The 115,343-nt window shown below is 28.8% G+C and carries 113 protein-coding genes, 7 pseudogenes and 1 riboswitch (2 of these 121 only partly in view); of the genes and pseudogenes, 97 read left to right on the forward strand and 23 right to left on the reverse strand.

From position 1 onward, the window contains the following. Positions 1-303 carry the beginning of a 3-deoxy-7-phosphoheptulonate synthase gene (locus DIC82_10815; GenBank protein ID AWK51492.1) on the reverse strand. Its footprint begins 726 nt before the window's first position, so 303 of the gene's 1,029 nt are visible here — the first part of the coding sequence; the start codon lies at positions 301-303; its stop codon lies off the left edge, out of view. 398 nt (positions 304-701) lie between these two features. Here DIC82_10815 and DIC82_10820 point away from each other — a divergent pair, with 398 nt between their 5' ends. The 10 genes from DIC82_10820 (at position 702) to DIC82_10865 (ending at position 9,671) form a co-directional block, all read left to right on the forward strand. Continuing rightward, entirely contained in the window at positions 702-1,172 is a 471-nt protein-coding gene (locus DIC82_10820; GenBank protein AWK51493.1) for a GNAT family N-acetyltransferase, read from the forward strand. A gap of 156 nt (positions 1,173-1,328) precedes the next feature. After that, positions 1,329-2,132 carry a hypothetical protein gene (locus DIC82_10825; GenBank protein ID AWK51494.1) on the forward strand — a complete coding sequence of 268 codons (804 nt, stop codon included), beginning with the start codon at positions 1,329-1,331 and terminating at the stop codon, positions 2,130-2,132. Between the two features lie 286 nt (positions 2,133-2,418). Then, the gene (splB, locus tag DIC82_10830; GenBank protein AWK53072.1) at positions 2,419-3,441 is read left to right on the forward strand and encodes a spore photoproduct lyase; all 1,023 of its coding nucleotides are present in this window, start codon (positions 2,419-2,421) and stop codon (positions 3,439-3,441) included. Positions 3,442-3,750: 309 nt separating this feature from the next. Beyond that, the gene (locus tag DIC82_10835; GenBank protein ID AWK51495.1) at positions 3,751-5,172 is read left to right on the forward strand and encodes a PTS trehalose transporter subunit IIBC; all 1,422 of its coding nucleotides are present in this window, start codon (positions 3,751-3,753) and stop codon (positions 5,170-5,172) included. 164 nt (positions 5,173-5,336) lie between these two features. Continuing rightward, positions 5,337-5,561 carry a hypothetical protein gene (locus DIC82_10840; GenBank protein AWK51496.1) on the forward strand — a complete coding sequence of 75 codons (225 nt, stop codon included), beginning with the start codon at positions 5,337-5,339 and terminating at the stop codon, positions 5,559-5,561. Positions 5,562-5,626: 65 nt separating this feature from the next. Next, a complete protein-coding gene (locus DIC82_10845) occupies positions 5,627-6,154 on the forward strand; it encodes a phosphoesterase (GenBank protein AWK51497.1) in 528 nt (175 codons plus the stop codon). Positions 6,155-6,410: 256 nt separating this feature from the next. Beyond that, positions 6,411-7,406 (forward strand): ornithine carbamoyltransferase, encoded by a 996-nt coding sequence (argF, locus tag DIC82_10850; protein ID AWK51498.1) that lies wholly within the window; start codon positions 6,411-6,413, stop codon positions 7,404-7,406. Between the two features lie 296 nt (positions 7,407-7,702). Further along, positions 7,703-8,035, forward strand: a complete 333-nt coding sequence (locus tag DIC82_10855) for an XRE family transcriptional regulator (protein ID AWK51499.1) — start codon at positions 7,703-7,705, stop codon at positions 8,033-8,035. Between the two features lie 201 nt (positions 8,036-8,236). Further along, complete coding sequence (locus DIC82_10860; GenBank protein ID AWK51500.1) at positions 8,237-8,422, forward strand: hypothetical protein; 186 nt, start codon at positions 8,237-8,239, stop codon at positions 8,420-8,422. Positions 8,423-8,693: 271 nt separating this feature from the next. Next, positions 8,694-9,671 (forward strand): gfo/Idh/MocA family oxidoreductase, encoded by a 978-nt coding sequence (locus DIC82_10865; protein ID AWK51501.1) that lies wholly within the window; start codon positions 8,694-8,696, stop codon positions 9,669-9,671. Positions 9,672-9,880: 209 nt separating this feature from the next. On the opposite strand, the gene DIC82_10870 is transcribed toward DIC82_10865, so the two are convergent. Continuing rightward, positions 9,881-10,216, reverse strand: coding sequence for a rubredoxin (locus tag DIC82_10870; GenBank protein ID AWK51502.1), 336 nt, complete (start codon positions 10,214-10,216; stop codon positions 9,881-9,883). A gap of 716 nt (positions 10,217-10,932) precedes the next feature. On the opposite strand from DIC82_10870, the gene DIC82_10875 reads away from it, so the two are divergent. The 15 genes and pseudogenes from DIC82_10875 to DIC82_10945 all read left to right on the forward strand — a co-directional run bounded on the left by DIC82_10875 (position 10,933) and on the right by DIC82_10945 (position 29,639). Beyond that, positions 10,933-13,893, forward strand: a complete 2,961-nt coding sequence (locus DIC82_10875; protein ID AWK51503.1) for a diguanylate cyclase — start codon at positions 10,933-10,935, stop codon at positions 13,891-13,893. Between the two features lie 45 nt (positions 13,894-13,938). Then, complete coding sequence (uvsE, locus tag DIC82_10880) at positions 13,939-15,195, forward strand: UV DNA damage repair endonuclease UvsE (protein ID AWK51504.1); 1,257 nt, start codon at positions 13,939-13,941, stop codon at positions 15,193-15,195. Between the two features lie 155 nt (positions 15,196-15,350). After that, positions 15,351-16,913 carry a hypothetical protein gene (locus tag DIC82_10885; GenBank protein ID AWK51505.1) on the forward strand — a complete coding sequence of 521 codons (1,563 nt, stop codon included), beginning with the start codon at positions 15,351-15,353 and terminating at the stop codon, positions 16,911-16,913. 526 nt (positions 16,914-17,439) lie between these two features. Continuing rightward, positions 17,440-18,594, forward strand: a complete 1,155-nt coding sequence (locus DIC82_10890; protein AWK51506.1) for a cobalamin biosynthesis protein CobW — start codon at positions 17,440-17,442, stop codon at positions 18,592-18,594. A gap of 111 nt (positions 18,595-18,705) precedes the next feature. Next, a complete protein-coding gene (locus tag DIC82_10895; GenBank protein AWK51507.1) occupies positions 18,706-19,644 on the forward strand; it encodes a GTPase in 939 nt (312 codons plus the stop codon). Positions 19,645-19,998: 354 nt separating this feature from the next. Further along, on the forward strand, positions 19,999-21,036 hold the full coding sequence (locus tag DIC82_10900; protein AWK51508.1) for a hypothetical protein: 1,038 nt from the start codon (positions 19,999-20,001) through the stop codon (positions 21,034-21,036). A 197-nt stretch (positions 21,037-21,233) separates the two neighbouring features. Next, positions 21,234-21,626, forward strand: a complete 393-nt coding sequence (locus DIC82_10905; protein AWK51509.1) for a hypothetical protein — start codon at positions 21,234-21,236, stop codon at positions 21,624-21,626. Between the two features lie 345 nt (positions 21,627-21,971). Then, positions 21,972-22,691 (forward strand): DUF434 domain-containing protein, encoded by a 720-nt coding sequence (locus DIC82_10910; GenBank protein ID AWK51510.1) that lies wholly within the window; start codon positions 21,972-21,974, stop codon positions 22,689-22,691. A gap of 261 nt (positions 22,692-22,952) precedes the next feature. Continuing rightward, complete coding sequence (locus tag DIC82_10915) at positions 22,953-25,892, forward strand: diguanylate cyclase (GenBank protein ID AWK51511.1); 2,940 nt, start codon at positions 22,953-22,955, stop codon at positions 25,890-25,892. Positions 25,893-26,176: 284 nt separating this feature from the next. After that, positions 26,177-27,184, forward strand: coding sequence for an NADH oxidase (locus DIC82_10920; protein AWK51512.1), 1,008 nt, complete (start codon positions 26,177-26,179; stop codon positions 27,182-27,184). Positions 27,185-27,501: 317 nt separating this feature from the next. Continuing rightward, positions 27,502-28,329, forward strand: coding sequence for an ATP-dependent sacrificial sulfur transferase LarE (larE, locus tag DIC82_10925; GenBank protein AWK51513.1), 828 nt, complete (start codon positions 27,502-27,504; stop codon positions 28,327-28,329). A gap of 21 nt (positions 28,330-28,350) precedes the next feature. Beyond that, a pseudogene (locus DIC82_10930) lies at positions 28,351-28,437 on the forward strand (peptide-methionine (R)-S-oxide reductase). A gap of 96 nt (positions 28,438-28,533) precedes the next feature. After that, on the forward strand, positions 28,534-28,767 hold the full coding sequence (locus DIC82_10935; protein AWK51514.1) for a hemerythrin: 234 nt from the start codon (positions 28,534-28,536) through the stop codon (positions 28,765-28,767). Positions 28,768-28,785: 18 nt separating this feature from the next. After that, positions 28,786-28,974, forward strand: coding sequence for a ferredoxin (locus DIC82_10940; protein ID AWK51515.1), 189 nt, complete (start codon positions 28,786-28,788; stop codon positions 28,972-28,974). Between the two features lie 275 nt (positions 28,975-29,249). Further along, positions 29,250-29,639, forward strand: coding sequence for a zinc-ribbon domain-containing protein (locus DIC82_10945; GenBank protein AWK51516.1), 390 nt, complete (start codon positions 29,250-29,252; stop codon positions 29,637-29,639). Between the two features lie 133 nt (positions 29,640-29,772). Here the strand turns inward: DIC82_10945 and DIC82_10950 are convergent, their stop codons facing one another. Further along, positions 29,773-30,822, reverse strand: coding sequence for a galactose ABC transporter substrate-binding protein (locus DIC82_10950; GenBank protein ID AWK51517.1), 1,050 nt, complete (start codon positions 30,820-30,822; stop codon positions 29,773-29,775). A 250-nt stretch (positions 30,823-31,072) separates the two neighbouring features. Here DIC82_10950 and DIC82_10955 point away from each other — a divergent pair. From DIC82_10955 to DIC82_10965, 3 genes and pseudogenes are all read left to right on the forward strand, one after another. Next, a pseudogene (locus tag DIC82_10955) lies at positions 31,073-31,645 on the forward strand (RNA polymerase subunit sigma-24). A gap of 159 nt (positions 31,646-31,804) precedes the next feature. Beyond that, positions 31,805-32,548 carry a short-chain dehydrogenase gene (locus DIC82_10960; GenBank protein ID AWK51518.1) on the forward strand — a complete coding sequence of 248 codons (744 nt, stop codon included), beginning with the start codon at positions 31,805-31,807 and terminating at the stop codon, positions 32,546-32,548. A 214-nt stretch (positions 32,549-32,762) separates the two neighbouring features. Then, on the forward strand, positions 32,763-34,157 hold the full coding sequence (locus DIC82_10965) for a hypothetical protein (GenBank protein AWK53073.1): 1,395 nt from the start codon (positions 32,763-32,765) through the stop codon (positions 34,155-34,157). A gap of 232 nt (positions 34,158-34,389) precedes the next feature. Here DIC82_10965 and DIC82_10970 read toward each other — a convergent pair whose 3' ends face one another. Next, positions 34,390-34,779: a dihydrolipoamide acyltransferase gene (locus DIC82_10970; GenBank protein AWK51519.1), complete on the reverse strand. Its 390-nt coding sequence runs from the start codon at positions 34,777-34,779 to the stop codon at positions 34,390-34,392. Positions 34,780-35,302: 523 nt separating this feature from the next. Then, a riboswitch (cyclic di-GMP riboswitch) is annotated at positions 35,303-35,386 on the forward strand. Positions 35,387-35,456: 70 nt separating this feature from the next. Between DIC82_10970 and DIC82_10975 the strand changes: the two are divergent. From DIC82_10975 to DIC82_11020, 10 genes and pseudogenes are all read left to right on the forward strand, one after another. Continuing rightward, positions 35,457-36,661, forward strand: a pseudogene (locus DIC82_10975) (methyl-accepting chemotaxis protein). Positions 36,662-37,375: 714 nt separating this feature from the next. After that, positions 37,376-38,143: a hypothetical protein gene (locus DIC82_10980; GenBank protein AWK51520.1), complete on the forward strand. Its 768-nt coding sequence runs from the start codon at positions 37,376-37,378 to the stop codon at positions 38,141-38,143. Between the two features lie 139 nt (positions 38,144-38,282). Then, entirely contained in the window at positions 38,283-39,527 is a 1,245-nt protein-coding gene (locus DIC82_10985; protein ID AWK51521.1) for a sodium:proton antiporter, read from the forward strand. Positions 39,528-39,529: 2 nt separating this feature from the next. Beyond that, positions 39,530-39,643, forward strand: a pseudogene (locus DIC82_10990) (nuclease). A 312-nt stretch (positions 39,644-39,955) separates the two neighbouring features. Next, entirely contained in the window at positions 39,956-40,798 is an 843-nt protein-coding gene (locus DIC82_10995) for a D-amino acid aminotransferase (protein AWK51522.1), read from the forward strand. A gap of 105 nt (positions 40,799-40,903) precedes the next feature. Next, the gene (locus tag DIC82_11000) at positions 40,904-42,130 is read left to right on the forward strand and encodes an MFS transporter (protein AWK51523.1); all 1,227 of its coding nucleotides are present in this window, start codon (positions 40,904-40,906) and stop codon (positions 42,128-42,130) included. 101 nt (positions 42,131-42,231) lie between these two features. Beyond that, entirely contained in the window at positions 42,232-43,017 is a 786-nt protein-coding gene (locus tag DIC82_11005) for a Cof-type HAD-IIB family hydrolase (GenBank protein ID AWK51524.1), read from the forward strand. A gap of 81 nt (positions 43,018-43,098) precedes the next feature. Then, positions 43,099-44,319 (forward strand): hypothetical protein, encoded by a 1,221-nt coding sequence (locus DIC82_11010; protein AWK51525.1) that lies wholly within the window; start codon positions 43,099-43,101, stop codon positions 44,317-44,319. Between the two features lie 29 nt (positions 44,320-44,348). Continuing rightward, positions 44,349-46,043, forward strand: coding sequence for a DDE transposase (locus tag DIC82_11015; protein AWK51526.1), 1,695 nt, complete (start codon positions 44,349-44,351; stop codon positions 46,041-46,043). Positions 46,044-46,233: 190 nt separating this feature from the next. Further along, positions 46,234-46,761 (forward strand): isopentenyl-diphosphate delta-isomerase, encoded by a 528-nt coding sequence (locus tag DIC82_11020; protein AWK51527.1) that lies wholly within the window; start codon positions 46,234-46,236, stop codon positions 46,759-46,761. 109 nt (positions 46,762-46,870) lie between these two features. On the opposite strand, the gene DIC82_11025 is transcribed toward DIC82_11020, so the two are convergent. The 3 genes from DIC82_11025 to DIC82_11035 form a co-directional block, all read right to left on the reverse strand. Then, positions 46,871-47,206 (reverse strand): rubredoxin, encoded by a 336-nt coding sequence (locus DIC82_11025; protein AWK51528.1) that lies wholly within the window; start codon positions 47,204-47,206, stop codon positions 46,871-46,873. A gap of 163 nt (positions 47,207-47,369) precedes the next feature. Then, complete coding sequence (locus DIC82_11030; protein AWK51529.1) at positions 47,370-48,746, reverse strand: MATE family efflux transporter; 1,377 nt, start codon at positions 48,744-48,746, stop codon at positions 47,370-47,372. Between the two features lie 94 nt (positions 48,747-48,840). Next, the gene (locus DIC82_11035) at positions 48,841-50,373 is read right to left on the reverse strand and encodes a sigma-54-dependent transcriptional regulator (GenBank protein ID AWK51530.1); all 1,533 of its coding nucleotides are present in this window, start codon (positions 50,371-50,373) and stop codon (positions 48,841-48,843) included. Positions 50,374-50,677: 304 nt separating this feature from the next. On the opposite strand from DIC82_11035, the gene DIC82_11040 reads away from it, so the two are divergent. The 11 genes from DIC82_11040 (at position 50,678) to DIC82_11090 (ending at position 61,369) form a co-directional block, all read left to right on the forward strand. Further along, complete coding sequence (locus DIC82_11040; protein ID AWK53074.1) at positions 50,678-51,367, forward strand: ABC transporter permease; 690 nt, start codon at positions 50,678-50,680, stop codon at positions 51,365-51,367. Continuing rightward, positions 51,360-52,142: an ABC transporter ATP-binding protein gene (locus DIC82_11045; protein AWK51531.1), complete on the forward strand. Its 783-nt coding sequence runs from the start codon at positions 51,360-51,362 to the stop codon at positions 52,140-52,142. Before DIC82_11040 ends, DIC82_11045 begins: the two co-directional genes overlap by 8 nt. Positions 52,143-52,238: 96 nt before the next feature. Beyond that, positions 52,239-53,195, forward strand: a complete 957-nt coding sequence (locus tag DIC82_11050) for an ABC transporter substrate-binding protein (GenBank protein AWK53075.1) — start codon at positions 52,239-52,241, stop codon at positions 53,193-53,195. Between the two features lie 106 nt (positions 53,196-53,301). Then, entirely contained in the window at positions 53,302-54,153 is an 852-nt protein-coding gene (locus DIC82_11055) for a histidine kinase (GenBank protein ID AWK51532.1), read from the forward strand. A 103-nt stretch (positions 54,154-54,256) separates the two neighbouring features. Beyond that, the gene (locus DIC82_11060; protein AWK51533.1) at positions 54,257-54,751 is read left to right on the forward strand and encodes a serine protease; all 495 of its coding nucleotides are present in this window, start codon (positions 54,257-54,259) and stop codon (positions 54,749-54,751) included. Between the two features lie 99 nt (positions 54,752-54,850). Beyond that, complete coding sequence (locus DIC82_11065) at positions 54,851-55,837, forward strand: hypothetical protein (protein ID AWK51534.1); 987 nt, start codon at positions 54,851-54,853, stop codon at positions 55,835-55,837. 21 nt (positions 55,838-55,858) lie between these two features. Beyond that, positions 55,859-56,248 carry a hypothetical protein gene (locus tag DIC82_11070; protein ID AWK51535.1) on the forward strand — a complete coding sequence of 130 codons (390 nt, stop codon included), beginning with the start codon at positions 55,859-55,861 and terminating at the stop codon, positions 56,246-56,248. Between the two features lie 18 nt (positions 56,249-56,266). Next, the gene (locus DIC82_11075; GenBank protein ID AWK51536.1) at positions 56,267-57,010 is read left to right on the forward strand and encodes a DNA-binding response regulator; all 744 of its coding nucleotides are present in this window, start codon (positions 56,267-56,269) and stop codon (positions 57,008-57,010) included. 217 nt (positions 57,011-57,227) lie between these two features. After that, complete coding sequence (locus DIC82_11080) at positions 57,228-57,659, forward strand: MarR family transcriptional regulator (GenBank protein AWK51537.1); 432 nt, start codon at positions 57,228-57,230, stop codon at positions 57,657-57,659. A gap of 55 nt (positions 57,660-57,714) precedes the next feature. Then, positions 57,715-59,454, forward strand: coding sequence for an ABC transporter (locus DIC82_11085; protein AWK51538.1), 1,740 nt, complete (start codon positions 57,715-57,717; stop codon positions 59,452-59,454). After that, positions 59,441-61,369 carry an ABC transporter gene (locus DIC82_11090; GenBank protein AWK51539.1) on the forward strand — a complete coding sequence of 643 codons (1,929 nt, stop codon included), beginning with the start codon at positions 59,441-59,443 and terminating at the stop codon, positions 61,367-61,369. Before DIC82_11085 ends, DIC82_11090 begins: the two co-directional genes overlap by 14 nt. Before the next feature lie 167 nt (positions 61,370-61,536). Here the strand turns inward: DIC82_11090 and DIC82_11095 are convergent, their stop codons facing one another. Together DIC82_11095 and DIC82_11100 are read right to left on the reverse strand one after the other, a co-directional pair. Continuing rightward, complete coding sequence (locus DIC82_11095) at positions 61,537-62,697, reverse strand: flagellar protein FliB (GenBank protein AWK51540.1); 1,161 nt, start codon at positions 62,695-62,697, stop codon at positions 61,537-61,539. 100 nt (positions 62,698-62,797) lie between these two features. Next, positions 62,798-63,148, reverse strand: coding sequence for a P-II family nitrogen regulator (locus DIC82_11100; GenBank protein ID AWK51541.1), 351 nt, complete (start codon positions 63,146-63,148; stop codon positions 62,798-62,800). A gap of 471 nt (positions 63,149-63,619) precedes the next feature. Here DIC82_11100 and DIC82_11105 point away from each other — a divergent pair, with 471 nt between their 5' ends. The 5 genes from DIC82_11105 (at position 63,620) to DIC82_11125 (ending at position 67,636) form a co-directional block, all read left to right on the forward strand. Continuing rightward, complete coding sequence (locus tag DIC82_11105) at positions 63,620-64,234, forward strand: hypothetical protein (protein AWK51542.1); 615 nt, start codon at positions 63,620-63,622, stop codon at positions 64,232-64,234. 983 nt (positions 64,235-65,217) lie between these two features. Beyond that, the gene (locus tag DIC82_11110) at positions 65,218-65,919 is read left to right on the forward strand and encodes a hypothetical protein (GenBank protein ID AWK51543.1); all 702 of its coding nucleotides are present in this window, start codon (positions 65,218-65,220) and stop codon (positions 65,917-65,919) included. A 539-nt stretch (positions 65,920-66,458) separates the two neighbouring features. Then, complete coding sequence (locus tag DIC82_11115) at positions 66,459-66,944, forward strand: glutathione peroxidase (protein AWK51544.1); 486 nt, start codon at positions 66,459-66,461, stop codon at positions 66,942-66,944. Between the two features lie 50 nt (positions 66,945-66,994). Continuing rightward, positions 66,995-67,291 (forward strand): hypothetical protein, encoded by a 297-nt coding sequence (locus DIC82_11120; GenBank protein AWK51545.1) that lies wholly within the window; start codon positions 66,995-66,997, stop codon positions 67,289-67,291. A 57-nt stretch (positions 67,292-67,348) separates the two neighbouring features. After that, positions 67,349-67,636, forward strand: a complete 288-nt coding sequence (locus DIC82_11125; protein AWK51546.1) for an antibiotic biosynthesis monooxygenase — start codon at positions 67,349-67,351, stop codon at positions 67,634-67,636. Positions 67,637-67,808: 172 nt separating this feature from the next. On the opposite strand, the gene DIC82_11130 is transcribed toward DIC82_11125, so the two are convergent. Further along, positions 67,809-68,549 (reverse strand): NADPH-dependent oxidoreductase, encoded by a 741-nt coding sequence (locus DIC82_11130; GenBank protein AWK51547.1) that lies wholly within the window; start codon positions 68,547-68,549, stop codon positions 67,809-67,811. 320 nt (positions 68,550-68,869) lie between these two features. Here DIC82_11130 and DIC82_11135 point away from each other — a divergent pair, with 320 nt between their 5' ends. After that, a complete protein-coding gene (locus DIC82_11135) occupies positions 68,870-69,514 on the forward strand; it encodes a hypothetical protein (protein AWK51548.1) in 645 nt (214 codons plus the stop codon). Continuing rightward, positions 69,501-70,187 carry a LytTR family transcriptional regulator gene (locus DIC82_11140; protein ID AWK51549.1) on the forward strand — a complete coding sequence of 229 codons (687 nt, stop codon included), beginning with the start codon at positions 69,501-69,503 and terminating at the stop codon, positions 70,185-70,187. Before DIC82_11135 ends, DIC82_11140 begins: the two co-directional genes overlap by 14 nt. A gap of 49 nt (positions 70,188-70,236) precedes the next feature. Here DIC82_11140 and DIC82_11145 read toward each other — a convergent pair whose 3' ends face one another. Continuing rightward, positions 70,237-71,931, reverse strand: coding sequence for a DDE transposase (locus DIC82_11145; protein ID AWK51550.1), 1,695 nt, complete (start codon positions 71,929-71,931; stop codon positions 70,237-70,239). Between the two features lie 242 nt (positions 71,932-72,173). Then, complete coding sequence (locus tag DIC82_11150) at positions 72,174-73,889, reverse strand: methyl-accepting chemotaxis protein (GenBank protein AWK51551.1); 1,716 nt, start codon at positions 73,887-73,889, stop codon at positions 72,174-72,176. A 633-nt stretch (positions 73,890-74,522) separates the two neighbouring features. Here DIC82_11150 and DIC82_11155 point away from each other — a divergent pair. The 3 genes from DIC82_11155 to DIC82_11165 all read left to right on the forward strand — a co-directional run bounded on the left by DIC82_11155 (position 74,523) and on the right by DIC82_11165 (position 76,428). Next, positions 74,523-74,888, forward strand: coding sequence for a glyoxalase (locus DIC82_11155; GenBank protein ID AWK51552.1), 366 nt, complete (start codon positions 74,523-74,525; stop codon positions 74,886-74,888). Positions 74,889-75,018: 130 nt separating this feature from the next. Further along, positions 75,019-75,423, forward strand: a complete 405-nt coding sequence (locus tag DIC82_11160) for a PTS sugar transporter subunit IIB (protein ID AWK51553.1) — start codon at positions 75,019-75,021, stop codon at positions 75,421-75,423. Positions 75,424-75,561: 138 nt separating this feature from the next. Then, on the forward strand, positions 75,562-76,428 hold the full coding sequence (locus tag DIC82_11165; protein AWK51554.1) for an amino acid ABC transporter substrate-binding protein: 867 nt from the start codon (positions 75,562-75,564) through the stop codon (positions 76,426-76,428). 143 nt (positions 76,429-76,571) lie between these two features. Here the strand turns inward: DIC82_11165 and DIC82_11170 are convergent, their stop codons facing one another. Continuing rightward, a complete protein-coding gene (locus tag DIC82_11170; GenBank protein ID AWK51555.1) occupies positions 76,572-77,564 on the reverse strand; it encodes a penicillin amidase in 993 nt (330 codons plus the stop codon). Between the two features lie 380 nt (positions 77,565-77,944). Here DIC82_11170 and DIC82_11175 point away from each other — a divergent pair, with 380 nt between their 5' ends. From DIC82_11175 to DIC82_11190, 4 genes and pseudogenes are all read left to right on the forward strand, one after another. Then, positions 77,945-78,514 (forward strand): dihydrofolate reductase, encoded by a 570-nt coding sequence (locus DIC82_11175; protein AWK51556.1) that lies wholly within the window; start codon positions 77,945-77,947, stop codon positions 78,512-78,514. Positions 78,515-78,668: 154 nt separating this feature from the next. Next, positions 78,669-78,860: pseudogene (locus DIC82_11180) on the forward strand (hypothetical protein). 145 nt (positions 78,861-79,005) lie between these two features. Further along, positions 79,006-80,913: an acyl-CoA dehydrogenase gene (locus DIC82_11185; GenBank protein AWK51557.1), complete on the forward strand. Its 1,908-nt coding sequence runs from the start codon at positions 79,006-79,008 to the stop codon at positions 80,911-80,913. Positions 80,914-80,957: 44 nt separating this feature from the next. Further along, positions 80,958-82,157, forward strand: coding sequence for an FprA family A-type flavoprotein (locus DIC82_11190; protein ID AWK51558.1), 1,200 nt, complete (start codon positions 80,958-80,960; stop codon positions 82,155-82,157). A 162-nt stretch (positions 82,158-82,319) separates the two neighbouring features. Here DIC82_11190 and DIC82_11195 read toward each other — a convergent pair whose 3' ends face one another. Beyond that, a complete protein-coding gene (locus tag DIC82_11195) occupies positions 82,320-83,468 on the reverse strand; it encodes a multidrug MFS transporter (protein AWK51559.1) in 1,149 nt (382 codons plus the stop codon). Between the two features lie 164 nt (positions 83,469-83,632). Between DIC82_11195 and DIC82_11200 the strand changes: the two genes are divergently transcribed. Together DIC82_11200 and DIC82_11205 are read left to right on the forward strand one after the other, a co-directional pair. Further along, on the forward strand, positions 83,633-84,487 hold the full coding sequence (locus tag DIC82_11200) for an AraC family transcriptional regulator (protein AWK51560.1): 855 nt from the start codon (positions 83,633-83,635) through the stop codon (positions 84,485-84,487). Between the two features lie 124 nt (positions 84,488-84,611). Next, on the forward strand, positions 84,612-85,115 hold the full coding sequence (locus tag DIC82_11205; GenBank protein AWK51561.1) for a GNAT family N-acetyltransferase: 504 nt from the start codon (positions 84,612-84,614) through the stop codon (positions 85,113-85,115). A gap of 116 nt (positions 85,116-85,231) precedes the next feature. Here DIC82_11205 and DIC82_11210 read toward each other — a convergent pair whose 3' ends face one another. Next, positions 85,232-85,936 carry a hypothetical protein gene (locus tag DIC82_11210; GenBank protein AWK51562.1) on the reverse strand — a complete coding sequence of 235 codons (705 nt, stop codon included), beginning with the start codon at positions 85,934-85,936 and terminating at the stop codon, positions 85,232-85,234. Positions 85,937-86,065: 129 nt separating this feature from the next. Here DIC82_11210 and DIC82_11215 point away from each other — a divergent pair. Further along, positions 86,066-86,158 (forward strand): annotated as a pseudogene (locus DIC82_11215) (DUF2200 domain-containing protein). Positions 86,159-86,164: 6 nt separating this feature from the next. Beyond that, positions 86,165-86,530, forward strand: a complete 366-nt coding sequence (locus DIC82_11220; protein AWK51563.1) for a hypothetical protein — start codon at positions 86,165-86,167, stop codon at positions 86,528-86,530. Positions 86,531-86,599: 69 nt separating this feature from the next. Here the strand turns inward: DIC82_11220 and DIC82_11225 are convergent, their stop codons facing one another. Beyond that, positions 86,600-87,535 (reverse strand): YafY family transcriptional regulator, encoded by a 936-nt coding sequence (locus DIC82_11225; GenBank protein ID AWK51564.1) that lies wholly within the window; start codon positions 87,533-87,535, stop codon positions 86,600-86,602. 136 nt (positions 87,536-87,671) lie between these two features. Between DIC82_11225 and DIC82_11230 the strand changes: the two genes are divergently transcribed. The 10 genes from DIC82_11230 to DIC82_11275 all read left to right on the forward strand — a co-directional run bounded on the left by DIC82_11230 (position 87,672) and on the right by DIC82_11275 (position 95,393). Next, positions 87,672-88,094 carry a pyridoxamine 5-phosphate oxidase gene (locus DIC82_11230; GenBank protein AWK51565.1) on the forward strand — a complete coding sequence of 141 codons (423 nt, stop codon included), beginning with the start codon at positions 87,672-87,674 and terminating at the stop codon, positions 88,092-88,094. 54 nt (positions 88,095-88,148) lie between these two features. Further along, on the forward strand, positions 88,149-88,610 hold the full coding sequence (locus tag DIC82_11235) for a hypothetical protein (GenBank protein AWK51566.1): 462 nt from the start codon (positions 88,149-88,151) through the stop codon (positions 88,608-88,610). Positions 88,611-88,740: 130 nt separating this feature from the next. Next, complete coding sequence (locus DIC82_11240; protein AWK51567.1) at positions 88,741-89,049, forward strand: DNA methyltransferase; 309 nt, start codon at positions 88,741-88,743, stop codon at positions 89,047-89,049. A gap of 225 nt (positions 89,050-89,274) precedes the next feature. Further along, positions 89,275-89,934 (forward strand): type A chloramphenicol O-acetyltransferase, encoded by a 660-nt coding sequence (catA, locus tag DIC82_11245; protein ID AWK51568.1) that lies wholly within the window; start codon positions 89,275-89,277, stop codon positions 89,932-89,934. A gap of 202 nt (positions 89,935-90,136) precedes the next feature. Next, entirely contained in the window at positions 90,137-90,817 is a 681-nt protein-coding gene (locus DIC82_11250; GenBank protein AWK51569.1) for a transcriptional regulator, read from the forward strand. 20 nt (positions 90,818-90,837) lie between these two features. After that, positions 90,838-91,707 (forward strand): methionine aminopeptidase, encoded by an 870-nt coding sequence (locus DIC82_11255; protein ID AWK51570.1) that lies wholly within the window; start codon positions 90,838-90,840, stop codon positions 91,705-91,707. A 279-nt stretch (positions 91,708-91,986) separates the two neighbouring features. Then, positions 91,987-92,910, forward strand: coding sequence for a permease (locus DIC82_11260; GenBank protein ID AWK51571.1), 924 nt, complete (start codon positions 91,987-91,989; stop codon positions 92,908-92,910). 330 nt (positions 92,911-93,240) lie between these two features. Next, positions 93,241-93,651, forward strand: coding sequence for a peptide deformylase (locus tag DIC82_11265; protein ID AWK51572.1), 411 nt, complete (start codon positions 93,241-93,243; stop codon positions 93,649-93,651). A 132-nt stretch (positions 93,652-93,783) separates the two neighbouring features. Further along, positions 93,784-94,134: a DUF2200 domain-containing protein gene (locus tag DIC82_11270; protein ID AWK51573.1), complete on the forward strand. Its 351-nt coding sequence runs from the start codon at positions 93,784-93,786 to the stop codon at positions 94,132-94,134. 194 nt (positions 94,135-94,328) lie between these two features. Next, complete coding sequence (locus tag DIC82_11275; protein ID AWK51574.1) at positions 94,329-95,393, forward strand: galactose ABC transporter substrate-binding protein; 1,065 nt, start codon at positions 94,329-94,331, stop codon at positions 95,391-95,393. A gap of 299 nt (positions 95,394-95,692) precedes the next feature. On the opposite strand, the gene DIC82_11280 is transcribed toward DIC82_11275, so the two are convergent. Then, positions 95,693-96,268 (reverse strand): hypothetical protein, encoded by a 576-nt coding sequence (locus DIC82_11280; protein AWK51575.1) that lies wholly within the window; start codon positions 96,266-96,268, stop codon positions 95,693-95,695. 459 nt (positions 96,269-96,727) lie between these two features. On the opposite strand from DIC82_11280, the gene DIC82_11285 reads away from it, so the two are divergent. The 6 genes from DIC82_11285 to DIC82_11310 all read left to right on the forward strand — a co-directional run bounded on the left by DIC82_11285 (position 96,728) and on the right by DIC82_11310 (position 100,966). Beyond that, positions 96,728-96,964, forward strand: coding sequence for a transcriptional regulator (locus DIC82_11285; GenBank protein ID AWK51576.1), 237 nt, complete (start codon positions 96,728-96,730; stop codon positions 96,962-96,964). Further along, on the forward strand, positions 96,965-97,420 hold the full coding sequence (gene def, locus DIC82_11290; protein ID AWK51577.1) for a peptide deformylase: 456 nt from the start codon (positions 96,965-96,967) through the stop codon (positions 97,418-97,420). 274 nt (positions 97,421-97,694) lie between these two features. Continuing rightward, positions 97,695-98,405, forward strand: a complete 711-nt coding sequence (locus tag DIC82_11295) for a D-alanyl-D-alanine carboxypeptidase (GenBank protein AWK51578.1) — start codon at positions 97,695-97,697, stop codon at positions 98,403-98,405. A 145-nt stretch (positions 98,406-98,550) separates the two neighbouring features. Further along, positions 98,551-99,243, forward strand: a complete 693-nt coding sequence (locus DIC82_11300) for a DNA-binding response regulator (GenBank protein AWK51579.1) — start codon at positions 98,551-98,553, stop codon at positions 99,241-99,243. Beyond that, positions 99,233-100,336, forward strand: a complete 1,104-nt coding sequence (locus tag DIC82_11305) for a two-component sensor histidine kinase (protein AWK51580.1) — start codon at positions 99,233-99,235, stop codon at positions 100,334-100,336. The genes DIC82_11300 and DIC82_11305 overlap by 11 nt, the downstream gene beginning before the upstream one ends. Positions 100,337-100,429: 93 nt before the next feature. After that, the gene (locus DIC82_11310) at positions 100,430-100,966 is read left to right on the forward strand and encodes a hypothetical protein (protein AWK51581.1); all 537 of its coding nucleotides are present in this window, start codon (positions 100,430-100,432) and stop codon (positions 100,964-100,966) included. A gap of 3 nt (positions 100,967-100,969) precedes the next feature. Here DIC82_11310 and DIC82_11315 read toward each other — a convergent pair. After that, positions 100,970-101,269, reverse strand: a pseudogene (locus tag DIC82_11315) (NADPH-dependent oxidoreductase). A gap of 217 nt (positions 101,270-101,486) precedes the next feature. Between DIC82_11315 and DIC82_11320 the strand changes: the two are divergent. Together DIC82_11320 and DIC82_11325 are read left to right on the forward strand one after the other, a co-directional pair. Then, positions 101,487-102,854, forward strand: coding sequence for an ATPase (locus DIC82_11320; protein AWK51582.1), 1,368 nt, complete (start codon positions 101,487-101,489; stop codon positions 102,852-102,854). Positions 102,855-103,125: 271 nt separating this feature from the next. Continuing rightward, entirely contained in the window at positions 103,126-103,800 is a 675-nt protein-coding gene (locus DIC82_11325; protein AWK51583.1) for an NAD(P)/FAD-dependent oxidoreductase, read from the forward strand. A gap of 46 nt (positions 103,801-103,846) precedes the next feature. On the opposite strand, the gene DIC82_11330 is transcribed toward DIC82_11325, so the two are convergent. The 3 genes from DIC82_11330 to DIC82_11340 form a co-directional block, all read right to left on the reverse strand. Then, the gene (locus DIC82_11330) at positions 103,847-104,065 is read right to left on the reverse strand and encodes a DUF2922 domain-containing protein (GenBank protein ID AWK53076.1); all 219 of its coding nucleotides are present in this window, start codon (positions 104,063-104,065) and stop codon (positions 103,847-103,849) included. 71 nt (positions 104,066-104,136) lie between these two features. Next, positions 104,137-104,361, reverse strand: a complete 225-nt coding sequence (locus DIC82_11335) for a hypothetical protein (protein ID AWK51584.1) — start codon at positions 104,359-104,361, stop codon at positions 104,137-104,139. Between the two features lie 86 nt (positions 104,362-104,447). Then, positions 104,448-104,633: a hypothetical protein gene (locus tag DIC82_11340; protein AWK51585.1), complete on the reverse strand. Its 186-nt coding sequence runs from the start codon at positions 104,631-104,633 to the stop codon at positions 104,448-104,450. A 656-nt stretch (positions 104,634-105,289) separates the two neighbouring features. Here DIC82_11340 and DIC82_11345 point away from each other — a divergent pair. From DIC82_11345 to DIC82_11370, 6 genes are all read left to right on the forward strand, one after another. After that, positions 105,290-105,487, forward strand: a complete 198-nt coding sequence (locus tag DIC82_11345) for an XRE family transcriptional regulator (protein ID AWK51586.1) — start codon at positions 105,290-105,292, stop codon at positions 105,485-105,487. Between the two features lie 82 nt (positions 105,488-105,569). Beyond that, the gene (locus DIC82_11350) at positions 105,570-106,361 is read left to right on the forward strand and encodes a phage regulatory protein (GenBank protein ID AWK51587.1); all 792 of its coding nucleotides are present in this window, start codon (positions 105,570-105,572) and stop codon (positions 106,359-106,361) included. Further along, entirely contained in the window at positions 106,351-106,515 is a 165-nt protein-coding gene (locus DIC82_11355; GenBank protein AWK51588.1) for a DUF1540 domain-containing protein, read from the forward strand. Before DIC82_11350 ends, DIC82_11355 begins: the two co-directional genes overlap by 11 nt. A 56-nt stretch (positions 106,516-106,571) precedes the next feature. Then, positions 106,572-107,534 (forward strand): hypothetical protein, encoded by a 963-nt coding sequence (locus DIC82_11360; protein AWK53077.1) that lies wholly within the window; start codon positions 106,572-106,574, stop codon positions 107,532-107,534. Positions 107,535-107,626: 92 nt separating this feature from the next. Beyond that, positions 107,627-108,004, forward strand: coding sequence for a hypothetical protein (locus DIC82_11365; GenBank protein AWK51589.1), 378 nt, complete (start codon positions 107,627-107,629; stop codon positions 108,002-108,004). Positions 108,005-108,101: 97 nt separating this feature from the next. Beyond that, the gene (locus DIC82_11370) at positions 108,102-109,169 is read left to right on the forward strand and encodes a phage replisome organizer (GenBank protein ID AWK51590.1); all 1,068 of its coding nucleotides are present in this window, start codon (positions 108,102-108,104) and stop codon (positions 109,167-109,169) included. Between the two features lies 1 nt (position 109,170). Here DIC82_11370 and DIC82_11375 read toward each other — a convergent pair whose 3' ends face one another. Continuing rightward, positions 109,171-109,752 (reverse strand): sigma-70 family RNA polymerase sigma factor, encoded by a 582-nt coding sequence (locus DIC82_11375; GenBank protein ID AWK51591.1) that lies wholly within the window; start codon positions 109,750-109,752, stop codon positions 109,171-109,173. 261 nt (positions 109,753-110,013) lie between these two features. On the opposite strand from DIC82_11375, the gene DIC82_11380 reads away from it, so the two are divergent. The 6 genes from DIC82_11380 (at position 110,014) to DIC82_11405 (ending at position 114,204) form a co-directional block, all read left to right on the forward strand. Next, positions 110,014-110,397, forward strand: a complete 384-nt coding sequence (locus DIC82_11380; GenBank protein ID AWK51592.1) for a nucleotidyltransferase domain-containing protein — start codon at positions 110,014-110,016, stop codon at positions 110,395-110,397. After that, entirely contained in the window at positions 110,390-110,824 is a 435-nt protein-coding gene (locus tag DIC82_11385; protein ID AWK51593.1) for a hypothetical protein, read from the forward strand. The genes DIC82_11380 and DIC82_11385 overlap by 8 nt, the downstream gene beginning before the upstream one ends. Before the next feature lie 593 nt (positions 110,825-111,417). Next, a complete protein-coding gene (locus tag DIC82_11390; GenBank protein AWK53078.1) occupies positions 111,418-111,729 on the forward strand; it encodes a hypothetical protein in 312 nt (103 codons plus the stop codon). Positions 111,730-112,138: 409 nt separating this feature from the next. Next, positions 112,139-112,348 (forward strand): DUF1653 domain-containing protein, encoded by a 210-nt coding sequence (locus DIC82_11395; protein AWK51594.1) that lies wholly within the window; start codon positions 112,139-112,141, stop codon positions 112,346-112,348. 79 nt (positions 112,349-112,427) lie between these two features. Beyond that, on the forward strand, positions 112,428-112,859 hold the full coding sequence (locus DIC82_11400) for a hypothetical protein (protein AWK51595.1): 432 nt from the start codon (positions 112,428-112,430) through the stop codon (positions 112,857-112,859). Positions 112,860-113,058: 199 nt separating this feature from the next. Continuing rightward, positions 113,059-114,204, forward strand: a complete 1,146-nt coding sequence (locus DIC82_11405; GenBank protein ID AWK51596.1) for a hydrolase — start codon at positions 113,059-113,061, stop codon at positions 114,202-114,204. A gap of 233 nt (positions 114,205-114,437) precedes the next feature. Here the strand turns inward: DIC82_11405 and DIC82_11410 are convergent, their stop codons facing one another. Then, positions 114,438-115,343, reverse strand: partial view of a transposase gene (locus DIC82_11410; GenBank protein ID AWK51597.1) — the 3' portion only. It continues 180 nt past the right edge of the window; 906 of the gene's 1,086 nt are visible here — the last part of the coding sequence; the start codon falls outside the window, past its right edge; the stop codon is at positions 114,438-114,440.

Below are 115,343 nucleotides of genomic sequence, written 5' to 3' on the forward strand. Positions count from 1 at the left end.
CATCCCTTTATATCCTTCACCTGTAGTTCTAGGCTTATTTGTGTAAATTCTAGGAATAATAAAAAGTTTATCTTTAACTTGTTCATTTACTTTTGCTAGTCTACTAATATAATCACAAACTGAATTTTCGTCATCTGCTGAACAAGGTCCTACAATAACAATAAATTTGTCGCTATTTCCAGCAAATATTTCTTTGATTTCTGCATCTCTTTCAGCCTTAATCTTTTGTAGATTATAAGCTAGAGGAGTAATAGCTTTAATTTCCTCTGGAGATGGTATTTTTCGTACGTTTATAAAACTCATTATAAAAGCCCCCTAAAAATTATGTAATATATATCCAAAGGGAAAACTACACATATACATATCCCCACAAAATAATGGTATAAGTGCGATTTGAAATTTGGATATCTATATAACTATATAATTATTGTAATTTCTAGTCAAGTTTCAATATAATTTAAAAACCAATTATTTTGTAAATTCTAAAAAGAATATTAATTTACTATTAATAATTTAGCGAATACATCTTTTTATTACTTTGGCTATATTTTAAATTTAGATATTGTATAATGTTATAAAAATATTAATAAGGTTAATTGTGATATTAAAGTAAATGTATTTTAAAAGTTAAATAATAGTATATTTACGAAATATGCTATAATAATTTCATACGCCTTATAACACACAAATGGAGGTACTTTATGTTAATTAGAGAAATAGAAAAAAGAGACAATGAACAAGTGGAATCACTTATCAGAACTTGTTTAATAGAATTTGGAGCAAATAAGCCAGGATGTGCATGGGAAGACCCTAATTTGGGATGTTTTTATGAAGTTTATCAAAATGAAAAATCTAAATATTGGGTTGTTGAAGATAATAATAAGATAGTAGCAGGTTGTGGTATTGGTCCATTAACTAATACAGAAAATATATGTGAATTGCAGAAAATGTATTCTTTAAAAGAGGTAAGAGGTACTGGAATTGCAAATGAATTACTAAAGATTTCTTTAGAATTTGCGAAAAAGCATTATCAAAAATGTTATCTTGAAACTTTTGCTAATATGGTGGCAGCGAATAAGTTTTATAGTAAGAATAAATTTATTCAATTAGAAAAACCAGTAGTTGAAACAGAACATTATGCTTGTGATGTATGGTATATAAAAAATTTATAATATAAAAGCATCATATCTTTATACTTTTATGTATCTGTAACATTATTGACTAAATTCTGTAACACAACTGTAAAAATACTTTTATATAATTAAAAAACAATTAGTTTATAAAAAAGATTTGTAGTGAAAAATAACATTGAAAAGGAAGCGATTTTAATGAAAAATAAAAGTATTAAAAGCAAAGTTATTACAGGAGTTATTATAGCAAGCATGGTTATATATGGCAGTACTGCAGTGTTTGCTGCTGATGCAACAGGTACAACAAATACTAAAACAGCAACTCACCAAGGTAGAGGTAATGACTTCAAAACTAAACTTGATGCATTAGTAACAGCAGGAACAATAACAGCAGATCAAGAAACTGCTATAAAAACTGCTCTTAGTCCACAAGGTAAATTTAAAGGTGATGCTAAAGGTGGAAAACATAAAGATATGTTCAAAACTAAACTTGCTACTTTAGTAACAGCAGGAACAATAACAGCAGATGAACAAACAGCAATAGAAACAGCTCTTTCAAGTGTTAAAGGAAACTTTAAAACAATTCTTGATAGTTTAGTAACAGCAGGAACAATAACTTCAGATAAGGCAACTGCAATAGAAACAGCTCTTGCTCCACAAGGTAATTTTAAAGGTGGAAAACATAAAGATATGTTCAAGAGTAAACTTGCTACTTTAGTAACAGCAGGAACAATAACATCAGATGATCAAACAGCAATAGAGACAGCTCTTTCAAGTGCTAAAGGAAACTTTAAAACAATTCTTGCAGATTTAGTAACAGCAGGAACAATAACTTCAGATAAGGCAACTGCAATAGAAACTGCTATTGCTCAAAAAGATGGTTTTAAAGGTAGAGAACATAAAGATATGTTCAAGACTAAACTTGCAGAGTTAGTGACAGCAGGGACAATAACTGTAGATCAACAAACAGCAATAGAAGCAGCTCTTACTCCTTCTAAATAAAATCAAAAATAACTAATTAGAATACCGCATTATAGATATGTATTTGCGGTATTTTGTTATTATAGTAAGTGTAAATGTAAAACCAGATATGAATGGTTAGCATTTACACTTATTTTGTTATACATAAAAGAGCCTAAAATAAGAGAAGTCAGTATTTTATTGATAAGTATTTACATAATTTTTTTTACTGAAGGTAAAAATACATTGAGAAAGTAAAAGACAACATAAAAATATAGAGAGGAGCAAATAAAACAGCTTGCTTTTTGCTGGTTTATTAGTGAAAGATATGTTTATACCTAACAGAATTATATTTGAGAAAAATTCATTAGAATATGGCATGGCTAAGGAGATTATGGATAAGTTTAAAGATAAGACTAACATTGAAATCATAAATTTGACTTCTAATAAACTCAAACAACACATTCCTGGTAATGATTTATTCTATCAATATAGAGAAGGTAAGAAAACTTTAGTTGTTGGAATTAAAAAGAGTCTAAAGTTTCAAACATGTAAACCTTCAGCTCATTATCAACTTCCATTAGTATCAGGATGTATGGGGCAATGTGAATACTGCTATTTAAATACTATGCTCGGAGATAAGCCTTTTGTAAAAGTTAATGCTAATATAGAAGATATTCTTAACCAAGCTCAGAAGTATATAAATGAAAGGTTGCCAGATATAACTATATTTGAAGGAGCCGCTACATCTGACCCTATACCTGTAGAGCCTTATACCCATTCTTTAGAGAAAGCAATAACATTCTTTGGAAGTAACAAAGCTGCTAGATTTAGATTTGTAACAAAATATAATGATATAGATTCATTACTTAATTTAGAACATAATGGCCATACAGAAATAAGGTTTAGTATTAATACTTCTTCCGTTATAAATCAATATGAACATTTTACAGCTTCTCGTGATAAAAGAATAGAAGCAAGTATAAAGGTGGCGGAGGCAGGATATCCTATGGGATTTTTAATTGCTCCCGTATTTATTTATCCTAATTGGAAAGAAGAATATCATGATCTATTACTAGAATTAAAAAGCAAGCTTCCAAGTGATTTGAAATTTCCAGTAACTTTTGAGATTATATCTCATCGTTATACTACAACAGCTAAAAATAGAATACTTCAAGTATTTCCTGAAAGTGAGTTACCGATGAATGACGAAGATCGTAAGTTTAAATATGGACAATTTGGATATGGAAAGTACTTATACCAAAAAGAAAACATAGATGAAATAAAACAATTCTTCAAAAAAGATATAGAAGAACTATTTAGCAATAAAGAAGTTAAATATATTATATAGTTGAAAATAATGAAGCCCACGCATATGTGGATTATATACATATGCGTGCATCATAGTGCTAGAGTTAAAATTAAAGACGCATTTCTTGATAAAATAGCTCCTATCCATTAAATAATATATTGAAAAAATAAAATAATATATCAAAAAATACTATTAATTTTTAAAACATTATTAACATATACATTAGTGAAGATGTAATGAGAATAACTATAAAATTCCGTAAATATCATTAGCAATAATAAAATTACTAAACTATAAAAGCTATTTTCGTAATGTTTTCTAATTTATTATAAAAGAAAGGAGTTATTTATGGATTATAAAAGAATTGCTCAGGAAGTTTTAGTTTCTGTAGGTGGAAAAGGTAATGTTTCTGGAAATGCAACATGTATGACAAGACTCCGTGTAACTATTAAAGATTCATCTAAAGTCAATATGGAGGTATTGAAAAAAATAGAAGGTGTTATGGGCATAGTTGAAGCTGATACATTGCAAATAGTTTTTGGACCTGGAAAAGTAACCAAGATTGGCGCAGAATTTTCTGAGCTAACAGGTATAGCACTTGGAACTTCAGAAGAAATAAACGTAGAAGACATTGCAAAAGAAAATAAAGCTGCAAACAAAGCAAAACAAACACACATAGTTCAAAGTTTTTTGAGAAAAATTGCAAATATTTTCGTACCTTTACTTCCAGGAATAATAGCAGCTGGTTTGATTAATGGTATAACTAATGTTATAAATGTTTCTACACATGGCTCATTAAGTGGACAATGGTGGTATGAATGTATAAGAACAATGGGTTGGGCACTTTTTGCTTATTTACCTATTTTAGTTGGTATGAATGCAGCTAAAGAATTTAAAGGTTCTCCAGTACTAGGTGCAATGGCAGGAGCTATGTCAATTGCAAATGTAGCTATGCCACTTCTTTCTAAATTTAAAGATGCATCAGTAGTTCTTCCATTAACAGGTACAGTATTTAATCCAGCATCAGGCGGACTATTAGCTGCACTTATTGCCGGTATGTTCTTTGCTATTTTAGAACGTCAAATTCGTAAATTTATGCCAGATATACTTCAAACATTTTTTACTCCGCTATTAACAGTTATTATTGGTGGAATAATTACATTACTAGTACTTCAACCAATAGGCGCTGGTTTAACAGCTGGAATCTTTGGAATATTAAATTTTGTATATGGAAGTTTAGGCGTAGTTGGTGGATATATATTATCTGCTGGATTCTTACCTTTAGTTGCAGTTGGTTTACACCAAGCATTAACTCCAATTCATGCTATGTTAAATGACCCTAATGGCACTACACAAGGAATAAATTACTTATTACCAATCCTTATGATGGCAGGTGGAGGACAAGTGGGAGCCGGGTTTGCATTATATTTGAAAACAAAAAATAAGAAGTTAAAGCAATTAACTAGAGATTCATTACCAGTTGGGATATTAGGTATTGGTGAACCAATGATGTATGCTGTAACACTTCCCCTTGGAAAACCATTTGTAACTGCATGCTTAGGAGCAGGGGTTGGTGGAATATTGGCATCTTTATTTAATTTAGGTACAGTATCTCAAGGTGTATCTGGATTATTTGGATTATTAATAGTTATACCAGGAACTCAACTCTATTATATTATTGCTATGTTAGGTGCTTATGCAGGTGGATTTTTACTAACATATTTCTTTGGTGTTGATCATAATAGAATTGATGAAATCTATGGTAAATGATTTTGGAATATCAATATATCTTGGAACAGGATATGAAAAAAACAAAGAAATAATTAAAATTGATGATATTAAATACTTGGATTATATTACTGATGGTCTGGGATTTAAATTTATATAGTTTTAGAAAAAATAAAATCTATCCCTTTATCTTAATCTATTGAAATATGAATAAGATAATTGGATGGATTTTGTTTTTTTTACTGATTACCGCTTGTAGAATTATAAATGCAAATAATTCAATTTCAACTGTAAGTAAAGAGGAATATCAATATACGGTTCCGTTAAGTTATGTTTACTATGATAATTATATTTATTTTCATGGTACTAAAGATGGGAATAAACTTAAAAATATTGCACAAAACAATAAAGCATCATTTATGTTGTTATAGATACAGAAGTATTGCAAAGTGAATTTAGTAGAAAATATAAAATATAATTTACAAAAGGAGAAATTATGAGATATGTAGTAGTATGTGTAGTAAAAGGAAAAGCAGGAGACTTTAACAATAGTTTAAGAAAAGATCTCTTAGAAAAATTCAATGCAAAATCATCTAAGTTACCAGCTCATTTCACTATTAATGCACCATTTGAATATGAGGGAGAAATTACTGAATTAAATAATGTTCTTGAAGATTTTAGTGGAAATGAAAAAGCAACGCCTTTTATGATAAATGGTTATGATCATTTTGATGATAGAGTAGTTTATATGAAGATAAATATGTCTACAGAAGCCAAAGATGTTCATGATAGGCTAATAGATAAGATGAGTTTTGTACCTTATATTGAATTTCAAAAAAAAGAGGGCAAAGATAAAACCTTCCATGTAACTTTAGCTTCAAAAAGGCTAAAGCCTCTGTACAATAAGGTGTGGGAATATGTTCATCAGTATCCTTGTGAATTTCAATGTTCATTTGATAATGTTACAATTTATAACTGGGATGATGGTACTTGGAAGTTGTATAAGGAGTTTAAGTTTAAATAAATATTAATATTGGGAATAGATTTAATGGTTATTTTGCAAGGAATTTAACCACGTGTATTTTATCGTGGTTAAAAAAACAACTTCACTAATTAACGCAACTTTTTAATATTGTAAATTTATATTTTATTTGCGAATATTTAGACAATAAGAGATATAATTGTTATAATTTAATAAATAGCAATAAGTAATAGTTTAATTCTGCATATTTGCATTATTAATAAAACTTAAATTATTATAAATGAAAAGGGGAATAACAATGGCATTAAATTTAAGAGGAAGAAGTTTTTTGAAATTATTAGATTTTACACCAGAAGAAATTAGATATTTATTAGATTTATCTAAGGAATTAAAGACATTAAAAAGAACTGGAGTACCTCATGATAGATTAAGAGGTAAGAATATAGTTTTACTATTTGAAAAGACATCCACAAGAACAAGATGTGCTTTTGAGGTAGCAGGAAGCGATTTGGGTCTTGGAGTTACATATTTAGATTCAGCAGGGTCTCAAATGGGCAAAAAGGAAAGTGTTGCTGATACTGCAAGAGTTCTTGGAAGAATGTATGATGGTATAGAATACAGAGGATTTAGTCAAGAAACAGTTGAGGAATTAGCTAAATATGCAGGAGTTCCTGTTTGGAATGGATTAACTGATGAATTTCATCCAACTCAAATGATTGCAGACCTTTTAACTATAGAAGAAAAGCTTGGAAGATTAAAGGGAGTTAATTTTGTATATATGGGTGATGCAAGAAATAATATGGGGAATTCATTAATGGTGGCTTGTGCAAAAATGGGACTTAATTTTACAGCTTGTGCACCAAAGGAATTGTTCCCAGCAGAAGAATTAGTAGCAGAATGCAAGGAAATTGCAAAAGTAAGTGGTGCTACGATTGCTTTAACAGAAGATGTTAAAGCAGGAACTAAAAATGCAGATGTAATTTATACAGATGTGTGGGTTTCTATGGGGGAACCAGACGAAGTTTGGGAAAGCAGATTAAAACTATTGAGCCCATATCAAGTAAATAAATCAGTTATGGATAATGCCAATAAAGAAGCAATCTTTATGCATTGTTTACCAGCTTATCATGATTTAAAAACAAAAGTTGGAAAAGATGTTGGAGAAAAATTTGGATTGACTGAGATAGAAGTTACAGATGAAGTATTTGAAGGAAAACAATCTGTAGTATTTGATGAGGCAGAAAATCGTATGCATTCCATTAAAGCAATAATTTTAGGAACACTTGGAGTATAATGGTCATTATAATTAGAAAATTAGACATACTGACTTGTTATTTTTTGAATATGACTTATATGATTATATCGTAAAGTCAATTAGATATTATAATCCTAATGCTTGGCCTGATTAGCTAGGCATTAGGATTTTTCATATTATTATGTTTAATGTTTATAAGGCCTTATAAATTTTTTTGATTTTGCACATAATAAAATATAGGTGATTATAAAAGAGACTACAAAAAAATAAAGTTTATGCACATGGCATATTTCCAAAATAATTATATTTATGTAAAGTATTATTAGGTGATTATAATGAAAAGCGGAGTCAATTATAGGGAAGTTGGAGATAGAATTAGGGCAGAAAGAGAACAGTTCGGAATATCAAGGGAAAAGTTTGCAGAAATTCTAAGTTTATCACCATTTTTTGTAGGCCAAATTGAAAGAGGCGAAAGAAAAATGAGTATTAGTACGCTGATAAATGTTTCAGAATGTTTGCATATATCAATAGATTATTTGATTTTTGGAGAAGTTCACAAGAAAGAAGAATATAATAGTTTACTATCGTTAATTGGTAAGTGTTCATCAGAAGAAGCTCGAATTATTGAAGAAATTATAAAAACAATTTTACCTCATATTACAAAATAAAGACTGATGAGGCAACCCAATACATAAAAAAAATATGCTGTAGGCCTATATTGATAGTAGGCTTAAGGCATATTTTTTGTTTTACATTTTTTAGATATAGTATAATATGATGTGAAATTATGGTAAACATGAATATTTATATTAAAATTATAGTTTTTTATGCGGAATAAGAACGCTTAAATATATTAAAGGCGGAAATTTATGAATAGAGAAACAAATGAGCACTTAGATAAAGAGGAACTTGAAAAGCATATTTGCGAACTAAGAGAGGTTTTAAATGAAATATGTGCTACAGCTGAAGATGCAGAAGGACTAAAACAAAGATTAATTGTAAGTCAGCGCATGGATCGACTTATTGTTCAATATATGAATAAATATAATATCTAAATAGTCAATATTTAAACAGACTAGTTACAAATGAATGAAATTAATAACTAGTCTGTTGTAGTTTATGTCTATTTTTTTAGAAATTCATAGTAATTATAATTTTAGTAAGTAATGAAATAGTTATTTTTTGATTTTAGCAAATAAATAGTGCTGACTAAAATTATTGCATCAAAATACAAAAAATCTCTTGCCATAGAGTATACTCTAAGGGTTATATTGTAATAAGATACATTCAAATACAATAAAATATAATTGTAAAGGGGTTAGTGTAATGAATAAGATGAAAATGGCAATTTTAGGAGCAGGATCTATTGCAAGGCAAATGGCATTTACTATTTCTAAGATGGAAAATGTAGATACATATGCAGTTGCAGCGAGGGAGTTTGAAAGAGCGGAAAAATTTGCAAAGGAGTTTGGATTTGAAAAAGCATATGGTTCTTATGAGGAAATGTTAAATGATGAAAATGTAGATTTAGTGTATATTGCAACACCACATTCTCATCATTATGAACATTCTATAATGTGTTTAAATCATGGGAAACACGTACTTTGTGAGAAAGCTTTTACAGCTAATGCAAAGCAAGCTGAAGAAGTATTAAAATTAGCAGAAAGCAAAAAGCTATTAATAACAGAAGCAATATGGACACGTTATATGCCAATGGCAAAAACGTTAAATGAAGTAATTGAAAGTGGTATTATTGGAGAAGTAACTTCTTTAAATACTAATTTAGGATATATAATAAAAGATATTCCAAGGATGATAGAACCAAAACTTGCTGGTGGAGCTTTGTTAGATTTAGGCGTTTATACAATTAATTTTGCATCAATGATTTTTGGAGATAAAATTAAAAGTATTTCATCTACAGCAATAAAAACCCAAAGCGGAGTTGATGCTCAAAATAGCATTACATTATGTTATGAGGATGGGAAAATGGCAATACTAAATAGCACAATGCTTGCAGTGACTGATCGCCAAGGCGTTATTAATGGAGATAAAGGATATATTGTCGTTGAAAATATTAATAATTATGAAAAAATCAGAGTTTTTTCTTTAGATAGGGAAGAAATTGCAGTTTATGACAGACCAAAACAAATAAGCGGTTATGAATATGAAGTTGAAGCTGCTATAAAAGCAATTCAGAATAAAGAAATAGAATGTCCACAAATGCCACACAAAGAAACACTTAGAATTATGAAACTTATGGATTCATTAAGACATGAATGGGGAGTTTATTATCCATTTGAATAGTTTAAATTAATAGCTATTACATCTTGGAAGAATTCTTTATAATTTAGGATTCTAGTTTAATATAAACACTGATAGAAACTAAAAACAAGAGTATCTAGCGGTATTTCAAAAAAATAACAGACCTAATATACAAGTATATTGGATCTGTTATTTTTTTATTATCATTAGTTTACATGATGTCTAATAAATAACTGTATATGTTTAATATTCTACCACTTACCGTTAGTCATATGTCCTGCTAGTTCAGCCTTTGATCTTTGTTTTATAGTCCAAACTTCATTTTTTGCTTTTTCAAAAGCACCTACACAATTAGGATCTAGATTTATTTTTATACCTTCAATAGAAAGTTTGGCAATTTTATCAGCCAATGCAATGATTTCCATATGAATATCATTTGTTCTATCCGATTGGTAAATTTTATTGGCATCTTCGCTACTTAATTCAATGAATTTTTCTTTACCCATAAGACATTTTGGACATTTTTCAGGAGCTTCTTCGCCTTCACTTATAAATCCACAAACAGTACATTTAAATAATTTTTTCATAATAATACCTCCTGTTAAAATAATTTATTTATATAACAAATGTTATATAAGAATATTATTCAACATTTGTTATTGAATTCCTTGTCTTTACATAAATTTATTTTTTGAAATTATATAATATATCTTAATATTCTTTATTTTCAGTAATTTTTTTGCAAGGAAACATTGCACGAGTATTTCTTTAATTTCAATCATAATAATCAATCCTTATAAAGTAAAAAGACTTTAAAGGTTTTAAGATATTATTAGAATTATTATGTTTAAATCTTTATATATACAAAATTCGTATAATAAGTGTATAATTCTACATTTATTAATAGATGCCTTTTTCATAAATGTAGAATTTGTTAAAGATCAAAACCATTTATATGAAATATAAATGGTTTTGATTAGAATTATATTTAGAAAAAATGGGGATTATAGGGCACTTGAGTTTAAAGATTAGTTGAAAATTATATAACTAATGTTTTTAATTATAAAGATCAAAGGTAGATTCCTATCAAATCAAATATTTGTAAAATAAATAAAATTAATATCGAAAAAAGTTGAAAGGTTGTGGTATTAATGGTAAAATATATAATTAATATAGTAAATTTTTGCAGAATTATATTCCTATACAAATATAAATTATAAAATTTGAATTTTACATATTTAAAGTTTTTTAAAGCAACTTTTGATAAGGCATATAAAACTGACTATTTAAGGAGTGTTAGATTATGAAGCTTAATTTTAGATCAAAATTATTTTTATATTTTGTAGCAATTATATTATTTACTTCTATTCCAGTAGCATTAATTACCTACAATTATATGTATGATTCACTAAAAAATGACTTATATGCGAATACAAAAGCTCAAATGGAACAAATAGACAATACCATTTCTAATAATATAAAACAAATAAAGGAAGATATTAGTTTTATATCGATTTCTGCGGATATAAAAAAAGCTGACCAATCTATCTCTGCTTTATTCAACATACCTAATATTGAAACAAATGGAAAATACTCAAAACAAATTCCAGGGATAGAAAGTACTATTTATAATCAATTAGAAGCTTATGGAACAACACATCCACAAACAACATATGCATATCTTGGAACTAAATGGGGGGGGTATACTCGCTGGCCAGATGGAATAAGTTCAAGTAAATTTGATCCTAGAAAAAGACCCTGGTATTCTCTAGCTTTAGACAATCCAAATCAGCCAATTATCACAGAACCATACGTTTCAGCAGTTGATACTAGTAAAATACTTATAACTGTTTCGAATGCTGTAAAGAATGAATCTGGAGAGATTGTAGGAGCTGCGGGCATTGATGTAAGTTTAGAAAAATTATCAGATATTATGAGGGATATTAAAATTGGCGATACTGGTTATATCTTTCTTTTTCTAAAAGATGGTACAATTGTAGCTCACCCTAATACTAATTTAAATTTTAAAAATATTTCGGAGCTAAATGAGCTAAGTGATACATCTACTGAAACTGATTACTTTTCAAAAATTCCCTTTGGAAATTATAATAAATTTATTGATGAAGAAAATGGCTACTTTGAAAGTGTAATTAATGGAGCTCCTGTACTAGTTGATGTTTATACGTCTCCTTATACAGGTTGGAAGATGGCTTCTATTATACAAAAGAGTGAACTTATGGATAGGGCAAGCAAAATTGGTTATTTAATAACGATAATAACCTTTTGTATATTAATAGTTGCAATAGTTATTACCATTATTGTTACCAAAAAGTTAACAAAACCGATTACGGAATTAACGCCTTTAATGAATGCGGCTGGAAATGGAAATCTGGAAGTTCAGTCTAATATTAATTCTAATGACGAATTTGGAGAATTAGGCAATTCATTTAATTTAATGATTGGTAATTTAAGAGAAAACTACGAAGAATTAACAGCAGTATACGAGGAATTATTAGCAACAGAAGAAGAAATTCAAGCACAATATGATGAACTACAAATTAGTGATGAAGCTTTAAGAAATAGTGAGGAGAGATATCGAATTGCATTAGATGGTTGTAATGATTCGATTTGGCAGTGGGATTTAGTTACAGGCAATTTTTTTATTTCTGATAAACTATATGATATTACAGGCTATAAATTAAATAATAATGTTAATTTTACAAAATTAATTACTGAAATAATTCATCAAGATGACATAGATATAGTAAAAAAGGATTTTGAAAATCATATTAACAATATAACTCCAATTTATAAATCTGAATTTAGAGCGAAAATTAGTGATGGTTCTTATGTTTGGTTATTATCTCGAGGTAAGGCTTTAAGAAATTCAGAAAATAAAGCTATAAAAATTGCAGGTTCTATTACAGATATTTCAGAGACAAAAATTTCAGAAAATAAAATAAAATTTATGGCTTATTATGATGCTCTTACAAAACTTCCTAATAGAACTTTTTTTATTGACAAGTTAAATGAGCAATTAGAATTAGTCTGTAGTAAAAATGTAAAAGGAGCTGTATTTTTTATAGATTTGGATAACTTTAAAAATATAAATGATACAATGGGTCATGATTATGGAGATAAGTTACTTATATATTTAGCAAAACAATTTGAAAGCTTGATAGATAAAAAAGATACCATATGTAGATTAGGTGGAGATGAATTTATATTACTTCATCCTTATGTTAAAGAATCTGAAGTTGAATCTTACGCAAAAAGATTTTTAGATTTATTTAATAAAGTGTTAAAAATTGATAATAGACAGATGTATATTACTGCAAGCATAGGAGTAGCTTTATATCCAAAGGATGGAACTGATACAAATACTATTTTAAAAAATGCAGATTCAGCAATGTACAAAGCAAAAGAATTAGGTAAGAATAGATTTACGCTATTTAATCCTGAAATGTATTTGAAGCTAAAGAGAAAAACTTGTATTGAAAGAATACTTAGAACAGTAATTGAAAATAATGAGTTAAGCATTAATTATCACCCACAATTTGATGCTCAAAGCAATGAAATATTTGGATTCGAAGCTCTGCTTAGACTAAATAGTAAGGAACTAGGGTTGATATCTCCTTTAGAATTTATTCCAATAGCCGAAGAATGCGGATATATAACAATATTGAGTAGATGGGTACTTAATGAGGCCTGCACACAAAGTGTAAAATGGCTTGATGCAGGCTATAAATTTAAAAGTATTAGTATTAATATTTCCTCAATGGATATACAACAATCAGATTTTTTAGAAAATATTAAAGATATTCTTAAGAATACATCAATTGACCCCAATATTGTTGAACTTGAAATTACGGAAACAGTTCTCATGCGGTCACTTGATTCTAATATAAATATATTAAAAAAATTAATGGGCATGGGCATTAGAATTGCACTTGATGACTTTGGAACTGGGTATTCTTCACTAAATTATTTGAGAGCGATTCCAATAACCACCTTGAAAATTGATAAATCTTTCATAGACAATATTACTTCAAACAAAAAAGAAGAATCAATTATTAATAATATTATTCAAATGGCACATAGTTTGGACTTAAAAGTTGTAGCAGAAGGAGTAGAGACAAAGGAACAGCTTTCAATCCTTAAAGAAAGAAGCTGTGATTATATTCAAGGATATTACTTTAGCAAACCACTTCAGGATAGTGAAATTGAAAAACTGCTAGTAAGAAATAACAATAAAACAAAATAAAAAATTATAATTGAGGAACATTATAATATGAAGGGAGCGTGAAAAATGAGTATAGGATATGCATGTTTAACTATTGGAGTTCTGAATACTAATCTAAAAAGTTGTGTGCTTAAGAATATAAATGATGACAAATTGCTAGATTTAATTTCGAACAATCTAAATTCTCTTGAAAATATTATTGATTATAATATTAAAAATAATATTCAGCTTTTTAGAATTAGTTCTGATTTGATACCATTTGGATCAAGTCCTGCAAATAAAATTCCTTGGTGGAATATATTTTCTGAAAGACTTGAACAAATAGGCATGAAAATTAAAGAAAGTAGTATGAGGGTATCGATGCATCCAGGACAATATACAGTATTGAACTCACCAAGCTTAGATGTTGTACATAGAGCAATGGAGGATTTAAAGTATCATACTAAAGTATTAGATAGCCTTAGGGTTGGATCAGAACATAAAATTATATTGCATATAGGTGGGATATACAATGATAAAAAACAAGCAATTGATAGATTTATAAATAACTATAATGATTTAGAAGAATCAGTAAAGCAAAGACTTGTTATTGAAAATGATGATAAATCTTATAATATTAAAGATGTCTTAGAAATAGGAATCAAATTAAATATTCCAGTTATTTTTGACAATTTACATAATTATATTAATTCATCAAAAGAAGAAAAGAACCAAATAGATTGGATTAATGAATGTAAAAAAACATGGAGACCAAAGGATGGTAATCAAAAAATCCATTATTCAGAGCAAAATATTTTAAAGAAAACTGGATCACATTCAAATAGTATAAAAAGTGATCAATTTATAAGTTTTTATGAATGTTTGGGACGAAATGATATTGATATAATGCTTGAGGTGAAAGATAAAAATCTTTCGGCAGTAAAATGTATTAATTGTACATCTAAACATAAAGACATTAAAGCACTTGAACTTGAATGGAGTAAGTATAAATACAAAGTTTTAGAAAGTTCACCTAATGATTATGAAAAAATACGAAATTTGCTTAAAGATAAAAATAACTATCCGGTTATGGAATTTTATAAATTGATAGAAAATGCAATGGATGAGGAGATTACAACAGGCAATGCAATTAATGCTGCATTACATATTTGGGGTTATTTTAAAAAAACTGCTTCAGATAAGGAAAAGACGAGCTTTATGAAAAGCATTGATGAATACAAAAATGAAAATGCAACTATTAGTAGGATTAAAAATAGTTTGTGGAAAATGGCTGTTAAATACGAAGAGCAATATCTTTTGAATTCTTATTATTTTATGCTTTAATTAACATTTTAATATATGTGTCCATAGTATTTTTAACCACGATAATTTTATCGTGGTTAAAAATTACTCAAAGTTGTGTTAAAATGTAAAAAGATAGAAAGATAAAATATAGTAATTTTTCCAAAAGTATAATGAATATATAAAAGGAGACAGATATGCCTAATATTTTTGATGGACTAAGAAAAATTTCTGATGACGATTTAATTCAACAAATTGCATTATTAGAAACTATAAACATGACTAACATATCAAAGCCAATTGCACAAAAGGCTAAGAAAAAAACTATAAGTATAATTAATTTTTTTGGAAGCAAACTTGGGAAAAATCATATAATTGAAGAATCTGAAGTAAAAGAAATATGGACTTTGATTGATGAAAAGAAAGATGAATTAAAAAATTGTACAAGACCAGAGTTAGATGAAAAATTATTAAATATTCTTATGGAGAGATTTGAAAATGATATAGAAGATCCAACAGAAGATGAAATATCAGTAGAAATAATAGAAGAAGTAGCTAAATTATATAAACTTCATAAAAATCTAACACCAGGGCAGAAAGCTGATAATATATATTTGAAATACTGTGAAAAACTTAAGGGGAAAGCTAAAGAATATTTAAATGAGCATCAATTGATCGAATTAAAAGAAGCAACTGAAAGTATAGAAGATATTTTATTAAATATGGATGAAGAGCAAAGGAAAAACTTTGAACATTCAGTAGATGTTGAAAAACTATCATTATTAAATGCTTGGAAAAAGATGAATAGACAACTTTTTGCAAGACTTATATGGTTATCAGTAAAAGCTTATGGCGGTAGTTTTACACCAAAAAAAGAAATACTTCCAAGTTTTATGGGAAATAAAAAAGATGTTGAAATAATAAATAAAGAGGAACATTTAAAAGAATCACAAGAAATATTATTGAAATTAAAAAATAAAATTGAATTATGCAAAGAAAAAATAGAATCTATAGAAAATAGTTTACAAGAAAAAAATCGTTTGTTAAATAATGCAATTAAAAACAAAAGTCAAGCTGAAGAAGGCATAATAAATGCAAAAAAAATGAACGGTAAATTAGAAGAAGTGAAAAAATCTCAGGAAGATGAATTAAAAGAACTTAAAGAAAAAATAGAAAATGCAACATTACAAGAATTAGAGTCATTAATGGAGGAATTTAAAAAAGTGAAATTTGACTCAATCGATATTAATAATAAGATTTCTGATATTAATATGGACATTACATATAGAAACGAACTAATAAAAGAGGCCACTCTAGAAATAGCAAGCAATGAAAAAACTATAGGAGATATTGGTAGCGAATTTCAACAATTCAAAATGGAAGCTAATAATTTATTAAAGGCTTATAATGAAAAGAAAGAAGAAGTGAATAAAAAAGAAGAAGAAAAAAGAAATGAAATTTTTGAAAGATGGATTAAATTTTTTGATAAATTTACATTTGAATTTAAAAACTTAAATCATGTTGCGAACTTTACGATAGAAGAATTACTTCATGTTGAAGAATGCTTATATGAATTACACTTTACAAAAGATCCAATAGCTTTAAGTATGGGATTAATAGATGATAAAGGTAATAAAAAAGAAGAATACGAATATATAGATGTAAGTTTTTCAGATGAATTTGAAATTGAAATACAGTATAAAGTATCAGACAATGAAGAAAAAAATGTGCACATAGTAGAAATTACCACTGAACTCTAATATAGGGTTCCTCAATGAGAATCGAACTTATGTGAATTCCCGCCGAAATCAATGATATTCATTTGTTTCGGTTTCTAAGGAATTTTGATGGGTGGTTCTAAGATTGCAAGTTGCATCAAAAATGCTAGCCTCAATGACAAGCATTGAACAAGCATTTTTGAACAACTTCCAATCAAGAACCACAGCCATCAAAATTCCAGATGAAACACTGCACAAAGGAATATCATTGATTTCTAGTTAGGGAATATATTCACAGTATAAGCTTAATTATTAATAAGGAACCCTATAACTTACAAGCTGGGAATTTATAGAGTATTTATTGACAGTTAGTAATTTTAAGAATAATATAAAAAACATAAAAACATAAAAACATAAAAACAAATAACTATAATATAAAAGGTGTTTCTTAATAGCATCTTTTATAATTTACATATTTTAATTAAGTTATAATTATTATATTTAGAAAGGAAGTGAGTATTTAGTAGGATTATGTATTTATAATACAAAATCTTACTAAAGATATAAAATGACAAAAATAGATATTATATCAGGATTTCTTGGAGCAGGGAAAACTACTTTAATTAAGAAGTTAATAGAAGAAGCTTTTGTGGGTGAAAAGCTTATGTTAATTGAAAATGAATTTGGTGAAATAGGAATTGATGGAGGCTTTTTAAACAATTCAGGAGTTGAAATTACTGAGATGAATTCAGGTTGTATTTGCTGTTCCTTAGTTGGTGATTTTGGGAATGCTCTTAAAGAGGCCTTATCTAAATATTCACCAGAACGTATAATAATAGAGCCATCAGGAGTAGGAAAATTATCTGATGTAATTAAGGCTGTAAAAGACATTGAGCATGATGTTGATATTAAGCTTAACAGTTTTGTGGCAGTTGTTGATGCTATGAAATGCAAAATGTATATGGACAACTTTGGAGAATTTTTTAATAACCAAATTGAAAGTGCAAATACTATTATTTTAAGTCGTTCACAAAAACTTTCAGAGGAAAAATTAGAATTATGTGTTGCTCAAATAAGAGAACATAATAGTAAAGCTAATATTATCACTACAAATTGGGATGAGATTCATGGTAAACAAATTCTTTTAGCAATGGAAAAGGAAAATTCACTTGAAAAAGAGCTTTTGTTTGAGGAAAAGAAACACCATAATCATGATGAAGAGTGCTGTGAGCACAACCATGAGCATTATCATCATGACCATGAATGTTTCTGTGGACACGATCATGAAAGTGAGCATCATAACCATGATGAAGAACATTATGGCCATGATCACGAACACCACCATCACGATCATGAATGCTGCTGTGGACATGATCATGAACATGAACAACATCATGATGAAGAATGTTCTTGTGGACACAATCACAATCATGAACATCACCATGCAGATGAAGTATTTGCAAGTTGGGGCATGGAAACACCTAAAAAGTATTCTAAAGTAGAAATAAATGATATATTAAAAACTTTATCAGAAACTTCTGAGTATGGGGTTATTTTGCGTGCAAAAGGCATAATACCTTGTAGTGAAGGTGGATGGATTAATTTTGATTTAGTTCCAGGTGAATATGAAGTTCGAGTTGGTGTAGCAGATTATACAGGAAGACTATGTGTTATAGGAACAAATCTTAATAAAAATAAAATAGAAGAATTATTTCATATATAGATAACCGAAACTATACTAATACATGGAAATTTAATTATCAATGTTCAATGATCAATGCTCACAGAGTGAAAATTGATTATTTGAGATTTAGATGAAAGAAGGAATGAAGTTATGACACATATACCGGTTTTTCTTATTACTGGTTTTTTAGAGGGTGGTAAATCCACTTTCGTTAAGGAAATATTTAATGATTCAGAATTTGCTGAAGGGGAAAATATTACTTTGATTGTTTGTGAAAATGGTATAGAAGAATTTGAAGAAAACTTTTTGAAAGAAAATAATGTAACAATAGTACATTGTAATAGTAAAGAAGAGTTTACAGATTCATTTTTAATAGAATGTAATAAAGAACATAAGCCAACAAAAGTTATAATAGAATATAATGGAATGTGGGAATATGATATTGTAGATAAAATGGAATTCCCTGAAGGCTGGGAAATTGCTCAAGTTATAACACCTATTGATGCTTCTACTTTTGAGGGCTATATGAATAATATGAAGTCTTTATTAATAGAACAATTTAAGGATTCCGATTTAATTATATTTAATCGTTGTAATGAAAAGACAAATAAATTGAAATATAGAAATAGTGTTAAAGCTATTAATGCAAGTGCAAGCCTGATATTTGAATTAGAAAATGGTGAGATTGATGAGGCGCCTCTAGAATTACCTTTTGATATAAATGCTGACATAATCGAATTTGAAGATTATGATTTTGGTGTGTGGTATTTAGACGTAACAGAATCACCAGAAAAATATGAAGGTAAAAGTATAAAAATGAAAGGAATTGCCAACACAAATCCTAAATATCCTAAGAATATTTTTGCTTTTGGCAGAAATGCTATGACTTGTTGTGAAGATGATATTTCTTTTTTAGGACTTTTATGTCAGAGTAAAGAACCTATTAAAATTGATGGAAAAGTGTGGATTGAAATTGAAGGCGTAATTCATAACAAGTTTATAGAGCAAGAACAAAGAGAAATTCCATTTATAGCTGTTAAAAAATATAAATCAATAGATAAAATTGAAGATGAGTTAGTTTATTTTTAATGTATTTAATACATTAAAAATAAAATGAACTAATATACTGACTTTTTATTCTTTTGAATATGAAAAATAAGAGTTTATGTAAGGTAAACTCTTATTTTTGTGTTAAAATATACACATATAAAAAGAGTGCGAAGCACAACCAAGAACTTTTCACATATAAAAAGAGTGCGAAGCACAATCAGGAACTTTTCACATATAAAAAAAGCGCAACCAGGAACTTTTCACCTCTAAAAAGAGTGCGAAGCACAATGAGGAACTTTAAGCACAATCAGGAACTTTTCACGCATAAAAAAAGCACAAATGAAGTGTAATGCACACACTTTTGTTTTAACCAATATTGAGAGGAGATAAAATATGAAATCAGAACTAATAAGTATAGTAGCTATAATAATTTTGATTTTAATTAATGCTTACTTTGTAGCTCTAGAGTTTGCAATAGTACAAATAAGAGCTTCAAAAATAGATACATTAATACAAGATGGGAATAAAAAAGCAATTAAATGCAAAACAGTTAAAGATAACTTAAACTCCTATTTATCTTCAACTCAACTAGGTATTACAGTGGTTGGATTATTGTTAGGCTGGTTAGGTGAGCCAACAGTATCAAAAATAATAGAACCCATATTAGACATGATAACTTCAAATGATAATGTTAAACATAGTATTTCTTTGATCTTTTCATTTGGTTTAATAACTTTATTAGAAGTTGTATTTGGAGAACTTATTCCAAAGGCTATTGCATTATCTGAAACAGAAAAATGTAATTTAGCTTTAGATAGCTCATTAGTAATGTTTCACAAGTTAACGTATCCTATAACAATAACATTTGATAAATTGACTGAGCTTTGCTTAAAACCATTTGGAATAAACCCAGTAAATGAAACACAAGAAATTTACACAAAAAGTGAATTAGAAATGCTAGTTGACCAAAGTATAGAAGATAAGGCAGATAAAATGTTACTTGCAAATGCTTTTCAGTTTTCTGATTGCAAAGCAAAAGACATAATGATACATAGAAAAAAGATGGTTTGTATAGATGTAAATGCTACTCAAGAACAGGTGTTAAACATAATAACAATTAATGGGTATACTAGGTATCCTATAATAGATAAAGAAAAGGATAATATTGTTGGTTTTATTCATGTTAGAGATATTTACAGAAATGTAGTTTCTGATAACAAACTAGATTTAAAGTCTTGCATAAGAGAAGTAAGTAGTTTCACTGAAACAATGCATATAAGAAATATATTTAAGCAACTTAAAGACAAAAGAGAACAATTTGCAATTGTAGTTGATGAATATGGTGGAACTAGTGGATTACTTACATTAGAAGATATAATAGAAGAACTTGTAGGAGACATTCAGGATGAGTTTGATAATGAGATTATTTAGCAAAAGCTGCAGAAGATATATGTGAAATTGTCATACTTATGTTATAATTATGACAATTCAAACTATAATTTACGTTATATATAACATAAATTAGACATTTAAGAGACGAAGTTTGTTATGGACATAGGGATAAAGAAGTTTTATATAAAAAATATTAAAATAATGGATACAGAAAAACTTAAAGGAGAAATGAAGAAATGAAGAAATCAATTATTACAGATGATAATGGTGTAATGGAGAAGCCTAGCAACTCAAGCATAAAGAAGAATGTTAAGGAATTAGAAAAGTCTTTAGGAATAAATACGAAGCCTAAAAATCTACCAGGATATTTTATACTTGGAGGCTGGTTATGTGTAATATCAAGCATTCAACCAATTATAATAGTAGGACTTATACTTGCAGCCATAGCATTAATATTGAGTTTTAGAAATAGCTATAAGAATGCATATAAATGGAATAAAGCTATAACACTTTATTTTATTAATGATATTGAAAAAGCTAAAACTTTATTAGATAAATTATCTTCCGATGAAAAAGAAGGTCAAGCATATAAAACAATGTTAAAACTTTTAAATGATAAAAAATTTTAATAATGTATACTAGATAAACATTTTAGCATAAAAGAATGTAATAGAATAAACATTAGTATAATTAATATAATAAAAAGTTAGGAGCTTAATTTTAATTGATTTAGGCTCTTATTTTTATGCTGTTTTATAATTAAAAATAAAAGAATATGTAAATTGCTAACAAAATATTATTAGTGAAAATTCATCGGAAAATATTGAGGTTAAAGTTATGCATAGTTTTAAGAAATAAAGGAGAGTAATATAGCTAATAAAATTAATTTTAATCAAAGAATATAAAGCATTAGAGACGTTAGATGAGGAATTAGTTTAAATGTTATAATAATTAGAATAATGGGATGGTAAGTTATGAGTAAAATTGTTAAAAGAGGTTATTTACATAGTGATGAAAAAGAGTTTAGTAATGAATCAGTTGAAAAGTTGCATAAGGCTGGACGTGATTTATATTATCTTATAAATCATGGATATAAAATAAAAAGTGCATCTGTATTTGTAAGTAATCATTATCTACTGTCTGAAAGGCAAAGGCTAGCTTTGGTGAGAGCTGTTTCTTCAGAAAAGAGTATTATAATTAGAAAAGATAAAGAAGTTAAAGATAATTTAGAAGGTAGTATTGTAAACATTGACGGATTTAATACTATAATCAGCTTGGAAGTTGCTTTATCTGATTCATTATTATTAAAATGTATGGATGGGACAATTAGAGATTTAGCAGGACTTAGAGGTACATATCGCATAATAGATAAAACGCAATTAGCAATTATATTGATTGGCGAAATATTAGAAAAAAATAAAGTAGGAAAAGTCATTTTCTATTTAGATGCTCCAGTATCTAATTCTGGGAAATTAAAGGAACTAATATTAGAATTGTTGAATGAGTTTAGTTTTAATGTGCAAGTTGAAAATATTAATAATGTTGATACAATTTTAGAGAAACTAGATAATGTTATAACTAGCGATGCAATTATTCTTGATAAATGTAAAAGTTGGATTAATTTAAATAAAAAAATAATAGAAAGCAATATGCATAATTATTCATATATTGATTTCAGTTTATTAACTAATTAAGATAAAAGATATCAAAAGACTCAAATGAAAGATGAACTTTTGAAAATTTTAACATTGTATTTAAAATAAGACTTTATATAGTGAACTCTTATTTTTATGCTGAAATATAATTTTTAATTAAATATATATAAGAAATATAGACTGTCGAAGAAAGTTGAAAAGTCATAACATTAATGGTAAAATATATAAATAACAATGTTGACGTTTTCAAGAATGCCATTTTAAGTAAATTATAAATTGAATATTGAAGGAGAGTTAGATGTGAAGCTTACTTTTAGACTAAAGTTATTTTTATATTTTGTAGCAATTATATTATTTACGTCTATTCCAATAGCATTAATAACTTATAATTATATTTATAATTCGCAAAAAAAAGATTTATTTTCAAATACTCAAGCACAAATGGAACAAATAGATAATAATTTTTCTAATATGATGAAACAAATAAAGGGAGATACTCGTTCTTTAGCAGATTCAGCAGATATAAAAAAAGCTGATCAATCTATATCAGCTTTATTTAACATGCCAAATAGTGAAACAAATAAAAAATATTCATCACAAATTCCAGGGATAGAAAGTACTATTTATAGTCACTTTAAGGCATATGGGACAAATCATATAGAAACCTCACATGTATGCTTTGGAACTAAATGGGGAGGATATATTCAGTGGCCAGATGGGGTGACTATCACTAATTTTGATCCAAGGATAAAAACGTGGTATACCCAAGCTTTAGAGAATCCAGATATGGTAGCAATATCGGCACCATACGAATCATTTGATGAAACTAATAATGTAATCATAAGTGCATCATCCACTATAAAAGATACATCAGAAGATATAGTCGGAGTAATAGGTATCGATGTAAGTTTAGACAAATTATCAGAGATGATAAGGGATATTAAAATTGGTGATACAGGTTATGTTTTTCTTTACTTAAAAGATGGTACAATGCTAGCACATCCAAATGCAGATTTAAACTTTAAAAACATTTTGCAATTAAATACGTTGGGATATACACTTGCTCAAACAAATGACAGGATAAATCATACTTTTGAAGATTATAATAAGTTTACAGATGAAAATAATGGTAGCTTTGAAACTGTCATTAATGGATCACCAGTGCTCGTTAATATTTATACTTCTAAATATACAGGATGGAAGATGGCCTCAGTTATACAAAAAAGTGAACTTATAAGCAAATCAAATCAAATTGGATATTTAATAATCTTAATAGCCATTGGAGCATTATTATTTGTAATCGTTCTTACTCTTATTATCACCAAAAAGTTAACTAAACCGATTACAGAACTAACTCCTTTGATGCATGCAGCGGGAAATGGGGACTTTGCAGTAAAGGCCAATATTAATACTAATGATGAATTTGGAGAATTAGGAGAATCTTTTAACTTAATGATTGGTAAATTAAACTCAAGCTATGAAGAATTATCATCATTACATGAGGAATTATTAGCAACCGAAGAAGAGCTTCGAGTACAATATGAAGAACTGCTTCATAATGAAGAAGCTATAAGAAATAGTGATGAACGGTATAGACTCGCATTAGAGTGTGCTAATGATTCAATTTGGGAGTGGGATTTAATTACAGGAGAATTTTTTGCTTCTGATAAATTAGTTGACATTACAGGATACAAATTAAATAACAATAGGAACGTAATTAATTTGGTAAATAACTTAATTCATCCAGATGATGTTGCTAGGGCAAAAGAAGATTATAAAAATCATATTAACAAAATAACTGATGTCTATAACTCTGAATATAGAATAAAAACTAGTAACGGATCTTATGTTTGGATATTATCTCGAGGTAAGGTTTTAAGAGATTCAGAAGATAATGCCATAAAACTTGCAGGTTCCATTTCGGATATATCAAATAGAAAAATTTCAGAAGATAGAATAAAGTTTATGGCTTTTTATGATTCTCTTACTAAATTACCAAATAGAACATTATTTATGAAGAAGCTAAATGATCAATTAGAATTGGGTTATAGTAAAAATGCAGAAGGTGCTGTATTCTTTATAGACTTAGATAATTTTAAAAATATAAATGATACAATGGGTCACGATTATGGAGATAAACTACTTGTACACCTAGCAAAACAATTTAAAAGTTTAATACATGAAAAAGATACCATATGTAGATTAGGAGGAGATGAATTTATAATACTTCATCCTTATGCTAAAGAATCTGAATTAGAACATTACGCAAAAGGATTTTTAGACTTATTTAATAAAACTTTAAACATTAATAATAAACAAATGTATATTACAGCAAGTATAGGAGCAGCATTGTATCCCAAAGATGGAACAGATACAAATACTATATTGAAAAATGCAGATTCAGCCATGTATAAAGCAAAAGAATTAGGTAAAAATAGATTTGTTTTATTTGACCCTGAAATGTACTTGAAGTTAGAGAGAAAAACTTGTATTGAAAGAATACTTAGAAGCGCAATTGAAAATAATGAGCTTAGTATTAATTATCAGCCACAGTATGATGCACAAAAGAATGAAATATTTGGATTTGAAGCTCTTCTTAGGCTAAATAGTAAGGAGTTAGGTTTTATCTCTCCTTTAGAATTTATTTCTGTAGCTGAAGAATGCGGATATATAACTAAGATAAGTAGATGGGTGATCAATGAGTCTTGCAAACAAACTGTAAAATGGCTGAATAGAGGTTATAAGTTCAAAAGTATGAGTATTAATATTTCCTCAGTAGATATACAACAATCAGATTTTTTAGAAGGTATTAAAGATATTCTTAATAGTACAGGTATTAACCCTAATATTATTGAACTTGAAATTACTGAAACAGTTCTTATGCAGTCACTTGATTCTAGTATAAATATATTAGAAAAATTAATGGACATGGGTATTAGAATTGCACTTGATGACTTTGGTACTGGGTATTCCTCACTAAACTATCTTGGAAGAATCCCAATAAGCACTTTAAAAATTGATAAATCATTTATAGACAATATTACTTCAAGCAAAAAAAAGGAGTCAATGATTAATAATATTATTCAAATGGCACATAGCATGGATTTAAAAGTTGTAGCTGAAGGGGTAGAGACAAAGGAACAGCTTTCAATTCTTAAAGATAGAGACTGTAACTATATTCAGGGATATTACTTTAGTAAACCGCTTCCGGAGAGTGAAATTGAAAAATTATTAGCTTAAGAAAATCATAAGATATAATAACACAAAAGACTAGTTACGAAATTAACCGCTCCTTGTCAAGTAGACAGTTAAAATAATAAAACTGTTACTATGGATGGAGTATTTTACATTGTGTTACATAATGCAATTAGATTCAATCAAATTATATTAAGAATAATTAGGTAAAGATGAATATTAGTAAAAATTACAAAGAACTTCTTGCTTTAGAGTATACTCTAAGGAGTATATTTATATTAGAGATATAAAGTAAAATTTCTTTATAAGAATTATTAAGGAGGGAAATTATGTCATACTTAAACAAAAAACTTAAAAATAGTAAATTAGAATTAAAAAATAGGCTAGTTATGCCACCTATGGCAACTGCAAAATCTGAAGAGGATGGAAGCATAAACAAAAGTATTCTTGATTATTATGATGAAAAATCAAACGGAGGATATATTTCTTTAATTATAATTGAACATAGTTATATTACTAAACAAGGAAAAGCTAATCCAAATCAGCTTTCTATTGCTGAGGATAGATTAGTTGATGATTTAAAGGGATTATCAGATATCATTCATAAAAATGGATCTAAGGCAGTTATGCAAATTAATCATGCAGGAAGTGCTACAAGTGAAGCTAATACTGGACTACAAATAGTTGGACCATCAGCTATAGAGAATCCCTCAAAAAATACTGGAGAAATACCAAAAGAACTTACTAAAAATGACATTGAAGTTATAGTAAGAGGGTTCAAAGAAGCAGCACTAAGAGTTAAAAATGCAGGCTTTGACGGTGTAGAAATCCATTCTGCTCATGGCTATCTCTTGAGTCAATTTATATCTCCTTTAACAAACAAAAGAACTGATGAATATGGTGGAGATATAAACGGAAGAATAAAAATTCATTTAGAAATAATTAAAGAAGTACGTGAAGCTGTTGGTGAAGATTTTCCAATTCTCTTAAGATTGGGTGCTTCAGATTATATGGAAGGTGGCTTAACAATAGAAGATAGCACACTTGCGTCTATTGAATTTGAAAAGGCTGGAGTAGATATGCTAGATATTTCAGGTGGTTTATGTAGATTTAGTATTCCAGGAGTTAATGAACCCGGATATTTTGCGCCACTTTCTAAAGCTATAAAAGAAAAGGTGAAAATTCCTGTTATAGTCGCAGGTGGAATTACAGACGTGGAAGTAGCAGAAAAAATCCTTTCTGAGGAAAAAGCAGATTTAATAGGGGTCGCAAGAGCAATATTAAAAGATTCAAATTGGGCAAAAAATGCCATGGAAAGTTTAGATACCCAAGTTTAAGGAGATTTACTACAGAAATAAAAGGGAATGCATTTGTTCGATAGTGAAGATTTTGATAGGTGATACTAAGATCAGACGTAGTGGTTTAATAAATACTATATTCAAATGCGAAGGTTTAGACTAGAATATATTTATAAAACTTGACATGTATTTGTTAAGTTTTATGTTATATAATGATATCACAGTAAACAAATAAGAATAGTTTATAACATTATTACAGAATATTTTAATCGGTTATAATTACTACTCGTCTTTACCCAATTTAATCAAAATTTTGATAATCAGTTTTTAATTATAAAAAAATGGGAGGAATAAAAATGTTACTTCAAGAAAAATACCAATTACTTAAAGATATAATAAAGAAAAAAGAGAGTGCAGTTATTGCATTTTCAGGAGGTGTTGATAGTACGTTTCTTATAAGAGTAGCTAAGGAAGTTTTGGGCGATAAATTAATCGCTGTTACTGCAACATCTTCTACTTACCCTGAAAGAGAATTAAATGAGGCAATTAAATATGCTGAAGATATTAAAGTCAAACATATAATAATTTCTTCGGAAGAATTAGAAATTGAAGGATTTGCTATGAATCCAAAAAATAGATGTTATTTTTGTAAAAAGGAACTTTATACAAAGATTAATAATGTTGCTATAGAAAATGGAATGAATTCTGTATTTGATGGATCAAATATTGATGATACTGGGGACTACAGACCAGGAATTCAAGCCGCTAAGGAGCTTGATGTAATAAGTCCGTTAATAGAAGCTGGACTTACTAAAAAGGATATAAGAGAATTATCAAAAGAGCTTGAACTTCCAACTTGGAATAAGCCTTCATTTGCGTGTTTATCATCTAGATTCCCTTATGGAAATAAAATAACTTTATCAAAGCTAACTATGGTAGATAAGGCGGAACAAATTCTTTTAGATATGGGTATAACTCAAGTGAGAGTAAGACATCATGGAGAGATTGCAAGGATAGAAGTAGAACCATCTGAAAGAGAAAAATTTTTTGACATAGAGATAATGAATCGTATAGGTAACGAACTTAAAAAAATAGGATTTACTTATGTTACTTTGGACATGCTTGGTTATAGAACTGGAAGTATGAATGAGACTTTATCTGAAGATGATAAAATAAATGCGTAAACGGATTTTAGATGAAAGGGAATTTATGTAGATATAACGATAGGAGAGCCAGTATTTATATCAGCTGACAAATTTAATTCTGGTTGTGGATGGTCTGCTTTTGTTGAATAAAAAATATATATGTTGTGATTCAAATCACATTATAATCACAACATACTAGATATAATGTAATAAAAGAAGATAAGAAATAAGGAGGAATTAAATATGTTAAATTTTGCAGTAAGTGTGGATGTTAGGATTTATGAGCCAAGAGATAAGCATCCAGCTATTTTTAAAGCTTTTGAAGGATTAGGATCTGGTGAAATAATGGAACTTATAAATGATCATGACCCTCGTCCACTACATTATCAATTTATAATGGAGCTTCCAGAACAGTTTGAGTGGGAATATTTAGAACAAGGGCCTGAGGTATGGAGAGTTGCGATTACAAAGAAATAAATCAGAGAGGTGATTTTTATGAAAGGTTTTGTTGATAAAGATACATGTGTAGGCTGTGGAGTATGTACTGCTATATGTCCTGAGATTTTTAAAATGGGTGATGATGGAATAGCAGAAGCATCAGAAGATGAAATTTCAGATAATTTAATTGAAAGTGCAAAAGATGCTCAAGAACAGTGCCCAGTAAGCGCCATCACTGTAGAGTAAATATTAACGGAAAGTAACTAAAGGCTTATTACATAAGTTTTTGGTTGCTTTTTTATTATGTTTGAGTAAATTTTCATTAAAATTGTTATATTTGTATGTTGTTTTTAGATATAGTGAAAATCATGATATAATATTATATATTAGGAATACTCATGGAAGAGTATAATAAAAAATATAAATATATTTAAAGAATAAAAATCAAATTTGTGAAATTAGTTAGTTTAATAAATATTAGTAAAAAGAAATTTTAATAAAAGAATAGAGGTAATGGAATTATGTTTTTTATAGGTATATTCGGAATAGAAAATAAAGATAAGGAAATAAAAAGTTTAAATAATATAAGTTGTAAGAAATGTAATATGACAGTTACGGGAAACTTAATTAAAAACTTTGATTTCTTTCATTTCTTTTTTATTCCGATTTTTAAATGGAATGAAAAATATTATGTGGTATGTGATAAATGTAAATCAGTATATATTATTCCAAAAGACAAAGGAAAAGCAATTGAACATGGTGAGAATATAGAAATAAGCTACTGGGATGTGCAGGAAGCTTATACTGATGGTTATAGTAATAATTATTATGATGAAAATAAATGTAAAAATTGTGGGGCAAAAGTAGATTCTAAATTTAAATATTGCCCTCATTGTGGAGCGAAAATTTAAATAAAAAATACTTAGAGAACACTCTAAGTATTTTTTGTTTTAGTTGAACTTATACCTTCAAGTGATACTCGATCCAGGAGCATGCATCCGTAACACTCCAACTTACAAAAGTGTGAGTAAATTTACTACGTATTTATGTTGAAGGTATATATTCATAATAAGGGAGTTTAATCAACCCTTCTTTTTCAGATTTATAATTTGTACCTTCAAGAGGATCTCTATTGTAAATTAAATTTAATCCAATAGAATAAAGTGCATTAGCTAATTCATTAGAATCTTGCCCAACAGTACCTGCCATAAAGCCTTTATTAATTAAATCTTTTGCTTCTGGTATGGCATCAACACCAACAACTGGAATAGTTTTTGTTTTATCTCCTTTGTTGTAGCCATATGATTGTAGTGCATCAATAGCACCTACTGCCATAGCATCATTGTTTGAAATTATTGCTTCTATTTTACCATCATATTTAAGAAATAATGAATTAATTGCACTTTTAGCGCAATCTTGATCCCAGTTACAAATTTTTAATGCAAGTTCCTCGGTTTTTACACCATTATCATTAAGTGTTGAAATAGAATAAAGAGTTCTTAGAATTGCAGATTCATTATTAGATTTACCTTGTAACATGATATATTGCAGTATATTATCATTATTTTTATCTATAGCTTGTTTGTCAGTATTCCATAAATTTAAAAGAATTTTTCCTTGTAGAATACCTCCTTTTTCAGACTCAGTTGCTACAACAAAAACTTTTTTATAATTAGTCTTAACATCTATTGGTAAATCTATATTAAAGAAAATTAGTGGTACATTTTTTTCATTCGCTTTGCCTATAATCTCAGATACAGTACTTTGCTTTGTATCAACTAAATTTACTAATAAAAGGTCAATATTATCATTAACTAAGTTACCTATAGTTGCAGTTTGTACGGATTGATTATCCTTAGAATCATAAAAAGAAAATCTAATTTTATCTGGATTCTCTTTTTCAATATTCTCTAAATTTTGTTTAACTAGAGACATATATGGATTATTAAAATTAAATAATAGCACACCAACTCTAGGTGGATTTCCTATAGCAGAAATTGAGTTAATATAAAAATTATTTTGAATAGTACATATTAATGTAGTAATTATCATAAATGTAATCATAATAAGTATTGTTCTTTTTAATAGTTTCATGTTAATCCTCCATTTAATGATACTTTAAATTAGATTGTGCATAAATAGAAAATTTATTCTAACTAAATTTGCAGTAAGCTAAAGTTTTTATACTCAGAAAACTTTAGCTTTAATTATTTTGTCAGATTTTTTAACTAAATTGCGAAATGTATTATGTATTATGTAAGTATATTCATAAAATAATAAATCAAAATGATAGTTTATTTTATGCATACTTATAAATTAAATTTCGTGGAAAGAAGGTTATATTATGATTTCTGATAATAAATTTATAGAGTTATTAAATAGCAAACCTGAGTTAGGTTTTAAAATAATGATGGAAAGTTATATGCCACTTATATATAAATTAGTATCTAATGAACTTTTGATTATATATTCAAAAGAAGAAATTGAACAATACCTAAGTGATGTATTTTGGGAAGTATTTAGTTATAAAAATAAAATTGATTCACAAAGTAGTTTTATTGAAGTATTCTTATCAACTATAGCTAAGAGAAAAGTTATAGAAGTGCATAGAAGAAATAATAATCAAATTAATACAGATTATGTATCATTAGATTTACATACTATATCAGAGGATATAGTACGTTCAATCTTATTAAAGGAGAGTAATTCACCATTAATAGATGCAGCAAACTCATTAAATGAACCAGATAGTAAAATAATTACAAGAAAGTACTATTTAAATCAAAGGATAAAGGATATTTCTAGGAATAATGGATTTAAGGTTAGTGCTTATGCATGAATATAGGATTGAATAAAACCAAACTATTTAGTAATGAAACTAAATAGTTTTTTTTATATGGAAATAAATAAGAAATGAAATAAAAAAGTCTCCGAAAAATCGCAGATTTTTAGAGAATGCATGCTTTGTGATATTTACATTGACCAATTAACTGAATTTTCTGTATAATATAGATAAGCATAATACAATAATTAATTGTTATGCTTTTAACAATTAAACATATAGGAGGAGATTGAAATGGGGAAAACAGCTATTATTACAGGTGGTTCAAGAGGGCTTGGAGAAGGAATGGTACTTAAGCTTGCGAAAATGGGTTACAATGTTGTTTTAAACTTCGTAAGTGATAGAAGCAAGGAAAAAGCTTATGCTCTTGTTGAAAAAATCAAAGTTGAGTATGGAGTAGATGGATTAGCAGTACAAGCAGATGTTGGTGATTATGAAGAATGCAAAAAACTTGTAGATGCTACAATAGATAAATTTGGAGATAAAATTGATGTTTTAGTTAATAATGCAGGTATTGATAATAATCTTAGCTTCTTAAAGTTAACGCCAGAGAAGTATACACGTCTTATAAATGTAAACCTTATGAGTTATATTCATTGTTGTCATCTTGTTATGCCTTATATGGTTGAGGCAAAGGAAGGATGCATCGTTAATATTTCTTCAATTGGAGGACTTATGGGTGTTGCAGAACAAGTAGATTATTGTGCAGCTAAGAGCGGTGTAATTGGTTTAAGTAGAGGATTAGCAGTTGAATTTGGTAAATCAAATATTCGTGTAAACACAATAGCACCTGGTATGATATGGACAGATATGCTTAAAGGAGCTGATCAAGCAGCTGTTGCTGTTTTGAAACAAGGAATTCCTTTAGGTGAGATTGGTGAAGTGGATGATATTTCTGGATGTCTTGAATATCTTGTTACAGCAAAATATGTTACTGGCCAAACAATTTCTCCTAATGGTGGAATATTAATGCCTTAGTATTAAGAAGATAATTTTATTTTAGAAATAACTGACTGTAGTATGCATTTACTTTAGCCAGTTATTTTTTCTTTATTACTATATTATATAATTTAATATTTTAAACCCTAAATTATTATAAAATATTCCTTACTAACTACTGAGTATGCTGTCACGAAGTATATATTTCTCACATAATTTAACTATATAGTAACTTTTATAGGAGAAATACATGATTAACTTAACACTAACATCACTTCACTATATCTATCTTATTTTTATCATTATGATAATATTAGCAATGGTGAAGAAAAAGGACATATCACTGTTATGTATATTGGGTATCTTTATTTTGGGATTAGTAGGTACAGATTCTATATATAAATCCGTCATGGGGGTATTTAATAGCTTTGTTTATGCAACAAAGGAGCTTATGCCGACTATCTTTATAATATCTATCATAACGGCCATGAGCAATACTTTGATGGATTCAGGAATAAATGATGAGATGGTATCTCCTTTCAAAAAAGTCATTAAAAATTACTGGGTAGCTTATTGGATTATTGGAATTGTTATGATGATTTTATCCTGGTTTTTCTGGCCATCACCAGCAGTGGCACTTATAGGAGCATTATTTTTGCCTATTGCTAAAAAAGCAGGACTCCCAGCTATGGGTGTAGCTATTTCAATGAACTTATTTGGACACGGCATAGCTTTATCAAGTGACTATATTATTCAAGCAGCACCTAAGCTTACTGCAGACGCAGCAGGCATACCTGTTGCTGATGTTCTCTCTGCGAGTGTACCCCTTATAATTACAATGGGTATAGTAACAACTACTGCTGCATTTTACTATCTTAGGAAGGATATTAAAGAAGGCGTAACATTTAATGAGTATAAAATAGAAGAAACAATAAGTAATTCATCAGCTTCAATTCATATTATTTCAAAAAATTTGAGAAGGTTTTTAGCTTTACTAATAGTAGCATTTTTTGCCTTAGATGTTTATATAATGTATGTTTCTAAGTTACAGGGTGGCGATGCTACAGCTCTTATTGGTGGTACTGCTATATTTATATTAAGTCTGATTTCAGTAATAATCTATAAAGAAAATTCTTTAGAAAAAATTACTGATAATCTAGTTAAAGGGCTTCAATTTGGATTTAAGATATTTGGTGTTGTTATACCTATAGCTGCTTTCTTTTACTTAGGTGATTCAGCTTTTATTGATATCTTTGGAAAGATACTTCCTGAAAACTCTAATGGTATAGTCAATGATTTAGGTGTTGCACTTGCGAGTACTGTTCCAATTAACTCAATTGTGTCAGCTAGTACACTTACAGTTGTTGGTGCTATTACAGGATTAGATGGATCGGGTTTTTCTGGAATATCTCTAGTCGGATCTATATCTAAAATATTCTCAACAGCTTTAGGCGGAGGAGTAGCAACACTAACAGCCTTAGGTCAAATAGCAGGAATATGGATAGGTGGAGGAACTGTAATTCCTTGGGCATTAATACCAGTAGCGGCTATTTGTGGTGTGGATGCTTTTGAACTGGCTAAGAAAAATATTAAGCCAGTAGTAATAGGTTTAGTGGTTACTACGTTAGTGGCTATATTTATTATTTAGATTAAAAGTAAGTGTCACGCACATGAAAAAATCACTTTGAAGTACTATAAGATTATCAAGTACAAGCTCCTCACTAAATGAATTTTATAAGTTTTTCTAAAAACTTAACTATAATAGATAAATAATTAAAAAACCCCCGATTTTTCGGGGGGTTAAGTTTAGGTATTAAATAACGTAATACTTTGTGATATTTCTTTCATTAAAAAGCTCTTTATGTTTCTACAGAATAGATTTAACTATTTTTTGTTTTCTCCATAAAATCGTTTGAATTTACTATAAATCTTATATGAGAACCTTTTCCGATAGTACCTTTGTCATCGCTTGCTTCTACATCAAAAAACAACTTTTTTCCATCTACTTTTATAAGAGTAGCTTTACATTTTATATTTGCACCAACTGGAGATGCCTTAATATGTTTAGCATTCATTTCAATACCTACGGTAGTATAGCCTTCTGGAAGTTCATCTATTACCGAACTCTTAGCTGCATTTTCCATAAGAGCAATCATAGACGGTGTTGCATAAACTTCTAAATCTCCTGATCCCATTTTTATTGCTGTCTCATTATCAGTAACTTTTAATTCTTTAACAATTGAAGTTCCTTCTTTTAAATTAAATTCCATTTAACACTATTTCCCCTCTCGATAAACACAATTATATTATTAAGTGTTTAATTTTGTCATAATTTTATAGTACTAAAGATAACTTTACTTTTCAAGTATAATAAAGAATTGAAATCTAGTAGGAAAATAATAATTATGTTCCTAATAGATATATGATGTGGTTACAGACAAAAAGATTTATCTGATGTTAAATCATAAAGTTAAGATTAAGTGTATTAAGATATCGCCATACATATTAAATAAACAAATTTTAATATATACAGAACAAATTATTAGTAAAAAATAGTATACATTGTAAAAGAAACAAAACCAGTTTGAGATGAAGCTAATAGGTTTGTAGAATTGTATAAAGGAAGTTATGCAAATTAATCATGTAGGAAATACCTCGTGTACTACAAACGAAAACATTGAATGAAGATGTTTTAATAATATATTAACAAAGTATTCTGTCAATTATTGATTCTATTGCATTAACATGATAATATTAAGTATATATTAAAAATATGACAATTATCAATAAGATATGATAATTGAAAGCGGAGAAAAAATCTTTTTATGTGGGCACTTTGAGAATTTGGAGTTAGTAGTGCAACCAATCAATTAAAACAGAATATGTTATTACGAATGTAAAGGGTTATGTACAATGTGCATGATAAAATTATTTTTAGGAGTGAAGTATGAGTAAGTTTGGAGCTAAAATATTAAAAATGATATTGGTAACTTTAGGATTAATGGCTATAATCCTTATTTCAATAAATTTTATTATGTTTGAAAAAATTGAAAAGGATATCAAAAACACAACCCAAAAGTGTATTTTAGAGTTAAAAGATTCTATTGATGGAGACAAACTCGAAAAAATTGAAAAAGATAAATCAAAAGATAGTGTAGAATATCAAGAAATATTAAGTTCAATGAGTTTAGCCAAATCAAAAAGTGTTGCAAGGAATTTTTATACACTTTTAAAGGTACAAGGAACTGATGCTAAGTTTTTAGTTGATGTTTCAGTAGAAGAATCAGAATTTTTAGAAGACTATATTATGGATAACGAGATGGAACAAGCTTTTAATGGTGAAGTTATAGTAACCGGTAAATCAGAAACAGATGAATATGGTACTTTTATTTCTGCTTATGCACCAATTAAAAATTCTGAAGGAAAGATTATTGCTATTACAGGAATAGATATAGACACAAGTATGTTTGAAAATATTAGAAGTACTTTATTTAAAAACATGATTTTTACAATAGCTTTGTTATGTATTGTGGTTTTAATTATAGTTTATTTATACTCTAAGAAATTAAGTAAAAATGTTATGAAAATACAATATGCTTTAGGGAGAATGAGTGATGGAGATTTAACTCAAAATCTAAATATAAAAACTAAAGATGAAATTGAGGATATAGCACTATCGATTAATAAGGTTCAGAATTCTTTAAAAGACTTGATAAGTAATGTAACACATCCAAAGATATAGATAATGTTATTGATACAGTAAATGATAAAATGAAATATTTAAATGATGATGTAGAAGAAGTTTCGATTATTACAGAAGAACTTTCAGCGAATATAGAAGGTAGAATATTGAAAGATTATGAAACTTTAATTGAGACAAGCAAGGAATATAATAATGATGCTTTATATTATAAAGATTTTTCAGCAGATTTAAGTACAACGTCAAAAGAACTTTTATCATCTGTACAAGATATATTAAAAACTATAGATGGGGTAGCAGGTGCAGCTAGTGATGGTGCAGACGGAACTTCAGATATAGCAAATAGGATTTTAGAAGTAAATAATAAATCTAATGATGTATTAGAAGAGGCATTATTTGCTAAAGCAAGTTCGGGAAAACTAAAAGAAGAGATATCTAAGTTTAAAATATAAAATTTTGATAGACTTTTTTACATACAGAAATTGAAAGACTAGTTACAAAATTAAGTAACTAGTCTATTTTAGTGTATAACAATTGTGCAACCTGTTTTTGTGCAAACGTTGTACATATTGCACAAAAACAAATTGCACAATGTATAAAAGGCTTGAAAATAAGCACTTCTAAAAGTGGCATGAAATTTGCTATTAATATAAAGTGTAAAACTAAAAAAAGAAGAAGTCAGGTAACTTACCAAGTATAAAGTTAATATGGATTATTGAGTTAAAGAGATTAAATAAATATTAAGACCAGCTAATTTAATTGCGCCTAAAATACAAGAATCTCTAAATAATTGAAATGAAATATCAATTATTTAGAGATTCTTTGCTTTGAACCGAAAAGGAACGTCGCGCCTGATTAAATTTTAATCATTTTGCGACAGCCCCATTTTTTTGTGATGAAATATGGGTAGACTGTATTTTGTTGGATGGAATTTAAGGTAAATAATATATATAAGTCACAAAAATCTATAATATTACCAAAAGAAATATACGAAGTACAGTATAGTAATAAAGTTGATTATGCTACTTTTTCTAGAGTGTTAAGATGTAATAAGGTAGTTACAAGCATTATGAGAAATAAGCAGATTAATTTACATAAAAGGATAGTGAGGGACAACGTGGAAAATTACTAGAGCACTTAATAAGACTTATAATATATCCAATGATATGATTGAATGCTGGAAGGAAGAAGTTTTTGAACTTAACTGCTCAGATAATCAGTTAGAAGAATTATCTGAAAATTTCAGAAATGAAGAAAATATGCTTAAGTTAAATAATGAAGACTTAAATTTAATGATACAAAAACAAAAAATAAATCTTCAAAAAGATATTATAACTTACGCTAAAGGTGAATTTAATACCATTAAAATTAAATTATCGAATATGGCTGAAAATATAACTGATTCTGAAGATTTTATTGAATTAAAATCAAAGATATCACAGGAACTTAGAAGAGCAACTGAAGATATAAGCAGATTAATAGGAAATAATAAAAAAGATTTTGAAAATAAATTTTGTGATAAATTAAACAAACTATATGTTGATAATGATACTAAATCAATAAGTACCATTTTAGATAAAACTGTTAAAATGGATATTAAGGTCAATCAGGAGTTACTAATAAGTGATAATAATAAAGATGAAAATACTAAGAATATAATTAAAACTGTTGCAACTAGTGGTGCAATTGGATATTTAGCAGGAGCATTATTGGGTCCCATAGGTATTGCTGCAAGCATAATTGGTGGAGGAATTGCAGGGCATATTATTGGAGAAAAACTAAAGCAGGAAAAAATAAAGAAAATTGTTGATGATTTACAAAAGCAAATAAATAATATTTTAAATAATATGGAAACAAAATCAGAAGAAATTGCTGAATACGAAATAAATTCTTTTTTGTTTTATATAAATTATAAAGCATTTTTTACACTATAATAAGCAATATATACACTGTTTATTGCAAAAATAAAGAATATAATAAATTATAAGCAGAACGAGTGGTACTTGATCATAAAATTATATTAGATATTAAAAAGATAAAAAGACTATCTGAATGCATGGAAGGATGAGAAAAATGAAATCACTAAAAAATTATAAATCATCACTAATTTTATTAGTTGCAATTACCATTGGTGGAGTATTAGGAATGGCTATGGGAGAAAAAGCAAGCATATTTGCACCATTTGGACAGTTATTTTTGAATCTATTATTTACAATTTTAGTTCCTATTGTATTTTTTAGTATTGCATCTTCAATTGCTAGTATGGATAGTAAAAGCAAACTTGGGAAAATACTTTGTGTTACTATAATTGTTTTTGCTTGCACAGCAATTATTTCAGGAATAATAGGAGTAATTAGTTTTAAAATATTTAATCCAGCAAAAGGTTTAGATATTTCAATTATTAACAATTTAATGGGTGCTACTGAAAATCAAAATAGTGAAAGTGTAAGCTTTATTGAAACTATAGTAAGTAGCATTTCAGTAGGAGATTTCTCTGCCTTACTATCTAGAACCAATCTTTTATCATTAATTATTTTTTCTACCCTAATAGGATTATCAACTATGATGAGCGGAGAAGCTGGAAAGCCTTTTGGAGCATTTTTAAATAGTGGTGCAGCAGTAACTATGAAATTTATTAATTTAATAATGTATTATGCGCCAATTGGACTTGGAGCATATTTTGCGAGTGTAGTTGGGCAGTTAGGAAGTCAGATATTAACCGGATATATAAAGGTGTTCATTTTATATTTAGTAGTTTCAATTGTATATTACTTTGCGTTCTTCACCTTATATGCATACATTGGTGGGAAAAGTGATGGAGTAAAAATATTTTGGAGAAACGCAGCTAAGCCATCTATAACAGCCATAGCAACTTGCTCAAGTGCAGCATGCATTCCTGTAAATATCGAAGCATCAAAGAAAATGGGTGTTTCAAATACCCTTGCTAATATAATAATGCCAATTGGAGTAAATATTCATAAAGACGGATCTGTAATAGGTGGAATATATAAAATAATGTTTCTATTGACCATATTTGGTAATGATATTAGCGACATTGGATCTTTAATAAAGATTTTAGGTACTGGTTTACTTGTAGGAGCTGTAGTTGGAGCTATTCCAGGAGGAGGAGCAATTGGAGAAATGCTAATTTTAAGTATATTTGGATTCCCACAAGGAGCTTTAGCCATAATGCTTGTAATTGCCACAATAATTGACGCACCGGCTACATTATTAAATTCATCAGGAAATACAGTTTGTACAATGATTATTTCAAGATTTGTAGAAAATAAAAAACGGCCAATAGAAAAAACAACATGAAAATAGAAAAAATTAAGGTAAAGTATAAATTATTTACCAATGTTTATTTACCAAAAGGGAATGGAGAAACAACAGAACTTGATTTAATATATATACATGAAACAGGAATTTATATATGAAAAAATAAAAATATTTTTAAATATTCCTATAAACCTATGTTAAAAGAAACATAGGTTTATAGGAATATAGTTTTATATGTAAATATTTTAAAAGATAACTATGAAAATAGATAAATATTTATAGGAAACATGAGGAGTTGAGGTGTGCTTAGGTGATGTTTATAGTGTTTGTATGAGAAAAACTATGATAAATGACAATTTAGATTTTTGTTTTTGTGGTAAAATATAGTTAGTATTTAAATAAAAATTGAATAGGCTCATACTTTTTGTGCGGTTGAAAAGTTTTGGCTTAAAATAGGGGGACGAACAATGGAAAATTTGGGATTTTACAATGGAAAATATGATTTAATTGAGAATATGAAAATACCAATGAATGATCGTGTATCATATTTTGGGGATGGAGTGTATGATGCTACTTATAGTAGAAATCATAATATATTTGCATTAGATGAGCATATTGATCGTTTTTTTAACAGTGCTGGTTTATTGCAAATTGAAATTCCATATACAAAGGATGAATTAAAGGGTCTACTTAATGAAATGGTTCAAAAAGTTAATTGTGGCGAACAATTTGTATATTGGCAAGTTACAAGAGGAACAGCTACACGTAATCATGCATTCCCTGCAGATGATGTGAAAGCTAATATTTGGATTATATTAAGACCAGTGAATGTAAAGGATATGTCACAAAAAATAAAATTGATCACTTTAGAAGATACTAGATTTTTACACTGCAATATAAAAACCCTGAATTTATTACCAAATGTAATGGCAGCTCAAAAAGCTGAAGAAGCTGGATGTCAGGAATCAGTATTTCACAGGGGGGAAAGGGTAACTGAATGTGCTCATAGCAATGTATCTATTATAAAAGATGGCATTTTAAAAACTGCACCAACAGACAATTTGATTTTACCAGGTATAGCAAGAGCACATCTTATAAATATGTGTAAGAAATTTAACATTCCTGTAACAGAGACAGCATTTACTTTAAAGGAATTAATGGATGCAGATGAAGTTATAGTTACGAGTTCAGGTCAGTTTTGTATGGCTACATGTGAAATAGATGGAAAGATTGTAGGCGGAAAAGCACCTGAGATTATTAAGAAATTGCAAGATGCCTTACTTAATGAATTTTTAGAAGAAACAAAATAATAGTAAAGATTTGCAAAGCACGGGGGATAACAAAAATAGATTATCTCAATTTATAGTTAAAATTATGATTCATAAATAAGAATTAAGTGGAGGAATATTTTAAATATGAATAAAGATTGGAAAAAGAATATAATAATATTTTTAGCTAGCCAGACTGTATCCCTCTTTGGATCAATGTTGGTTCAGTATGCAATTACTTGGTATATTACATTAAAAACACAATCGGGTGTAATGATGACCATATCAATTATTTGTAGTTTCGTTCCTACATTGTTTATTTCGCCATTTGCAGGGGTATGGGCTGACCGTTATAACCGAAAATTACTCATTATGCTATCAGATTCTATGATTGCAATAGCAACTTTTATTTTAGCCATATTGTTTTTTATGGGATATGATTCTATATGGTTGCTCTTTGTGGTCTCAGCAATACGCGCCTTGGGAACAGGAATTCAAACGCCAGCAATAGGCGCTTTTATTCCACAACTTGTGCCAGCAGATAAGCTTACTAAGGTAAATGCAACAAACAGCAGTATACAATCATTGGTTATGATGGTGTGCCCAATGCTTAGTGGTGCACTGCTTACTATAGCTAGTATTGAATCAATATTTCTTATAGATGTTATTACGGCATTTCTTGCAGTTTCAATATTACTTTTATTTTTGAAAGTTCCAGCTCATGCAAGAGCATTAAATAAGCAAGCAATAAGCTATTTTGAGGATATGAGAGACGGAATTAGGTATATTAAAAATCATAGTTATGTAAAAAGTTTCTTTTGGTTTTGTTCAATATTCTTTCTGTTAGCTGTACCTATTGCATTTTTAACACCTCTACAAGTAACTCGTAGCTTTGGTAATGATGTTTGGCGTCTAACAGCAGTCGAACTTTCATTTTCTATAGGGATGATGGTAGGCGGTATAATAATGGCGTACTGGGGTGGATTTAAAAACAAAGTTCATACAATGTCTCTATCAACTCTTGTCATGGGAATATGCACATTTGCACTTGGGTTTATTCCGAATTTTGTTGTGTATTTGATTTTTATGGCCTTAGCAGGAATTGTTATGCCATTATTTAATACACCATCTACAGTTTTATTACAGGAAAAAGTAGAAGAAGATTTCCTAGGCAGAGTATTTGGCGTTTTGGGAATGATATCAAGTACCATGATGCCACTTGGAATGCTAGTGTTTGGACCAATATCTGACATGATTAAAATAGAATGGTTACTTATGGGAACAGGCTTATTGATGTTTATTCAAGGATTTTTCTTAATAAGCAACAAAGTGATGATTGAAGCGGGAACGCCAATTACAACTTTTAGAAAGTAACTGGTAGGAAGAAGTAGGAAAATTTTAAGATAAAACAGATATATAGCTAAGCGGAACTTATTTTATCTTAGAAAAGCTAGAGCAGAAAAGGAGATAGAATCATGAAAAGAGCAGTATTTTTTGATATAGATGGAACTTTATTAGATTGTTTAAAGGGGATAACAGATATTACTCCTAGAGTAAAAAAAGCTATTCGTGCATTACAAGCAAAAGGAGATTATGTTTTTATTGCAACAGGCAGACCATATGCTTTTCTAAACGAGGCATTGCTTAATTTTGGTTTTGATGGTTTCGTACTTACAAATGGAGCACATGTAAAAGTTAAAGATACATGTATATATAAAGAATCTATTGAAAAAGATTTTGTAAGAGAGTTGGCATATAATTTTGACGAGCTTAATGTTCAATATATTTTACAAGGAGAAACATATTCATATATTAAAGATGAATATAAAGAATTACAGTCATTGTTTAATTCTTATAGTATATCTAATAAATATTTTGAAGGTAATTATAATATTGAAGAAGTAGACATATATAAAATTGAAATGTTATGCAAAGATAAAAAAGGAATAGATTATTGTTTATCTTTAGGAAATAATAATTATGATTATATCCACAATATAGAAGCAAATTCTTTTGAATTATACTCAAAAATAAATACAAAGGCTTTAGGAGTATTAAAAATATTAGATTATCTAGATATTCCTTTGAAAAATAGTTATGCTTTTGGTGATGGTAAAAATGATATAGAAATGTTGTCTACAGTTGGATGTGGAATAGCTATGGGTAATGCTAGTGATCAAGTTAAAAATTATGCTCAAAAAGTTACGGATACAATTTGGAATGATGGAATAGCTTTAGAAATAGAAAATTTTATTCTATAAAGCCTGTAACAGAGCATAAAATAACAAATTTAGAAAACTATCCAATTGAAGAATATAAAACGTGAAAGATAGGAGAAATATATGTTAGAACCTAAAAGAGAATGGAAAACATTTGAGAGTATAGAAGAAGAACTAGAAAAATTAAGAGAATGGAAATTTTTATCTTCAAAAGCTACTGAAGTAAAACAATTTTATTATAAGGGTGCATTTACAGAGAAGTCTGTAGAATGTAAAGTTATTGGGTTTGTTGATGATAATGAGATAATATTAGATATTAACGGAGAATTACATAGTATTCATCCAGACTATTTTTTTGACATGCAAAGAAAGGATTTTTCAAAAAATCTTTCGAGTGAAGAAAAGGAAGTAAATAAAAGTCAGAAAAAACAAAAAGTAGACAAGAAAGAAAAAGTAATAAAAAAGGAAAAAGTAGATAAGAAAGAAAATTTCATAATAGTCGATATAGAAACCCCGTTTAGTTTTTCACCTAAAGATGGAATAAGGGAAGTAGCAGCTATAGTCGTAGAAGACTATGAAGTTGTTGATGAATTACATTTAGCTATTATTAATAATGAAGATGAGTACAAAAAAGGATATGGTTCAGGATTATATAGCATAGAAGAAAATGAAATATTAAGAGAAGAGTTTAAAACTCTAATTTCTAAATATAAGTATCCAATAATTGCTCATAATGCAAGCTTTGATAGAAACTTTTTGAATTATTGGAATTGGGTAGATAAAGACCAAAAATTTTATTGTAGTATGAATACAATAAAAGCAATAGAAAAATTAGATAGCTATAAATTAGTGGATTTATTAAATTATTATAATATAAAAGATGGACAAACACATACTGCAATGCAAGATGTACTTGATTTATTAGAGTTATTGAAAGTAGTGAAACCTAAAAAGTGGAGTAAATTAGGTGCTATTAGTAATGAGGGTAAAATAAAAAGAAATTATGAGGTGGATAAGGAAAAAAGAGAAGAAGATAAGGCAAGATTAGAATTGGCTAAAGAAAATATTATAGAAAATATCTTAGACAATAAAAGCATAGTATTTACAGGAGAGACTTTGAAAAGTAGAGTAGAATTGTCTGAACTTGCTATTCAATATGGTGGTCTTGTAAAAGGCAGCGTAAGCAAAAAAACAGATATAGTAGTAGTAGGCGAAAATCCAGGCAGTAAATTAATTAAAGCTCAAGCCTTAGGAATAGAAATATTGTCTGAAGATGAGTTTTTAAAATTAATACATATGATTAGACCACAAAAAGCTGACAAATATCATCCAATTAGAATTTAATGATATAATAGCATTATAAAATTAAACGTATGAGGAGAATTACTATGTTTTGCAAAAATGACCTTCAACAAACTTCATTATTTGAACCAATCAACCAAATGCCAAAATACCTTCAAGATATTTTAAATAAAAGTTGGGCTAAGGCATTTAAGGATCATATTTTTCCGCGAATAAATGAGGAGCGTTTTTCGGTTTTATATAGCAATAAAGCCTCAAGGCCTAATTCACCTATTAATGTTATTCTTGGCTTACTAATTATAAAAGAAATATTTCAGCAGACTGATGAAGAGCTTATCGGCTCTATTCATTTCGATGTAAGATATCAATATGCTTTAAATACAACTAATTATGAAACACAACCAGTATCTATAAATACTCTAACAAATTTTAGAAACAGACTTGTTGAATATGAAGCGTCAACTAATGAAGACTTAATAAAAGCTGAAGTTGAAGCTTTATCCGAAAGCATTGCTAAGTATTTATCTGTTGATAATAAAAAAGTTAGAGTGGATTCGTTAATGGTTAGTTCATCATGCAAAAAATTAAGTAGAATTGAGCTAGTATATTCTATAAATAGCAGACTTATTAAAGCTCTAAATATAATAAATCCACCTATTATAAGTGATGAACTAAAACCGTACCTTGAAAAGGGGCATAAAAATGACACTATATATAGAACTCAAGATTTAAAGGCTGATTCAAAACTTTCAATTTTAATCGAACATTCTAAAATTCTATACAATATCGCTCTGAAAGCTGGAGATATAGTTACTTCAACAGAAGAGTTTCAACTTTTAAATAGAGTTATTCAGGACCAAACTACAGAAGATGCTGCAAAAAATTTAGTTATTAAAGATTCAAAAGATATAACTTCAACTAGTTTACAAAATCCAACTGACAAAGATGCAACCTACAGAAAAAAATATGGTGGTAACGTTGGTTATGTTGTTAATATACAAGAATCATTTAATGATAAAAACAGTGTTATAACAGGCTATGACCTTAAGCAAAATATTCACAGCGATTCAAAATTTGCTGATGATGTTATTGCTAATTTAGCTTCACAAAATAAAAATTCAAACTGTAAACTACTAGTTGATGGTGCTTACTATGAACAAGAAAAAGCCAAAAATGCTTTAAAACAAGGAATTGAAATGATTCCAAGTCAACTAGTTGGCAGAAAAGTATCTACTGATAAACTGAGTTATTCAAAATTCATTGTAGATGACGAAAAAAATGTAATAAGTTGTTGTCCTAACGGAGTCGAACCTGTAGAGTCTTATTATAGTTCAAAATCTTATACAGCCAAATTTGACTCCAGTACATGTGAAAAATGTCCTTTAAATTCACAATGTCCAAAGAAAATATCAAAGAAATTTAATACCATAAGAGTTAGCGAAAAAGCTTATAATACAGCTACTCAAAGAGAAAAAATGCACGAGAGTGAGTATATAAAGCTTGCAAATAAAAGGGCTGGTATAGAAGGTATTCCTTCTGTTTTGAGGAGAAGATATAAAATTGATACCATGCCTATCCGGGGATTATTGCGCTCAAAATTATGGGTTGGATTTAAAATCGCAGCCTATAACTTCAAGAAACTGTTAAAACAGTTTCTTGAAAGTGGCATAGAGTGTTTTCTCAATATAATTGCATGTATAGTTGCTGTAATAATTAACTGTTTTAAATTATATTTTTTAGAATTTGAAGCAAAGCTGTCAAACTAATCACGATACTTTATAGTTTTTGTGGTTTAATCATACATATAAGTTAAATAATAAATTAAACTATGAAGTTTTAAGAGTACTTAAATTTAAAGAATAAGAATTTAAATTAAAACATAATAATTAATAGAACAATATTAATACAAAATTAAAGTTTTTATTTTTACATTAACTATATAAATCGAGGTGAAAAATGGTAGAAAATATAATAGCCGTTGATAAATTTGACAAAGAAATAGGCTCTATTGAAAAAATGGAAGCCCATTATAAAGGAATATTACACAGAGCTTTTTCCATACTCGTATTTAATTCTAATAATCAATTATTGTTGCAGAAAAGGAGTATAAAAAAATATCATTCTCCTGGACTTTGGACTAATACCTGCTGTAGTCATCCTAGATATGGTGAAAATCTACAAGATGCAATTTACAGAAGGCTTAAAGAAGAAATGGGGTTTACATGTGAACTTAAAGAGGTATTTAGTTTTGTTTACAAAGTAGAACTTGAAGATAACCTTTTTGAAAATGAATATGATCATGTCTTTTTTGGAATATATGATGGAGAAATAGTTACAAACAAAGATGAAGCAGATGATTTTAAATGGGTTGATATTAATGAGGTTAAGATTGATATTGTAAATAAACCTGAACTATATACTTATTGGTTTAAATGTTTATTTAATAGAGCGGAAAATGAGCTATATAAATATATAAGTTCATAATAAGTTTGAAAAAGTAAAAAATTGACTGTTAATAACAGAGAGTTCTAAGTGCTAAAGCACTAAGAACTTTCTTTAGGGTGATAGTCACCTGCTAATGAATTATTGTATTTTACCATTTACCTTTAGTAATATGTGCCACAATTTCTGCTTTTGATCTTTGTTTTATTGTCCAAACTTCATCTTTTGCTTTGTCAAAGGCAGATACACAATTGGGGTCTAGTTTTATATCTATACCTTCCTTACAAAGAGTAGTGATTTTATCAATTAAAGCAATGATTTCCATATGAATATCATTGGTTCTATCTGATTGATAAATTTTATCTGCATCTTCACTGCTTAATTCAATAAATTTTTCTTTGCCAAGGTTGCATTTAGGGCATTTTTCAGGAGCTTCTTCACATTCATGTACAAATCCGCAAACGGTACATTTGAATAATTTCTTCATACGATACCTCCTAATAATTTTAGTTCATATATAGTATATATAATTCTACAATTATTAATACAACCATATTGTATAAATTTTTTATTTAGCAACATAAGGTGGCGGAAAATTTTTAAAAGAAGTTGGGAGTTTTGAAGAAAGTTATGAATTTGATGTTTTAACTTTATTCTTGTAATTGCATATTTCCTTCAAGTTCATTTGAATCTGTTAAGAAATCATTTTTTCTCTTATATATGAAATAATATGGTACTTCATAAGCTAACATAAGTATCCATCCTATAAAACTTGCGTAGGCGAAACTCATCATTCCTATATGCGGAACTAAAACATATACAAATATTACTCTAAAAGATATTTGTATAAGTGTCGAAACTAATGTAATCTTCATATTTCCCATGCCTCTAAAGAAGCCTTGTATACCATTTGTGAATGCTGGCAATAGATAGAAGAATGCCATAAGTCCTAAGTAATGAACTCCCAAACTAACCATGATTGTATCTTCTGAAGAAACAAATAATTTCATAATGGGCTCCTTTAAACATAAAACAACTATACAAATTAATATCCAATAACAAAATTCTACACATAATCCAATTTTAAAGCCATCTTTAACACGTTTTTGATTATTTGCACCACGATTTTGTGCTATAAAGGTCATCATTCCACTAGATATGCTTTGTTGTGGTGTAAATGCAAAATCATCAACTCTGTTTACTGCATTAAATACTGCAATAGTAGCAACACCTAAGGGATTAATAGCACCTTGTATTAATAGCTTTCCAATTGGCTGACAAGATTGTTGCAAGGCTGTGATAGAACCATGTTGAAGTGTCTTTTTTAAGAGATTCATATCTATTTTCATATCACTTTTAGTCAATCTTAATAATGGAACATTTTTATATATGTAAATTATACAGAAAATTGCAGAACAAGCTTCAGCAATATCTGTTGCTAGTGCGGCTCCAACTACACCCATGTGTAACCCCCCTACAAAAACAAAATCAAGAAATCCATTTAAAATGGCTGCAATTGCTAAAAACTTTATTGGGGTTTTGGAATCGCCAACACTTCTCATAGCTGCTGCTACTGCATTATACAAATATGTAAATGGCATTGCAATAAATATAATCTTAAGATAAAGTGCTGAAGAATCAAGAATTTCATTTGGCACTCCAATAAGACTTAATATTGCTTTTGAAAAAATCAAACCAAGTATTACAACTAAAAGAGAAAAAAAGCACCCAAATATTAATGTAGTTGATATTTCCTTTTTTAAATCTTTATAATTTCCAGCACCAAAGAATTCACTCATAAGCACTGATGCTCCAATACATATACCTGTTATTCCTAAAATGACAATATTCATTACAGGATTAGCTGTTCCAACTGCTGCTAATGCATCTGTTCCTGAAAACCTTCCTACAACGATAGAATCTACTGCATTGTAAGTTAGTTGAAGCAGATTTCCTAGTATTAAGGGTATAGAAAAACTGACCAGTTGCTTTGGGATATTGCCTTTTGTCATATCTTTAATCATAATTTCACGTCCTTAGTATTCTTTAATATGCCTTATTATACTAAAGTGATTATGACATCCTCAATAGGTTATTTCTCAAATTCGTTTCATTATGAAATCATTTTAATTTCCTCCATAATGTACTATGTCCAATTTCTAATCTTTTTTCAACTTTTACTTGATTCATCTCTTCTTCAATCATTATATGTTTTATAATACGAGTTTCGATTTCTTTTAAACTTCCACTAAGATCAACAGGTACCAAAGTAGCTTGCTTATGATTATCACGTTCTTTTTTTAGAGCAGCCTTAACTTTAGCTTGAGTAATATAGGGACCATTACATGTTAGTGCTAATTGATTTATTACTCTCATAAACTGTCTCACATTTTCTGGCCAATCATAACCTGATAGTAAATTTATTCCTTGTTCTTTTATTCCAACAACATGGATTGCGCATCTTACATCCAATTTAGCAAGATACATGCTTATCATATTATTAATTTCACTTGTATAATATTTAAATGGCATAAGTTCTATTCTCACTTCATCTAAAATTGAACGAAGTTGTCTTAGAAGCTTTCCACTGCTCACACAAATTTCTACAGGCAATTCAGAAGAGGCAATTATTTTAACATTACTGTTTTTATTTAACTTCTTCAAAATATCAGTTATCTTTTTTTGTCCTTCTTTAGATAATTGATCTATATCTTCTAAAAATAAAGTTCCGCCTTCATTCCACAAATGCTCCATGATAATACTGTCTAATAAATCATAGTTGTAGTCTTCTGGCACCGAATAACAGCTTACACATATTAAACTTTTTCTTTTTTGAGGGCTAAAGCAGCAGCATAAATATCCAACATCACTTTTACACATTCCATCTTCACCAGTTATAATAGTTGGAAGTGACGTATTACTTAGCTCTGATATTTGAGAAAAAATTGTTTGTGGAAATACTGTATCTACAAAACTAGGTGATATTTCATGTCCATTGAATATTCTTACAAATTTATCTATGTTATCTTTTTCCATTTTTATATCATCTGTATAATTATTAAATTCAAGAATCTGATCCTTATCTTTAAAAAGAGCATTGCATAATCTCACTGCCTCATCAAAGGCACTTCTTACACTTTCTATTCCACTAGTAAGCAATATGCTGTTCATTCCTAGTTCTTGTGATGTCTCGTATACCATATTATCTCCAATTATAAGTTCATAATTTTCTTTTTTTAGATCTTCAATTATACTTCTTATATTTTTATATTCAAAATAACACTTTGACTCTATAGAATATCCCATAAGTTCACTTAGCTGTTTAAATGAATTAACAATGCTTGGATAAGCTAAAAATATTTTCTTTCCATTATATCCTTGTGACAATTTTAAAATCCTTAGTATATCAAAAGCATTTATATAAACTTCAATAATAGGAGTAGTTGTAACCTTCTTGCAGGCTTCAACTGTACCACCCCTTGTTATAAGTGCAGTATATTTTTCATCAGCATTCAATTCTTTTAGAAGTTGTGGTCCTTTTTCATAATTTCCTTGATATACATCTATCTGTATATCCTCATATTCCTCTGAAACTGACTGGGCTAGTTCTTTTAATCCTAAATAAGGTGCTATAAAAAGAATTTTCATTTTCATAACTATATTCTCCATTAAATTATTTATTTATTGTTCTATTATATCAAAACTAACTTTATTATCTATGTTTATAAGCATTGAGATTTAATTGTCAGACAAAAGCAAAATCTAATAAAAAATGGTATATAATTATAAAGTGAAATTTTGATTTTGTGTGAATCGCTTTCTTATTTAATAGAATGGCTGCAATAATGGAGATGTATAAATGGATAAAAAAAAACAATCAAAATTAAAGGGTAAGAGCGTATTTAAAGGATATTACATATTTATATTATTACTTGTAGTTTGGAAAGTAGTCTGTAATATGGAAATATGGAGTAGTTACATTTTACCACCACCAGAAAGAGTGTTTAAGACATTTATTAAGATGATAAATAATGGATCAATATTTATTAATATTTATGCTAGTATGAAGAGAATAATAATAGGCTTTGGAATAAGTATAATAATGGGAATTCCCCTGGGGATAATATTTGGAATGTATGAAAAAATTTACGAATATTTTAAACCATTATTAAATTTTTTAAGAAACACTCCACCATTAGCTTTGATTCCAATGCTTATATTATGGTTTGGTATAGGAGAGGAATCCAAAATAATAATTATAATATTAGCGTCAATATTCCCTATATTTATAAACACGTTAAATGGAATAAAGAATTGCGACATTAAATTAATTGAAGTTGGAAAAGCTTTTGAATTATCAAAATATCAAATAATTATGAAAATAATTATTCCTAATGCAGTTCTTAATATAGTTATTGGACTTAGATTAGCCTTAGGATATAGCTTTAGAGCAATTATTGGCGCAGAACTAATTGCTGCATCTTCAGGTCTTGGATATTTAATTTCAGATGGTAAAGAAATGTCTAGAACAGATGTAGTTATAGTTGGAATAATTGTAATTGGTGCTTTAGGTATAATAACAGATTATATATTTTCAAGATTTGTAAAAATGGTGGGTAAAGGAAAGATGGTTGAAGCTTATGATTAATTCAGGATATGTAATTAAAAATGTATCTAAATTTTATAAGATTAATAATGAAGAACATGTTGTTTTTAAAAATATTTCATTAGAGATATCGGAAGATGATATAACGGTCATACTCGGGAAAAGTGGATGCGGAAAAACTACACTTCTTAGACTCATTTCTGGACTTGAAAACACCAGTAGTGGCAAAATAAATTTCATAAAAGAGAATAAAGCCTATAAACCAAAAGTTGGACTAGTATTTCAAGAGAGCAGGCTTATGCCTTGGCTTACGGTTACTAAAAATATAGCTTTTCATAATAAAAAGAGTTATAAAACAAACAAGTTGTTATTAAAATTAAAGTTTAAGAAATCTGATTTAAATAATAAAGATAGTGTTAATGTAGATAAATATCTTAAAATGATGAATTTAGATAAATTCAAAAATTCATATCCTAATGAATTATCAGGAGGAATGGCTCAAAGAGTGAGTATTGCAAGAGCACTTTCATTTAATCCAGATTTGTTGCTTATGGATGAACCTTTTTCAGCATTAGATTATTTTACAAGAATGGATATGCAAAATGAAGTTATAAAGATACATGAATGTACTAATAAAGGTGTGATTTTCGTTACTCATGATATTGATGAAGCCATGAGAATTGGTAAGAAAATTATAATTTTTACAAGTCAAGGGGATATTCAAGAGTTTGAGATAAATGAGAGTTATAACAGGGATTTAACAGGCAGTTATTATGGGGAATTAAAAAACCGAATTCTAAATATATTAAAAGAATGAACAAGAGGTTATGTTAAAAACTGTGTTGATATTCACACATAACCCAACAAAAGAAATATAAAGGGAGAATGAAAAATGAAAAAATTATTATTAAGTATGACAGCAATGGTATTAGTAGTAGGAATGCTAGCAGGGTGCTCAAATAAAGGGAGTTCTGATGGAAGTACTTCTACAAAAAAAGAAGATATTTCAGAAATTAATTTAACATATGTAAAAGCACCATTAAATGTACCATCTATTATCCAAAAACAAGATGATTTATTTGGAAAGGAATTTTCAAAGGACAATATAGCAGTTAATTTTCATGAAATAACCTCTGGTCCAGATCAAACACAAGCATTAGCAGCTGGAGAATTAGATTTCTTACATGCACTAGGCGGAACTTCAGCGATAATCGCAGCATCTAATGGGGTGGATTTAAAGATACTCAACACATATAGTAGATCTCCAAAAGGATTTATGATTTTAACAAATAATGATTCAATAAAATCAGCAGCTGATTTAAAAGGTAAAAAAGTTGCAGGCCCTAAGGGAACAGTATTACATCAAGTATTAATTGCAGCACTTGATAAAGCTGGGTTTACTGAAAATGATGTTGAATTTATTAATATGGGAATTCCGGAAGCGACATCAGCGCTTGCAGAGGGAAGTGTTGATGCAGCTTTAATAGCAGGACCTACAGCATTAAAAGCAATAAATGCAGGTAGTACTGTTGTAACTACTGGAGAGGGGTTAGTGGATGGAATTATAGTAACTGCGGTAAGTACTAAATTCGCAGAAAAACATCCTGATATAGTTAAAAGATTTATGAATGTAGAAAAAGAAACACTAAAGTATATTAATGATAACAAGGATGAAGCTTTAGAAAAGGTATCAAAAGAAGTTGGATTAACAATTGATCAAACTAAAGAAATGTATAGCTGGTATGATTTCAGCATGGATATAACAGATAAAGATATGGAAGAACTTGAAAAGACACAAGACTTCTTAATAAAAAATGAAATGCAAGAAAATAAAGTAAATATAAAAGATTTGATATATACTCAAAAATAATATCACTATAACAAAAAAATGCCCATCAGTTTTCTGGTGGGTTTTCTTATTTGAAGAAAAATATGGTAAAATGTATTTAATATTTATTATAAATGGGGGTGAGTGCATGATAGTTAAAAAGCAGGCATATAACATATCTAAAATAGTATTAATATCTATATTTTTAAACTTAATAGAGGTTGTGTTTATAACACTATTTATCTACTACAAAAACAAAAATCCTTATATGATTGAGGGGAATTTTATAATTTATGTTATAGCTATAAGTATAGGTACTAATAGCATTATTACAGGAATCGTATTTTATAATCTTTTATTTAAAAAGGGTAGTAATAATTTAATAGATATAATAAAGGATCTTGAGTCATTTAATAAAACTTTAAGAACTCAAAGACATGACTATTTAAACCATATTCAGGTTATTTACTCGCTTATTGAACTTGAGGAATTTGATGAGGCAAGAAACTATATGGAGCCTGTTTATAAAGATATAGTAAGAATTAGTAAAGCTCTAAAAACTTCAGAACCGGCGGTAAATGCACTACTTCAAGCAAAGTTACAAATGGCAGAAAAAAATGAAATAGAGATGGAATTAGAAATAAAAAGTGATTTGAAACATCTTAATATGGAACCATGGGAATTTTGTAGAGTGATAAGTAATATAATAGATAATGCTATATTTGCTTTAAAGCTAAAGCCTGATAATAGGTATATGCTTGTTGAATTTGCAGAAGACGTACAAAATATTAAGATTAATATATCAAATAATGGATATACTATACCTAAAGAAATTATAGATAACATATTTGAAGAGGGATTTACCACTAAGGGAAATAAGGGAGAGGGTATGGGTCTTGCTATAGTTAAGGACATTGTTGAAACATTTCATGGAACAGTTGCAGTTACATCAGATGAGAAAAGGACATCCTTTGAAATAGTTATACCTAAAAAAGATTGATAAATGACATTTGAGCATTAAAAGTGTATAGTTTAGAAGTTTTGTATTACAAATCTGTATTATTAGGACTATTATATATATAGTAGGAAGGGGGTAGAAAAACATGAATGTATTTTTACCAGATATGACAGTTCTAACAGTTTTACTTTTAATTATAGGCTTCGGGTTGGTATTTTTAGAAATGCATATTCCTGGATTTGGAGTTCCAGGAGCTGTAGGGGCTATATGTTTAATATTTGCAGTAGCATTAACAGCTCAAAATTTTGCGCAAGCATTAGTTATGGCATTGGCAATACTGGCCGTGTTAGGTGCTATGCTAGGTGTGGTTTTAACGTTTTTTACAAAAGGAAAATTGTTCAAGCCATTAATACTATCAGATGAACAAAAAAAAGAACATGGGTATATTAGCTCTTCAGATTTAGATTATTTACTAGGAAAAAAGGGAATTGCAATTACGGACTTAAGACCAGCTGGTTCTGTAGATATAGATGGAGTTAAGTTTGATGTGGTTTCTGATGGGGAGTATATTTTAAGTGGCGCTAAGGTTGAAATATTTAAAGTTAGCGGAGTAAAGTTATTAGTTAAAAGGGTTAAGTAGAGAACCAAAATCTATGATTTTGTGTGAATCACTTACTCAGCGAGTGTATACGAGTCGAGTTTCCTCATAAAAAATTAATATTTAAAGGAGAGATTGTTAATGATTATAAATTTACTCATAATAATTATAGCAGTAGTATGTTTAATTGCTGTATTTCTTACTTTTGTACCACTAGGATTATGGATATCGTCTTTAGCAGCTAATGTTAAAGTAAGTATATTCAATTTAGTTGGTATGAGACTCAGAAGGGTTGTACCTTCTAAAATAGTACTTCCACTTATAAAATCAACAAAAGCTGGTATGGGATTAAATGTAAATCAATTAGAAGCTCACTATTTAGCTGGTGGTAATGTAGATAATGTAGTAAATGCATTGATTGCGGCCCATAGAGCTGACATAGATTTGAAATTTGAAAAGGCAGCTGCTATTGATTTAGCAGGCAGAGATGTTTTAGAAGCAGTTAGAATGAGTGTTAATCCAAAAGTAATTGAAACACCAAATGTTTCAGCAGTTGCAAAGGATGGTATAGAACTTCTAGTTAAAGCTAGAGTTACAGTTAGAGCTAACATTGAAAGGCTAGTAGGAGGAGCTGGAGAAGCAACTATTTTAGCCAGAGTTGGTGAAGGTATAGTAACTACAGTTGGTTCTTCTAGTAGTTATAAGATAGTATTAGAAAATCCAGATGCTATTTCAAAAACTGTATTAAGTAAAGGCTTAGATGCAGGTACAGCCTTTGAAATTCTGTCCATAGATATAGCAGATATAGATGTAGGAAGGAATATAGGAGCTCAACTTCAAACGCTACAAGCAGAAGCTGATAAAAATATAGCACGAGCTAAAGCAGAAGAGAGAAGAGCAATGGCGGTAGCTAAGGAACAAGAAATGAGAGCTACTGTTGTAGAAGCAGAAGCAGAAGTACCAAGAGCAATGGCTTATGCACTTAGAGAAGGAAAACTTGGAATAATGGATTATTATGATATGCAAAATGTTATTTCAGATACAAATATGAGAAGTTCAATTTCTAAGGCGGGAAACAAAAATCAAACTTTGATTACTAATGATACAGAAATGAACGATAAAAAATAGTCTCCTAGGAGAGTGAAAAATATGAAATTTAATGATGTCATTCATATATTAGAGACTATTATAACGGGTATCAATGATCCTAAATATATGAGAAATAGGCTTGGAGAAAGTGATATTTTCAATTTTACAAAGGGTGTTGGCTTAAATAATAGTATGGATAATAATATTAATGTAGAGTCTGAAAATAGCAATATAGAATATAATGAAAGTATTCCTGAGGAAGATATTAATTCTAATAATAATGAAACTAATAGTTACTTTAATAAACAACAAGATACTTCTTCAGATCCACAAGGAGTGATAGATTCTATTACCCAGGAAATAACACCGGTTAGACTTCAACAGGCGATTATACTTTCAGAAATAATTGGAAAGCCAAGAAGTAAAACTAGAAAAAAAAGAAGAATTTAAAAATGGGAGAATTTTGATATGGATATAAAAGTGCTTATAGTTGATGATGAAAAAGGAATAAGAACCATAATTGAAAAAATATTAAATAAATCTGGTGGTTTTGAGGTTGTGGGAGATACAGATAATGGAGAAGAAGCTATAGGCATATTTAAGGAGCATCGCCCTGAAGTGGTGTTCCTTGATGTCCAAATGCCTGGGGGCAGTGGCATTGATTGTGCTAAAAGGTTAACAGATATAGATCCGAAGACTATAATTATTTTTGCAACAGCTCATGCAGAATATATGTCTGATGCATTCCAGTTATATGCTTTCGATTATTTGATTAAACCATTCAAAATAGAAAGAGTAATGCAAACTTTAGATAGAATAAAAAAGTTAAATAAGCCTAACTATGGAGATGGTATAGATAAGATCATAAAGCATGAAAAAGGTTTGGACAAACTTATGATAAAAAATAAAGAAGGCATAAGCTTTGTGGATACAAAGGAAATAGTGCTAGTACAAAGAGAGGAAAGCGCCACTGTTATATATACAAAAACAGATAGCTTCGTAACATCTATTTCTTTATCTGACATAGAGGAAAAACTGGATAATACTCAATTCTTTAGAAGCCACAAATCATATATTATAAATCTATCATTAATCACGAAAATCTATCCATATGGAAGGTGGACCTACGTGGTCAAACTTAAGAATACAGAAAAAGATGCTCTACTTACACATGAAAAGTATGAAGAAATAAAGAAAATGTTTAGTTTATAAATAATATTACTTATAGATTAATATGATGTACAAATTCAAGAAAATTATTTAAGGTTTAGAATAATGTATTTTTAGTAAGATTGAGAACCTAATCTATATGGAGAGGTTCTCTTTTATTTGTTATGGGGGAAAGTATTTTATATGTATTGACAAATATTTTAACTAGTATTATAATTTTAAAATGTTAGAAGCCTAACAAATGGATAGGAGTGTGAAAATGCATAAAGAAGTACATATTGGAAAAAAAATAATTATACTATCTAAGCGGATTCATAGAAGACTAGATAAGGGTACTTCAGAATACGGTATAACAGGTGTTCAATCTAGAATACTTGGTTTTGTGTACCATAACTCTGAGAAAAGAGATATATTTCAAAAAGATATAGAAGAAGAGCTTGATATTAGGCGTTCTTCAGTAACTAGTGTAATTCAACTAATGGAAAAGAATGGATATATAAAAAGAATAAGTGTTTCTAAAGATGCAAGACTAAAAAAGATAATTCTTACAGAAAAGGGCACAGAAGTTCAAAGAAATGTATATGATTTTATTTGTGAATTTGAGAAATCTTTAAGCGATGAATTAAGTGAGGCAGAAATGGCTATATTAATTTCTTTAATTGATAGACTATCTAATAAAATTGCTGATTAAGTGCAAATTTTTAATGAATTATTAGTTAGAAACCTAACAAAGAAGGAGGAAGATTATGATAAAAAAATTACTAAGTTATGTAGGAGAGTTTAAAAAAGACACAATTTTAACTCCAGTATGTGTTGCTTTAGAAGTAGTAATGGAGACAATTATTCCACTATTGATGGCATGGATAATTGATAATGGAATAGGTAAAGGAAATATAAAATACGTAATTATTGTTGGAGGCATAATGTTAATCTTAGCATTTTTATCTCTTACCTTTGGAGCACTTGGAGGTAAATATGGAGCTAAGGCATCTACAGGTTTTGCTAGGAATTTAAGAAGAGGAATGTATTATAACATACAAAATTTTTCTTTTTCGAATATAGATAAATATTCTACAGCAGGGCTTATAACAAGGCTTACTACAGATGTAACAAATGTTCAAAATGCCTTCGCAATGATAACAAGAATGTTTGTTAGATCTCCGCTTGTGCTTATATCTGCAACAGCAATGTGCTTTTACATAAATGCAAAATTATCTTTAATATTTTTAGCTGCAATTATCTTTCTAGGAATTATATTGTATTTTATAATGACTACAGCACATCCATATTTTATGGAAGTATTTAAGAAATATGATGATTTAAATAGTGACGTACAGGAAAATTTAACTGCAATTCGTACTGTAAAGGCTTATGTAAGGGAAGAACACGAAATAAACAAATTTAATAGAGCTTCTGAAGTTTTATATAAATTATTTATAAAAGCTGAAAAATTAATTATAATTAATAGTCCTGCAATGCAATTCACAGTTTATAGTTGTATTTTACTTTTATCTTGGCTTGGAGCAAAGATGATAGTCTCAAATTCTATGACAACTGGGGAGCTAATGAGTTTATTTACTTATACAACTAACATATTAATGAGTCTTATGATGATGTCTATGGCATTTGTAATGGTAATTATGTCAAGATCATCAGCTGAAAGAATAGTAGAAGTTTTAAATGAAAAAAGTGATTTAACAAATTGTGAAAATCCAATTTATGAAGTAAAAGATGGATCTATTACATTTAATGATGTTCATTTTTCATATAGCAAAAACTTGGACAATTCAGTTTTAGAAGATATAAACATAAAAATTAATTCTGGTGAAACTATAGGTATTATTGGAGGAACAGGTAGTGCTAAATCTTCTTTAGTTCAACTTATATCAAGACTATATGATACTACAAAAGGAAGTGTTAAAGTTTCTGGAATTGATGTTAGAAACTACGACATAGAAACACTTAGAGATGAAGTTTCAATGGTACTACAAAAGAACGTATTATTTTCTGGAACAATAAAAGAAAATTTAAGATGGGGAAATAAGGATGCCACAGATGAAGAGTTGATTACTGCATGTAGACAAGCTCAAGCAGAGGAATTCATAGAAAATTTACCACATAAATATGATACTTACATTGAACAAGGTGGAACAAATGTATCTGGAGGACAAAAACAAAGATTATGTATTGCAAGAGCGCTTCTTAAAAAACCTAAAATATTAATTTTAGATGATTCTACAAGCGCAGTAGATACAAAAACTGATGCCCTTATTAGAAAGGCATTTAAGGAAACAATACCAGATACTACAAAGATTATAATTGCACAACGTATTTCATCTGTAGAAGAAGCAGATAGAATTATTGTATTAAATGATGGAAAAATAGATGGCTTTGGAACTCACGAAGAGTTACTAAAAACAAATGAAATATATGGTGAAGTTTATGAATCTCAAGTGAAAGGAGCTGATAATAATGAGTCAAAATAATAAGGTTAGAGTGGTAAAAGGTCCAGGCTCTGGACCAAGAGGCCATGCAAAAGTTAGTAAGGATTCATTAAAAATCTTAAAAAGGTTACTTTCTTATATATTTAAAGAATATAAGTTTCTATTCTTTATTGTATTTGTAACTATTATTATAAGTTCTCTTGCCAATGTTATTGGTACATTGTTTTTAAGAAATTTAATTGATGATTATGTAGTTCCACTTATGAATAAATCTGGAGCTGACTTTGGACCATTACTTAAAATGATAATTACAATGGCAGTAATTTATTATGTTGGAGTTCTATCAACATATGCATATAGCCGTATTATGGTTACAATTTCTCAAGGATCTTTAAAAAGAATAAGAGACGATATGTTTTCTCATATGGAAACTTTGCCTATTAAATTTTTTGATACCCATTCCCATGGAGATTTGATGAGCCTTTATACAAATGATACAGATACATTAAGACAAATGATAAGTCAAGGTATACCACAATTAATATCTGCAATTATTACTGTAGTCAGTATCTTTGCATCTATGATTTATTTAAGTTTACCACTGGCAGGAATTGAAGTTTTAATAATAATTTTAATGTTTCAAGTTACTAAATTTATTGGAGGCAAAAGTGGAAAATACTTTGGACTTCAACAAAAAGATTTAGGTGCTTTAAATGGATATATTGAAGAAATGATGGACGGACAAAAGGTTGTTAAAGTCTTTTGCCATGAAGAAGAAGCAAAAAGTAATTTTGATAAAATAAATGATAAACTTTTTGATAGTGCAAATGAAGCAAATAAGTATGCTAATATCTTAATGCCTATTATGGGTAACATTGGTTATATAAATTATGTGGCAGTTGCAATAGTTGGAGCAATTCTTGCAATTAGCGGTTTTGGCGCCTTTACTCTTGGTGCACTTGTATCATTCTTGCAATTAACAAGAAGTTTCAGCCAAACAGTAAACCAAATGTCTCAACAATTTAACTTTGTAATTATGGCCTTAGCTGGAGCAGAACGTATCTTTAAGTTACTTGACGAAAATAAGGAAATGGATGAGGGATATGTAACTTTAGTTAATGCAACAGAAGATGAAAAAGGAGAATTAACTGAATCTAAAAAACGTACTGGAGTTTGGGCATGGAAACATCCTCATGAAGATGGTACAGTTACTCATACTAAGCTTCGTGGTGAAGTAGTATTTGATGATGTTGATTTTGGTTATAATGATGAAAAAATCATATTGCATAACATAAAGCTTTATGCAGAGCCAGGACAAAAAATAGCCTTTGTAGGATCTACAGGTGCAGGAAAGACAACTATTACAAACTTAATCAACCGTTTCTATGATATTCAAGATGGTAAAATACGATATGATGATATTAACATTAATAAAATCAAAAAAGATGATTTAAGAAGCTCCCTTGGAATAGTACTTCAAGATGCACATCTATTCACAGGAACAGTTGCAGACAATATTAGATATGGAAAATTAGATGCAACGGATGAAGAAGTAAAAGCAGCTGCAAAACTTGCAAATGCAGACCAGTTTATAAAGCATCTGCCAAAGGGATATGATACAATCCTTACAGGTGATGGAGGAAATCTTTCACAAGGTCAAAGGCAACTTTTAACAATAGCTAGAGCAGCAATTGCTGATCCACCTGTTTTAATACTTGATGAAGCAACCTCTAGTATTGATACAAGAACAGAAAAAATTGTTCAAGATGGTATGGATAAATTAATGAAGGGAAGAACAGTTTTTGTAATTGCGCATAGACTTTCAACAATTAAGAACTCTGATGTAATTATGGTATTAGATCAAGGTGAAATAATTGAAAGAGGAAATCATGATGCTTTAATTAAAGAAAAAGGTAAGTATTATCAATTATATACAGGAGCATTTGAACTATCATAAAACTATATCTTATTCAAGCAATTGGAATAAAATATATCAAAAGTATGAAGAAATAAAGAAACTTTTTTAATTTATAAATAATAGGAAGGCAAATAAATATTGTTTGCTTTCCTATTATTATTTTTTATGGATATTTAAATATATATTATTTAATATACTGCCTATTTCTAACTCATTATTAAAACAAGTAGTTCTTTTAAATCAAATAGTTTGTTGGTATTAAACATTTCCTCAAGATCATAAAGGGTTTTTTCTGAATTTTCTATTTCTCTAGAATACATATGCATTATGTCTATCTGATCATTTATATCAAAACTATATTTATTATCAATCCATCTTACTACATCTAATTCTTTAATAATAAGATAACTCATGACAGCTAATGTAACTTTAGAATATAATTCTTCATCAAAAATGGATTTCATAAAATATTGGAATATAAAATATACCATTAAATTTTCATATTCATAGGTTTTATTTTTATAATATTCATTAAAATCATCATATTGTTTTTGATAAAAAGCAATATCATCTGTTTTGTGAAAACAGTTAATAGCATGTTCTATTATTTTTGGCCAGTTATCATTAATAGGATTAAGGTTTTTATAAATATTCATGTATTTAAGCATATTATCATACTTATGATTTTGTTTGATTTCACATTGATCCACTATATTAAGTAGATCTTTTTGATAATATTCCTGAGAATATTTATTTCTTATATCAGCAATTTGGGATAAGTTATTTTTATTTATTTTTTCTTGAATATCATGAGCAAAATTAACAAGTAGTACAATTCTATGATTTAAACTTATAGAACGATTTTGTACTATATCCAATGCTATTTTCCTAGATGATATTATATGTGTAAAAAGATCAAAATTTATATCATCATAGGTACATACCATTTCATCATCTTCTGAAACTTCAAAAGTTACTGGTTTAGAATCTAGGAGAATTAATCTTGCAGCCTCAGGACAGGATAAAGATATTCCTATTTCACGTAAACTACCATATTCCTCTTCGAACCTGGGGTATGTCTTGCATGTATAGCAAAGACAATCTTCTCCAAGTTCAGTATAGATATCACAAAGGTTAGTTTTATTTAAAAATGGACAATTATCATTTTGTAATACAAAACCAGGTTCACCATCTTCATATAATGTTAAGTTAGATTTTAATCTTTCACCAAATTCACCTGATACATTTTTATAATGTGCATGTGTTTCCTCATCAATTACGATTTCCCACCCAGCACAACAGGTATCAGTGCATTTTGAACCTACACACTTAAAATCTTTATAGTAATGGGGTGCAGTTGTTTTCATGTAAATTACCTCTTATGTTTATTTATTTTTTAATTAAATTCAAATTATAATATACCACTTATTTGAGCATTTGGAAAAGTATTTTGGTGATAATTACATATTAAAGAGCATCTTTTCCTTCTAATCCATTACTTATGCGTATAACATTAGCTACATCATAAATAAATATTTTACCATCACCAATTTTACCTGTATATAACACTTTCTTTATAGTGTCTATAATTGTGTCTAAAGGTATATTACAAGTTACAATTTCTACTTTTACCTTTTGCAATAACTTAACATTTACAGCTGTTCCGCGGTGATATTCTGTGTGGCCCTTCTGCATTCCGTAACCTAGAACATTAGAAACAGTCATACCTGTAATTCCAATGTTATCTAATTCATCTATTAAATTTTCAAGTTTTCCTTGAGGTGCTATAACATCAATTTTAGTTATCTTATCATTCATAAATTTTCAGCACTCCTTTTTTGGTCATAATTATACCATATAATGATAGTTTTAAAAACAGTGACTAGCTATTTTAAATAATTGCCTCTAATAAATTCATCACCTATAATCAAGGAAGCTTTCAAATGATTTACTTTATATTAATAAAATTAGATTTGTTTTATAACTTAAACTCAGAGTATAATAAAAAAGAAAACAAAACCAGGGTTTATTCTTAAACCCTGGTTTCATTTAGAAATAAGTGTACTTATTGGGACTTTAAAATCATTTTCGGACTAATCCTAAAATATTATTTTCAAAATCTAATTCCATCAGAATCACCTCTTTCTGATATTAGTGTGTGCAGTATTAAATTTAATATACATGTTATTTTGTGAGGATCTATTGGTCTATTAAGTATACATAACTTTTGACTGTGCAGTAGTAATATATTATAATATTGTATATTACTTATTAAAGGAGACGGAAAATATGTTTTTATTTGGTAGGAATAAGTTGAAGATAAGAAGCGAAGAAGATGAAGATAGAATTAGGACATTTGTAGAATATTATGGAATAAAACAAAAAGATACTTTTAAAGTAAAGGTTTTAAATGAGTTGATTGGGGATAATTTATGTCTAGGAGTTTTAGATTCTAAACTATTATCTTTCGGAACTAAAGAAGAATCTCAAATTTCATTTAATGAAATAATAGAACACTTAAATCTTACCAGAGTAGCATATAAAAAAATTGAGATAAAGAAAATACCGGAGGTGTCTGTCTGCGGAGTAACCATTAAAAAAGGGGCTAAGAAAACCGATAAAGATTACATAGTTGGATTTGTTGCAAATAAAGATAATTTTAATAGGATAAATGAGCATGTAAATAAATTAAATTTATATTATTTCATAGATAAAACTGGTCTTGATGAAGAAGCTTTGCTTCAAAAGTTAATGGAAAATTATGAAGATGTAGATGAAATGGGTAAAGACTTTTACTGCCAAATTTTTAATAATAATTTTAGTGGACAATTTCTTGTTTCATCAGGAATGGAACAAGCCGCAGAAATTAAAGAAATAGTTAACAAATGCTATTCTGACTTATAGTTATTTATACTTAATTTGAACTTTTTAAGTTATCTTAAAGAGTTTGAGATTGAACATTGCTATTAAGAGCGTATTATGAGATATGGTAATGAGAAAAAAGGCGTAAAAATTTGGATTTTAAAGATAAAATGTAACCAAGTGAATTTTCACTTGGTTACATTTTGTTAATTACCAAATCTATTGAAATGTTGACTTTTAAATCCCTCATTCTTTATAGATTTATGTTTTGCATTAGGATTATGGTTATGCCCTTCTTCAGTTATTGGAGTTTGATAATTACATTTTTCCATTCTTGCTATTTTATTATCTGGTTGACTATCTTTTGTCATTAAAACACCTCCTCAGCATAATATTTTCACAGAGTTAGTTTGTACAGTACTGTACAAATTATCCGCTTATCTTAAAAAACAATGTAATAATTAAGGAGAGAATATTATTAATATATACTAGGAAATGCAGGAGAATGTTGTATTATAACAAGATGATTATATATAGCAACTATAGCTAGTTCATCAGCATATATAATAAGTATAATACTACTTTTTGGTAACATTTCTAATGAGTATAATTTATAATAGTGGTTAAGATATTACTACAAAACAAAGTAATAATTAAGGGAGGTAGATTCACATGTCTTTAAATAATAGTGGAACTAATAGGAATTCAGTGTTTAAAAAAAGAACCGATTTAAACGGGGTAAAAACTGAGGCCACTTCAGAAATTGGTTTTCCTAATAATAAAGATAAAGGCAAAGGAAAAAAAGGTGGAATAGTTGGAAAAGGATAAAACTCCTTCACATTCAGAACAGGAAAGTTAAACCTATAGTGCCAATGATACTACATTAGGACTATGCTGCAGCATAACATATTGGGAGTACTTGTAAAAAGATAGTCATATGACTATCTTTTTTTATTATATAAGAATATGTTCTCACAATTTAGTAAACAAATAAACTATAAGTTTTTATAAAAAGAGGTGTTCTTGTGATTAAAGCTATTAGAAATCCCGATATTTATCATGGAGATAATAAAAAAACAAATTTCTTTGAAGGTTGGTATTTTAAGATTGTGCAGCCACATACAGGTCATACATACTGCTTTATGCAATGCTATAGTCAAGTTTGCGCTGTTGATGGTATAGCACGAGGAAAACTTGATATTAATGGCGAAAGCGTTGATTTTACTGGAGGAAGGCTATATATTGAAAAGAATTGGGGTAAATCATTTCCGTATTCTTACATTTGGGTACAGGGAAATTCTTTTGAAGAAGGGGATGGGTCAGTTACATGCTCTATAGGGAATATTCCACTTCCATTTCAATTTGGGAGCTTTATTGGCTTTTTGATAGGAATATATGCAAAAGGTAAATTTTATAAGTTTACGAGCATAAACAAAAGTACTCTATCAATTAACTGCGAAAATGAAAAAATGGTTTTAGAAACTTATAATAAAGATTATTTTCTTAAAATTGAAGCCTTCTATAAACAAGAAACTTTTATGAATTTATACGCACCTCATGATGGAAATATGATACCTATAGCAAGTGAAACTCTTAATGGAAATTTAAATGTCACGCTTTATGATAAGAAAAGAAATTGTATCATTTTTAATGATAACTGTACTTCTGCTGGTATTGAGTTTTCTAAAGATTATATGAATTTAATAAATAGAATCGAAAGAAAATAATACAAATATTATTTGTTATTGAAGATGAGACAAGACAATTAATAAAGAAAATATAAATAAAGAAAGAGTAACATACATATGGGGAATATGAATGTTACTCTTTATCTATTATATAGGGGGTAAATTTTCATGAAAAACTTTTATCAACGTTATAAATTTATTATAGCTTGTTATTATGTCAGAATCGTGACAAATTTAAATTATAAAATGTAGATTTGATATGGAAATAAAAATTATATTGACAGGAAAAATAATAAAGGATATACTAAATTGGAGGTTTGATTGGGTGCAATTTAATTTAGCTAAATGTAAATTTGATATTCGTATATATTTATCTGATGTCTAGCCACTGTAATACTCCCACTTTTTTTAGTGGGAGATAAGTAAGAGTCCAAATCTTGTATTTGGTTACTCGAACTTATTAAAAATATTAATTGAGATTTTATCTTTAAGAATTTACTAATTTTTTTAAATAATTAGATTGCATAAAATTTAATTTACAAAAATATCAAGTTGGAATAAAAAGGAGAATATATAGTATGAATTTTTATGATTTCTCAGCAAAAAAAATGAATGGACAAGAAATAAAAATGGAAGAATACAGAGGTAAGGTAGTTTTAGTTGTAAATACTGCAAGTAAGTGTGGATTAACACCTCAGTTCATAGAGTTGGAAGAACTATATAAGGAATATAAGGGAAAAGGCTTTGAAATCTTAGGATTTCCTTGTAATCAGTTTGCTAAGCAAGATCCAGCAAGTAATAAAGAAATTAGTGAATTTTGCTTAATTAATTATGGAGTCACTTTTACAATGTTTGAAAAAATAGATGTAAATGGAGAAAATGCACATCCATTATATAAATATCTAAAGAATGAAGCTAAAGGTATCTTAAGCAAAGAAATAAAATGGAACTTTGCTAAATTTTTAATAGACGCAGAAGGAAATGTAGTAAAGAGATATGCACCTGTAACAGTTCCATCAAAAATAAAAGATGATATAGAAAAAGCAATTTCAGGTAATATGTAAATAAATAATTTAAATATATAACAATTAATTGTCTACAAAAAAACAAATATATGGCAGTAGCTTTTGTAGCTTTAGCTAATAGTGATGATTTTAAAATTCCTTCAGCTTGGCAACAAGATATGGGAGCAACTGTAGAAAATATTTTATTGGAAGCTGTACATCTGGAACTTGGAGCAGTTTGGCTTGGAGTAGCAACTGCTGAAGCAAGTATGAATTATATTAAAGAACTTTTTAATTTACCAGAAAATATTGGACCTTTTGCTTTAATTCCAGTTGGCTATCCTGATGGTCAAAAAAATGGATTTGTAGATAGATTTAATGAGAAGAAAGTTCATTATGAAACTTGAAAATAAGGTGAATAAAATATATAATATTATAAAAATGGCAATAAAGGAGTAATTAAAATGATAAAGGTAGTAGCTAAAAATATTATAAAAAAAGATAAGATAGAAGAAGCATTAGAACATATAAAGGAATTAGTCGCAATTACAGTAAAAGAAGAAGGCTGTATAAAATATGAAATTTATCAAGATGAAAAGGATATAAGCATATTGACAATGATAGAAGAATGGGAAAGCAAGGAAGCTTTAAATAAACACATGGCATCTGAACATTTTAAAAGGATAGTACCTATTATAGGTGGTTTTGCAGAAAAAGCAGGGGAAATTAATCTATATAAAAAAATTATATAGCAATTTATATACTTAAAGTACATGTAAAAAAGAATAACTTATATTAAAGGAACAGTAGATAGTTTTGTTTTCACACAAAATTATCTACTGTCCCTTAAAAAAATAACTGCCTTTTATTTAATTAAGGATAACACTTTAATTTCATAAAAGGCAGTTTTTTATTTAATATACCTTATTTAGATTTTAACCCTTGTTTAACAATAGTATCTTTAACCTTAGGATAATAAACTGATTGATAAATTCTTGAAGTTAAAGTACTCCAATTTGTTTCCTGCTCAGATCGTCCAATATCCTTTAGATATTTATCCATTTGTTCATCATAAACATTAATTGAATCTTCAACTACTTTTGTATTATAACTTTCGTCATGTTTAAAACTATCAAAAGGAACTCTAGGTTTTTTATGTGATTTATCAGCTGGATACCCAACTGCCAAGCCTACTAGTGGAAAGGTATATTTAGGCAATCCTAATAGTTCTATAACTTCTTCTGGATTTTTTCTTATACCACCAATAGGTACTGTACCAAGTCCAAGAGATTCGGCAGCAACAACTGAAGCTCCTAAAGCTATTCCAACATCTACTGAACCAGCAAGAATACCTTCGATATCTTCATGAATTACTTGCTTAAAGCCAGTTTTTTCACCTGCAAGATAAGTTCTATAAAAATCCATTACAAAAACTAAAAATACTGGAGCTTTTGCAACATATTCTTGATTACCCACAAGTTCTGCTAATTTCTCTTTCTTCTTTTTGTCTCTTACAACTATAACAGAGGTTTGCTGTCCGTTTATTGAGTTAGGCATAGCTTGAGCACTTTTTACAATGTCATCTATTAATTCAGCAGGAACATCTTTATCTAAATATTGCCTTATTGATCTATGATTTTTTATTGTATCTATTGTATTATTCATAATTAATAACCTCCATATATTATTTTAAACATACATTATTTTCATTGTAATATTTTAATTGAATAAAAAGTAAATTATATTTTTATAAGGATTTATCTCATTGATAATATACTTTATCTCACGTTATTTATTAATTAACTTACAAAATAAATTCTTATTTAATACAATTCAATTATATTGAATACAATTGAATTTGTCAATCGTTATTTGCTAGCAATTTAAATATTTGGTATTACAGGCTATGAAATTGTTGTTTATGCCAAACCAATTATCTTTTCTCTTTGGACACATATAATGACAATAAGAGGGGAGTGATTTATATGAAAAAACCAGAAAAAATATTTGTTATTGGAAAGAAATTAACTAAAGCATTCATTTTTGCATTTGCTTTGTTACCACTTAGTTTGAGTTTGTTGGTAAGCGGTATGATGATTGAACGCTTTAAATTAGGAGATTATGCAATTGTTATTATTTCCATTACATTTTTGGTAATATGGTTTTTGTTTATTCCCAATATGGCTAGGTGGAGACAACATTGGGATATAAGTGAACATTATTTTGAGCATTATGCAGTTGATGGTTATTTTCAACAATTAAAATATATATTAAGTATCTTTAATGGTAAAGAGGATATGTTTGCTTTTAAAATTAAATTAACTGAAATTAAAAGTATAAGAATTTATTGGAATACAGTGTGGATTATTTCCTCAACGCCTTTACATTCCATTTACTTTGGAATAACATTGAAAGACGGTTCCATTGTAACTTTTAGATCATTACTCACCACTTCTAATAGAGAATATATAGATGCTGTGAATTATTTGAATGAAAAATGCAATATTCAAATAGAAGATAAGTATAACTTATTAGGTGCAATGGAGAATCCAGGCATGAGACTTGCTGAATATATTGATAAAATTGAAAAACAAGAGGGCAAGTGGAGGACACAAAATGATCAAAGCTAATATTATTTTAAAGGATGATAATTTAAAGAAAGTTTTAAAATCTGAAATTAAATTATTTTTAAATAATGAAGGCCAAGATGTTACTTTTGTTGAAGAAACCTATATAAAAGATTATGATAAGAATGAAATATTGATTCTTTTCTTTGAAATATCAAACAGTAATGATATTAAAAGAGCTAAGGAAATCAAAGAATGTACTCATGCAAGTTGCATTATTTTATTAAGCAAAGATGAGTCATTGGTTTTTGAAGCATTAAGAGTTAATCCATTACAATTTATTCGTTTAAATAATTTTCATGAAGACTTTAAAAATATGATTGAATCATTATTAGACTATATGAAAAATATAGAGACTATAGTGACTTTGAAATCTGGTACAGCTACAATTAGACTTAATGTGAAAAATATTATGTTTATAGAATCTTTTGGACACTATTTAATAATTCACTCTAGCACTGGACAATACCAGGTAAGAGAAAAATTATCAAATATAATAGAACAAATTAATAATCCAAGTTTTATAAGGACCCATAAATCATATATTATAAATATTAAGTTCGCCGAAAAAGTGTTATCTGATAAATTGATATTAAAAAATCATTTAGAAATTCCAATAGGAAGAAACTTTAAGGAAAAAGTCATGCAGGGATATCATGGGCTTGTAGAATATTAATTATTAGAAAATAAATTGATTAAACCACAAAAACTATAAAGTATCGTGATTAGTTTGACAGCTTTGCTTCAAATTCTAAAAAATATAATTTAAAACAGTTAATTATTACAGCAACTATACATGCAATTATATTGAGAAAACACTCTATGCCACTTTCAAGAAACTGTTTTAACAGTTTCTTGAAGTTATAGGCTGCGATTTTAAATCCAACCCATAATTTTGAGCGCAATAATCCCCGGATAGGCATGGTATCAATTTTATATCTTCTCCTCAAAACAGAAGGAATACCTTCTATACCAGCCCTTTTATTTGCAAGCTTTATATACTCACTCTCGTGCATTTTTTCTCTTTGAGTAGCTGTATTATAAGCTTTTTCGCTAACTCTTATGGTATTAAATTTCTTTGATATTTTCTTTGGACATTGTGAATTTAAAGGACATTTTTCACATGTACTGGAGTCAAATTTGGCTGTATAAGATTTTGAACTATAATAAGACTCTACAGGTTCGACTCCGTTAGGACAACAACTTATTACATTTTTTTCGTCATCTACAATGAATTTTGAATAACTCAGTTTATCAGTAGATACTTTTCTGCCAACTAGTTGACTTGGAATCATTTCAATTCCTTGTTTTAAAGCATTTTTGGCTTTTTCTTGTTCATAGTAAGCACCATCAACTAGTAGTTTACAGTTTGAATTTTTATTTTGTGAAGCTAAATTAGCAATAACATCATCAGCAAATTTTGAATCGCTGTGAATATTTTGCTTAAGGTCATAGCCTGTTATAACACTGTTTTTATCATTAAATGATTCTTGTATATTAACAACATAACCAACGTTACCACCATATTTTTTTCTGTAGGTTGCATCTTTGTCAGTTGGATTTTGTAAACTAGTTGAAGTTATATCTTTTGAATCTTTAATAACTAAATTTTTTGCAGCATCTTCTGTAGTTTGGTCCTGAATAACTCTATTTAAAAGTTGAAACTCTTCTGTTGAAGTAACTATATCTCCAGCTTTCAGAGCGATATTGTATAGAATTTTAGAATGTTCGATTAAAATTGAAAGTTTTGAATCAGCCTTTAAATCTTGAGTTCTATATATAGTGTCATTTTTATGCCCCTTTTCAAGGTACGGTTTTAGTTCATCACTTATAATAGGTGGATTTATTATATTTAGAGCTTTAATAAGTCTGCTATTTATAGAATATACTAGCTCAATTCTACTTAATTTTTTGCATGATGAACTAACCATTAACGAATCCACTCTAACTTTTTTATTATCAACAGATAAATACTTAGCAATGCTTTCGGATAAAGCTTCAACTTCAGCTTTTATTAAGTCTTCATTAGTTGACGCTTCATATTCAACAAGTCTGTTTCTAAAATTTGTTAGAGTATTTATAGATACTGGTTGTGTTTCATAATTAGTTGTATTTAAAGCATATTGATATCTTACATCGAAATGAATAGAGCCGATAAGCTCTTCATCAGTCTGCTGAAATATTTCTTTTATAATTAGTAAGCCAAGAATAACATTAATAGGTGAATTAGGCCTTGAGGCTTTATTGCTATATAAAACCGAAAAACGCTCCTCATTTATTCGCGGAAAAATATGATCCTTAAATGCCTTAGCCCAACTTTTATTTAAAATATCTTGAAGGTATTTTGGCATTTGGTTGATTGGTTCAAATAATGAAGTTTGTTGAAGGTCATTTTTGCAAAACATAGTAATTCTCCTCATACGTTTAATTTTATAATGCTATTATATCATTAAATTCTAATTGGATGATATTTGTCAGCTTTTTGTGGTCTAATCATAAATTAACTTATTTCCTATTATTTAAGATATGTTGTAATATTTTTAGCAAAATTGAACAAATACTAGTAAACAAAGATAGATCGAGATAAGTGTTCATCAATCTATCTTTGTCCATTTATGATATAAATTCTAAGGTTTAAGAGCTAAAGCTTAGGATTTTGATCTTATATTTTAAATTTTTGAATCATTTCATTAAGTTTTTGTGCAAGTTCAGCTTGGCTTTGAGATGATTTTGCAATTTCGGTAGTAGCAAAAGTTATTTCACTAACACTATTTAAGATTTCTTCAGTACCAGCAGCAGATTCTTCAGCTACGGCTGATACATTTTGAATAGCAGAGCTAACCTGAGTAATTGATTCATCCATTTGCTTTGAAGATAATGAAAAACTTTCTATTATATCATTTATAAATTCAGCATCTTTTTCATATTGAATACCAGTATTCATAAGTAATTCATAATTTGGTTTTACATCATTAGACATAAAATCAAGGACATCTTGTCCACTATTAGATAATTTTTTAACTGCAGTTTGAACTTGAAATACCATATTTTGAATATTTACAACTGCTTCTGCAGATTGTTCTGCAAGCTTTCTAACTTCATCAGCAACAACTGCAAAGCCTTTTCCTTGTTCCCCTGCTCTTGCTGCTTCTATAGCTGCATTTAATGCAAGTAAATTTGTTTGATTAGCTATACTTCCAATTGAATCAGCCATTGTTTTTACTTCTTCAACAACTTTGGATTCTTCTATAGCATTTAAGATATTAGATTGATTTTTTTCATAAATTAAATTACTATTTTGTATATTTTTGATTGCGTTATTTTTTATATCAATAGCACGTTTTTTTATTTCACTAATGGATATGGAAGCTTCATCAGCACTTCTAGAAAGAAGATTTGTAGTAGAACTTATTTCTTCTGTTGATGCACTTACTTCTTCAGTAGTAGCACTTAAATCTTGCACGCCTTTAGATATTTGTTCTGTAGATTCATTTACCATTTCCATTTTTGAAGAAATTTCTTCAGTAGTAGCAGAAAGTTCTTCACTTGTACTACTTATATCAGCAGAACTATTAATTATTTCTGATAATAAATCTTTTATTTTCTCACTGGCACTATTTAATGCTATGGAAAGATCTCCAATTTCATCTTTCGAGTCAATTTCAATAGATTTAGTTAAATCTCCATTACCAAGAGCTTCAGCAAAGAATAAAACTTTTTTTACTTGTTTTGATATCATAAATGAAATTGATAAACCTAAAGTAATTGCAAATATTAAACCTATCAATATTATAGCAATAGTTATGTATAAAGATTTTGTATAAAGTAAGTTATTGTCATTATTACTAGTATCTGCTTGGCTAACATTATTTTTAATTAAAGAGTCTAAAGAAGTAAACATTTTTGTTCGTATTTCAGTAGATTTGCTAAAGTTTGCATCTGCTGCTTCATAGTTTTTTTCCTCAACAAGTTTAATTAAAACATTTGTTATAGAATTATATTCCTCTAAGTATTTTTTTAATTCCTCAAAATCTTTTTTTTCAGAATCAGAAAGTAAGGTTTCTTCATAACGTTTAATAATGGAGTTATTTTTATTATAAATATCTGATATATCTTTTTTTAAGGCATCATTTTGATCGGATTTTTTTTCTTGATAGACAATTTTTAATAAATTAGCTCTCACATTAGAAACATTTTGTTCTATAGTAGTTAAATCTTTAATTGATTCTAGACTATAATCATGCATTTCTTTAGAATTGGTATTTAATGTATTCATATTACTTAAGCCGACAAAACCAACAACACCTATGAATATAGCAACGATTAGAAAAGATGAAATCAGTTTTTGCGCCATTTTTAAGTTTTTAAATAATTTCATAAAAACACACCCCTTATTTTTGTATTAGTTAAAGCAAATTTTTAAATGATTTTTATCTTAAATTAAAGATGTAGTATTTTGAAACACCCCTTCCGCTAGAAACAATGATTTTAAATTAGTAAGAATTTTTTGTAAAAATCACTCCAGAGTGGGATGATTGTACAATATAAACATTTTATCTAAGTTTATTATACTATGAAGATCTACTGAATTCTAGATTGAAATGAAAAATATGTTTAAAAAAGTATAATTTTGATGAAAATATCAATATAACTTCTATTTTTATATTATACAATTAATTAAATTAAATAAAATTCTAATTTATTTAATTTAATTCGATAATTATATAAAAAGAAAAAAGAAAAAAGAAAGACAAATTATAATGGGATTAAGCGGTGCTGAAAATATATTTTGAGGAAGATTAGGAAAGGGGAAAAGTGGATTAATAGATAGCAAGAAATAATACTCTAGAAATGAATTTAATATATTTACCAAATATGTTATAGTTTATATATAGTATGTATATTATTTATATATTAAGGAGAATAGTTTGCTTTTAGGACTTGCAGCATGTTTAGTATCATATTTAATCGTTGGGTTTCTATAAATATAATTTTTAGGAGGAAATAAACTATGAATTTTTGCTGGATAACGTTAAATGTAAACAATATGGAGGAATCTCTAAAATTTTATCATGAAATAATTGGATTGAAAATTCTAAAAAGATTTAATGCAGGTGAAGAAATAGAAATTGCAATGCTAGGAGAAACTGATGGAACCAAAATTGAGTTGATATATAATAAAAATAAAAATGTTTCAGCACAAAGTGAGGGAATTTCTATTGGCTTTGAAGTTAAATCACTTGATAAAGCTATGGAGCTTGTAAAAGATAAAAATATCCCAATCAAAAGGGGACCAATTTCACCTATACCATCAACTAGATTTTTCTTTATAGATGATCCAAATAACATAGAGATTCAAATAGTTCAACATAATTAGGTATAAAGATTTTAAACCTTCGTAAAATTTAACTAATATTAACAAATGTGTTAATATAAAATTATTGGTGTTGTTACTTATGATTTATGACTGAGTATTATAATATTATACTCAAAATGGAGGTTTAAAAATGATAAAAATTCTTTTATGCTGTGGTGGTGGATTCTCTTCAAGTGTTCTATCTAATAAGGTTAAAAAGGAAATACTTGAAAATAACATGCAAAATGATTACTGTATCGAATTTGCTCCATTTATATTAGCAGATAAAAAAATGTCTGAATTTGATATAATAGTATGCTGCCCTCATCTAATAATGTCTGTGAAAAAGATGGTAAAAGACTCAAATCCTAATAAACCTATTTATATTCTTCCACCAAGAATGTACGGGATGATAAGTTTTAAAGAATTATCATTAGATGTTATAGATGCAATTGATTTATACAATAAAACTAAAATAAATCCAGTATATTTTCCTGGAGAAGAAAATACTATGATGATTACTAGATCTGTGGCTTATAGAAATAGTAAAAGTTGAACTTAATTAAAACAGTATGTTTAAAAATTAATAATTTATAGCAAAATAGCAGTAGTATGAAATAAGACTACTGCTTTATTTTATGTGATGCAGTAGGATATTCTGTAAATTTTAATAATGAATTTTAAGGAGGTTTATATGAGAAAAATACCACGAAAATTATTGATATTAATTGTTATTATAAATTTTATAGTAATGATACTTGAAGGTACTACTGCAATAGATAATAGTAAAACTACAACAACAAATAACCAAATGGAAAAGGATAGATTGGAGGAGATAAAAGGGAAAGGAGAAATAACTGTTGACTCACCATTAAATGATATTACATATTTTTATTTAGATACTAAAACAAATAAGATAACAGGAATTGATGCTGATATAATAAGTGAAATCACAAAGCGGCTTGGAATTAATAAGGTTAAAATTAAGGAATCACCATTCTCAGATTTATTAGAAAAATTAAATAATGATAATAGTATAGATATTTCAGTAGGTGGAATATATATAACTCCAGAGCGTGAAGAGCTAGTGTCATTTACTCAGCCTTTATATAAAGTCTCAGAAGCTATAGTAGTTCCAACATTTTCAAAAATTAATTTTAAGAGTGATTTAAAAAATGCAATAATTGGAGTAGAAAAAGGAACAGTATTTGTAACGGTGGCAGAAAAGTGGAAGGAAAATAACTTAATAAAAGATATAGTAATTTACGAAACTTCAGATGACGTATTGAATGCCATAAATAGCAATAAAATTGATGCAGGTATAGTTGATTCTGTTATTGTAAAATATTCTTTATTAAAAGAGAAAAATCTTTTAATAAGAATGATAAAAGACTATACACCTGAAGTATATGGAACTGTAGGAATAGCAATTAGAAAAAATGATACAACATTATTAAATGCATTTAATGAAAAAATTAATGAAATGAAAGCAGATGGTACCATGTACGCTATTCTTGTGAATAATGGACTTGATAAAGCTAATATGATTTCGAATAAATGACATAAGTTTTAACAAGAAGGTAGAATATATTTGATTTTTTAGGGCATAGGAATAATCCCATGTCCTTATTTTATACCTGATTTGAGTTTGTACAGATTTGGTGCCACAACTTGATATGTCTTGAATCCACAAATTAAATATTTTTACATTTTTTCAAATGTAACTGGATGCATTAAATTCCCTAGGGAAAGTAGACGTGAACTGTTGTTATAATTATCCCAAAGGCTTACACTTGTAATCTGACTATTGTCATAAGTTTTAAAGAAATATTCACAAGTATTTGTATTTATAAAGGCAATATATTTTGTATAATCATAAGTGTTTCGATCTGTTGTGACAACGCCTTTTGATATGGAAACACTTTCCATAATATGAAAGCAGGCAATTATTGCCTCTGTACTGTCTTTAGGTATTTGAATATGCGTTTTTTGATATGCAGTTCTTACAAATCGTTCAGGGGACGTGTAACCTCCTGGCAACTGCATAGTTCCTCCGGCTTGACCGAATGGTTTTAAATGAATTTTTCTCCAGTAGGCCTCACTAGTCTGTGTTGGAGATACATTCATGTAATTTCTTAAATTAGTCATATGCCAGTGAAAGTCAGGACTGTTGGCCATAATACCTATTGGATTTTGTAATATCTCCAGGCCATTTTCTGTTTGTTCAATGACAACACATTCTCCGCTTCTATCTGTGGCAATCCAATGTAAAGGTGCGACCGTTTGTGTTACAGGATCAGGCAAACCTATGATGTATATTTCCTTCAGTATTCCTTTTAGTTCTTCTACTGACCCACACATTCCTAAAATATAATGGAGAAAATCTAAAGATGAAACAGGTTCTTTATCAGTATATTTTATCCGTGTTTCGTATTTGGCATAACCAGCAAAATATAATGTTGCTGCTGCAAATCCTCTTTCATTTACTCCATCAAAAAAACCAAGTATTCCATTACTTTTCTGTCCAATGCCTATAAAACTATAGAAATCATAAAATTTATGCATGTTAAAAATATTATTCCATACATAATATTTGGGAATCACATAAAGCTGTGGTTCAATATCATAAGAAAAATCCATGGTCCGGCCAAAAAAATTTTCCATCTGTTCGGATTGTAGCGTTATTGCTGTGCACATTTTAATTTCATTCCTCCTATACTTTGTAAAATTAGGTTTTAATAAAAACATATAATACTAAGATTTAGAGATGACAGTATATTGTATATGACATTTAACCATATGCATTTATACTGAAAAAATTATTATTTTCTAACAAAGGAGCTATATGTTTATCAATATGCTTTCATCATGGAGAAAATTCGATTTTTTTACTTACTAATATTTTGAGATATTCATAATAATAGGGAATATCATCTTTAGTAGAATTAATTAATATTTCATACATGTAATAAGCTATATTAGGGATATGTTTTATGTTAAAATCTATATAAATAACAAGAAATATTGAGTATCAAGTGAGACGAAATAATATCCCAATGATAAAAGGAGGAATAGTTATGTCAAATGACGAAAAACAGAGAAAAGTAATTTTAGATTTAGCAATTACTTTAGATGGTTTTATTGAAGGGAAAAATGGAGAAACTGATTGGTGCATTATGGAACCTGATATGGGCTTTACTAATTTCTTGAATGAAATTGATGCCATTTTATATGGTAGAAAAAGCTACGATTTATGGGGACAATATATTCCAAGCACTGAAGATTCTGATGATGACAAAGAAATATGGGGATTGGTTCATAGTAAAAAGAAATATGTGTTTTCAAGAACAAAAAAAGATAGTGATAATCAAGCAATATTTATAAATGAAAATATTCTTGAAGAAATAAATAAATTGAAGAATAAGCCTGGCAAGGACATTTGGCTATATGGTGGAGCAAGTCTTATTACAACTTTTATAAATTTAGGGCTTGTTGATGAATTTAGATTATCTATTCACCCTGTTATTTTGGGCGAAGGCAAACCGTTGTTTATAGATATAAAACAGAGGGTGAATTTAAAATTGGTCAATACAAGAACGTTCTCTTCTGGAGTTGTACAATTAATCTATAATTGGGATTGTAATTAAAGGCATAAGAGAATTTTAATTAAATTTTAGAATAAAGGGGCTGTTGCACAATGAATAAAAATTCGTTATGCACAGTCCCTTTTAGTTTCAAAAAACCATAATCTTTTTATGTTCTAACAATACTCCTTCTGTAATCATAGTCCAAAGTATACCAAATAATACAAAGCTAATGTGTTCAAAAGCAAAAGTAGATTCAGGAATAATAACTGACAATGACTATAAAGCTGAGCTTTTAAAGAGTCAAGAGCTAGATAATTCCTTGAAAAATCTCATTAATACTTATAATATTTTGAAAAATAGTATTAGCAAGCATTGGGTACTTAATATAATTAATAGTAATAGTTAATAAAAGAGCTTTAACTAGACATAGTATTATATTAAAAAATAATAATTATTATATAATTATTATTTTGTTTTAGAAGGAGTTTCTAAAATTTTATAGAATTACTATTATTAACAAGTAATAAATTTTAGTTATAGGAGGGAAATATATGTTATTTAAGACTACTGTAGAACATGAAAATTTGAGGACTAAAATTAGAGAATTTGCTGAAGAAGAAGTTAAACCTATTGCATTTATGTTAGATCAGGAAAATAGTTTCCCGCAAGAAGCAATTTCTAAATTGGCTGATATGGGAATGATGGGTATCCCATATCTGAAAAAATATGGTGGAGCTGGTCTGGATGTAATCAGTTATGCAATAGCAGTTGAGGAATTATCTAGAGTAGATGGTGGTACAGGTGTAATTCTTTCTGCCCATACATCATTAGGTGCATATCCAATTTCTGCGTATGGAACTGAAGAGCAGAAACAAAAATATTTGGTTCCATTAGCAAAGGGTGAAAAAATTGGTGCCTTTGGTCTTACTGAAGAAAATGCAGGAAGTGATGCCGGGGGTACAGAGACTACTGCTGTCTTAGAAGATGATTATTACATTTTAAATGGTGAAAAGATATTTATAACTAATGCAGGCAAGGCTGATATTTATATTGTTTTTGCAGTTACTACACCTGATATTGGGGTTCGTGGTATCAGTGCATTTATTGTGGAAAAGGGCTTTGAAGGCTTTAGTTTCGGTAAACATTATGATAAGATGGGAATCCGTTCTTCTGCAACAGCAGAGTTGATTTTTAATAACGTAAAAGTACCTAAGGAAAATCTCTTAGGTAAGGAAGGTGAAGGTTTCAAGATTGCAATGTCAACCCTAGACGGTGGGCGAATTGGAATTGCGGCTCAGGCTTTAGGCATAGCACAAGGTGCTTATGAAAATGCTTTAGAGTATTCAAAAGAAAGAATTCAATTTGGAAAACCTATATGCCAACAACAGATCATAGCTTTTAAACTAGCAGATATGGCAACAAAACTCAGAGCAGCTAGATTACTAATTTATAGTGCAGCAGAGTTTAAAGAAAATCATGAGAATTATAGTATGGAAGCTGCTATGGCGAAACAATATGCATCAGATGTTTGTCTTGAAATCGTAAACGATGCACTTCAAATATTTGGAGGAAGTGGTTACTTGAAAGGTATGGAAGTTGAGCGTGCATACAGAGATGCTAAGATTTGTACAATATATGAAGGAACTAATGAAATTCAACGTGTAGTTATTTCAGCTAACATTATAGGTAAAATGCCTAAAACAGAGAGTGCAGGAAAAGTTTCAAAGAAAGAACCTGCTACAGGTTATCGTAAGAAAATGATTTTCAAAGATGGAACACCGGAAGAAAAAGTTAGTGCTGTAATTGAAGCACTTAAGACTGATGGCTATGATTTTACTGTTGGAATTCCAATAGATACCCCTATTACAAAAGCTGAAAGGGTTGTAAGTGTAGGCTTAGGCATAGGAGAAAAAGAAAATATGCACTTAATAGAGGAATTAGCAGTACAAGCTGGTGCAGCTATAGGATCATCACGTCCAGTAGCTGAAACACTTAAATATGTACCAATAAATCGTTATGTTGGTATGTCTGGTCAAAAATTCAAGGGAAATCTTTACATTGCCTGTGGTATTTCAGGGGCTGGTCAGCATTTAAAGGGTATAAAAGATGCCAGCACAATTGTTGCTATAAATATAGATCCTAATGCAAAAATTTTTAAGAATGCTGACTATGGCATTGTTGGTGACCTAATGGAAATCCTACCAATACTAACAGCAGCTTTGGATAATGGAGATGCAAAGAAAGAGGCTCCATCAATGAAGAAGATAAAGAGGGCTACTTTGAAGAAAGTAACTCCAACTTGGAAACATTATTTATGTAATGGGTGTGGGTATGAATACGATCCTGGTGTAGGTGATCTTGAAGGTGAAATAGTTCCGGGAACTCTTTTTGAAAATATACCTGAGGAATGGAATTGCCCTGCTTGTGGAGAAGAAAAGAATATGTTTATAGAAGTTTAATTTCTATATTAAATATGCTTGATTAGTAAAGGAGGATTTTATATATGTATTGTGTTAGAGAAATAACTGAAGATCTTTATTGGGTTGGTGGTAACGATCACCGTCTTGCTCTATTTGAAAATATTCATCCTATTCCAAGAGGAGTTTCTTATAACTCATATTTACTTTTAGATGAGAAAACAGTGCTTTTTGATACAGTAGATTGGTCAATTTGCCGCCAGCTACTTGAGAATGTTAAAGCAGTTTTAGGAGATAGACCTTTAGACTATATGGTAATTAACCATATGGAGCCAGATCATGCAGCATGTATTGAAGAAATTGTTCTTCGTTACCCAAATGTAAAGATTATATGCACAGAAAAAGCTGTTTTATTTATGAATCAGTTTGGTTTTCATATAGATGGTAAATTAATTGAAGTTAAAGAAGGAGATACTATGTCCTTTGGAAAACATAATGTTGTATTTGTTTATGCTCCAATGGTACATTGGCCAGAAGTAATGGTTACTTTTGATACTACAAATGGTGTGTTATTTTCAGCTGATGCATTTGGCTCTTTTGGTGCTTTAGATGGCAAGCTATTCAATGATGAGGTTAACTTTGACCGTGATTGGATTGATGATGCAAGAAGGTACTATACAAACATTGTAGGAAAGTATGGTCCTCATGTTCAATCTCTTTTGAAAAAGGCTGCTACTATTGAAATCAAGACTATCTGTCCATTACATGGACCTGTGTGGCGTAATGACCTCGGGTATTTTTTAGATAAGTATGACAAATGGAGCAGCTATGAGCCAGAGGAAAAGGGTGTAATGATTGTATATGGAACAATGTATGGAAATACAGAGGCGGCTGCCAGTGATTTGGCAACAAGGCTAGTGAAAAAAGGAATGACAAATGTTGTTATGTATGATGTTTCAAAAACCCATGTTTCTTATTTAATTTCTGAGTCATTCAAATACAGTAATATAGTTCTTGCGTCAGTAACATACAATTTAAAGATTTATCCACCAATGCATGATTATTTAATGGATATGAAGGCATTAAATCTCCAAAAACGTACTTTTTCTCTTATAGAAAATGGTTCATGGGCTCCTCAATCAGGAAAATTGATGCGTGAACTATTAGATGAGATGAAAGATATGACTATTTTAGATAATGATATTACATTGAGCTCCAGCATGAAAGAAGATGATGCTGATTCAATGGATATTTTGGTTGACAGTATTATGGAGTCAATGAAATAGTATCAAAAAAATAGAGGGCCTTTTTACTTCCATTTTAAAGTTAAATAAGAAAATGATTAATTCAAGAGTTATAAAATTTAACCACGTGTTTTTTCACGTGGTTAATTTTCTATATTTTAATACGAGTTTATAAGGCAAAATCTTATTTTATGGTAAAACATACTAAGTTCTTAATGTTCTAAAGAATGCTCTGATTTCTTCAGCTAGAAGCTCGGGTTCTTCCATGGCAGTAAAATGTCCACCGCTAATCATTGTAGTTAAACGAGTTATATTTAGATTGCGCTTAGTCCATTCTTTTGGTGGTAACAATATATCAGCTGGGAAAAGAGCTAATCCTGTTGGTACATCTATATGTCCCATTGATGGAAGAGAATGCGTATTTTCATAATATGTATTGGCTGATGATCCTATGGTATTTGTAACCCAATAGATCATTATATTAGTCAGCAATTCATCCTTTGTGAATCTTTGACTTAAATCCCCATTACAATCACTCCATCCACGGAATTTTTCAATAATCCAAGAAGCCAAGCCTACTGGTGAGTCAGAAAGTCCGTATGCTAGAGTCTGTGGTTTTGTTGATTGAATAGACATATAACCTCCCTCATTAGAAATCCATCCAGAGGCATCTTTCTTATATTGTAATTCTTCTTCTGAAAGGTCTGCCTTATTATCTGAAGTCATTAGATCTTTAATGATACCTATATCTGTTAGATGTATTCCCATTAGAAGTTCTGGATGGTTTAATGCAAGATATCTTGTTACACCAGAACCAACATCTCCGCCATGAGCAACGAATTTACTATAGCCAAGTTTTTCAGTCATTAGTTTTGCCCAAAGCTCAGAAACATAAGAGTTGTTGACACCACTATGTTTAGGCTTACTAGAAAAACCAAATCCAGGTAATGAAGGGACGATTACATCAAAAGAGTCTTCGGGATTTCCACCGTAGCGGGCAGGATCAGTGAGAAGAGGGATAATCTTTTGATAACGTATGTAACTGTCGGGCCAGCCATGGGTAAGGATAATTGGTATTGGATTCGGACCTTTGCCACGCTCGTGTATAAAGTGAATATCAATTCCATCAATATTACATCGAAATTGGTGAAAACTGTTTAATTCACTTTCTTGTTTGCGCCAATCAAATTCTTCCCGCCAATAGGAAACTAGCGACTTTAAATAATTTAATTCAGTACCTCGTTCCCAAGCTGAGCCCTCTAACTGATCTGGCCAACGGACATGGTCAAGCTTGTATTTTAAATCTTCAAGTACTTCATCAGATACTTTAATATGGAAGCGTTCAATAGACATAATAATTCTCCTTTCATATAGGTTATGACAAAATTTATTGTGCATAACTTTTGTTCAGTTATTAATAATAGTTTAGCATTAATAAATTATGATACAATGTTATAAATGAAGCTTTAAACTATACTATTTGTCACTTATTATATGTACATAATGGAGGAATATTTATGCCACAAATGGACCGCCACAAGAAAAGAACTGTAGATATTGAATTTTTTGCAGACGAGAATTTTAACAATTTTCCATATGAGGATCGTCTTACCATAACCCTTATTACAAGTGGAAGTATGAATATACAATTGAATGATTGCCTCTTTAAAATTGATGCTCCAAGTATTCTTTGTTTGACTATGGATGATAGAGTGCAAGTTTTTGAAAAGCAAAATGTGTCTGCACAATCATTTTGTTTCCATCCTGATTTTTTTAATACAGCTCATTTTTCTGAAGCAGAGGGTTATATGTCAACTAATTTAAAAATAGAAATGGGTATTTCCCTTTTTAAAAAAGATAAAATTCATAATGGAGTGTATTTTGTAAGTGAGAAAGTTTATGCAAAATTATACGAGTGGTTCTTTATTATGGGAACAGAAGTATATGCACAGAGCGATTCCCTTTGGGTGTGTAGAATAAAAAAGTACTTGATACAAATATTGGGGCTCCTTGAGGAGTTAAACAACAATCGAGATCCATCACCTGTTAATTTAGTTTTAGATTATCTACACACAAACTATTCTAATAAAATAAGTTTAGAAGACTTAACAAGATGTGCTCATTTGAATCGGGTGTCACTAAATAAAATGTTTCAGGAGTTGTGTGGATGTACGGCAATGGGATACTTAATGTCATATCGTTTAAAAGTTTGTGAGAATTTTCTAACTCATACAGATATGAGCTTAAATGAGATTGCTCGTGCTACTGGCTTTGAGTATGATACATATTTTATAAAACAATTTACCGCTAAAAGAGGTATGACTCCAACGGAATTTAGAAATACCTCCCGGGAGTTTGGAAATCATATATAAGTGGATTTCAACCACTACATTTTTGTCGCCGTTAAAAATATTGGAAATGGCTGTGTTATAATTTAACAATAGTTCTAGTTTAAAGATTTTTAATGTATAAATCAGAACTTGTAGGTGAATTAATATGAATTTAAGATTAGCTAAGAAAAACGATTTACATCAACTTAAAAAGATGTATAAAAAAATAATTGACAATATGAATAAAAACAACATACAGATTTGGGATGAAATTTATCCTTGCGAATTTTTCCAAGATGATATTGATAATAAAAGACTTTATATATTAACTGAAGATGACGACATAGTAGCCGCATTTGTTTTATGCGAATCAAATGACGGTGAAGATTATCTAAAATGGAAAAATGCAAAAGAAAAGGCATTATATATAGACCGTTTTGGAGTTAATGTGAAGTATTTAAGACAAGGAATAGCTGGGTTAATGCTTAAAAATGCCATGGAACTGGCAAAACTAAAGAATGTTAAATATTTGCGTCTATTTGTTGTAGATATAAATAAACCAGCAATAAATTTATATTTAAAAAATGGATTTAAGCAGGTTGATGGAATATATGAAGAAAAAATTGAAGATTTTGTTTTGTATGAATATGGATTTGAAATTGAAATATAAAAAATTATAATTTGAGATATTTACAAATTCCAATTTATATTTATACATAATTCTATTCAAAACATAGAGGCTTAATCAATCCGTATATATAAATGGATATGCTTAAGCCTCACAGATTACTTATATAAAAAAACTGTTAACTTACCTTTATTATCAAGAGTGGCAAGCAGAACGTCTTTCACCTCAGTTTGATATGAATTTTTTAAATTAGAAATAACCCAGTCTTCATACTTTTGAGTTTGTTTTAGTTCCTTGAAATTAATTTTACCTTCTTTAATAATTGTCCTAGGAAAGCTAAAAGGTTCTAGTTCCATTTGAAGGGATGAAGGAGTAAGAGGTTCATATTTCGGTTGTAAAAAAACAGAAATTTTTCCGTCAGCTTCCCAAAGTGCTAATGCTACCTTTTTTACGTCTTCCACTTTTTCTTCACGTAATTCTTCTAATAACACATCAATAGATATTCTAGCTTTTTTTAATCCTTCAGTAAGGATTTCTCCATCCTGAACAATTTTAATTGGTGAATTATTGACCAGTTTTCTTAATGATGGAAACTTAAGAATTATGAATAAACTAACAAGATATAGGGCAACTAATGTAACTGATGTAATGATGGATCCCTTTAATCCAAGATGTTCGTCAGATAACGGATGGGCAATAATGTTTCCAATTACTAAAGAAATAACAAAATCAAGGAGTCTTAATTGGGAGATGGTACGCTGTCCTAAGATTTTTGCAATACAAAGCAAAAAGGAAAAAGCAATAATAGCGCGTAAAAACCACTCCATACTTGTAAGGGTTTCTTGAGCTTGTAAAAAATCCATATAGAATACCTCCGTTATTATAAAAATCTACTACTACGTAGTTTAACATTGATGTTATTTTAACCAATAATTAATAAAAAAATTACATAAGTGAGGATGTATCATGACCAAACATAAAATCTATACACTGAAGAACCAACTATGCAGGAAATTCGCTATTTGGATAAGCTAATTGATGAATTAGCAAAGGGAAAAGCGATGAATAAGATTTTGAGGGGGTAAAACTTTATGGAAGAATATACAAGAGAAGAGCTGGAAGAGGCACTAAGAGTTGTATCCTCAACTATTAGTAATTGTGAAAAAATGCAGCCAAAATTTCATGAGGGTACCTCACAACACACACTTCTTAAGAATAGGATAAAAGCGTTATATATTTCAAAATCATTAATAGCAGATGAAGATATTGTTGACACATATATAAAAAAAGAATTGAGAGAAGCAATAGCCCCCGTATCTTCAATTATTAGCAAATGTGAAAAAGCACAGTTGAAATTTGCGGAGGGTACATCTCATCATACTCGTCTTAATAGGATAATAAAGGCGATGTATATTTCAAAATCATTAATAACAGATGAAATTAGTAAAGGGGATTAATAGTGATATTAAGAATAATCCATCTTGAAATAGCAGCATTAAAATAAACAATAATAAATACATTCTATTCTATTCCTTATTATAAATACTCAATAAATTTTTAACTCGTCGAATAACCTCCAACCGAACATTTTCAGGTTCTAAGCATTCACATTTATCGCCCAAGCGAAGTATCATGCTATATGAAAAATCATCTTCTATAAATGGAAAACAAGCTATAAATTTATTATTATCGTAAGATTCAATATTTTCCTCTCCACAAAATTCTATCATCGAGTCTCGTAGTGATTCGTCAATAAGAAGTTTAATTGGAACGCTCTTTTTCTCTCTATTTTTGGATACTTCTAGAGCTTTATAATCAAACTCTCTAGGAATGAATGTCTCCTCAAGCAATTCAAGTGATGAAATACGTGATAGTTTAAAAACGCGAAAATCATTTCTGGAAGTGCAATAGCCCTGTAGATACCAACTAGAATTCTTTAGCACTAATCTGTAGGGCTCAATTTTTCTTTGACTCTTTATTGCGTTTTGAGCAGAATATTCAAAAGACATTAATCTATTCAAAGCAAGAGCAGTTTTAGTTTCCTCAAGATTTTTATTCCTATTTTTATATCCAATCCAAGGAGTATGGTCAACGGTAATTTGATTCGATTTTATTTCAATATCTTTAATTTGCTCTGCAGAAACCAAACCTTTAACCTTTGTCATAGCATTAAGGACTTCTTCACTTGACATAGTTGAATGTATACTTCCAAGCCCTATTAATAGAGCGGTGATATCGGAAATAGTAAAAAGCTTTTTTTCAATCTTATACTCATCCATAATGCTAATGCCACCATTGACGCCAGGATAAGAAATAATTGGAATTCCAGCCAAGTTTATTGTTTCTACATCTCTATATATTGTTCGGGTTGATACTTCAAATATTTCAGCAAGCTTAGTAGCACTGATTTGTTTACGTTCAAGAAGTAGCATAATAATGGATATAAGTCTATCTATTTTCAATTTCATCACCTGCACTTTTTTATTTTTATTACAGAATATAACTATGACATACTGTTGTCAAGGTTATGCTTATATAATAAAACGGTAGTAATCAATAGCAATTAGTAGCTAAATAAATTTACAGAGGAGAACGAAAATGGATTTTTTAAAAGAATTTGAGAAAACTATGGAAAACACTGCAACATTTGCATTAGCAACTTCAGTGAACGATATGCCAAATGTTAGGATTATAACTTTTTATTATGATAATAAAAATAACAATGTTGTTTATTTTCCAACATTTAAGCAATCACCAAAAACAGTGGAAATTTTACAAAACAATAAGGTGGCATTTACAACAATTCCTGATGGAACAGTTGGGATAGTGAGAGTTAAAAATGCTACAATTCAAAAAAGTAGTTTAACTGTTTATGATATAAAAGATGGAATAACTAAAAAGTATCCCAATTTTGCAGCTACAGTAGAAAATGCAGGATCTATGATGGAAGTTTATGAAATACATTTTAAAGAAGCTGAGATTACAGTAAACTATGGTAATGTTGGTAAGGTAACTTTTTAACATAACTTAAGAGAAAGATTCAGAATGTTATTAATTAGCAAGGAGGATTTATAAATGAATAATGAATTTTTAGAAGCTAGAATAAACTTATTATCACAATTTGATAATAATGGGAATGTTGTTTTATCTACATCACATAATGATTTTGTTACATCAAGGACTGTTACAGTAATTCCTTTTAATAATGCGCTTTATTTTACTTCTATTAAGCGTCCGGGAGCAGTGAAGATGGAACAAATCGAAAAAAATCCTAATGTCGCAATATGTGTAAATTCTATACAAATCACTGGAGTTGCTTCAATTCTAGGATTAGTGTCTGATGATGAAAATGCTGAAGTTATGGCAATATATAAGGAAAAGTTACCAGAATCATATGAACGATTTGCAGTAGCACCTAGCTGTATGCTTATAAAAATAGATTTGAGAGCATCTAAGAGTTGGAAAGTTGTTAATAAGAAGATCGAAACAACAACTATTGATTTTGTTAATGAAACTATAACAAATAATATTATATAAACTTCAATTGTAAAGACTCAATTATTTTATATAAAAATTAAAAGGGATTCTATCATTAAAAAAGAAGATTAAATATGGTGCAAAAATATCACAATATCTCCAAGAAAGGATTCGTATCACAGGTGAATATATGGAAAAAATTATGAATGAACAATTAATTTATGAAATACTTTCCGTTGTGGAAGAAATCCCTGAAGGGAAAGTGGCTACATATGGACAAATTGCAAGCCTTATTGGCAGAGGCAAAAATGCAAGGCTTGTCGGGAAGGTTCTTAGCCAGGCAGAATTTTATGGGAGATATCCATGTCATCGTGTGGTAAATCATGCTGGAAGGTTAGCTCCGGGGTGGCAGGAACAACGATTTCTGCTATTAGAAGAAGGTGTATCCTTTAAAGATGAGAATCATGTTGTTATGAAGGAAAATCAGTGGGAGTGTTAGGATGGAGATGCAAGATCGTCGATTATGTAATTTTGTTATATAATAAAAAAATTACATAAGTGAGGATGCATCATGAACAAACATAAGAGCGTATCGAGTGTCTATCACCTTTATGTTATAATAAATTGAAGATAAATATCATTGCAAAAGGGAGATTGAAATGGCTAGGTCACGGAAAATAGCCTTCTAAAATAGAATTACAAAAATTTTTAGGAGGCCCAAATTATGAATTTTAATTTAATAGATATTAAACATTGGAGTAGAAAGCCATACTTTGAACATTATTTAAACAATGTAAAATGTACTTATAGTATGACTGCCAATATAGAAATAACTGATTTATTGTATGAGATTAGACTCAAAAATATTAAATTGTATCCTACACTCATTTATATGATTGCAACTGTGGTTAATAATCATAAAGAATTCCGTACTTGTTTTGATCATAGTGGTAGTTTAGGATACTGGGATAGCATGAGTCCAAGCTATACTATTTTTCATAAAGAAAATGAAACATTTTCAAGTATTTGGACGGAATATAACGAAAGTTTTCCACGTTTTTATAGTGATTATTTTGATGATATAAAAAACTATGGAAATATTATGAAGTTTACTCCGAAATTAAATGAACCTGATAATACATTTCCAGTATCAAGCATTCCTTGGGTGAGTTTTACAGGATTTAATTTAAACGTGTATAATGAAGGAACATATTTAATTCCTATTTTTACTACAGGAAAGTATTTCAAACAAGAGAATAAAATGTTTATTCCTATATCAATACAAGTACATCATGCTATTTGTGATGGTTATCATGCTAGTAGATTTATTAATGAGATGCAAGAATTGGCATTTAGTTTTCAAGATTGGTTAGAAAATAAATAAATATATTTAAATAGTTATGTATTGATTACATTATTTATGGATTAATAAAAATAAAGAATAGAAGAAATACCGTATTATTCAATAGAAAATGAATTTGCGGTATTTTTTTACTGAAAGCAACTTTTGGTTGTCAGTTTTGTTATATTTAAGTGGTAGAAAAATGATGGTATTGTAAGTATACTAATACTCGGAGGGATTAACTATGAGTTTTCAAGAACAATTGCAAACACTTAGAAAAGCAAAAGGTTTATCACAAGAAAAATTAGCTGAATTCTTAGGTATATCAAGACAAGCAGTTGCAAAATGGGAAGTAGGACAGTCTTATCCTGATATAGCTAGATTAATTGCATTAAGTGATTTCTTTAAAGTAAGCATTGATAAATTAGTTAATGATTATGAAGAAAACTGTCGCTTGTGTATTGAAGAAAATAAAGTTGATAATATAAATGAAAATATAATTGATTTTTTATGCAGGGCTAAAAAATCCACATATGCTGGAGGGGGTATAGAGAATAAATCATCAAGACCAAATTCTCATGACTTAGAATATGTAGACGGAAACTTAAAATATATTGATACTTATTTAGGTGGAGAAAGATTTTCAGGAGAAGAAGGTTTATGGCAAGATGATATTCCATTTTGGTCAATGAATTACAGTGGAAGAGTTTTGGATGAAAGATTTTCAGGTAATTTTTTAAAGGAAGCTTTGAGCTTAGTGACTGAGGATAATCCATATAGAGGTCCTATTATTTATCAAAATGGACAGTATAAATATCATTGTATTATAAATGGAGAATTTAATTGGTTTCAAGGATATGAGGAAATATATTTTGATGAGATTAAAGTTTATGAATGTTATTTTCATGGAGGGTCAATTAAATAGTTAAAATAAGGAGTAATAGCATGATATTAAATAGGAATGATTTATGTTGGTGTAAAAGCGGAGCTAAATATAAAAATTGTCATTTAGAATTTGATAAAAAGTTAAGTGACTTAAAAAGAAAAGGGCATATAGTACCAACAAAAGATCTTATAAAAACAAAAGAGCAAATTGAAGGAATAAAAAAGAGTGCCGAAATTAATAATGGTCTTCTAGACTTAATTAGTGAAAACATCAGAGAAGGTATGACAACAGAAGAAATAGATAAATTAGCATATGACTATACAGTATCTAATGGTGGAATTCCAGCAACTCTTAATTATGATGGATTTCCTAAAAGTATTTGTGTATCAATAAACAATGTGGTATGCCATGGAATACCAAGTAAAGATGTTATCCTTAAAAATGGTGATATTGTAAATGTAGATGCAACAACTATACTTAATGGATATTATTCAGATGCATCAAGAATGTTCATGATTGGTGAAGTAAATGAAGAAGCTAAGAATTTGGTTCAAGTAGCTAAGGAATGTTTAAATAAAGGATTGGAAGAAGTTAAACCTTGGGGATTTTTAGGAAACATTGGAGCAGCAATTCAGGAACATGCGGAAAGTAATGGATATTCAGTAGTTAGAGATTTTGGAGGACATGGAGTTGGATTAGATATTCATGAAGAGCCATTTGTTTTTCATTTTGGAAAAAGAGGAACAGATATGATTTTAGCACCTGGAATGGTATTTACAATTGAACCAATGATAAATGCCGGAAGCTATGAAATATTTATAGATGAAAATGACGGATGGACAGTGCTTACAAGTGATGGTTCTCTTTCTGCACAATGGGAACATACAGTTCTTGTAACAGAAGAGGGAGTAGAAGTTATTTCAAAATAACCAACTATGAAGGAAATTCGCTATTTAGATAAGCTAATGGATTATTTAGCAAAAAGGAAAAGTAATGGATAAGATTTTAACAAAATAATGATTAAAAACCAAGAAACACTGATTTTATATGCAAAATAATCGGTGTTTTTTTGTTGAACAGGATTAATTTTAATATTCAAAGTAAAGTTTACAATAATAAAGTTGAAATAAATTCATGTTAATTACTCAAGGCACAAAGACTTAAGTTTAGGAATAAGATAAATAATACTTGAATTAGGAGGCAGTGAAATGGAAATGTCCACTATTATAAAGAGTGTTATTTCTTTATTTTTAATAATGTTGGTAGGCTTTTATTGCAGTAAAAAAGAAATTATAAACAGTAATGTGAGCAAGGGGTTAACCCGTATACTCTTGGATATTACACTACCCTGCATGATTATAGTGTCCTTTAGTTTACCATATGATGAAGGTGTTAAAAGTAATATCATGAAGACCTTTTATTATAGTTTTTTAACATACATTATAATTGCAATTACATCGTATGTATTAATGATGCCAGTTAAAGACGAAAGAAAGCTTATATTGCACTTTTCAAATATATTTACTAATACTGGATATATTGGTTTTCCTATATTAAATGTTATATATGGTGCAGAGGCTGTAATGTACGGAGCAATATTCAATATTTTTTTTACAATATTTCTTTGGACCTACGGAGTTATTATATTTAAGGGAAAAGTAGAAAAGCAGGATTTAGTAAAAGAAATATTTAAGGCACTGAAAAATCCATCATTAATTGCTGTTTATATGGGAATCGCAATGATGTTATTTGATCTGAAACTGCCAGCAGTAATTTTAGCAAGTGTAAATTCTATAGGAAATATGACTGGACCAATATCTATGATAATAGTTGGAGCACTTTCATATAAAATAAATATAAAAGAGTATTTAATAGATTGGACATTATACTATGGCATAGCTGTAAAATTAATCATAATACCAGCGTTTTTATGTTTTATATCATTATTGATACAAGATAGAACAATAGTTTCAAATTCAGTAATAATTCTAGCTTCAATGCCTGCAGCAGCAATGACTTCTATATTTGCCGATAGCTTTAATATAAAGAAAGATTATGCAGCTGTATTTGTAGTTGCAACTACTTTATTGTCAGTATTTACACTGCCAATACTTTTGAAATTAATAATATAGAAATCTTTCCATATCATTGAGAATTCTTAAAATGGAAGAAAATAAATGTAGGGTGCTGGTAGCACCCTGTCATGATTCTAGCTACATGGACAACCAAAATAAATTGAACATGATTAAATATTAAAACATAAGACAATGATATTAAAAGTGTCATTGGTTTATGTTATAATTTTTTTGAGTTAACTATGTGTATTAAGTGAAGAACTTATAGTTAAGTATAGTAAGGGATATAATCAAGCAAATTTATTTAATAAGGTTGGGTTCTATGATATATTTTAAAATCAAATCTTATTTTTTATAAAAAATATAACAGAAAAAGAGGTATAAATTATGATAAAACCAATTGTAAAAGATGTATTGTTTTTAGGACAAAAATCAGAAGAGGCAACTAAAAATGATATAGTAGTAATTGATGATTTAATAGATACATTAAGAGCAAACTTAGAGCATTGTGTTGGATTGGCTGGCAATATGATTGGAGTTAAAAAGCGTATATTGGTATTTGCTGTAGGCAACCTTATTGTGCCTATGGTAAATCCAGTTATATTAAAGAAGGAAAAGCTTTATGAAACAGAAGAGAGTTGTTTATCTTTAATTGGCTTTAGAAAAACAAAGAGATATGAAACGATAAAGGTGGAGTATCTTGATAGAAATTTTAATAAGCAAAAGCAAGTGTTCACTGGATTTACAGCACAAATAATTCAACATGAAATGGATCATTTTGAAGGTATAATAATCTAATTAAATAATTTAAACAGTACTTACCATAAGAAAAGGTTGTTGCTTGAATACAATATAAAAAATATAATTAAAACTTGAAGTTGAAATAATAGAAATTATAAATATATAGTATTAAATAAGTGAGGATGTATCATGAATAAACATAAAATCTATACAATGAGTGTAGCAAGTGTCTATCCACTTTATGTTATAAAGGCGGAGAAAAAAGGACGTGCAAAAACAGAAGTTGATGAAATCATACACTGGTTAACAGGATATAGCCAGGAAGAGCTAGAAGTGCAACTAGAAAAACAGACTGACTTTGAGACTTTCTTTGGGTCAGCTCCAAAGATGAATCCTTTACGGACTTTGATTAAAGGGGTTGTCTGCGGTGTCCGAGTGGAAGACATTGAAGAACCAACTATGCAAGAAATTCGCTATTTGGATAAGCTAATCGATGAGTTAGCAAAGGGAAAAGCTATGGATAAGATTTTGAGAAAATAATAATTAAAAACAAGAAGCGCTGATTTCATAAGTAAAATAATCAGTGTTTTTTGTTGACCAGATTTATTTTAATGCAAAATGAAGTTAACACCAAACATAATTTAGAATTATATATTTTTTTGTTAATGAACATAATAAGGAATGTAATATAGTATTAACGAATATGATTGCGATAATTATGTGGAGGATTAAGAATGAAAATATTAAAAAAAACAATAACTCTTATTATATCTTTAGTTATTATAACTAGTATATTGATGTGTTGCAATGTAAAAATGATAAATACTATCTCAAGTATTGCTACAAGAAGACAAGTTAAAGTAGGAGTAGTAATAAATAATGATAATGTGTTTCTTTCTCTTATTAGTAAAAACTTAGATGATATTCAAAAAGAAAATAAAGATAACGTTCAATTTACTTTTTTTAATGGAAAAGGGAATTCAGCTTTAGAAAGTGAGCTCTTAAATAACATTTTACAAAATAATTATGATTTGATTCTAACCGATGTGCAAGCACCAGAAATAATAAGTGAGTCAATTGTTAAAGCTAAACAAAAGAATATTCCGTTAATTTTCATTAATATAACTCCTACCGGCAATCAAATAAATAAATTTAAGGAATATTCGGAATCCCTTGTTATAAAGATTGATTCTGAGCAAGCTGCTGACCTTCAAGGTAAAATGATTGCTGACTTTTGGAATGTTAATAAAGAGATTATGGATAAAAATAATGATAACATAATGCAATATATTATGATAAAAGGTCGACGTGATAGCTTTGAATCAATAATAAGAACAAACAATTCTCTTTCAGCAATTAATAATGCAGGAATAAAAACACAAGAACTTGCATCAGCATTTGCTAATTGGGATGAAGATTTAGGAAAAGGTGTTATGGAATCAGTATTTTTAAAATATGCTGGTAACATTGAAGTTATAATTGCAAATAATGATGCTATGGCTGTAGGTGCCATAAAAGCGCTTCAAAAATATGGATACAATATTGGTGACCCAAAAAAGACTATTCCGATTTTTGGAATCAATCAAACACCCGAAGCTAAAGATTTAATAAAAAAGGGTTTTATGGCTGGTTCTGTACCAGAAAGTCCTCGTGCTATAGCAGAAGCTCTTTATACTGTTGGAATGAATCTAGTTTCTGGTATTAATCCTATTGAAGGTACAAATTATAAATTTGATAAATCAGGAGTCACAATTCCTATACAATCCCAAGAGTATATAAGTCAAAATGAAAAGCAATAATATTAGCTTTATAAGAGCCGAACACAGTAACTTTTATAAGGATTAGACGGAAAAGCTTACTAGAAGTATCTTTGAATGAATATACAAGTTAAAAAAACAACCTGCTATGTGAAGTTGTCAATCCAAAGTAGACAACTCAAAAAGCCAATGGATGATTAAGTTAATTCATTCCACCCATGACTTTGACAAATCAAAAAGAAAAGAGGAAGCCTTCAGACAATATTTTGGAATTTAAAGGGCATCCTTTTTTACAGAAAAATATAATATAAGCAAATTGCAAGCATATAAATTATCTTAATTTAGCAAAGAACAATGATTTTATATGGAGTAGTTTGGGCAGGTATGCTCTTCGTTGTAGGGCCATAGACAACAATAAGGTTCCTATTTCCAGGATATCTGCTAAAAAGCTGATCATTTGTCAGAATTATCTCAATAGATTGGTCAGTATTTAGTTTTAAATTTCCATCGCTGCTTATAAGTTCATTGTTAAAATAGTCTACAGTAACATTTTGATATACTGTATATTTTGATATAACAATTGCAGGATATTGAGGAGGATAAATAAGAAGTGCAGGTGCGCTTGCATCGTAAAATCCAGTTACTTCATCGCCTACTTCTATCACTGTATGATCGACAAAATAAGTTCCTGGGGATATCACAAAATTTACTAGACCTCTGTCTACGCTTTCTAGTGACATTAATTTATAACAGCCTGCTAATTCATTATCTTGCCCTGAGTAAAAATCTTCAATTCTTACAACGGTACCACTAACAGATGCAAATTTTTGTGCTGTATTTCTCCAATTTGCATTGAAAGAGGGGTGAAAAGCTTGATTCATGTAATAAGGACAATAGGGAAATAGGTTATTATACATATAATACTCCTTTATATATTAATACAAATCTCATTACTAACAGTATATTAGCTAATCTTAGAAGTGTTATTTTTAAAGATAGGGCGGCAAGAAACAATAATGTATCACTTATGTTACATGGAAAAAATAAGAAGTGAAGTTCTTTCCTAAGGAATTTCACTTCTCACATTTTACACGCCTTTTAGCGACTTCGTTCTAGTAATTGATTTCGATATTGGGGTGTATATATTTAATATAGCGGTACTACAAAGTGTGCTATTATTTTAGTTACAACATCGCAATCAAGCCAACTCAAAAGGTGAAGTAATCAATAAAAATAATGTTTTTTGAAAATTAAATAATATGGTATTTTAAAAGTTATGAGTTAAAAAAATTAAACACGATATAATGTTGACTTGACATGAAACTTGAATGAGAATATACTTTTATGTAAGGTAAACATGACAGGAGTGATTGTTAATGAAAAACAAATTAAAAGAATTTCGTGAAGCTATTGGATTAACACAAGAGCAATTGGGAGAGCTTGTAGGAGTATCAAGACAAGCAATAAATTCCATTGAAACAGAAAAATATGAACCATCTATATGGTTAGCTTATGATATTTCAAAAATATTTCACTGCCCCATAGAAAATGTTTTCCTTTTTGAACAAAGTGAAAGAAAATCAAGAGCACAATTAAGCAGGAGGGCAGTCTAAATGGCATTAAGGCAAATCAGACTTTTTGGTGATGAAATATTAAGAAAGAAAAGTAGAGAAGTTGAGGTTGTAGATGAAAAGATAAGACAGATTCTAGATGATATGACTGAGACTATGTATAATGAAGAAAATGGTGGAGGGTTAGCAGCACCACAAATAGGTATACTAAAAAGATTAGTTGTGATAGATATGGGACAGGGGCTTATAAAATTAGTTAATCCAAAGATAATCGGCAAGGAAGGTAGTCAAGAAGTTGTTGAGGGATGCTTAAGTAATCCTAATGTATTTGGAAAATTATTAAGACCAAAAACAGTAAGAGTGCAAGCACTTAATGAAAAAGGTGAAGAAATAATATTAACAGGTACAGGAGATTTAGCGAAATGTTTTTGTCACGAAATTGATCATTTAGAAGGTATTCTTTTTACTGATTTTGTTACTGAATATATAAAAATATAATAGATATTAAATTTTCAGATACCGTATTATTCAAAATTGAATTTGCGGTATTTTTGCTGCATAATTCTAAAATCAATCACATGAAATAAAAAACTTAAAAAACATTGAGCAATATGAGTTGACTTGATTGCGATGTTGAGAGTGGATTAATAAATGTTAGGAAAATATGAATTTTAAACATAGCAAAACTTAAGATTTCGTAAGGTTTTCTTATAAGTATCGTAAGGTGAATCTTCTACAATTAGATTATGTTGTTAGAAGAGGAGTAGAGAGTATGAGAAGTGTATTCAAAAAGATTTTAATATTTATTATAGTAATTTGCGGATTATGGTATGCCATGGAAGGGAAGTCTGCAAAATTAAGAGGAATAAACCTTAATGAAATTGGACTGAATTTAAATGAAAAAAATAAGTTAGCAAATCTAAAAGACATTAATACAAGGAAAGAGCTGGCCCTAGTAAATATAGAGCATGGTTTAAGTAAAGATTACAAGCCCGAAGGATTAACTATGCCAAATATACCATTTGCAGCTGGAGTTAACCAAGAAGAAAAATATGTAGCAGGAATTATTGTAAATCCTATAGAAGAATTAGTCCATGCAGCTAAACAGGAAGGAATTATACTACTTGGTAATTCAGGCTACAGATCATATAAATCACAAAAAGATGTTTATACTAGCAGAATAAAATCAGATGGAAAGAAGCTTGCAGATGCATATGTAGCTAAGCCTGGATTTAGTGAACATCAAACAGGGTTATGCATTGATATTACCAATAAAAGTGGTAATTTTGTAAAAGGAACAAAAGAAGCTGAATGGCTTGCAGAAAATTGCTATAGGTTTGGTTTTATTATAAGATATCCTTATGGAAAGCAAAGTATAACAGACATTGAATATGAACCTTGGCATATTAGATATGTTGGGAAAGAAGCTGCTAAGTATATTTATGATAATAGTATTACATTAGAGGAATACTTAGAAAGATGATTATCAAGTGAAACTTGATTCAGGTGGGGTTTGATCCCCATCTGAATCTTAGTTGAACTTATGCAGGAGCGTGCAGCCGTTAACTCCTACTTGAAGAAGTGGGAGTGTTATGGATGCTAGCTATCGTATAAATTTGGAGGGATAAATGAATAATAATATTCTTGTAGTAGATGATGAAAAAGAAATAAGAGATTTATTAGAAATAAATTTAAAAAATGAAGGATACACTGTCTTTAAGGCAAGTTGTGGCATGGAAGCTTTAGACATATTACATAAGGAAGAAATTCATTTAATAGTTTTAGATATAATGATGCCAGATATGGATGGGCTAGAGGTTTGTAGAAAAGTAAGAGAAAATTATAACATACCAATTCTCATGTTAAGTGCAAAAGTAGAAGATATGGATAAGATTCAAGGGATTATGACTGGTGCAGATGATTATGTATGCAAGCCTTTTAATCAATTGGAACTTACAGTTAGAATAAGAGCATTACTTAGAAGAACTTATTTTTTAAATATTAAAATGCAAACTTCAGAAAATCAAATAAGAATTGAGTCTATGGTTATAGATAAAAGCAAGCATAGGGTAACAGTGGAGGATAATGAAGTAGATTTAACAGCAAGAGAATTTGAGATATTATACTTATTGGCTACAAATAGAGGAAGAGTTTTTAGTGCAGAAGAAATTTTTGAAAAAGTGTGGAAAGAGAAATATTTTCAATCCAATAATACTGTAATGGTGCATATGAGCAGACTTAGGGATAAGATAGAACAGTATATGGAAGGAAATAAGGTAATTCATACGGTATGGGGAGTTGGCTATAAGATTGAAAAATAAAAGATTTTATAAATACTGGTTATTATCCTTAGCAGACGTATTAGGTGCAGCATTACTAACGTATATAATTTTGTATATAAGTAGTAATATATTAATTTATTTATACATGAACACCAAAATTCAGCTTGTTAATTATATTTTTAAATTTTGGAGAATTATTAACTATGATATTTTTGGGAATTATGCTTATCTAATTATTGAAACAGCATTATTTGCAGGGATATACCTGCTTATAACATATAGAAAATCTAAAAGCCTTGCAGCTATTATAGATGAAACTGAAATAATGGCTAGTGGTGATTTGGATAGATTAATAGAAGTTGAGTCAAAAGGTGATATTAAAAACTTAGTGAAAAATATAAATAATATATCAAAGCAGCTTAAAGAGATAACAGTAGAAGAAAGAAAAGCTCAGCAAACTAAAAGTGATTTGATAACAAATGTTTCCCATGATTTAAGAACACCACTAACTTCTATAATAGGTTATTTAGAAATTATAGATAACGATAAGTATAAAGATGAAGTAAGGCTTAGATATTATGCCAATATAGCCTTTGAAAAAGCAAAAGGCTTAAATATACTTATTAATGATTTATTTGAACTTACTAAAATGCAAAATAATACTATTAATTTATATAAGGATGATATTAATTTAGTAGAGCTTGTAGGTCAAGTAGTTACAGGATTTGAATATCAATTTAAGCATGCAGATATGCAATATAGAATTAATTTTTCAGAGGAGAAGTTAATAGTAAATGCAGATGCAGGTAAGTTAGTTCGAGCATTTGAAAATTTACTATCTAATGCAATTAAGTATGGAAAAGATGGCTTTTACGTTGATGTAACAACAAAGCTTGAAGAAAATATGGCAGTAGTTCAAGTTATAAATTATGGGCAATCAATCCCATCAATAGATTTACCACATATTTTCGACAGATTCTATAGGGTAGAAAAATCAAGAAGTAGTGATATAGGTGGATCTGGACTTGGGTTATCTATTACAAAGAATATTATAGAGCTTCATGAGGGAGCGATATCAGCCTATAGTGACAATGATAAAACTATATTTGAGGCTAGATTGCCAGTTAAATAATCACATAACTCAGAAATATTAAAGAATATAATACTTAAATTATGGAATAGCTCTTGCTTAGGCACAAAAAGGTATTATATTTAGGAGGACAAAATGAAAGATAACAAAAAAACAAACAAGTTAACTACTGTATTATTTATAATTTATTTGATTGCATTATTTTGGATTATAGTATTTAAATTCAATTTACAATTACCTCCCTTGAGAAATATGAGAAGTATAAACTTAATTCCGTTTAGTCAACCTTTAATCTTAAATGGTAAAATTGCTTTTGGTGAAATCATTATGAATGTAGTGATTTTTGTACCCCTTGGTATATATGCGGAAATTTTATTTAAAAGATGGGGTACTTTAAAAAAACTTTTCTTATTTTTCTTAATTAGTTTAATATGTGAAGTATTCCAATATATTATAAATATTGGTGCTTCTGATATTACGGATATAATTAATAATACATTAGGAGGATTAATTGGATTAATCATATATAAAGGAAGTGAAAAAGCATTTAAAAATAGTGTTAAGGCACAAAAGTTTATAAACATAATTGCATTAACAGGAACTACCTTAATGATTCTATTTCTTTTTTTACTAAAAATAAACAGACTATGGATATTCAGAATGGGATCTTAATTGAGATTCGGCAGCAACAACTGAAGCTCCTAAAGTTATTCCAACATCAACGGAACCATCAAGAATACCTTCTATATCTTCATGAATTACTTGCTTAGAGCCAGTTTTTTCATAAGCAAGATAAGTTCTATAAAAATCCATTACGAATACTAAGAATACTGGAGCTTTTGCAACATATTCTTGATTGCCTACAAGTTCAGCTAATTTTTCTTTCTTATTTTTTTCCCTTATCACTATAACAGAGGTTTGTTGTCCGTTTATTGAATTGGGCATAGCCTGTGCGCTTTTTATGATTTCATTTATTAATGCCTCAGGAACATCTTTGGGTTCATAGCCTTCATTTTTCCATTTTTATAAAATTCTAAGGCTAAAATTCTCATAATATATTCCTCCAAAAATTACAAGGTTTATTGCTGGTATATTTAAATAGTGGTAAAATTATTATTGAAGAATAAAATTTAAGATATAAATAGGAGATACTAAATAAGATTATAGCTTAAATTGTAAGGAAGTGAGAAACTTGGAAGAACAAATAATAGATCTTAAAAGAGATGCATACAAAAAACTATTAGAGTGGAAAAATAATCACAATAATAAAGTACTATTAGTAGAAGGTGCAAGACAGGTAGGAAAAACTTATTTGGTGAAAAAATTTGCAAGAGAAAATTATAAGCATTTAATATATATAAATCTATTAGAAGAAACAGGAGAAGATTTACTTACAATTTATAATATAATAAAAGAAGAACGTCTATCAGGAAAGCTAGATAGAGAAAAAACAAATTCATTAAAAGAGATGTTTAAGAGATTTTCTAACAATTTTGAAGATAATAAAGAATGCATAATTATAATAGATGAAATACAAGAATCTTATAAAATTTATAATATGATAAGGCAATTTGCAAGAGAATTTAAGGCACATTTTATCATGACTGGAAGTTATTTAGGAAGAGTTGTTATGCAAAAAGAGTTTTGGTCTCCAATGGGGGATGTAGATTTCCTTGAAATAAAGCCATTATCATTTACGGAATTTATTAGAGCGCTTAATTTAACACATAGTTATGAATCATTAGACTTGTATGGAGATGGCGATAAAAAGGATTATGATTTATTTTATGATAAGTATAGAGATTACTTGGAAGTTGGCGGTTATCCAGAGATAGTATGCGAATACTTAAAAAATCACAAGGAAAATATTAATGATTTATTTGAAAAATTATTAAGAGTATTTTGTGAAGAATCATCAAGATATTTTGATGGAGATATATTGACTACTAGAGTATTTGAAGATTGCATAAGCGCAATAATTGAAATTCTAGCTAGAGGAAAAAAAGGAATTAAGGAAAGCAGTTATACGGAAGAATTACAGCAAATCATAACCAAACAATATTCAAGTAATATTACAAAGGAAAATTGTAATAGAGTCCTTCAATGGTTTTACACGTCAAAATTTGTTAAAGACTGTGATAAGCTTATAGATTTTGAGTTTACAAATATAAAAAAGAGGCAAAGATATTTTTTATCTGATGTTGGTATGGCAAATTATGTGATGAAAAAAGCAAACCTATTAATATCAGAATCCAGCGGGTTATTAAATGAAACGTTTGTTTATCATTGTCTTTTGGATAAGATCTCTACAGTTCCTATGTTTGGTATCTACGGTGATGGGGAGCTTGATTTTGTCTACAGAGATAGGGAAAGTGGTTATGTTTACGGAATAGAAGTTAAGGCTGGTAAAAATTCAGGTAAAACTATAACAAAATCATTGGCTAATGGGAAAATAAATTTTGCAGTTTATCTAAAAGGGGTAACGCAAGGTGGAATTTCAAACAAGACGTATACAATTCCAATATTTTTATTTCCAAGAGTTGAGTTAAGTAAAATATAAAGATATTTATAATAAGAGTTTATGTAAGGTAAACTCTTTTTTTATGTTAATAGCAAGTTCAGTATTATCTCCTTCACAAAAACCCCTGGCAGTATTTGTGAAGAAAGAATGACTGAACTTGCTTTTAAAAAGACTTTTAAATAAAATTCAAGTGATTTTATAATCGTGATTTTGGTAGAGTTAAAAATATAAATATGATACAATAAAGTGATATTAATTATTAAGCAATATTAATAATCCGTATTTAAAAGTTAACATTAGGAGGAACACGATGAAAACTGATTTATTAGAAAAAGGAGCAATATTACAAAGGGATAAAGAAACATATGCAATTGCTCCACATTTAACTGCTGGAATAGTAACTCCAGATATTTTAAGAAATATCGCAGATATAGCTGAAAAATATAATGCAGCAGCTATTAAAGTTACAGGGGCTCAAAGAATTGCAATAGTTGGATTAAAAGAAGAAGATTTGGATAATGTTTGGCAGGATCTTGATATGGATCCAGGTGCCGCAGTAGGTTTATGTGTAAGAAGTATAAAAGTATGTCCAGGAACTACTTTTTGTAAAAGAGGCCTTCAAGATTCAGTAGCAGTTGGATCAAAATTGGATAGTTTATATCATGGAAAGGAATTACCTAATAAATTAAAAATGGGTGTAAGCGGTTGCCCACATAGTTGTGCAGATAGTGCATTTAAGGATATAGGATTAATAGGAAGTGGAAAAGGATGGATGTTTTATATTGGCGGAAAAGGTGGGGCCAAGCCAAGAATAGCAGATAGAATAGCACTTTGTATATCAGAAGAAAAGATATATGATCTAATAGAAAAAGTTATTCAAATATATTCTGAAAATGCAACTAATAGAGAAAGATTAGGAGATTACATAGATAGAGTAGGATTAGATGAGTTTAAAGAACAAATAGATCTTAATAGTTATTTATAAAATAAAAAAATAGATGGTCATCTTTTTGACCATCTATTTTTTGAAATTAAGCGACAGTATAATCAGTAACATTTTTAGCAGTAAGTCTAGCATCAGCTTTCTTAACAAAAGCTCCAGCATTAGTTTCAAAAATGTCTTTAGCGATTATTATATCCATAAGGTTATTAACCTGAGCTTCAGTAATTGAAGCTTTTACACCACTTATACTTAATGTAGATTTAGTACCAGCAGCAGTTAAGAACGTCATTGATAAAGAATACTCCATTTCCATCTGTATTTCCCTCCTTTTTTTATTTAGCCAAAATTGACTGGCTAGAGATCTGGCTTTGGATTAAATTAAGCCTGCACTAAAGTTGAAGATTCGTTTAAGTACACATCTCTTGTGTCTGCACTTAAAACTCCCTTAATAGCCTCTGCAACATCAAAAGCATTTTGAGGATTTACATTGTTTTTCACATTTGAAAAACTTTTCTTTGAGAAAATTGGGTCACCTGCCTTATCTACTGAAGTTTGAACTTCTATACTAAGACTGGTATTAGAAATTACTTTACTTGTAGCCATGTGTATTCACCTCCTTAATTTTATTTTCATAAGAGATATATACAAATCATAAAAAAATTACATATTAATTTTAAAATTTTTATAATTTAATGTTCAGAAATGGCATCATTGTCTATAACAATTCCAAGTTTAGTTGATATTATGGTGTTTAGTTTATTAATTGATGATGATAAGCTGACAATTTGTTTTTCAAGTCTTATGAGCAGATAACCACTTACAACTACAGGAAAACCAACATTTGTTATCAAATTTATTAATTCATTAACTTCCATTAAAATCACCTCCTTAAATTACTTATATAAATTTCTAAAAATAATTTCATATCTTTAGAAAAATCTTTCTAATATTATATTTAAGGCATAATCAAAAAAATAACAAGTCCATTTGCCAGCCTATTTTCCATCATAAATGAAGCTCGACTCGCTACGCTCACTGAGTAAGCGATTCACGCAAAATCATAGATTTTGGTTCTCTGCTCATCGGCAAATTGACCTAATAGGCCTGCTATGAGGGCAATTCGTCTCCTTGCCTGATGAAAAATATTCATGGCAACTTTGGACTTGTTATTTATTTTCATATGCCTAAAGCAAATACTGGAGATAAACAAACCTGAAATTATACTTATATGGGAATTTTAATTTTCAATTATCAATTGTAAATTGAGCATTGAAAGTTATCGTCTGGTGCTTATAGCATCTATTTTTTTTGTCAGATTGCGCAAAGTGGCATAAAAAAATTAGGATATTCTGTGGGAGCGAAATTTATATAAAAAATAGTATAAAGAGAACATGGTGGAAATAAAAGAGAAAAAACATTTCAAAATTGAGAAAAAAGGTATTGTAAAAATTTAACAAACATGATAATATTTTCTTGAAAATAGTAAAAGTAAAGTTTTACCAAAAAAATTATATAAGAAGGGGTTTTCAAAATGAACAAATTCAAAATTAAAGAATTAAGAAAGAAAATGAATTTGACGGTACAGGAATTATCAATTAAAAGCGGAGTTGCAATGAGTTATGTATCTACTTTGGAAAATGATAAAAGTGGTTTAACAAATCCTACAATGGAAATCATGATTAAAATATCTAATGCTCTTGGCTGCTCACCAAATGAGGTATTCTTTTAGAATAAAAACTGAGATGGCTTAGATTTCAAACAGATATTTTAAAAGTTTTATATATTTAGATTCTAAGAAAGGAGAAATAATCATGGGTGAAGTTATTTTTAATAAAGCTTTAGGTCAACAATTAACTATTGACACAAGGGATATAGCTGATTTTGCTCAAATTAAACATTATGAAATTTTAAGAAAACTTGATGGAGGATATAGCTCAAAAGCCAAGAGTGGTATAATACAGGTTTTTAATAAAGAAAATATATCAGTTGAAAAGTATTTTATTGAATCTATATATACAGATGCAAAGGGAGAAAAAAGAAAATGCTATTTATGTACCCGTCTTGGTTGTGATTTCTTAGCTAATAAATTTAGTGGAAAAAGGGGAATCATTTTTACTGCAAGATATGTGGACATGTTTCATAAAATGGAAAAGTCTTTAAGGGAGAATAAAGATAGCTATCTTATTGAAGATCCAATAGAGAGGGCAAAACGTTGGATTGGTGAGGCAGAAGAAAGAAAAAGATTAAAAAATGAAGTCATACAAAGCAAACCAAAAGTTCTTTTTGCAGATGCCGTCTCTACTTCTGAGTCTTCCATTTTAGTTTCTGAACTTGCAAAAATACTTAAACAAAATGGAGTGAATATAGGAGGTCTTAGATTATTTAATTATCTTAAGGAAAATGGATATCTAATAAAGAGAAAAGGTTCAGAATATAATATGCCAACTCAGAAATCTATGAACCTTGGGTTATTTGAAATTAAAGAAAACATCATAAAACATGGCAATGGTAAAGTCACAGTTTCAAAAACAAGCAAAATAACAGGAAAAGGCCAAAACTATTTTATAAATAAGTTTTTAGGAGCAAAATATGATGATCGTTAAATGTGCATATAAAACGTGTCTTTATTGCAATAATGGAAAATGCAACAGAGTGGCAATTGAATTAATGAGTTTTGATTATTTAGATGAAAAAAAAGAAGAAAGTCAGGGACTTGAATGCAGAGGATTTAAGTATAATCGGGACTGGATGGAATGATCAATTGTAAACTGTGAATTGTGAACTGTGAATTGAATTAAAGGGTGGTGTTTGTTATAAATGAATTAGATTTAATTAAAGAAAGAAAAACGGGAATTGGTGGTTCTGATGTAGGAGCCATTATGGGGATTAATAAGTACAAGAGTGCTTATGAGGTTTATATGGAGAAAATTACTGATGTAGAATTAGAGACTTTAGCTGACAATATGACATATAAAAAAGAAGGTGCTTACTGGGGAGAGACTTTAAAGGAAGTTAAGGCAAAAGAATTTACAGTAAGAACAGGTAAAAAGGTAAGAAAAGAAAACAAGAGATTAAAAGACAGAGAATATGACTTTATGCAAGCAAAAATAGATAGAAAAGTCATTGGTGAAAATTCTATTTTAATGTGCAAGACAACCAGTGTATTTTTAGGGAAAGAATATGAAGGAGAAGAAGTTCCAGGAAATTTTATTCTTCAATGTCAGCACAATATGAGAGTTTCGGGAGCTGATAAATGCTATATAGCCTCATTAATTGGCGGCCAGAGGTTTGTTATAAAGGAAATTCAGAGGGATGAGGAATTAATAAATATGATTATTGAAAAGGAAAAGGACTTTTGGTACAATCATGTTCTAAAAAAAATTCCGCCTTTAATTGATGGAAGTTATGGAGCATCAAAGTATATTGACGGCAGATATAAAGCTGGAACTAAAAATTTAGAAATAATTCTTAAAGGAGAATATAAGGACAAGCTCCAAGAATATAAAAATGTTAAAGAAAATATAACAGCCTTAGAAGAAAAGCTAAAAGAAATAGAAAATAATATAAAAAATGAAATGAAAGATGCTGAAATGGGAATTACGGATTTGTTTTGTGTTAATTGGAAAACAATTACATCAAATAGAATAGATGCAAAAGCATTCAAAAATAATTATCCAGAGATTTATAAAAAAGTAATTAAAGAAAGCATAAGCAGAAGATTTGAGATTAAAGAGAGAACAAAAAGTGAAACAGAGAGTTTTATTTTTGCAAAGTAGAAATTTCAAAAGGGAGTATATAGAATTTTGTGTGAATTAAATGGTGATTTACGGAATGTGAATTAAGTTTAATTATTATGAGGGGGAAGATTATGGCAACAAACAAGAGTTTAAAAAGGGATTTAAATAATATAGCTGGGACTAAAGAGGAAATATCTTTAAATAAAAAAGATTTAGACTTAAATAAAGATGAAATAAATTTTAATACAGAAGAAACAGACTTAAATGGAAAAGATAATATGCTTAATAATGAAACCGTTGTTGCAAGTTTCAATGTAGTGGAAAATGGAATAATGAAAAATATTGAAAAGAGTGAAGTGGCTACTGAAAATAAAGAAGTTATTAATGAAGAGGCAGATGATAGCATGAATTTAAAGATTTTTAAAAATTACATGGATCTATGCAGAAAAACTGGGTTAATACCATCATGGACAGAATTAAATAAATTTAAACAATATTATATAGGGTAAATTACCATATTAATATGACTGTTAAAACGTATATTTTTTTATAACAGTCATATTTTTTTGATTGTGCCTTATATATTAAATTACAGGGGGAATTAAAGTGGCTAACATTGATTGGATAAAAATATATACTAGAATATTTGAAGATGAAAAGATTAAATTCATAGATAGACTTAAAGAAAGAGATGTTATCCTTTGCATGTGGTTTAAATTATTAATCCAGGCAGCGAAAACTAATGCTAAGGGAATGATTTTTTTAAGCCCCAAAATGCCATATACTAATGAAATGTTTTCTATATTGTTTAATAGGCCTTTAAATACCGTTAAATTTTCATTTAAGATCTTAAGTGATTTTCAAATGATTGAAATAGATGATAATAACTTTATTAAAATATGCAACTGGGAGAAATATCAAAATGTTGAAGGCATGGAAAGAGTCCGCTTATTAAATAGAAAAAGAGCAGAAAGGCATAGGCAAAAAAGTAAACAAATAATTTATGATGAATTAGAGGGACAAAATAATATTTATGAAAACGAGCTTGAGAATAATTTTAATAATGATGAAAGTGAAATTAATAAAACCACTTTTGAAAAAAATAGTAACGTTACTAAAACAACTTTTAAAGAAAATAATAACGTTACTGTAACGCTTAAGAGAGAGAGAGAGAGAGAGAATAAGATAGAGAATGAGAATAAGATAAAGAGAGAGATAGAGAATAAGATAAAAAACAAGAGCGAAAGAAATCAGGAGAATCTTGAAAATATACAGCAAAGTAGGAGGAGTAATGACGCACATGAAAACTCTCTCTCTCTTAAAATAAAAAAAGAAAAATCTTTAAAAGAGGTTGATGAACTGCTAAATCACTATAAAAATAGGGGAATCACAATCGGAGGACTTAATTTAAATTCACTTGAAGATTCTATAAGTATTCATGGGAAGATTAATGCTAAAGCTGCAATAGATAAAGCTTTAGAATTAAATAAACCAGATATGAAATATATTAACGGAATTCTTGGAAACTGGAAAAGAGAGGGATATCCATCAGCAGATTCCCTTGGGAATGGTATTAAATCGTGGAATTCACGCTCTTTAAGATTTAATAATTTTAAACCAAGGGAGTATGATTATGAGAATTTGGAGAAAGCACTGCTTGGATGGGACAAGTAAATCAATGTATTTTTATATGAGGATTTAATGATTTTTTAATTTTCTTTAAGGTGTTGTTCTTTTTAGAAATAGCTGTAGAATAACTCATATTTTTTGAAAAAGCATAAGTTCTAACAGTATTTTTTTTGAAAAATATATAATCTATAAGTTCTCTTTCATCTTCTTTTAAATTATTAAGCGCATGATTTAAATGCTCAAAATCACTTTTTCTTAGAAAACCATCTTCTATATTAAGTTCATTTGAAGCTATAGTATTTTCTACATCTTCAAAGAGGGCAAGAGCAGCTTGTCCCTCAGAACTTGAATGATTAATACTTTTTTTTATAAGAAGACTAATTTGATTTTTTATTGAGTTAATAGCATAACCCACAAATCTATGGCTTTTTGTATCATACTTATGAAGACAATAAAAGAGAGCTTTATAGCATTCATTATGCAAATCCTGCTTATCATATCCATGAATAAAAGCCTTGTTAGACAAGCTTAAAATAAAAGGTGTAAATTCCTTAACTAATAATTCTTTACACATTTCATCTCCAAGTTTCGAAGAAATAACGAGTTTTTCAATATATGCATAATCCATAATAAAAGCCTCCTCCAATATAAATGATTCTTTAAATGTAAAAAAATACCTTCCCTTAGACATATATAATTTTCCGAGAATAATTACATGTTTTTATTTGATTTTTTTAACCACTACATTTTTATCGTCGTTAAATTATTAGATCCTAAAAATGTTGTTGCTAAAAAGTTTTTAGCGAACTGAACAAAAATACCGTTATTTAGGATATAATATAGATATTAAAATAAGTATAATTTAGAATTGTTTAAGGATGGTGTAAATATGAATCAAAAGTTGATTTATGAAAAAATTAAAGATTTAATACCTAAAGATAAGATTGACGCTTTATACTTATTTGGATCTTATAGTAATGGTACTTTTACGGAAGATAGTGATATTGATTTTGCCATTTTTAGTGATAATTTAAGTTATATAGAGTTAGTAGATTTAGAAGATAAAATAAGTGAAAGACTCAATAAAGAGGTAGATCTTGTATTACCTGAAAAAAATGATGTTTTATTATTAAGAGAGATACTACAAGGGAAATCATTAATGGAAACATCAGAGGCTTTTGATACGTGGTTTGAAAAATTTAATGAATGGTTAGCTTCGGAATGGTGGTTTATAGAGATGTGCATTAATGAGAGGTGTGGTTTAAATGGATAGACTAAATATTGAACGATTAAAATATATAAGTACTAGTATGCAAGATGTAATAAGAGATTTAGATGAAATAATATCACTTTATGATAGTCAACCTATAGTTATTCAAAAGCATTTAGAACAAAGTTTTAGAACGAGTTTTCTTCAATATAAAGAACTGCTCGGAAACTATATGAGTCAATGTCTTAAAGTACTTGCAATAAGTGTTAATAAAATCACATATGGTGATGCAATTGAATTATGCATAAAGGAAGGATTTTTACCTAAGGATGAAATAGTATTATATAGAACTTTAAGTAAATTTAGAAATGATACAGCTCATGTATATAAAAAGCCACCATTTAAAGTATTGATTCAATTTTATAAAGAAAATGGAGAATTTTTAATTGATATAATTGAAAATATTAATAGTGTGATAAAAAGAGGATAAATATAACATCAATTGTATCCACAGAGAAAACAAGATTTAAGTTTTAACCAATACATTTTTATCGTCGTTAAAAACATTGTATTCAAAACAGGAGTTTATGTGTTAAAATATAGTTATAAATTGGTAAAGAAGGATATTTAATTTATGTAATCTATTCATTGTAATTCTTATGATTTGCTAGTATTTCAAATTTGTATATAAAAAAATAATAATTAATTTAAAAAAACTTAGGATTGATGCATAGTTATAAATTATGACGAATCAAAATACAAAAACATTCTTTGAAAATTGATAACACGGTATGGCAAAATATTAGTAAGAGAGAGGTGATGGTTTTGAATAAAATTAACAAGAAAATATGTTTAGGGTTACTTTCTTTAATATTATTTCTTATAGGCGTATTATTTACTGTCTCATGGGGAAATAAGACTTGCTATGGAGATATTATATTAAAATTTATAGGATTAAAACCATGGTCAAAGGTTAGTACAGGACTACATTATACAGCATTCTATTCTTTAATATTTTTTATACCATCATTTATTTTAGGTTATAAGTTCAAAGAAACGTTAGGACTAAGTAACATGAGTGAAATGAGAAGAATAGAAACTTGGGAATGTAAATTGAGCATAGTAATAGTGATAATCAGTTCATTTGTTTTACCAGGGAAAATAATACAAGATGGAACTTTAATAGAATATGCTTTTGGATTTCCTTGTGACTATTGGTTCATATACCAACAAAATAAAGAAAGTTTTCAATTGTTTAGTAATATATTTAATGGAAATACAGGAATGAATATTAATATATTAAGTCTATTTATTAATATAGTTATTATTTATTATGTATTAGTATTAGTGAAGACAATATATATGAAAATTAATACGAGGAGGAGAGATAAATAAAGAAATCAAGAATTATAATTAAAATAGTAATAATAATATTAATCATTACTATTTTGTCTATATCATTCGCAAATCGTGCAATATACGGTTCTTGGAATGTATTTAGTTATCCTAACAGGGTGTACTTCAATGACTATCGCTATGATATTGGGATAATTGTAGTGTTAGCAGATTATGAAAAACCCCAATATGAGGTCTCCAGAAATATTGATAGATTTACAGGTAAAAGAATTTATAGTAAAGAGAAAGACTTTATTGGAAACGGAAAAGTAGTTTATTTGTATTTGGATGGTGATAGATATATTACTTTAGTATCTGGTGGTGGAGGATGATGTAACATTAAGTGATATTAATAATGTCTATTAATAATTGCTTCGTATTTTTCTTAATTTAACGAAGGAGTAATTAAGTGCAAGATATAGATTTGACAGAGTTAAAAGGGAAAATAATTAGACATTTTAAAGGTGATTTATATTTGCTTATAGATATAGCAGAGCATACAGAAACAGGAGAAAAAATGGTTATATACAAAGCGTTATATGGAGAATGTGGGGTATATGCAAGACCTATTAATACGTTTCTAAGTGAAGTAGATAAATGCGAAATAAAAATTATTTAAAAAGAGAAATACAAATAGTAATTCCACGCAAAAATTACATAGCGTATTATAAGAAATAAAATAGAAGAGGAGAATTTAAATGAAAATAGAAAATAAAGCATTTACTGAAGAAAAATTAAAAACAGTACTTGAATCTAATAGTGAAGAAGCAAAATCAACAATTAATGATGAGGATAAATTTGAGAGACTTGTTCAAAGACTTGAAATCAAATTAAAGTTAGTACCTGGTATCGGAAAATATATAAGCGATATAGCTTGTATGGTTTCTTTAGTTAGAAGTTACATAAAAAAGGAATATACTGACATACCTATAGGCACGATAATCAGTATAGTTTCAACATTGATTTATATATTATCACCTGTTGATTTAATTCCAGATTGTATACCTGTGGTTGGCTATTTAGATGATTTAGCTCTATTAAGTTGGGTATTAAAATTAATTCATTCTGATGTTGAAGAATACAAGAAGTGGAGAATTGAAAATAACAAACAAATTGTAGATGAAATTTAATATATGCTTTTACATGCTTACGAATTACAATTTATCGTTGAGGTAATTCGTACTCTTCCTTTTTGATGTAGTAAATTAAAAAATTGATATTTAAAAATTGAATAAGAAATATATTAAAATGTACTACAACAGGAATATATTTAAAAAAGTAAGTATCAGATGGAACTTGCAAAGGCATAGAACTAGGGGGAATGAATACATGGAATATATGAACAATCGTAAAATAGCAGGCAACCTGAAAAATATAACTTTAATATCAGTTATTTTAATTAGTTATTTTCTTATTTCATCTAATGTACAAGCAGCAACTCTTACAAGTGATCAAGCACTAAATTCCAAAATAGGTTGGACAATTGACGGTAAGAAGATTAAATCAGGCAGTTTATCAACAGACTATAATATTGAACAGGCATTAAGTGATATAAATAAGTTTCAATTGAATACTTTAAATATACCTGTAATGATAGATGTAGATAATATTTATTCGAGTAATATGATAGTTGACAAAACAAGTGAAAAAAAGGCAATTGATTTAATTAAACAGTTAAAGAACACAAATACTAATATAAATATAATATTAGAGCCATACCCTTGGGTAGCTCAGGGAACAAAGGCTGAAACTGAATGGAAACCTGACAACATGAATGCCTTCTTTTTAAATTGGAAGACAAACGTATTAAAAACATTGATAAATGATATTGCAGTGCCATATAACGTAACTGCCCTAAACATAGGAAGCAATCTAGTTAATATGGAATCTGAAGAAAATAATTGGTGCGATACTGTAGATTATGTTAGAACATATTATAAAGGATTAGTTACGTATCGAACAAATAAATGGGATACTGCTTCATGGTCTCCAGATAGTGTTGCTGCATATAATAACAAGTTAAATAATAAGTTATTTTCAAAAGTAGATTTTATTTCTATAGCAGCTTATTTTGAACTTACAAATAATCCTACAAATACAGTTGTAAATCTTGCGAGTGCAATAGAAAATTCTCAGATAGATTTTAGCGGACAAGTTAGACACCAAAATATAAAAGATGAAATAAAAAACTTTTATGATAAATGGAATAAACCTATTTTCTTTGGAGAACTTGGTTTCCCTAAATTTGATTATGCATCATATGAGCCTTGGAACTGGAATCCATATAAGAATAATAATCTTAATAACCTTGAGCAAGCTAATTGTTTTGAAGCCTATAGAAGAGAATTCGAAAATGAACCTTGGTTTTTAGGATTTTCTATATTTGCAATAGGTGAACAAAGTGATGATAAACACTATTATCCAAGTCAAGAAAGTACAGCAGTTATAAAAAATTGGTATAGTAAGGAACAGTAAACAAAAAAACTCAATGATATTCAGACAAAAATAGATAAAGATTATAATTTCAATGATACAATTACCACACAAGATATGAGAATGTCAAGTGGAGCACAGTACAAACTTTGGGATGATGCAGTGAATTACACCTCACTTATAGAAGTGGGGGCTTCTTGGTCAATACTACTACTGTAGCAAGTTTCTCCAAGCTATCAAGGTTATTCCAACCTCTCTAGTCAATATATCTTATATTACATTGCTAGTTTTAGTAGATTTCTACTTGCATTTATATCTCTATCCAGTATCATTCCACATTCTGTACATATATAAGTCCTACAAGATAAGTCTTTAGTTTGGCTTGATTTATTGCCACAATTAGAGCATAGTTGACTACTTGCATAATTGGATGGTGCTATTATAATTTCTCTACCATGCCATTCTGCTTTATACTCTAACATTCGTCTGAATTCTGCAAAGCTAACATCAGCTATTGATTTAGCTAATTTATGATTTTTTATCATATTGCTAACTTTTAAGTCCTCAATGACTATAACTTGATTTTCGTTAATTAATTGAGTGCTTACTTTATGCAAAAAATCATTTCTTTGATTAGCTATTTTTTCATGTATCTTCGCTACTTTAATTCTAGCTTTTCTTCTGTTATTACTTCCCTTTTGTTTTCTAGATAAGTCCTTTTGAAGTTTAGCTAATCTTTTTTCTGATTTTTTTAAGTGTTTCGGATTGCTAAAAAAATCTCCATCACTTGTTATTGCAAATTCCTTTATTCCTAAATCTACGCCTACTTTTTTATCTATTTTATGTAATTGATAGTTTTCAGTATCAATTAATATTGATATGAAATACTTTCCACTTGGAACTTGTGATATGGTACAAGACTTAATTAATCCATTGAACTGTCTATGTTGCTCTACCTTAATCATGGATTTTAATTTAGGTACTTTAATATGATTATTTTCAATGTATATAGTTCCGTTTTGATTATTAGTTGTATAGTTATTTGTATTATTTTTCTTTTTGAATTTAGGAAACCCAACTGATTTATCTCTAAAGAAATTCTTATATGCTTTATCTAAATTCAGTTGAGCATTCGCTAAAGCAAGGCTATCAACTTCTTTTAACCATTCAAATTCTTTTTT

Source organism: Clostridium beijerinckii (genome assembly GCA_003129525.1).
GTDB lineage: Bacteria > Bacillota > Clostridia > Clostridiales > Clostridiaceae > Clostridium > Clostridium beijerinckii_D.

Bases quoted from the DNA above. Each gene is read 5' to 3' on its own strand.
- DIC82_11350 (AWK51587.1), top strand. From the start codon at position 105,570: ATGGGTGAAGTTATTTTTAATAAAGCTTTAGGTCAACAATTAACTATT.
- DIC82_11075 (AWK51536.1), top strand. From the start codon at position 56,267: ATGGATATAAAAGTGCTTATAGTTGATGATGAAAAAGGAATAAGAACC.
- DIC82_10920 (AWK51512.1), top strand. From the start codon at position 26,177: ATGTCATACTTAAACAAAAAACTTAAAAATAGTAAATTAGAATTAAAA.
- DIC82_11105 (AWK51542.1), top strand. From the start codon at position 63,620: ATGTTTTTATTTGGTAGGAATAAGTTGAAGATAAGAAGCGAAGAAGAT.
- DIC82_10900 (AWK51508.1), top strand. From the start codon at position 19,999: ATGAAATCAGAACTAATAAGTATAGTAGCTATAATAATTTTGATTTTA.
- DIC82_11090 (AWK51539.1), top strand. From the start codon at position 59,441: ATGAGTCAAAATAATAAGGTTAGAGTGGTAAAAGGTCCAGGCTCTGGA.
- DIC82_10980 (AWK51520.1), top strand. From the start codon at position 37,376: ATGATTGAATGCTGGAAGGAAGAAGTTTTTGAACTTAACTGCTCAGAT.
- DIC82_10935 (AWK51514.1), top strand. From the start codon at position 28,534: ATGTTAAATTTTGCAGTAAGTGTGGATGTTAGGATTTATGAGCCAAGA.
- DIC82_11185 (AWK51557.1), top strand. From the start codon at position 79,006: ATGTTATTTAAGACTACTGTAGAACATGAAAATTTGAGGACTAAAATT.
- DIC82_10985 (AWK51521.1), top strand. From the start codon at position 38,283: ATGAAATCACTAAAAAATTATAAATCATCACTAATTTTATTAGTTGCA.
- DIC82_10970 (AWK51519.1), bottom strand. From the start codon at position 34,779: ATGGAATTTAATTTAAAAGAAGGAACTTCAATTGTTAAAGAATTAAAA.
- DIC82_10820 (AWK51493.1), top strand. From the start codon at position 702: ATGTTAATTAGAGAAATAGAAAAAAGAGACAATGAACAAGTGGAATCA.
- DIC82_11345 (AWK51586.1), top strand. From the start codon at position 105,290: ATGAACAAATTCAAAATTAAAGAATTAAGAAAGAAAATGAATTTGACG.
- DIC82_11220 (AWK51563.1), top strand. From the start codon at position 86,165: ATGGAAGAATATACAAGAGAAGAGCTGGAAGAGGCACTAAGAGTTGTA.
- DIC82_11385 (AWK51593.1), top strand. From the start codon at position 110,390: ATGGATAGACTAAATATTGAACGATTAAAATATATAAGTACTAGTATG.
- DIC82_11145 (AWK51550.1), bottom strand. From the start codon at position 71,931: ATGAGGAGAATTACTATGTTTTGCAAAAATGACCTTCAACAAACTTCA.
- DIC82_11190 (AWK51558.1), top strand. From the start codon at position 80,958: ATGTATTGTGTTAGAGAAATAACTGAAGATCTTTATTGGGTTGGTGGT.
- catA (AWK51568.1), top strand. From the start codon at position 89,275: ATGAATTTTAATTTAATAGATATTAAACATTGGAGTAGAAAGCCATAC.
- DIC82_10845 (AWK51497.1), top strand. From the start codon at position 5,627: ATGAGATATGTAGTAGTATGTGTAGTAAAAGGAAAAGCAGGAGACTTT.
- DIC82_10940 (AWK51515.1), top strand. From the start codon at position 28,786: ATGAAAGGTTTTGTTGATAAAGATACATGTGTAGGCTGTGGAGTATGT.
- DIC82_11125 (AWK51546.1), top strand. From the start codon at position 67,349: ATGATAAAGGTAGTAGCTAAAAATATTATAAAAAAAGATAAGATAGAA.
- DIC82_11035 (AWK51530.1), bottom strand. From the start codon at position 50,373: ATGAAAATGAAAATTCTTTTTATAGCACCTTATTTAGGATTAAAAGAA.
- DIC82_11355 (AWK51588.1), top strand. From the start codon at position 106,351: ATGATCGTTAAATGTGCATATAAAACGTGTCTTTATTGCAATAATGGA.
- DIC82_11150 (AWK51551.1), bottom strand. From the start codon at position 73,889: ATGAAATTATTTAAAAACTTAAAAATGGCGCAAAAACTGATTTCATCT.
- DIC82_10960 (AWK51518.1), top strand. From the start codon at position 31,805: ATGGGGAAAACAGCTATTATTACAGGTGGTTCAAGAGGGCTTGGAGAA.
- DIC82_11310 (AWK51581.1), top strand. From the start codon at position 100,430: ATGAAAGATAACAAAAAAACAAACAAGTTAACTACTGTATTATTTATA.
- DIC82_11140 (AWK51549.1), top strand. From the start codon at position 69,501: ATGATCAAAGCTAATATTATTTTAAAGGATGATAATTTAAAGAAAGTT.
- DIC82_11210 (AWK51562.1), bottom strand. From the start codon at position 85,936: ATGGATTTTTTACAAGCTCAAGAAACCCTTACAAGTATGGAGTGGTTT.
- DIC82_11275 (AWK51574.1), top strand. From the start codon at position 94,329: ATGAAAATATTAAAAAAAACAATAACTCTTATTATATCTTTAGTTATT.
- DIC82_11240 (AWK51567.1), top strand. From the start codon at position 88,741: ATGGAAAAAATTATGAATGAACAATTAATTTATGAAATACTTTCCGTT.
- DIC82_11015 (AWK51526.1), top strand. From the start codon at position 44,349: ATGAGGAGAATTACTATGTTTTGCAAAAATGACCTTCAACAAACTTCA.
- DIC82_11000 (AWK51523.1), top strand. From the start codon at position 40,904: ATGAATAAAGATTGGAAAAAGAATATAATAATATTTTTAGCTAGCCAG.
- DIC82_11235 (AWK51566.1), top strand. From the start codon at position 88,149: ATGAATAATGAATTTTTAGAAGCTAGAATAAACTTATTATCACAATTT.
- DIC82_10840 (AWK51496.1), top strand. From the start codon at position 5,337: ATGAATAAGATAATTGGATGGATTTTGTTTTTTTTACTGATTACCGCT.
- DIC82_10870 (AWK51502.1), bottom strand. From the start codon at position 10,216: ATGAAAAAATTATTTAAATGTACTGTTTGTGGATTTATAAGTGAAGGC.
- DIC82_10910 (AWK51510.1), top strand. From the start codon at position 21,972: ATGAGTAAAATTGTTAAAAGAGGTTATTTACATAGTGATGAAAAAGAG.
- DIC82_11155 (AWK51552.1), top strand. From the start codon at position 74,523: ATGAATTTTTGCTGGATAACGTTAAATGTAAACAATATGGAGGAATCT.
- DIC82_11175 (AWK51556.1), top strand. From the start codon at position 77,945: ATGTCAAATGACGAAAAACAGAGAAAAGTAATTTTAGATTTAGCAATT.
- DIC82_11205 (AWK51561.1), top strand. From the start codon at position 84,612: ATGAATTTAAGATTAGCTAAGAAAAACGATTTACATCAACTTAAAAAG.
- DIC82_11265 (AWK51572.1), top strand. From the start codon at position 93,241: ATGATAAAACCAATTGTAAAAGATGTATTGTTTTTAGGACAAAAATCA.
- DIC82_11160 (AWK51553.1), top strand. From the start codon at position 75,019: ATGATAAAAATTCTTTTATGCTGTGGTGGTGGATTCTCTTCAAGTGTT.
- DIC82_11330 (AWK53076.1), bottom strand. From the start codon at position 104,065: ATGGAGTATTCTTTATCAATGACGTTCTTAACTGCTGCTGGTACTAAA.
- DIC82_11065 (AWK51534.1), top strand. From the start codon at position 54,851: ATGATTATAAATTTACTCATAATAATTATAGCAGTAGTATGTTTAATT.
- DIC82_11260 (AWK51571.1), top strand. From the start codon at position 91,987: ATGGAAATGTCCACTATTATAAAGAGTGTTATTTCTTTATTTTTAATA.
- DIC82_11405 (AWK51596.1), top strand. From the start codon at position 113,059: ATGGAATATATGAACAATCGTAAAATAGCAGGCAACCTGAAAAATATA.
- DIC82_11095 (AWK51540.1), bottom strand. From the start codon at position 62,697: ATGAAAACAACTGCACCCCATTACTATAAAGATTTTAAGTGTGTAGGT.
- DIC82_11300 (AWK51579.1), top strand. From the start codon at position 98,551: ATGAATAATAATATTCTTGTAGTAGATGATGAAAAAGAAATAAGAGAT.
- DIC82_11250 (AWK51569.1), top strand. From the start codon at position 90,137: ATGAGTTTTCAAGAACAATTGCAAACACTTAGAAAAGCAAAAGGTTTA.
- splB (AWK53072.1), top strand. From the start codon at position 2,419: ATGTTTATACCTAACAGAATTATATTTGAGAAAAATTCATTAGAATAT.
- DIC82_10905 (AWK51509.1), top strand. From the start codon at position 21,234: ATGAAGAAATCAATTATTACAGATGATAATGGTGTAATGGAGAAGCCT.
- DIC82_11050 (AWK53075.1), top strand. From the start codon at position 52,239: ATGACAGCAATGGTATTAGTAGTAGGAATGCTAGCAGGGTGCTCAAAT.
- DIC82_11335 (AWK51584.1), bottom strand. From the start codon at position 104,361: ATGGCTACAAGTAAAGTAATTTCTAATACCAGTCTTAGTATAGAAGTT.
- DIC82_11055 (AWK51532.1), top strand. From the start codon at position 53,302: ATGATAGTTAAAAAGCAGGCATATAACATATCTAAAATAGTATTAATA.
- DIC82_11005 (AWK51524.1), top strand. From the start codon at position 42,232: ATGAAAAGAGCAGTATTTTTTGATATAGATGGAACTTTATTAGATTGT.
- DIC82_11200 (AWK51560.1), top strand. From the start codon at position 83,633: ATGCCACAAATGGACCGCCACAAGAAAAGAACTGTAGATATTGAATTT.
- DIC82_10890 (AWK51506.1), top strand. From the start codon at position 17,440: ATGACAAAAATAGATATTATATCAGGATTTCTTGGAGCAGGGAAAACT.
- DIC82_11195 (AWK51559.1), bottom strand. From the start codon at position 83,468: ATGTCTATTGAACGCTTCCATATTAAAGTATCTGATGAAGTACTTGAA.
- DIC82_11025 (AWK51528.1), bottom strand. From the start codon at position 47,206: ATGAAGAAATTATTCAAATGTACCGTTTGCGGATTTGTACATGAATGT.
- DIC82_11375 (AWK51591.1), bottom strand. From the start codon at position 109,752: ATGGATTATGCATATATTGAAAAACTCGTTATTTCTTCGAAACTTGGA.
- DIC82_10895 (AWK51507.1), top strand. From the start codon at position 18,706: ATGACACATATACCGGTTTTTCTTATTACTGGTTTTTTAGAGGGTGGT.
- DIC82_11230 (AWK51565.1), top strand. From the start codon at position 87,672: ATGGATTTTTTAAAAGAATTTGAGAAAACTATGGAAAACACTGCAACA.
- DIC82_11045 (AWK51531.1), top strand. From the start codon at position 51,360: ATGATTAATTCAGGATATGTAATTAAAAATGTATCTAAATTTTATAAG.
- DIC82_10835 (AWK51495.1), top strand. From the start codon at position 3,751: ATGGATTATAAAAGAATTGCTCAGGAAGTTTTAGTTTCTGTAGGTGGA.
- DIC82_10825 (AWK51494.1), top strand. From the start codon at position 1,329: ATGAAAAATAAAAGTATTAAAAGCAAAGTTATTACAGGAGTTATTATA.
- DIC82_10855 (AWK51499.1), top strand. From the start codon at position 7,703: ATGAAAAGCGGAGTCAATTATAGGGAAGTTGGAGATAGAATTAGGGCA.
- DIC82_10995 (AWK51522.1), top strand. From the start codon at position 39,956: ATGGAAAATTTGGGATTTTACAATGGAAAATATGATTTAATTGAGAAT.
- DIC82_11020 (AWK51527.1), top strand. From the start codon at position 46,234: ATGGTAGAAAATATAATAGCCGTTGATAAATTTGACAAAGAAATAGGC.
- DIC82_11165 (AWK51554.1), top strand. From the start codon at position 75,562: ATGAGAAAAATACCACGAAAATTATTGATATTAATTGTTATTATAAAT.
- DIC82_10865 (AWK51501.1), top strand. From the start codon at position 8,694: ATGAATAAGATGAAAATGGCAATTTTAGGAGCAGGATCTATTGCAAGG.
- DIC82_10885 (AWK51505.1), top strand. From the start codon at position 15,351: ATGCCTAATATTTTTGATGGACTAAGAAAAATTTCTGATGACGATTTA.
- DIC82_11060 (AWK51533.1), top strand. From the start codon at position 54,257: ATGAATGTATTTTTACCAGATATGACAGTTCTAACAGTTTTACTTTTA.
- DIC82_11085 (AWK51538.1), top strand. From the start codon at position 57,715: ATGATAAAAAAATTACTAAGTTATGTAGGAGAGTTTAAAAAAGACACA.
- DIC82_11170 (AWK51555.1), bottom strand. From the start codon at position 77,564: ATGTGCACAGCAATAACGCTACAATCCGAACAGATGGAAAATTTTTTT.
- DIC82_11010 (AWK51525.1), top strand. From the start codon at position 43,099: ATGTTAGAACCTAAAAGAGAATGGAAAACATTTGAGAGTATAGAAGAA.
- DIC82_11120 (AWK51545.1), top strand. From the start codon at position 66,995: ATGGCAGTAGCTTTTGTAGCTTTAGCTAATAGTGATGATTTTAAAATT.
- DIC82_11280 (AWK51575.1), bottom strand. From the start codon at position 96,268: ATGTATAATAACCTATTTCCCTATTGTCCTTATTACATGAATCAAGCT.
- DIC82_11270 (AWK51573.1), top strand. From the start codon at position 93,784: ATGAATAAACATAAAATCTATACAATGAGTGTAGCAAGTGTCTATCCA.
- DIC82_10945 (AWK51516.1), top strand. From the start codon at position 29,250: ATGTTTTTTATAGGTATATTCGGAATAGAAAATAAAGATAAGGAAATA.
- DIC82_11135 (AWK51548.1), top strand. From the start codon at position 68,870: ATGAAAAAACCAGAAAAAATATTTGTTATTGGAAAGAAATTAACTAAA.
- DIC82_11295 (AWK51578.1), top strand. From the start codon at position 97,695: ATGAGAAGTGTATTCAAAAAGATTTTAATATTTATTATAGTAATTTGC.
- DIC82_11340 (AWK51585.1), bottom strand. From the start codon at position 104,633: ATGGAAGTTAATGAATTAATAAATTTGATAACAAATGTTGGTTTTCCT.
- DIC82_10875 (AWK51503.1), top strand. From the start codon at position 10,933: ATGAAGCTTAATTTTAGATCAAAATTATTTTTATATTTTGTAGCAATT.
- DIC82_10860 (AWK51500.1), top strand. From the start codon at position 8,237: ATGAATAGAGAAACAAATGAGCACTTAGATAAAGAGGAACTTGAAAAG.
- uvsE (AWK51504.1), top strand. From the start codon at position 13,939: ATGAGTATAGGATATGCATGTTTAACTATTGGAGTTCTGAATACTAAT.
- DIC82_11380 (AWK51592.1), top strand. From the start codon at position 110,014: ATGAATCAAAAGTTGATTTATGAAAAAATTAAAGATTTAATACCTAAA.
- DIC82_11400 (AWK51595.1), top strand. From the start codon at position 112,428: ATGAAAATAGAAAATAAAGCATTTACTGAAGAAAAATTAAAAACAGTA.
- larE (AWK51513.1), top strand. From the start codon at position 27,502: ATGTTACTTCAAGAAAAATACCAATTACTTAAAGATATAATAAAGAAA.
- DIC82_11325 (AWK51583.1), top strand. From the start codon at position 103,126: ATGAAAACTGATTTATTAGAAAAAGGAGCAATATTACAAAGGGATAAA.
- DIC82_11040 (AWK53074.1), top strand. From the start codon at position 50,678: ATGGAAATATGGAGTAGTTACATTTTACCACCACCAGAAAGAGTGTTT.
- DIC82_11100 (AWK51541.1), bottom strand. From the start codon at position 63,148: ATGAATGATAAGATAACTAAAATTGATGTTATAGCACCTCAAGGAAAA.
- argF (AWK51498.1), top strand. From the start codon at position 6,411: ATGGCATTAAATTTAAGAGGAAGAAGTTTTTTGAAATTATTAGATTTT.
- DIC82_11390 (AWK53078.1), top strand. From the start codon at position 111,418: ATGAGAAGAATAGAAACTTGGGAATGTAAATTGAGCATAGTAATAGTG.
- DIC82_11115 (AWK51544.1), top strand. From the start codon at position 66,459: ATGAATTTTTATGATTTCTCAGCAAAAAAAATGAATGGACAAGAAATA.
- DIC82_11255 (AWK51570.1), top strand. From the start codon at position 90,838: ATGATATTAAATAGGAATGATTTATGTTGGTGTAAAAGCGGAGCTAAA.
- DIC82_11070 (AWK51535.1), top strand. From the start codon at position 55,859: ATGAAATTTAATGATGTCATTCATATATTAGAGACTATTATAACGGGT.
- DIC82_11130 (AWK51547.1), bottom strand. From the start codon at position 68,549: ATGAATAATACAATAGATACAATAAAAAATCATAGATCAATAAGGCAA.
- DIC82_11365 (AWK51589.1), top strand. From the start codon at position 107,627: ATGGCAACAAACAAGAGTTTAAAAAGGGATTTAAATAATATAGCTGGG.
- DIC82_10950 (AWK51517.1), bottom strand. From the start codon at position 30,822: ATGAAACTATTAAAAAGAACAATACTTATTATGATTACATTTATGATA.
- DIC82_11285 (AWK51576.1), top strand. From the start codon at position 96,728: ATGAAAAACAAATTAAAAGAATTTCGTGAAGCTATTGGATTAACACAA.
- DIC82_11080 (AWK51537.1), top strand. From the start codon at position 57,228: ATGCATAAAGAAGTACATATTGGAAAAAAAATAATTATACTATCTAAG.
- def (AWK51577.1), top strand. From the start codon at position 96,965: ATGGCATTAAGGCAAATCAGACTTTTTGGTGATGAAATATTAAGAAAG.